Source organism: Arthrobacter globiformis, from assembly GCF_030815865.1.
GTDB classification, from domain to species: Bacteria; Actinomycetota; Actinomycetes; order Actinomycetales; family Micrococcaceae; genus Arthrobacter; species Arthrobacter globiformis_B.
The window spans coordinates 3,816,705-3,931,547 of sequence record NZ_JAUSXI010000001.1; the positions used below are offsets into that span (position 1 = coordinate 3,816,705).

Genomic DNA, 114,843 nt, shown 5'->3' on the forward strand with positions numbered 1-114,843 from the left:
GCGGCCGGCCATGTTGGTGGCCACCGTGACCGCGCCCTTGCGTCCCGCCTGGGCCACGATCGCAGCTTCACGGGCGTGGTTCTTGGCGTTGAGAACCTCGTGCCGGATGCCCTCCTTCGCCAGCAGGCGCGAGAGGTACTCGCTCTTTTCGACGCTGGTGGTGCCCACCAGGACCGGCTGGCCATTCTCGTGGCGTTCGGCGATGTCCCGGACGACGGCCTCGAACTTGACGACTTCGTTCTTGTATACCAGGTCGGACTGGTCGATCCGCTGCATGTCGCGGTTCGTGGGGATGGCCACCACCCCGAGCTTGTACGTGCCCATGAATTCGGCGGCTTCGGTTTCGGCCGTGCCGGTCATGCCGGAGAGCTTGTCGTACATGCGGAAGTAGTTCTGCAGCGTCACCGTTGCGAGGGTCTGGTTCTCCGCCTTGATTTCGACGCCCTCTTTGGCCTCGATCGCCTGGTGCATGCCCTCGTTGTAGCGGCGGCCGGCCAGAATACGGCCGGTGTGCTCGTCAACGATGAGGACCTCGCCGTCGAGGATGACGTAGTCCTTGTCCCGCCTGAACAACTCCTTGGCTTTGATGGCATTGTTGAGGAAGCCGATCAGGGGCGTGTTGGCGGATTCGTAGAGGTTCTGGATGCCGAGGTAGTCCTCAACCTTCTCGATGCCACTTTCGAGCACGCCGACGGTGCGCTTCTTCTCGTCGACTTCGTAGTCCTTCTCCGGCTGCAGGCGCAGGACAACCTTGGCGAACTCGCTGTACCAGCGGTTGGTGTCACCCTGGGCCGGGCCGGAAATGATCAGCGGCGTACGGGCCTCGTCGATGAGGATCGAGTCGACTTCATCGACGATCGCAAAGTTGTGGCCGCGCTGCACCAGTTCGGACTTGTCCCAGGCCATGTTGTCGCGGAGGTAGTCGAACCCGAATTCGTTGTTGGTGCCGTAGGTGATGTCGGCAGCGTACTGCTCGCGGCGGACGGACGGGTCCTGGTTTGCCAGGATGCAGCCGCTGGTGAGCCCCAGGAAGCGGTAGACACGGCCCATAAGTTCGGACTGGTATTCCGCCAGGTAGTCGTTCACGGTGACAACGTGCACGCCATTTCCGGTAAGGGCGTTGAGGTAGGCCGGAGCAGTGGCCACCAGCGTCTTGCCTTCACCGGTCTTCATTTCTGCAATGTTGCCCAGGTGCAGGGCAGCGCCACCCATGAGCTGGACATCGAAATGCCGCATGCCGAGCGTCCGGGAGGACGCCTCACGGACGGCGGCGAAGGCTTCCGGCAGGAGGTCATCGAGCTTCTCGCCATCCTGGTGGCGCGCCCGGAGCCGGTCTGTCTCTTCACGCAGTTCCGCATCGGTGAAGGTTTGGAACGAGTCTTCAAGGGCGTTAATGGAATCAGCATAGTTCCGCAGCTGCCTCAGGAGCTTTTTGTCACCTGTGCGGAGAATTTTTTCGATTAGTGATGCCACGTGAAGTTGCTCCCAGTCTCATGCTGCCGAATTCTGGCGTGATTTAGTCTACGGGAGAGTCACACGGCACGTTGCCCTGTTCCCTCACAGCGGATAGCCGTTAATGGCGGCCGCTACCGCGGGGGCAAGGTCCCCCGCGGGCGAGACGGCTACGCCGTCCAGTCCCAGCCAACCAGCCATCAGGTGCAGTTCGGCAGCGAGTTCGACGGCGGTGTCCGCCGGAGCGTCCGGCTCGCCGAAGCACGCCTTGGCAAGCAATAGCCCCGCTGCCCGGTCTGCCTTGAGGTCCACCCTGGCCACGATGCGGTCGCGGAGCAGGAATGGGAGCACATAATAGCCGAAGCGGCGTTTGGCCACCGGGGTGTAAATCTCGATCCGGTAGTGAAAATCGAAGAGCTCTTCAAGCCTGCGCCGTTCAAACACCAGCGAATCGAACGGGCTGAGCAGCGCCCTGCCGGCTGCCTGGCGCGGCAGCCGGGCCTGGGCGTGGCGGTACACCTTCCGATCCCAGCCTGCCACTGTCACCGGTTCCAGGCGTCCGGCATCAACAAGCCGCTGAACAGAGGCCGCGGCTGCCTTCACCGGGGTCCTGAAGTAGTCCGCGAAACACCGCACGGTCCCAATACCGTGCGCCTGCGCCGCCGCATCAATGAGCCTGTCCATTGCGGACGAGGGGTCAGGTACCGCTTCGAGGTCATGCCCGGGCAAAACCTGCCGGGTCAGGGCATACTTTCGTTCGAACTGGTCCGACCTTGACGCCGACGAGACGACCCCCTCTTCAAACAAGTGCTCCAAAACGCGCTTGACGGCGTTCCAGTTCCAGCCCCAGTTGACGTGCTTACGGTCCTCAACGTGCCCGAGCCTGGCGGTGAGTTCGGCGGCCGTCATGGGCCTGCCGTCGGCGAGCGCGGCCAGGACCCTGCCGGTCACACCGGAACGCAGCCCTGGATCCATCCCTGAAGCCCCGACCCACCTGCGGTTCTGCCACACCACCAGGTCCAGGAAGTGTTCCGGCCGGATGTAGCTGGCTTCGTGCGCCCAGTACTCCATCATCCGCCGCGGGTGCCTGCCTGCCATTTGCTGGAGGATGGAGCGGTCGTAGTCGCCGAGCCTGGAAAAGAACGGGAGGAAGTGGCTCCGGGCCAGAACGTTGACGGAATCAATCTGTACGAGTTGAATCCGGGCAAAGGTCCGGCCCACCGCCCGTGAGGTCACGGGGCCGGCGGGCCGTCCTTTGTCCAGTCCCTGGGCTGCCAGTGCGATCCGCCGGGCCTGAGAGAGGCTCAGCGATGCACCCATGTCAGCCCTTTCGTTGCCTGGGCACCATCTTAGGCAGTTGCGGCCGCATCATCCGAGCGGTACGCAAGGATTTTCTCCTCATGCGTGTTCTCGCCGGGCTCGCAGTAATGGTCCAGGGTGATAACCCCGTATGTCCACCCGCGGCGCCGGTACACAACCGATGGTGCGTTCGTGGCCTTGTCCACGAAAAGGTAAAAATCGTGACCGATGAGTTCCATATTGTCCACGGCGTCGTCAAGGGTGAGGGACGCGGCCGGGAACACTTTGCGGCGAATCAGAACCGGCGAGTCGCCGGCGGGGATATCGTTGTCGACGTCGTACGGCGATTTCTCAGCCGGTTCCGGAGCAGCCTGGGTGTTGTTGCTCGCTTCGACGTAGATCGGCTGGTTGGAGCTCGCCGGCTCCAGCGTTGCAGTTGCCTCGCGTACGGCCTTGGGCGTATGCCGCCCGTGGTGGACCTTCTTGCGGTCCTTGGCCCTGCGCAGCCGCTCTAGCAGCTTGTTGTAGGCGAGGTCGAACGCGGCGAACTTATCTGCGGCGCTTGCTTCGGCACGGATCACGGGGCCGCGGCCCAGGACTGTCACTTCAACCGTGAGCTGGTCACCGGTCTGCCGCGCATTTGTTTCCTTTGAAACCTTCGCGTCGACCCTCTGGACCTTGTCCCCAAGCGATTCGATCTTTGAGATCTTCTCGCCGGCATATTCGCGGAATCGGTCCGAGACCGTCAGATTTCGTCCGCTGATCATGAACTCCATGGTGCCCTCCAAATGACTTCGGTGACACGACGGCGGCACTTCCGGGGGACGATCTGATTGACAGTCGAGCCCCTTTCCGAGCCGCTATCGAAAGGTACAACTGATCTTGGTACCCATATCCGACGTTAGTTCATAGCAACAAGTTATTCATCCTTTCGCAGTTTATTTTTTTCTATGTCTCAGCTATGGCCCAGGTAGTCCCCAGGATACCGAGACTGCGCCGGGCCAATCGCCGCAGCGGGTGCGCGGGCGGCGGCAAGGACCACGGCGCCCCGCACAATTCCGCCGGCTTCGTGGATGGCCCGGGCAGCCTCCGCCAGGGTGGCGCCGGTAGTCAGGACGTCGTCAACAATGATGCACTCCTTCCCCCGCAGAGAGCGTCCGCGGGCGCCCCGCGCGGTGCGCATGGAGCCCCGGACCCTTCGGGACCTGTCTCCCCTGCCGAGTCCCTTCTGCCCTCCGGACAGGCCGTTTTCGGTCAAGCCAATTCCAGTTCCGCGGTTCCTGACCTTGCGCAGGGCGTCCTTATATTCCGGGCGAGGTCCGTGGAAGCGTCGCCTGACGCCGGCCAACAGCAGATGGACGGGACTGAACCCGCGTTTCCGGTACGCGCTGCCGCTGCTTGGGACCGGAATGAGGACCATAGCGTCCGTTCCCGCGTAGGCTGCCGCGAGTGCGCTGGCCAGTACCTTCGACAGCACGGTCCGCAGCTGGCCCTGGCCGTGGCGCTTGAAGGCCAGGATCGACTGTGAGAGCTCCTCGCGGTAGATGCCCGCCGCCACGACAGGAAGGATGACAGAGCCGTCGGTGTCCATGAGCGCGGGCGCCCCGGTCTCTGCCCGGAAAGGATGGCGGGTGAGCATCCGGAGCCTGCGCTCGCAGCCGGCACACAGCGCCAGATCTTCCTTGCCGCAGCAGACGCATTCCACGGGCAGCGCGAGGGCCACGATGTCGGCCGCAGCGCCGGCCAGCAGGTCCCAGGCCTGCAGGAGGCGCTGCCGGGGCTCCCCCCGGTGCCGTGCATGCCACAGCGGCTGGGCCAGGTGGTCCGGATCGGCCGAAATCTTCCGGCCGTCTCGTGTCCTATGGCTCCCCACGGTTCAAGGGTGCGGCAACGGCGCCAGCCCGCCAAGGGCAAGGGGCCTTCATGTGGAAAACGCCCTACGCAGGAAAGCCTGAGGAACGGTCAGCCGGGGAAGGACGGGTCCGTGGGTCCCCTCAGCTGCGCCGACCACCCGTTGCCGAGCCGCTGGAAGATGCCGTCACTGGACTGGGCGTAGATTTCCTCGGGACCGTTGCCCGCGCTGAGAGCAACCAGCCCCGGCCAGGGGGCTAGCTTCTGCGGCTGGGAGGACGCGAGCGAGAGAAGTTCAGGGGTCACGTTGGACGTCGCCACACCCTTCATCACCACGACGGTGGTGTCATTCACCCATGCGCCCTGGTCCGGATTTCCGCTGGACTGCAGGGTGATAGGCGCCGTCAGTTCCTTCGGTGTGCCGTCGGCACTGCGGATGATCCCCGTCATCTGCACGCGTGTCTCCCCGTTCTGTTCGGAGATGACCAGTGCCCGGACCCCTTCCCTGGACACCCGGAAATCCTTCACGTTGCGGCCGGCCAGCCAGGAGGGGGTCAGCGTGACGGTCGGCACCGGTGCGCCCTGGGCCACGCCGGTGGGACGGAAGGCCGTGATTTCGGTGACGCCCTGGGCTCCGGGACCGGCGGTCCAGAGCCAGTCGTGCAGGCTGAACGAGGGGTGCGTCAGCGTGCTGCGCGTGGTCAGGGCGCGCGCGGGCTGGCCCGGCACCATCGAATAGAGGGTGCTGCGGCTGCCGTTCAAAAACGCCACCGTCTGCGAGACGGGCGACTCGGCGGGCGAACGCGGTTTCAGCACCGCCACCGGCTGCATGTCGGGCAGCGGTGACACCCTGTTGTTCTCGTACCGCACCAACTCGTTGTTGCTGATGGCGATCTGGCGCGCGGGGGCGTTTCTGTTCTGGACCGGCGGAAGGACTGAACCGTTATCCTCCACGCGCACCAGGTCCTGGTTCGCCCTCAGCTCCACGTTGATGACGTCCGGCTGGCTGCGGAACGTCAGGGCCAGCTGCGTCTGCATCCTCAGTCTGTCCTCGGTGGAGGCCTCGGTCAGCTCCTTGGCCGACAGGTCAACCTGGGCTGCGCCTGAAACGACGGGCACCGACTCCCTGGCAAGTTTCATTCCGGAGGGGAACGCACTGACCACGGCGCCCTTCAGATACGGGGCGGGTCCGCCGAGCAGGGCGCTCGTCATGGCCTTCACCGTTTTCTTCTTGATGAACCAGCGCACATCCGGAACGGCATAGGTGAAGCTCGGGTCATAGAAATAGATGGGATAGGCGCCGTAGATGACCTTGAAGGTCTCCTCGGGAATGGCGGTGCCGTCCGGGATCTTGGAGATGCGCCATTCGCCGTCAACCTGCACCAGCGTCACGGGGATGTTTTCCTTGGTTCCGTCCGGCATCTGGGTGGCCACGCCGTCGGAATCCACTGAGTAAGCGACGTCCAGTTCATAGTTATAGACGCCCTCGACGCCGGTCTTCACCACGCGCTCGGAGCGGAACACCAGTGTCCGCTGGTCCGGCTTCCAGGCAACGGAGGAAGCCTGGGTCAGGTACTGCCGCGCCACGGCGTAGTCGTCCTCATACCCGCTGCCCGCCAGGTAGAAGTCCTCAACGACCGCTTCGGGACTGGACCCCGTGCGCGGCGCGACAGGAAAGAATACGGGAGCGTTGGGATTTTCCTGCGCTTTCGTCCGTACTCTTCCCAACAGGCCCGGACCTCGGAATCTGGGCGCACGATGCCAGGAACAGCAGAATGATGGCCATCAGCCCTGCGGCAAGCCCGCGGGCCGCCGGGCGCACCCGGCTCACGAACGCTCCCCCGTGCGCGCCGTCTCCGGTGTGCCCGCCGCGGCGGCCGCAGCGGGCTCGGCATTCTTGGCCGGCGAAGCCCCAGCGGCGGGGTCCCCTGCCACAGCATCGGCGTTACCTGCGGCAGCGGAGTCCTTCGGGGCAGAGTCCGTGGGCGCAGGGGTGGCGCCGGGACCCAGCACGAGGACACTGTGGTCGCCGGGCCTGCCGAGCCCCACGTCTGCAGGTTCAAGGGGCAGCGGCGACTTTGTGATGGTGCCGCCCTGTTTAAGCGGGAGCGTGAGCCTGAAGTTGGAGCCGACCCCCGTGTTCCCCCAAGCCTGCAGCCAGCCGTTGTGCAGTTTGGTGTCCTCGGTGGCAATGGACAGGCCCAGCCCGCTGCCGCCGGTGGTGCGAGCCCGGGCGGGGTCGGCGCGCCAGAAGCGGTCGAAGACGCGGGCCGCCTCGGCGGGACTCATGCCGATTCCGTGGTCCCTGACAGTGACGGCGACGGCGTCCGCGTTGGAGGCGACGGAGATGTTGACGGCCCGGCCTTCGCCGTGTTCGAGGGCGTTCAGGATCAGGTTCCGCAGGATGCGGTCAATGCGCCGGGAGTCCATTTCCACCACGACGCTGCCTTCCGGCGCATTCAGCTTCATCTTCGAGCCGTACTCTTCGGCGACGGGGGCCGCGCCCTCCATCACGTGCGAGATGAGCTGGACGATGTCCGTCGCCTCGGCATCGAGCATGGCAACGCCGGCGTCGAACCTGGAAATTTCCAGCAGGTCCGCCAGCAGCGACTGGAACCTCTCCACCTGGTTGTAGAGCAGTTCGGCCGACCTCTTGTTGATGGGGTCGAAGTCGTGGCGGGCGTCGTACAGCACCTCGGCGGCCATCCGGACGGTGGTTAGCGGGGTCCGGAGCTCGTGGGACACGTCGGAAACGAACCGCTGCTGCATCTGGGACAGCGTGGCCAGCTGCGTGATCTGCTCCTGCAGGCTCGCGGCCATGTGGTTGAACGAGGCCCCGAGGCGTGCCACCTCGTCCTCCCCCTTGACCACCATGCGTTCCTGCAGCTGGCCTGCTGCCAGCTTTTCCGAGACCACGGCGGCGTGGCTGACGGGACTCACCACGTTGCGCGTGACGTACCAGGCGATGCCGCCGATCATGAGGATCAGCGCAGCGCCGCCGGCCCAGAGGACATTCTGGATTTCGTTCAGGGTCTGCTGTGCCGTGTTGAGGTCGTAGATCAGATAGAGCTCGTAAACGGTGCCGTTGAACGTCACCTTGTTGCCGACGGCGATGCCCGGCCGGTCTTCGGTCCCCACCGGGAACTCCGTCGACGCCCAGAACTGCTCCTTGCCGGAGTCCTGGACTGCTGCCCGGAGGTCCGGGGGGATGACGCTGATGGTCAATTGGTCGGATGCGCGCGACTCCACCCACCGATTGCGTGGCTTGGTCTGCTCCGGCATCGCCTCAAACACGTAGCGGCGCTGGATCACCGATCCCTTGCCCTCAACAGCGTTGAGGGTGTCGTAGACGAGAGTGATCACGCTGGACTGGTCGGTGACCTGGGCGCCGTCGAACGTGTCCTGCACCTGCTTGACGTTGTAGCGGGTCTCGGACTCCGCCTGCGTCAGCCGTTCGTGGAACAGGTTGTTGGCAATCTGGTTGGACAGATAAGCGCCGACGATCGCGAACGAACTGATGGACAGCAGCAGCGTGGTCAGGACGGTGCGGAACTGCAGCGACCTGCGCCACCGCCGCTGCACGGAATGCAGCAAATATCGGATGCCGGGAAAGATGCGGTCAACGCCGGTGCGCACCAGGCGGCCCACCCGCAGCACGACGATGAGTGCGCGGCGCCGCCAGATCCGGGCCTGCAAAGGCATTCCCGCGAGCCCGGCGCCAAAGGCGTCGGTGTGTTCAGGGCCCGGACGCGAACCGGGTTTGCGAGCGCCGTCCCGGGCGTTCTCTTCCGCGGGAGAGTCGCCGCGGGGGCCGGATCCGGATCCCACGGGCGCCTCGGGGGGATTCTGGCCCTGGGGTTCAGGACCCTGCTTTGTAGCCGACACCACGAACCGTCATTACAACTTCCGGAGCTTCCGGATCACGTTCAATCTTGGACCGCAGTCGCTGGACATGGACATTGACCAGCCGGGTGTCAGCCGCGTGCCGGTAGCCCCAGACCTGCTCAAGAAGCAGCTCACGGGTGAATACCTGCCAGGGCTTGCGTGCCAGGGCAACGAGGAGATCGAACTCGAGCGGGGTCAGTGAGATCCGCTCGTCGCCACGGCTCACCAGGTGGCCGGCGACGTCGATGGTGATGTCCGCGATGCGCAGCGTTTCGGGCGCCTTCTGGTCACCGGGGCGCAGGCGCGCCCGCACGCGGGCAACAAGTTCCGCCGGTTTAAAGGGCTTGGGCACGTAATCGTCGGCACCCGACTCCAATCCCCTGACCACATCGGAGGTGTCCGACTTGGCCGTTAGCATGACGATCGGCACGTCCGACTCGGAACGGATCTGCCGGCATACCTCGATGCCGTCCGTTCCCGGCAGCATCAGGTCGAGGAGCACGAGATCCGGCTTTGACGAGCGAAAGACGTCCAGAGCCTGTCCGCCGTCCGCGCAGAAGACGGGCTCAAAGCCGTCGTTGCGCAGGACAATGCCGATCATTTCTGCGAGCGCCTCGTCATCATCAACCACCAGAATGCGTGCCTTCATAGTTATATATTCCCTTATTGCTGTTGCTTTGTCCTATTGATGGAGTTTTCGGCGGGGCGCGTGCGGGGGCGCCGGACCCGGCAGCTGGCGGTCCGCCGCAGCCCGAACCGGGCCGGAAGCTAGGATGCCCGACGGCGGAACTATAGTCTGGAGGTGACCGGCCGTTGGCCTGTGCGCACCTTGGGGAGGAACAGGTTGTCAGAGCAGGATCCGCAGCACCCGCCGTCCGGACAAAGGCCGCCTGAACACCGCTCGCCGGCAGCCTCCCCATCCGGGCAGCTCCCACCGGACCGTTTGCCGTCTGACCAACTGCCGCAGCAGCCCGGCGCTCAGAACCCCGCCGCTCAGAACCCTGCAGCTCATAGCGCAGGCCAGCCTCACACGCCGTGGGCTCCGCCGCAGCAGCAGCAGCCTTGGGGTACACCCCCTCAATGGGGCAGCCAGCAGCCCGGACCCTACCAGCCCCATCCCTACCAACCCAGTCCCCACCAGCCCTATGGGCCGCCGCACCAGTGGGGCGCAAACCCGTATCCCACAGCGCCGAACCCCACAGGACTGAACCCCGCCGTTCCCTTTCCGGTGTACGCGGCCCCGCCGAAGCCCGGCGTGGTTCCGCTGCGGCCGCTGATGTTCGGCGAAATCATGGACGGGGCCTTCAAAACGATCCGGCGGAATCCCAAAGCAATGCTCGGAGCAGGCCTGGTTGCCCAGGCGTTGGGCGCAGTGATTGCCGGCGTCGTCCCGCTGGTCACGCCGGCATCCGGTGCTTCCGCGGAGGCCTGGCTGGCGAACCTCAGCACTTCTGAGATGACCTCCCTCTTTGCGGGCGTGGCGGGCGGCTTCATTCTTTTCGGCCTGGTGACCGTGTTTATCTCCGTGGTGATGCAGGGGGCCATGGTGGTACCCGTGGCCAGGTCCATCCTCAACCGGCATACGGGCTTCCGGCAGATGTGGCTGCTGGCACGCGGCCGGGCCTGGGCGCTGGTGCGCCTGGCCGGGATCGGGGTGGCAGCCGTGCTGCTGGGCGGAGCCCTCATCGCCCTGGCCACCGTGCTGCTGGCCAATTCGATGGGTACCGGGTCGCTGGTCATCGTGCTTCCGCTGTTTCTGGCCTTTATTGCAGCCATGATCTGGGTGTCCGTCAAGCTGACCGTCGCACCTGCGGTTATCGTCGTCGAGGACGTGGGAGCGCTGGATGGCATCCGGCGTTCCTGGGCTGTCACCCGGAGGAGCTGGTGGCGGGTCTTCGGCATCGTCCTCGTGGTGTCGCTCCTCGTGGGCATCATTGGCCAGATCGTCCTCATTCCGCTAACCCTGCTCACCGGGCTGCTCGCCGCCGTGGCCGGCCCCCAGGACCCGACCAGCCAGGCGGCCACCCTGCAGGTGGTGGGCGGTGTCGCCACGGCCATCGTGTCCGCCGCCGTCGGGGCCGTGGCGTTCGCCTTCCAGACGTCGGTCATGGCTTTGCTCTACATGGATTTGCGGATGCGCAACGACGGACTGGATATCGCGCTGCTCCGGCTGCTGGAAACGGGCCATGACGACGGCGGCATCCCGGGCCGGGGCGTTCCCGTCTACAGCTCGGTCCGGAACAGCGCAGGTCCCTACCCGTTTGGGCCTCCTCAAACTGGCCCTTACCAACCTGGGCCTTACGGGACTTCAGCAGGCTGGCCGCCGCCCCCGGGGCCGCCGACGATGCCGGGATGAGCACCGTCAGCTTCGTCCCGATCCTGCAGCACGCCACGGCACTGCTGAAGCGAACCCTGGAACCGCCAGTGCAGCCCAACCGGGATGAAGCGCGCCGCTGGGCCGTGGAGGAGCTCTCCAAACGCGAGTACAGGGAAGCGGCACCCGGCTGGCTGGAAACCCTCTGGCAGCAGTTCCTCGACTGGCTGCAGTCCGTGACCGATGGCCATTCCCCTGCCGAAGGACCTCCGGTGGCGCCCTTCATCGGCCTTGGCATCGCCATCCTGATAGCTGTGGCCATCATCCTGGCGCGGCCACGGCTCAATGCCCGCCGCCGCGCTCGGAAGGAGATCTTCGACGTCGAAGCAGCCGACTACCGGGAGCGCGCAAAAGCCGCAGCCGCCCGTGGCGACTGGGCGGCCGCCGTCGTCGAACAGTTCCGCGCGCTGGTGAGTTCGGCCGAGGACCGGGCCGTCTTGGACCCTCAACCTGGCCGGACAGCCGACGAGGCTGCCGGACAGCTCAGCCGCGCGTTCCCTGCGGCCAGCGACAACCTCGAGGCCGCAGCCCGCATGTTCGACGCCGTCCGCTACGGCAGCGGGAGCGCCCTGGCAGCCGACCATGCCGCGGTGGCTGAGCTGGACTCGACCCTGGAAGGGCTCACGCCTTCCTACGCAGACGCCGCACCCGGCGGACTGGCGGTGCCCAGGTGACGCATCTCCCCGGCATGCAACCGGCCGGCAAGGAACCGGTTCGCACGGAGCCGGCTGGCACGGAGGCCCCGCCCAGCGGCGGTATACCCGGCGGCGGCGTCGTTGTCGCTGCCCGGCGCAGGAGAACTGGCTGGCTCCGCAGGCGCCGGGCGGTAGTGCTCTTCGGCGTGGCCATGGCCGTTGCCCTTGCGGTGGTCTTCGCGCTCCAGTCGACGCAACAGGGTGACAACCAGGAGCTGTCCATCCGCAACCCCGGTCCGCAGGGTGCCAAGGCAGCAGCCCAAATCCTGGCTGCGCAAGGCGTCGCTGTTGAACAGACAGCGTCATTCGAGGAGACTCTGGCAGCGGCGCGTGCGGGCCGCAGCAGTGGGTCTGGCTCAACAGTCCTGGTCTACGACCAGCGCGCGTTCCTTGCTCCCGGCCGGCTCCGCGGGCTGCTTGCAGAGACGGACCGGCTGGTGGTGGTGTCGCCGCGCCTGGCCACACTGACCGGCCTGGGCAGCACCATCAGGCAGGCCGGGGTGGTCCCCGGCTCGGAGCAGACCCTCCAGCCGGGATGTGCCGTTGCCGATGCCCAGACCGCCGGTGACATCAGCGCTGACGGAGGCTTCCTGTACACCGGCGGCACCGTCTGCTACGGCGCCGGCGGGAGCGGGCGGGGCCTTTACGCCTCGGCAGAGAACGGAAAGCTCGTGGTCATCGGCAGCACGGCCGTGATCAGCAACCAGTTCCTGTCCGCCAACGGCAACGCCGCCCTCACGCTGCGGACCCTGGGCAGCCAGGGAGACCTCGTCTGGTACCTGCCGGGTCCCGGGGACCTCGGGGGCAGCACCGCACCGAAGACGCTCGCCGAACTTGCACCGGCGTGGTCGGCGTTTGTGGCCCCGTGGCTCATTGTGGTGGCCCTGTTTGCCGTGCTGTGGCGCGGACGTCGCCTGGGCCCGCTGGTCTTCGAACCCCTGCCGGTGGTGGTGAAATCCGCGGAAACCGCCGAGGGCAGGGCCCGCCTGTACCACGAGGCCCACGACGTTGCCCGGGCGGCGGACACACTCCGTGCCGGCACCATCGTCCGGCTTGCCTCGGCACTCCGGGTGGGTACCGCAGCCGGGTTTTCTGACGTGACCGGCTCTGAAGTGGCGGCCGCCGCAGGCCGGCATTTGGACCGGAACGCCGCCGAAATACAGCAGCTCCTGCAACAGCGTCCCGCGACCGAGGCCCAGCTTGTGCGCTGGGCCCAGGACCTTGTCCGACTAGAGAAAGAGGTACAGGCCAGATGAGCCAGCAGCCAAACGGCCACCCGCACGGGACCTACGGCGACGGGACCTACGGCGTAGCGCCGGTGGGCACCATGGCCGCTCCGCACGCCCCGGATCATGCCCCGGATCCTGTCCGGCAGGCGCTGCTTGACGTCCGGCATGAGGTGGCCAAGGCAGTGGTGGGCCAGGATTCCACGGTCACCGGCATGCTGATCGCCCTGCTGTCGCACGGACATGTGCTGCTCGAGGGCGTGCCGGGCGTGGCAAAGACACTCCTGGTCCGGGCCCTGTCCGCTGCCCTGAGTCTGGACACCAAACGCGTGCAGTTCACACCGGACCTCATGCCCGGCGACGTCACGGGGTCCTTGGTGTACGACGCCGCCAATTCGGACTTCAGTTTCCGCGAAGGCCCGGTTTTCACCAACATGCTCCTGGCCGACGAAATCAACAGGACGCCGCCCAAGACCCAGGCCTCACTGCTGGAAGCCATGGAGGAACGCCAGGTGTCCGTGGACGGCGTATCGCGCCGGCTGCCGGTGCCCTTCATCGTGGCGGCCACGCAAAACCCCGTCGAATACGAGGGCACCTACCCCCTGCCCGAGGCTCAACTGGACCGCTTCCTCCTCAAGCTGACCATGCCCCTGCCTGACCGTGCCGCCGAGATCGAAGTCGTCCGCAGGCACGCCGCCGGCTTCGATCCCCGTGACCTCGCCGCGGCCGGCATCCGCCCGGTGGCGGGGGCCGACGAACTGGAACGGGCACGGCGGGCAGTAGCCGCCGTCGAAGTGGCGCCGGAGGTGCTGGGCTACATCGTTGACGTGGTCCGGGCCACCCGTGCGGCCCCGTCCTTCCAGCTTGGCGTCTCGCCGCGCGGCGCCACAGCACTGCTGAACACGTCGCGGGCCTGGGCCTGGCTTTCAGGCCGGAACTTTGTCACTCCGGATGACGTCAAGGCGCTGGCACAGCCGTGCCTGCGGCACCGTGTGGCGCTCCGGCCCGAAGCCCTGATGGACGGTGTCCAGGTGGACGACGTGCTGGGCAGCATCCTGGCCTCCGTGCCGGTCCCCCGCTGATCCCGTGGCCATTTCCGGGCGGTTCGTACTCCTGGCGGCGGCCGGGCTGGCACCGGTCCTCCTCTTTCCCGGCTGGCTGACCGTGCTTGCCGTGCTCCTGGTCCTCGGTGCCCTGATCCTGCTGGACGTGTTGCTGGCTGCGGCACTGCAGCAGGTATCGGTGGAAAGGTCAGCGCCCGCCAACGTCACGCTTGGGGGCGCGGCGGACTCTGTGCTGACGGTGCATAACCGTGGCACGCGAAGGCTCAGGGCCTTGGTGCGTGACGCCTGGCAGCCTTCCGCCGGGGCGGAAAACCCGGTCCAGGCGGCAGAAGTTCCGGCCGGTGAAAGACGCCGCCTAAGCGTCAGGCTCAGGCCCGTACGGCGGGGCGACCTCAAGGCGCGCCACATCACAGTCCGCTCCTTCGGGCCGCTCCGGCTGGCCGCCCGCCAAAAAACCGTGCACGCTCCCGGATCACTTCGGGTGCTGCCGCCTTTCAATTCCCGGCGGCACCTGCCGTCCAAACTGCGCCGGCTGCGGGAACTCGATGGCAAGGCGGCAGTGCAGATCCGCGGCGCCGGAACCGAATTCGACTCCCTGCGCGACTATGTCCGGGGCGATGACGTCCGCTCCATCGACTGGCGCGCGACCGCGAGACGCTCCGCCGTCGTCGTCCGCACCTGGCGGCCGGAGCGCGACCGCCGCGTGGTGATCATGCTGGACACATCGAGGACCGCCGCTGCGCGCGTGAACGACGAGCCCCGGCTGGATACCGGCATCGAGGCCGCACTGCTGCTGGGTGTCCTTGCCGAACGCGGCGGTGACCGCGTCGATTTCTTCGCCTTCGACCGGAGGATGCGCGCCCGGGCCGGCACGGCGGCGGGCGGCAACCTGCTGGGGCAGCTGGTCCAGGCGGCGGCGCCGCTGCAGGCAGAACTCATCGAGCTGGACTGGGCACAGGTGCCTGCCCAGGTCCGGGCAGTTTCGGCGCACCGTTCGCTCGTGGTCCTGCTCACCTCACTGGATGGCGGCGCGCCGGAGGAAGGCCTCATTCCGATGGCGGCGCGCCTCGCCCAGCAGCACGTAGTGGTGGTGGCGTCGGTCCGGGACCCCCTGCTTGGCGAGATGCTCCAGGACAGGACGACGGCGGCCCAGGTGTTCCGCGCGGCGGCCGCGGAACGAGCCCTGCTCGAGCGGGAAGCCGTGAGTGCCCAGCTCCGCCAACTCGGCGTCGAAGTGGTGGACGCCGAACCTCACCAGCTGCCGCCGGCGCTGGCCGATGCCTATATCCGGCTCAAGGCGGCAGGGCGGCTGTGAGTGTCAGCCGGAATGCAGAATCATCAGACCAGATGTCAGGAGCCGCCGTGAACGCCCCGATCTACCGCCAGGCGCTGGGCGCCGCTTTCTTCCGGCTGCAGCCGGAACTGCAGGAGTACTTTTCGCTTGCCCCGGGTTCCGGCAGCTTTGGCGTCGGCGAGGGCGTTTTCGACGTGGCGGGCTGCAGGCAGCAGTGGTTGCGGCCGATGCTTCGGCTGACCGCCGGTGAGCAGGCATTCTTTCCGGAGTACGGCGAGGGCGTGCCGTTCCGGATCGAGAACCATGCGCATCTCGATCCTTTCGGCCGCTCCAGCCTGACCGCCCGGCGCGAGATATTCTTCCCCGGCAGGAGAAGGATCTTCCAAGACACCACGAGTGTGGAAGCGGGCGGCGCCGATGGCCAGGCACGCCTCGTTGACTATGTGGGCCGGTACCACCGGCTGGTCACGGACCTCAACCTCGGCGTGACGGCCGAGGGCCGGTTGCGGGGAGTCTCCGAAGTATCGCGGGTGTTCCTCGGCCCGCTCCGGTTGCCGCTGCCAGCCGCCCTTGACGCGAAAGCGTACGCGGAGCAGTGGTGGGATCCGGCCGCGGGGGAAACCGGGCGGCACAGGATCCAGGTCAAGGTGATCCAGCCGCAGCTCGGCCTCGTCCTGGTTTATGCGGGGCACTTCGACTACCGGCTGGAACCGTATCCGCCCGGATGTTCTTCGGCTGGCTTCATTCCGGCGCATGCCAGGCCGGACCGCTGGGAGAGACGAAGCTAAGGCAGCTCCAGCATGCTCGGCCGGGCGCTGATCAACCGAGCGCCAGCTGGTTCAGGCCGTCGGCAACCTGGGTCAGGCGGGTGATGACTTCCGTCGCGGCGGCGGGTGACTGCCTTTCAAGGCCGCCCGACGGCGTGACCCGCACCGTGCCGAGCGCCGCGATCGGCAGTCCCAGCTGCTGCCACGGACGCCGGACAGATTCAACAACGTCGGATGCCTTCGGCACGCCGCCCGGCCCGTCAACCTGCAGGGCCCCTGCCCAGAGCCGCTTGCCGGCTTCGACTGCCTCCGCGAGCTGCTCCCACTGCCGGGTGGTCAGGGCCCGCAGCGGAACCGCGATGGCGTCCGCGCCGGCAGACAGGATCCTTTCGAACGGGGCCTCGATCTCCGGCACCGCAATGGCGATCTCGGCGGCGCCGGCCCCGCGAAGGGCGTCAACCACCACGCGCCAGAGCTCCGTGACCTCGTGTCCGGGGACGGAGCGCAGGGTCCGGTAGCCGCTGGAGGTGGGAATGGTGCCGGCGAGGACGGAGGCTATGTCCGGTTCGTCCAGCTGCACCACGAGCCTGGCCCCTGGAACGGCGGCGGACACTTTGGCCAAGTGCGCACCAACCCCGGCGGCGAGGGAAGCAGCGATATCGCGGCGGGCGCCATAGTCGATCAGGGCACGCTCGCCGTTGTGCAGGTGCAGGCCGGCGGCCAGGCTCAGGGGGCCCCGCAGCTGGACCTTGAATTCATCGGCGGCGCTGTCCTCTTCGCCGGCGATATCGGCCAGCACGTTGATGTCCGTGGACAGGGCAGACCTTGCCCGGACCAGGTCACGCCCGGGCCGGTCAACGATCCGCCAGCCGTGCGGCTGGACGTCCACTGCCAGGTCCACCAGGAGTGAGGCGGTGCGGCCTATGGCGTCGGCACCGACGCCGCGGTCGGGAAGTTCAGCCAGAAAAGGAAGGTGCGGGCTGCCGAGCTCACCGCGGATGATGCGGGTGGCCTCCACCGGGTCCTGGCCCGGCCATGGTCCAAGGGCGGTGGCAGTTACCTGGGCCGGCAGCTGAAGGTCTAGGTCCGGCACGGCTTAGGCAGTAATCGGCGCGGAGGGGCTGGCCGACCCGTTGGCCGTTCCGCCGCCGGCGTTGTGGTCCTCTGCGATCGCCTCGTGGTGCCGGATCACCTCGCCGATGATGAAGTTCAGGAACTTTTCCGCAAACGCCGGGTCCAGCTGCGCGTCCTCGGCGAGGCGGCGGAGCCGAGCGATCTGGGCAGTTTCACGGCTGGGGTCCCCCGCAGGGAGGCGGTGGGCAGCCTTGAGGAATCCCACCTTCTGCGTAGCCTTGAACCGCTCCGCTAGAAGGTAGACGAGGGTTGCATCGATGTTGTCGATACTTGACCGGATTGATAGCAGCTCCGCCATCACCGCAGGATCCACATGCCCGGCCAGAGAGCTGGCGGCAGGATTGTATGAGTCGGTGTCAGGCAGATCATGGTTCAGCTCGGTCATGGTTCCAGTCTATGGGCACCGCAGGACTCTCTGCCCGTGTTAAGGATGCTGGCAGAGAATGAAGTGTTCGCGCATATTGATGAGGGAGGATGCACATGAGGATCGCAGTTCTTGGTACCGGTGTGGCGGGCAGAACCCTGGCGGGAAAACTCGTGGAGTCGGGGCACGACGTCGTTCTCGGGTCTCGGACCGCCACCAACGAGGCCGCCGTGGGGTGGGCAGCGGCGGCGGGGCCGCGAGCCAAAGCCGCGACGTTCTTCGACGCCGCGGCGGAGGCCGAGGTGGTCATCAACGCGACTCCCGGCGCGGTTTCGCTGGACGTGCTGGCTGCGGCCAGCACGAAGAACCTCGCCGGCAAGGTGCTGATCGATGTGGCCAACCCGCTGGACCATTCGGCTGGCTTCCCGCCGTCGCTCTCCATCTCGAACACCGACAGCCTCGCGGAAACCATCCAAAGGGCGTTTCCCACGGCCCGCGTGGTGAAGGCCCTGAACACCATGCGCGCCGACGTCATGGTGGCGCCGGACCGGCTGGCAGGTGGGGATCACGACGTGTTCATGGCCGGGGACGACGCAGAGGCCAAGGAAGTGGTGGCCGGACTCCTGCTGGACTTTGGGTGGCGGACCGAACACATCAGGGACCTGGGCCCGCTCGAGGCGGCACGGGGCATGGAGATGTGGCTGCCGCTGTGGCTGCGGATTTTCCTCAAGCAGGGGGACAGCGTATTCAACATCAAGGTGGTTTCTGACTAGAACAGCGAAAACTGGCGTCCCCGCCCTCTGCGGAGGGCGGGGACGCCAGTTTGCCGTGCCATTTGTGCTCAGATGCCCAACAGGGCGCGGTGGTCCTCCCGGCGCCTCGCCTGCTCGGCCGGATCCGGGACAGGCAGCGACGCGATCAGGCGCTTCGTGTAGTCATGCTGCGGAGAGCTCATGACGTGATGACCGATTCCCTGCTCAACGAGTTTGCCCTTGTACAGCACCCCGACCCAGTGCGACAGCATATCCACCACCGCAAGGTCGTGGCTGATGAACAGCGCCGCGAACCCGAACTCCCGCTGGATCTCACGGAAGAGCTCCAGGACTTTCGCCTGCACCGAAACGTCCAGCGCCGACGTCGGCTCATCGGCGATGAGCAGTTTCGGGTTCAGGATTAGCGCCCGCGCCAGGGAGGCGCGCTGGCGCTGCCCGCCGGACAGCTCATGCGGAAAACGGTCAGCGTACGACGCCGGCAACTGGACTGACTCCAGCAGCTCACCCACGCGCTTGCGCGCCTGCGCCGGTGAAGGGTTTGTGTGGATGACCAGCGGTTCGGCGACGCAGTCGCCGATGGTCAGCTGCGGGTTGAAGGACGCTGCCGGGTCCTGGAAGACGAACCCGATCTCCTTGCGAAGCGGCTTGAAGGTCCGTTCCTTGAAGTTCAGCATCTCGTAGCCCAGGACGTTCAGGCTTCCGCCGGTGGTCCGGTTGAGGCCGGCGATGGCCCGGCCGATGGTGGTCTTCCCGGAGCCGGACTCGCCAACGAGTCCGAACACCTCGCCCTCGGACACCGTGAAGCTCACCCCGTCCACTGCCTTGAAGGCGGGGCTGCCAAGCCGTCCGGGATATTCGATGGTGAGGCCCTTGGCCTCCACCAGCACCTGCCCGCCCTGGTGCGCCCGCTCCGTCATACCTTCGGAGGCCGAGTGCCGGCCAAGGTGCGGGACGGCGGCCAGCAGCTTCCGCGTGTAGTCCTGCCGCGGATCGGCGAAGAGGGATCTCGCGCTGGCTTCCTCGACGACGTCGCCCTGGTACATCACCACGACGCGGTCGGCGAGGTCGGCCACGACGCCCATGTTGTGCGTGATCAGCACAATGGACGTCCCGTACTTGTCCCTTAGGTCCCGCAGGAGCTCCAGGATCTCCGCCTGCACAGTGACGTCCAGGGCGGTGGTGGGTTCGTCGGCCACGATCAGCCCCGGGTTCAGGGCGAGCGCTGCGGCGATGACCACGCGCTGCTTCTGGCCGCCGGAGAACTGGTGCGGGTAGTAGTTGACGCGGGTTTCCGGGTCCGGGATCCCCACCTTGCGCAGGGCTTCGACGGCCTTGGCCTTCGCCTCTTTCGCCGTAACCCGCTTGCCGCTGTCCCGGCTTGCGTGGGCAAGGATCCCTTCGGCGATCTGCCAGCCGACCGTAAACACGGGGTTCAGTGCCGTGGACGGCTCCTGGAAGACCATGGCCACGTCACGTCCCCGGATCTGGCGCAGCTTCCCCGGGCTGACACTGATGACGTTGCTGCCGTTGATCAGCACCGCCCCGGAGCTGATGGCAGTTTCCGGCAGCAGGCCCAGGATGGTCTTGGCCGTCACGGTCTTGCCAGAACCGGATTCACCGACGATGGCGAGCACTTCCCCCGCCTTCACCTCAAGGCTCACGTCCTTGACGGCGTAGACGTCCCCGGCGTCGGTGGCGAACGTGACCTTGAGATGGTCAATATCCAGCACCGGTCCGGTGCCGGCGGCGTGCCGGTCAGAAACAGATCCGATATTGATGGTCATGAGCTTCTCACATCTGCTGAAATGGCTGCCCGGGCCGCCGCGGTCGGGTCGGGTCCGCCCTTGTTCCCGGCGCGCTTGCGCCCGCGGAGGCGGGGATCGTTGAGGTCGTTGATGCTCTCCCCCACCAGCGTGAGGCCAAGCACCGTCCAGACGATGGCGAGACCCGGGAACACGCCGGTCCACCAGATGCCTGACGTGGTGTCCGCCAGCGCCTTGTTGAGGTCGAAGCCCCATTCGGCGGCGGACGAGGGCTCGATGCCAAATCCCAGAAAGCCCAGGCCCGCGAGGGTCAGGATCGCCTCTGAGGCATTCAGGGTGAAAATGAGCGGAAGGGTGCGGGTGGCATTCCGGTAGATGTGCCTGCCCATGATGCGGATGCTGGAGGCACCCACCACCTTCGCTGATTCGACAAAGGGTTCGGCCTTGAGCCTGATGGTCTCCGCCCTGATGACCCGGAAGTACTGCGGAATGAACACCACGGTGATGGAGATCGCCGCGGCGAGCACGCCGCCAAAGAGGCTGGACTCGCCGCCGCTGATGACGATGGCCATGACGATGGCCACCAGTAGTGACGGGAACGCGTAGATGGCGTCTGCCACCACCACGAGGATGCGGTCGAGCCAGCCGCCGAGATACCCGCTCACCAGGCCGAGGATGACGCCGGCGAAGATGGACAGCACCACGGCCACAAGGATCACGAGGATGGCGGTTTGGGAGCCCCAGATGACCCGGGACAGGACATCGTAGCCGCCCACGGTGGTGCCCAGCAGATGCTTTCCGCCGGGAGCCTGCTGCGTGGGAAAGCTGCCGTCGGCGTCGGAAAGTTGCGCAAATCCATAGGGGGCGAGGAGCGGCGCGAAAATGGCGGTCAGGAGGAACGTGCCCGTCAGGACGAGGCCGACGACGAGCATGCCCCGCTGGAGTCCGACGCTTTTGTTGAAATGGGAAATGACGGGCAGCCGTTTGAGCAGCGGTGCTTTGCGGTGCACGCTGGCTTCCACTGGAGGGTTGGTGCTCATTGTCAGTACCTCACACGGGGATCGATCAGCGCGGCCACGATGTCCACGATGAAGTTGGTGATGGCGACGATGACGGCCAGGAGGACTACGATGCCCTGGACGGCCACAAAGTCGCGGGCCGTCAGGTAGTTGGCCAGCTGGAAGCCCAGCCCTTTCCACTCAAAGGTTTTTTCCGTAAGCACTGCGCCGCCGAGCATCACCGCGATCTGGAGGCCCATGACGGTGATGATGGGGATTAGGGCAGGCTTGTAGGCGTGCTTGGTGACCAGCCGAAATTCACTGACGCCCCGGGAGCGGCCCGCTTCGATGTAGTCGCGGCCCAGTGTGCCGATGAGATTGGTTCGCACCAGACGGAGGAAGATGCCTGCTGTCAGCAGGCCCAGGGCAACAGCGGGCAGGACGGCATGCGCCATCACGTCGCCGAGGGCGGCCATATTGCCGCTTCTGAGCGCGTCCAGCCAATAGATTCCGGTTGGTGCCTGGAGCCCGGTGAGGGCAAGTTCGCTGGAGGTTTTCGCCCGACCTGCCACGGGCAGCCAGCCCAGCCACACGGCGAAGGTCAGCTTCAGCAGCAAACCGGCAAAAAATACGGGTGTGGCATAGCAGAGAATGGCAAAAACGCGCAGTACCGCGTCGGGAAGATGGTCACGCCGGTGCGCGGCGATCATCCCGAATGGAATGCCCACCAAAAGCGCGACGATCAGTGCATTAATGGTGAGTTCGAGCGTGGCCGAACCATAGGTTGCCAGCATCTCAGTTACCTGGCGGTTGTCAGACAGGGTGGTGCCGAAATTGCCGGTCACCAGCTGGGCCAGGTATTCGAAGTACTGGACGGGGAGCGGCCGGTCGTATCCGGCATCGTGAATCCGCTGCTGCAGCTGCTCCGGAGGCAGGCGGCCGCCCATGGCAGCCGTGATGGGGTCGCCGGTGATCCTCATGAGGAAGAACACCATGGTGACCAGGATGAAGATAGTGGGAAAGATCAGGAGGAACCGGATCAGAATGTACTGGCCCAGTCCCCCGCCGGACTTCTTTTTCTTTGTCGGCAAAAGGCCGTCTGCGTCGCTTGGCGGCGCCTCAATGAGAGTTGTCATTACTGCCTGATTCTGTGTTTCCGGGCCCGTCACGGATCCGGAATCCGCTGTTCACCGGCCAGCAAGGAGACGGAACGCCCGGAAGGCGTCCCGCCTCCTTGGCTGGTCAGGACCTGATGGGGTGGAGCCCTACTTCGAGATCACTCCGAGGCGGGTTTTGAATGACGGGTCCAGCGTCTGTTCTACGCCCTTGACATCCGCGCCGGCCACCATCAGCTGGGCGCCCTGCAGCAGCGGCAACGTGGAAAGGTCCTTGGCGACGGCCGTCTGCGCGTCGCCGACAGACTTTTCGCGCTCGGTCTTGTCAGCTGTGACCAGTTGCTTCTTGATGATGTCAGTGACCGCCGGGTTCTCGTAGTGGTTCTTGAGGAAGTTGCCCGGGATAAAGAACGGCGTGAGGTAGTTGTCCGCGTCGGAGTAGTCAGGGAACCAGCCAAGCTGGTAGACCGGGTAGGCGTCCGCGGTGCGTGCCTTGGAGTAGGTCACCCACTCCGTGGACTGCAGGTCCACCTTGAACAGGCCCGACTTTTCCAGCTGTTCCTTGATCATGGCGTATTCATCGCCGGAGGACTTGCCGTAGTGGTCGGGGTTGTACTGCAGTTTGATGTTGACCGTGCCGGTGATGCCGGCGTCGGCGAACGCCTTCTTGGCCTTGTCAAGGTCGGGCTTGCCGTTGCCGTCGCCGTACATCTCCTTGAGGGGCTGCGCTGCACCCGGCAGTCCATCCGGAACGACGGAGAACGCAGGAAGGTAGGTGCCTTTGTAGACCTGGGTTGCGATGGCGTCTCGGTCGACAATGTCGGCCATGGCCTGGCGGACGGCGAGCGCCTTCTTGGCGTCGGCGTTGGCGGTCTTGGCGCCGAAGGGCATGGTGTCGAAATTGAAGACGATGTAGCGCAGTTCGCCGCCGGGTCCCTTGTGCACCTTGACCTTCGAGTCCTTTTCAAGGTCCGCGGCGTCGGTGGCTGTCAGGCTGCGGCCGGCAACGTCGATGTTGCCCTGCTGCACGTCCAGCTTCAGATTGTTGGAGTCGGCGTAGTACTTGATGTTGGCGCCGTCGTTGGCTGGTTTGCCGAGCAAGCCGTTGTAGTCCGGGTTGGCCTTGAGGCTGACAAGCTCGTTCTTCTTGTAGCTCTCGATAGTGTACTGGCCCCCAAAGGGCTTGCCCTTGACGATCTCGTCGTCGCTCATGATCTTGTTCGCCGGAAAGACTTCTTCATCGACGATGGGACCGGTGTTGGTACCGAGGACGCTAGGGAAGACCTGGTCGTTCGCCGCCTTAAGCGTAAAGACGACCGTGGAATCATCCTTGGCTGCCACCGATTTCAGATTCGCGAGCAGTGACGCCGGCCCATTGGGGTCAGCGATTTTGACGACGCGGTCGATGGAGAATTTGACGTCCGAGGACGTTAACGCGTGGCCGTTGGCGAACTTGAGGCCCGGCTTAAGCTTCACGGTGTATTCCGTGGGGCTCGTGAAGGAGGCGGATTCCGCGATGTCCGGGCTGGCCTCGGCTGATCCGGGCTTGGAGTTCATGAGGAACGGATAGATCTGGTTCATGACCATGAACGAGCCGGCGTCGTAGGATCCGGCAGGGTCAAGGGTGACAACTTTGTCCGTGGTCCCGTAGGTGATGGTCCCTCCGCCGGCGCCGCCGGTGGATGTTCCCCCGCCTCCGGACGGGCCGGTGCAGGCCGTGAGTGCGAAAGCGGAAACGCCTGCCAGCGCGATAGCGCTCCGCAAGGCCCTCTGATTCTTTGCCATCTGTGAACTTTCTGTTCGGTGAGTACGCGCGGGGTGCCCGATCTGACTCGTGTGCGGGCAGCCCGCTGATGCCTCTGATTCAACCAGAAGGTTGCCCGGTGAAACATTGCATCGTGTGAGTTGAGACACAAAATTTATCAGATGGGGTTGCGCCCGGTTGACCAGACCGGCCAGAAACGGGAAACGCCGAACAAAAAACGGCCGGCGGATCATCCGCCGGCCGTTCCTACTCCGAGAACCGGAGCACGGTTAGAGCTGCGCCCGCTGCAGGGACCGCGCAGCGTCGATGGTCGCCTGGCCGAGGACCCTGCTGCCCTGGTAGAGCACCACGGTCTGGCCCGGCGAAACACCGCGCAGCGGATCGGTTAGGGTCACCACAAGGCTGTCCCGCTCGATCCCGGCGTCGTCGGCAATACGCTCCATCCGCGCAATGGCAGGAACGGGGTCGCCGTGTGCGCGCACCTGCGCATGGCAGTCAAAGTCGGCGCCGGAGTCAACCTCATCGATGGGCAGGCCGGCCCAGGACACCTTGATGCCGCGGATCTCGTCGATGGCCAGCAGGGCCTCGGGGCCCACCACCACCCTGTTTTCCTTCGGCCGGATCTCCAGCACGAACCGCGGCTTGCCGTCCGCCGCCGGCCGGCCAAGCTTCAGCCCCCGCCGCTGCCCGACGGTGAACGTGTTCGCTCCGCCGTGTTCGCCCACCTTGGCGCCGGTCTCATCCACGATGTCGCCCGTAGTCATGTCGATCTTTTCCGCGAGCCATCCGGCGGTGTCGCCGTCCGGGATGAAGCAGATGTCGTGGCTGTCCGGCTTGTTGGCCACTGACAGTCCGCGCCGTTCGGCCTCCGCGCGCACTTCCGCCTTCGACGGGGTGTCCGCGAGCGGGAACATGGAGTGCTTCAGCTGCTCATGGGTGAGCACGCCCAGGACGTAGCTCTGGTCCTTCGCCCAGTCGGCGGCCCGGTGCAGCTCGCGGTTTCCGTCGGTGTCCTCGATGACCTTGGCATAGTGGCCCGTGCACACGGCATCGAACCCGAGGGCGATCGCCTTTTCGAGCAGGGCGGCAAACTTAATGCGCTCGTTGCAGCGCATGCAGGGGTTGGGGGTGCGGCCGGCGGCGTACTCGTCGATGAAGTCCTGGACCACATCCTCCTTGAACCGCTCCGAGAAGTCCCACACGTAGTAGGGAATCCCCAGGACGTCGCAGGCCCGCCAGGCATCGCGCGAATCTTCAATGGTGCAGCAGCCCCTGCTGCCGGTGCGCAGGGTGCCCGGCATCCTCGATAGCGCGAGGTGAACGCCAACGACGTCGTGCCCCGCCTCGACGGCGCGGGCGGCGGCAACGGCGGAGTCAACTCCGCCGCTCATGGCTGCTAGAACTCGCATTATGGCTTTCTGTTGGATTTGGACCCAGGACGCACGGGTTGCCGAACTATTCTACTTGCTACCGGAATCAAGGCCTAAATTTCCTTGACGGTCCCGGCCGGGCCTTCTAAAGTCAAGAGTATCATTTTTAGAATGCGGGTCTTTGGCCTGCCGGCTGAATCGAGTAGGGCTATGACCCCTGAAAGCATTGTCATCGCCGGCGCAGGGCTGGCCGGAGCGACGGCGGCCCGCACCCTGCGCGCCGAAGGATACGCCGGGAACATCACCATCGTGGGGACCGAGCCGCACCCTCCCTATCTCAGGCCGCCGCTGTCCAAGGAGTACCTGCTCGGCAAAGCCGGGGAGGATGCCGTCGAGGTCGCGCCGGAGAGCTGGTACGCCGACAACAACGTCAGCCTCCGGCTGGCCACACCGGTGGCATCGGTTGATCCGGCAGCCCACGCTGTCCGCTTCGCAGACGGAACAATCCAGGGATACGGGGCGCTGCTGCTGGCGCCCGGCGCGGCGCCCCGGACACTGCCGTTGAGCGGCAAGGAACTGGACGGCGTCACCACCTTCCGCACGCTCGACGACAGCCGCCGCCTGCGGGACCAGTTGTCGCCTGGCGGACGGAACGTTGTGCTCGTCGGTTCCGGCTGGATCGGGATGGAACTGGCCGCGGCGGCACGCACCTACGGCAACCAGGTCACACTGCTCGGGCTTGAGGACATCCCGCTTGCCGCGGCGATCGGCCCAGAGGTTGGCAGCTTTTTCCGCACCCTGCACGAGGACAACGGAGTCCACTTCCGGCTCCCCGCCTCCGCCAGGGAGATCACCGGACAGAACGGAATGGTGACCGCCGTGGTGACCGACGCCGGCGAGCGCCTGCCCGCGGACATCGTGGTCATCGCAGTAGGAGTGGTTCCGGAAACGGCACTCGCCACCGCGGCCGGGCTGGAGGTCCGCAACGGTATCCTCACGGACGCTTCGCTCCGCACCAGCGCTCCGAATATTTTTGCTGCCGGCGACGCCGCCAATGCACTGCATCCATTTACCGGCGAGCACCACCGCAGCGAACACTGGTCCAACGCGCTCAACGGCGGCAAGGTGGCGGCCAGGGCCATGCTTGGTCAGGACGTTGTGCTGGACACGGTTCCCTACTTCTACACCGACCAGTTCGACGTCAGCATGGAGTACTCGGGCTTCCCGTCGCTCGCAGCAAAGGCGGCTCCGGTCATCCGCGGCTCGCTGGACAGCAAGGAGTTCGTGGCCTTCTGGCAGCAGGACGGGCGTGTTGTGGCCGGCATGAGCGTTAATTGGCCGCGGTCCGTCAAGCCAAGTGCCCAGAAGACCATCAAGGCGCTCATCACCGGCCGGACCGAGGTGCCTGCCGAGCGGCTGGCGGACGAGACGGTTCCGCTCGACCAGCTGATGCCCGGGATCAGGTGATGGCAGTGACCAGCTGATACCGGATCAGCTGATGCCGGACCCCTGCCGGGCAACGGTGGCAGCCGTCTGAATGGAGGATTCGTGCCCGGCCATTCCGGCCTGCCGCGCCCGGGCATAAGCACCTGGCAGGGCCGCGAGGAGTGCATCGACGTCCGCTTCCGTCGAAGGATGCCCCAAGGTGAAGCGCTGTGCACCGCGCGCGGTCTCCTCGTCCAGGCCCATGGCAAGGAGGACATGCGACGGACGCGGAACACCTGCCGTGCACGCGGAGCCGGTGGACGATTCGACGCCGGCGAGGTCCAGGAGGAACAGCAGGGAGTCGCCCTCGCAGCCGGGGAACGTGAAATGGGCGTTGCCGGGCAGTCGCCCCTCGCCCTCCGGGCCGCGCAGCACCGCCGCCGGAACCGCGTCACGGACCCCCGTGATGAGCCGGTCGCGCAGCCCGCAAATCCGCGCCGCCTCGGCCTCAAGGTTCCTCGCGGCCCAGTCAGCAGCGGCGGCGAAGGCCGCTATGGACGCCGTGTCGAGCGTCCCCGAGCGGACGTCACGCTCCTGGCCGCCGCCGTGCTGTACCGGCGTGAGCTTCACCGACCGGCCAAGGATGAGCGCACCGACGCCGACCGGCCCGCCGATCTTGTGTCCCGAGATGGACATGGCATCCAGCCCGGAGGCCCGGAAATCCAAGGAAACGGAGCCGAACGCCTGGACCGCGTCGGAATGCACCGGGACGCCGGCGGCGTGCGCAAGCTCTACCACCCGGTGGACGGGCTGGATACTGCCGACCTCGTTGTTGGCCCACATGATCGTCACCAGCGCAATTGACTCGGGCTCACGCACCAGTTCGGTCTGCAGCGCTTCGAGGTCCAGCACGCCGTCCTGGTTGACGGGCAGCCACGAAACTTCCGCCCCTTCGTGGCGTTCCAGCCACTCCACAGTGTCCAGCACGGCATGGTGCTCGACGGCGGAACACAGGATCCGGCGCCGGCGCGGGTCTTCCGCCAGCCGGGACCAATACAGGCCCTTGACGGCCAGGTTGTCCGCTTCGGTGCCGCCCGAGGTGAAGATGACCTCCGAGGGATGGGCCCCTGTCGCGGCGGCGAGGGTTTCCCGCGCATCCTCCACGGAGCGTCTCGCCCGGCGGCCGGAGCCGTGGAGGGACGACGGATTTCCGGTCCGGGACAGCTCGCGCGTCAGTGCAGCCAGGGCTTCGGCGGCGATGGGTGTGGTGGCGGCATGGTCCAGGTAAACAGGCACGCTTAAATTCTAGACGCCGCGGGGTTTCCGACACCGCCGGGCATCAGTCAGGGCCTGATCCTGGCGCAGCAGCGCCCGGCTGTCCTGTCCTCCACCACCTTCTCCTCCGGCACCCCGCAGGCAGCGGCGGCACCACTCAAGAACGCCCCGTTCATGGCACACACCACGTCCGCGTGCCCGTCAGCGAGCCGGTGGAAAGGACAGTTCATCAGGATGATGCCGCCCTCGGCGTCCTGTTCGGGCATGTAGCCAATGCTCCCGAGCACTTCATCCAGGGACGATCCGTTCCCACCCAGGGCACGGCCCCGGGAATAGGACGCGTCAGCCAGTGCCTCGCGTACCCCTCCCCCGCCGGCCATGGAGGATTCAATCGCGGTGGCCATCAGCTCTCCGGCTAGGTCATAGCTCCGGTCCGGTACCGACGCTCCCACTTCTTCCAGGGCCGGGCGGTACAGCTTCGCCGGACGGCCCGACCCCGGGCCGGCCTTTTCGCCGAGCTTGCGGAACTCGACGGCGAGCAACCCGTCGCGGACCAGCCTGTCCAGGTGGAAGGACACTGTAGACCGGGGCATGCCCAGCGCAGCCGCAGCGTCGTCCCGCCCCACTGCCGACGGCTGCCCGGCGACGTACTCAAAAAGGCGCCGCCTGCTGGCGTCACCCAGCGAGGCCAGGGCTGCCAGACGGCCGGTCCACGAAAGAGCGGTCTTTGATTCGCGGCTCTCAACCGGTCGGCTCATGAGTCCAGCCTAACTCTAAAATCAAGATCCGTTGCTAAAGAAGGACCATTGGTTCTAAAATCAAGTTATCTACTTTTAGAAGGGAGTTAGTCATGAAAACCACGGCACTAAAGGAGTCGGCAAGCCCGCAGACGCTCGCAGCGGATCCAGCCCGCCAGGCGTTCCTGGTCCTGCGCACCGTCTTCACTGTTGCGCCCATCCTGTTCGGCCTGGACAAGTTCACCAACCTCCTGACCGACTGGACCGGCTACCTCGCACCGATGGTTCCGGCAACGGTTCATCTGCCGGCGCAGACGCTGATGTATGCCGTCGGCGTCGTGGAAATAATTGCGGGAATTTTGGTAGCCGTCCGGCCGCGGATCGGTTCGCTCGTGGTAGCTGCCTGGCTCCTGGGGATCATCGTGAACCTGGTCATCCTCGGGGCCTACTACGACGTCGCACTGCGCGACTTCGGACTGTTTGTGGGGGCACTGGCCCTTAACCGGCTGGCCACCGCCCCAGCGCCTCATCAGCCGGGCGGAACCACCGTCAGCCACTGAGCAATGTCTGCCCGGGCGGCGGCGAGCGCCGCCGCCGTCGGGCACGACGCCGACATATACACGGACGAGCCGGACGTACCGAAAACGCGGGCCAGCACCGACGTGGCCCTGTCGGCTTTCTGACCTGTTGGTTTGGCGGCACGTTCCAGAACCAGTACATCCACGGCTGGCCCGGGCTTGCCCCGCTCACCGCCCCACCGCAGCGATGCCGGCTTCAAATAAGCGGGCAGGACAGTAGGGTCCAGATAGGCAAACAGCGCCGCCGTTGATTCCCTGTCATCAGCCGCCACCAGGGGCCACTGGTTCTGGCGCACCTCGGCCGCCACCTTGCAGCCGTCGGATTTTTGATAGCGGCTTGCGCCACCCGCGTTACTAACCACCTGTTTCCATTGCGGCGCTTCGGCCAGGTCCTCCGACAGCCCGACGGGAACCCCATGCGCCAGAGTGGCCCCTGCCGAGAACGGCATGTCGCGGGCGGCCACGGCACCGGCGTCGTGTCCGGGGGTAATAGTCGGTGTGCCCGGTCCGCTGCTGAGAGGCGGATTACTCCGGGCAGCCGGATCCGGGACACCAACACTGCAACCGCCGAGCGCGGCAGCGGCCGCAACGGCTGCCATCACCACGTGCGTACGGCGGGCATCACCGCGACCTGTCCGAACTCCCATTCCGAAAAGTCTAGCTTTATTGACCACGGACGTTAGTGACGCTCGGCGTGGGTTGGTGACATGGGGAAGACCTCCGGGTGGAGTGGGGCTTGTCTAGAGTCCAATTCCACGCACGGAGGCCTTCATGTCCCGCCCTAACGCTCTTCTGACGCCTCGTTGGCCGGCTGCAGCTCGCGCAGTGCGTCATTGACCAGTGCTGGAGTTTGCGCCGGGCCGCGAAGCGGCGGACACCGGGTTCTGGGCAGGGTCGCAGGCTGGAACAAGACCGGCACCACGCCAACCGCAGGCCCGGCTACCACTGCTACCGGTCCCGGGCCTTCGCTCAGGCCCTGAGCCGGACATCAAGCACAAACGCACCCGCCCCTACCGCCCACAGACCAAAGGCAAGGTCGAACGGTTCAACCACGCGATGCTGGAGGAATGGGCCTACATCCGCCCCTACCGCTCGGAGGCCGAGCGTGTCGCAGCTTTCCCCGAATGGCTCCACGCCTACAATCACCATCGAGCCCACACTGCCCTCAGAGTCAGACACCGGCCAGCCGCGTCACCAACCTCTCAGGTCAATACAACTAGCGGCAGTGTTGCCGCGGCTGACCTGCACAAGTCACGCAGCCTTGGGAAACACCCCGGCACCTGCCAGTCCTGAACGAGGCGCCGTCTCCACCTTGGCGCAGATCCAGCGGCCGAGTTCGGTGGCCGCCACAGGATCGATGGAGGTGCTGAACCCTGCGCGTTCCAGCATCCACACCAGGTCCTCTGTGGAGATGTTGCCGGCCGCACCGGGTGCAAAGGGGCAACCGCCCAGGCCTCCTACCGCGCTGTCGAAAACGCCGACGCCGGCCGCCATGGCCGCGTAAGTGTTAGCCAGCGCGGTGTGGCGTGTTTCGTGCAGATGCGCCCGCAACTGCACGTCCGTTTCTGAGCGCAGCTCGCCGAACACATCACCGACCTGCCAGGGGACGGCACAGCCGATGGTGTCCGCCAGGGCTATCTCTGCCAGCGCTCCGCGCTGCAGCGCTGAGCGGACCACAGCAAGAGTCTGCTCCTTGGGCACGTCGCCCTGGTACGGACAGCCGAAGGCGACGGCAGCAGTCACGGTGAGGGGAATCGAGGCCCCGGCGGCGATCGAGGATACTTCCTCAAGTGAATCGAGGGCTGCGGCCACGGTGGTCTTCTGGTTCGCGGCGGCGAAGGCGTCTGTCACCGGCAGCACGTAGTTCATTTCGTCCACCCCCGCATCGACGGCACGGACGGCGCCCTTAGTGTTCAGCACCAGCCCGATGAAACTGGCCCCGGCCTCCCTGGGCACGCCTGCCATGACCGCATCTGCGTCTGCCATCTGCGGGACCTTCCGGGGGTTAACAAAGCTGACCGCCTCAATCCTCCTCGCGCCCAGGGAGATGAGCTCATTGATGAGCCGCAGCTTGTCCTCGGTGCTGACCGGCACCTTTTCGTTCTGGAGCCCGTCCCGCGGACTGACGTCCACAATGGAAACCGGCCTCGGAGCCTGTACGTGATTCATCAGATTGCACCTTCATCCTTGGCGTCCTGCAGTTCCCTGGCAGAGAGCTTGAGCAGCCCCCCGTAAATTTCCCGGTTGTGGGAGCCCGGTGCCAAGGGCCCGCTCCACCCGATCTCCCCTGTGCTGCGGGTCAGCCTGGGAATGATTCCGGGTTGCACCACGGTGCCCAGCTGCTCGTCCGGCACATCGACCAGCATTCCCCTGGCGCGCAACTGGGGGTCCTGGAAAATGTCCTCGATGCTGCTGACCGGGCTGTTCGGCACGGAGTAGCCGTCCAACAGCGAGGTCAGCTCCTCATGGCTGAAACCGGCAGCCCACTGGGCAATCAGTGACTCCAGCTCATCCTGATGAGCGCCCCGGGCCGCGTGGTTGCTGTACCGTACGTCTGACGCCAGCTCCGGCCTGCCCATGGCGGCAGCCAGCCGCACGAAAACCGAGTCCTGGTTGGCTGCGATGACCACCCACTTGCCGTCCTTGGAACGGAAGATGTTCGACGGCGCGATCCCTTTGAGGCCGGAACCGCTGGGACCCGGGACCACCCCGGTTGCCGCATAATCAGGCACGGCACTCTCGAGGAGCGAGAAGCAGGCTTCCACGAGGGACACATCCACCACCTGCCCGGTTCCCCCGCGGGCGTCCCGCCAGTACAGGGCCAACAGGATTCCCTGCAGCGCATAGAGCGACGCCAGGCTGTCCCCCAGCGAAATGCCGGTCCGCGGAGGCGCCTGATCGGGATAGCCGTTCAGGTACCGCAGTCCTCCGCGAGCCTCGGCAACGGACGCGTAGCCGGGTTTTTGTGCATCGGGTCCGGTCTGGCCGTAGCCGGACACCCGGGCAATAATGAGCCCGGGATTGACCTTCCAGAGTTCCTCGGGTGCAAGTCCCAACTTCTCGAGGGTCCCGGGGCGGAAATTCTCGAGGATGACGTCCGCCTCCTTGCAGAGCTCCAGGAACAGCCCGTGGCCGCGGGGGGACTTGAGGTCCAGCGTGACGCATTTCTTGCCGCGCGACTGTACCGACCACCAGAGCGTGTGCCCCTGGACCCTGGCCCGGCCCCACTCCCGCATTGGGTCCGGCTGCTCCGGCGACTCAATCTTGATGACCTCCGCACCGAAGTCGGCAAGCTGACGGCCGGCGAAGGGGCCCGCGATCAGGGATCCAAGTTCAAGGACGCGCACGCCTGCCAACGGATCGGCGGTGTGGGGAGGGCCGGGTCGGGGGTCAGGGCCCGGCTCGTCGCCTCGCGTGGTGGTCTCGGAAACCTTCGCCATCTTTGGAACTCCTGTTCTGCCAGCGTCGGCAATCCGGGACAGAGGCCACGGATTCGGTTAGCGGGGAGCCTATTGAGCCGGTCCTCTTTGGCGCCAGACTCTTTCACATTGTGGACCTAAATCCACGATGCGGATAGTCCTTCCTGCGGAATTGTTCCTCCGATGACCCGGGTTGATTCCTCGGCCGCGGCGAGGACGGGTTCCACCCAGGAGGCGCACACGTCGTAGGGCATCCTCATCGCGGGACCCATGACGGTCAGGGCGCCGAAGAGTTCCCCTTGCGGCCCAAAGATCGGTGCCGAGATTCCGCTCGCACCCGAAACGCGTTCACCGGTGGTGATGGCGAACCCCTCCACCCTGGTTTTGGCGACGGCCGCTTCAAGGCTGGAGGCATCCGTGATTGTCTGTTCCGTCAGCGAGTGCAGCCCCGAGCGGTAAACCTGTTCGGCCACATCCGGGTTCCACGCCAGGAGGACACGGCCGGCGGCACCGACGTGCAGCGGCATGATCTCCCCCACCTGCACCACTCGCCTCAGCATTCGGCGGGTTTCCGCAAGGGCAATGCAGACCCGCTTTCCTTGGGACTCACGGAAAATGCAAGCCGTCTCTCCGAGTTCATCACGCAGCCCCCGCAGCACCGGCGTGAGCAATTCGAGGAAGTCGAGCCCCTGCGTTGCCGGGGCGGCCCAGTGGGCCATGCGGACTCCGACGCGGAACCGATCCCCATGCCGGTCCAGGATGCCCTCCTGAACCATATTGGCAACCAGGCGCTGGACCGTGGAGTGGGGTACGCCCGTAGCCGAGCGGATTTCGGCCAGCGAAAGCTCAGGCTGGGTGAGCGAAAAGGCATCCAGGATGGACGTGATCTTCCGAAGAACCAGCAACGGCGTAGCCGCGGTTTCGTTGGAACTCATGGACAAAGTGTATGAGCCTCCGGCCCGTTGAGTGTGACACGGGTTACTGCTACCATCATGTCCACATCATGATGGAGAACCCACGATGTGGCACAACGTCCAAGGCCTCGGAGAAGAGGCCAAGGACATCGGGGGGCGACAACACGCACTCGCCCCACCGAGAGAATTAGCAGCGACAAGAAGCGGCCAGCGCCGGCCGGGAAGAGTGCAATGATGCCAGCTGCAAAGGCAGACACCTCGACGTACGCGGTGGAGCTCACCGGGTGCACTAAGCAATTCCCCATGCCCGGGGGTGAGACTTACTTCGCCGTCCGCGATATCGACCTCAAGGTCGAGCCCGGCCGCTTCGTCTCGATTGTCGGCCCCACCGGCTCCGGCAAATCCACCATCCTCAACATGGCGGCCGGACTTCTGAATCCCAGCGCGGGCACCGTGCAGAGCTTCGGCGAACCGGTGAGCGGCGTGAACCGGCGTGCCTCTTATATGTTTCAGCAGGACCCCCTTCTGCCGTGGAAGACGGTGATTGATAACGTGAGCCTAGGCTTGACGATGGCCGGGGTCTCGAAGGCGGAAGCCTATTCGGAGGCACGGCGCTGGCTCGAGAAGGTTGGACTCAAGAATTTCGCGGACCGCTATCCGCACCAGCTCAGTGGAGGCATGCGCAAGCGCACAGCCATCGCGCAGGCCTGGATCGTCAACCCGGACGTCCTGCTTATGGACGAACCATTTTCAGCACTCGACGTGCAGACTCGCCAGATCATGGAGAACGAACTCCTTCAGCTCTGGCAGGAATCCGGTAAGGCAGTCGTCTTCATCACTCATGACCTGGATGAAGCCATCGCCCTTTCCGACGAGGTGGTAATCCTCGGGGCGGGGCCGGGCAGCACCGTGGTGGGAAGCTACGAGATTGACATTCCGCGCCCGCGCGATCTGCTCGACATCCGCGATGACCCGAAGTTCGTGTCCCTCCACCGCGAGATTTGGGGCAGGCTGAAGATCGAAGTTTCAAAGACGTACGAAACGGCAATGGCGGAAGAAGGCGAAGTCGCATGACGCTCGTGCGACCCAAGAAAAACGGGCTCTCCGCGGCACTGGACGGCGGCACGCGCCAGCGTACCCGCAGGACGGAGATGTCCCCGCTGGCGATGCGAAGCACGCAGCTCCTCCTCACCATCGCGGTTCTTGGCGCCTGGGAGCTTTCCGCGCGCGCCGGGATTGTTGACGAATTCTTCTTCCCGCTTCCGTCCGACATCTTCCAGACTGTCTGGGTGTGGGTGTCGTCGGGGTTCGTGTTCCCGCACCTATGGGTCACGATGCAGGAGGCCATTCTGGCTTTTCTCGTCGGTGCCGCCGCCGGCCTTCTCCTGGGCTTCCTCCTTGCTAGGGTCCGCTTTCTTGAGAGGCTCCTTGATCCGTTCCTGCAGATGTTCAACGCCCTTCCCCGCGTGGTCCTGGCACCGATCTTCCTGCTTTGGTTTGGACTGGGCATCTGGTCCAAGGTCGCATTCGGCTTCACTCTGGTGTTCTTCATCGTCTTCTTCAACACCTTGGAGGGCGTCAAGAGCGTTGACCGCGTGCTGGTGGACAATGCCCGGATGCTGGGCGCATCGGAGAAGCAGCTCCTGCGCCACGTGTTCATCCCCAGCGCACTGACCTGGATCTTCTCCAGCCTGCACATCAGTGTGGGTTTCGCCATCACAGGCGCCGTGGTGGGCGAGTACCTCGGCGCTTCAGCCGGCGTGGGCTACGCCATTGCTCAGGCTCAGGGCGTCTTCGACACCAAGGGCGTTTTCGCGGGCATGTTCATTCTGATGATCGTGGTCCTCATCATCGACCTCCTCGTCAACCGGCTGGAGCGGCACCTCCTCCGGTGGCGCCCAACCCAGTCGTCCTAAACAGCCAACTACCAGCACCACGAGCACTGCTGCAGCCTGAGGCCTTCGGCCCTTGACCAACGAACACCACAGCCCAAGAAGGGACCCCCGATGACTCACAACGTAAACCGGCAAGGGCACCGCCGCCTTGTCCGGCCGCTCACCATCATCGCATCCGTAGCCCTGGCCCTTTCAGCCTGCGGCGCTCCGTCCGCTGCGCCACCCGGCCAGACCGGAACCGGCGCAGCGGGTGGTGACGGCGGAGGCTCGAAGGTGATTATCGGCATCGGCGGTCAAACACTCCTGACTTACCTTCCCACCACCCTTGCCCAGGAGCTTGGCTACTACCAGGAGGAGGGCGTGAACGTCGAGCTGCAGGACCTCCAGGGCGGATCGAAAGCCCTGACGGCCATGATCGGTGGCAGCACGCATGTGACCAGCGGATACTACGAGCACACTATCCAGATGCAGGCGAAGAACCAGAAGGTCAAGGCCTTCGTCGATATGGGTGAGTCCTCCGGTCTTGCCTTGCTGGTGGCGCCGAAGAATGAGGGCAAGATCAAGTCGATCGCGGATCTCAAGGGCAAGAACGTCGGCGTGACCTCACCTGGGTCCTCCACGGACATGTTCGTCAAGTTCCTGCTGGCCAAGAACGGCATGCGGCAGACAGATGCCGCGGTGTCCGCGATCGGCGCCGGCTCCTCGGCCGTTGCCGCCATGGAGCAGGGCCAGGTGGATGCCGCAGTGATGCTCGAACCGGACATCTCCGTGCTGACCAAGCGGATCGGCCACGAACCCGTGCTTCTGGAGGACGTCCGCACTGCCGAGGGGCTGAAAGAGGTGTTCGAGACCGCCGCCTGGCCGTCGTCGAGCCTCTATGCCAAGACCGAATGGCTGGACCAGAACAAAGAGACAGCCGGCAAGCTCGCCAGGGCCATCAAGCGCACCCTGGAATTCATCGCCGGGCATTCCGGTGAGGAGATTGCAGCGAAGATGCCGGAGAAGTTCTCGGGCGGAGACAAGGCCCTGTACGCCAAGGTGATCGAGGACCTGAAGCTGACGCTGAGCAAAAACGGCGCCTTCGCCGAGGAAGGCGTCCAGGCGGTGCTGAAGACCCAGCAGGTGGCAAACCCTGAAGTCGGGGACAAGGCCATCAAGCTCGAGGAAACTTACACGAATGAATTCGTGAAGTAGAACCGTGGCGGGCGGGCCCGGCATCCACAGCGGATGCCGGGCCCGCACCACTTAACCGCGTCCCACTTATCAGCGCCTACTTATCACCAAACGCACGCCTTAACACTGAACGAGGCTTGCCAGCTGCAAACAACAGCAGGTGGGCGTCACGCCTCCGGCCCGTCCCGCCGTCGGAAGTCCCCGGGCCACTCGGCCTTGCGGATCCGCGCCAACTCCTCAACTGGTCCGAGGTGCCCCCATTCGTCCCGCCCGAGCCGCGCGAGGGGCCCGAGGAGGTCGATCCGGGGGTGGCTGCCTTCCAGAACCCCGGTGGAGACGGCGGCATGGGTGACCTCGCCGAACACCAGGACGCAGTCGCCGATCTCCTGAGTGGAATGCAACCGGCATTCTAGGGCTACCGGAGACTCTGCAACCCGCGGCACAGTGACCGTCAATCCCGGTTCGCGGGTAACTCCGGCAGCGTCGAACTCGCTGACGTCGGGCGGGAAGCTGGTGCCGGTTGCATTGACCTCGGCCATGAATTCAGCCGGCGCGAGGTTCACGACGAACTCCCCGCGTTCGGTGATGTTCCGCAGGGAATCCTTCCTCCCCACGGAAGTGAACTGGATGATCGGCGGCGTCACCGAAGCAACAGTGAAGAAGGAATGGGGAGCTAGATTGTCCACGCCCTCCGCGGACGTGCTGGACACCCAAGCGATGGGGCGAGGCACCACAACGGCCGTGAGTAGCCGGTAGAACTCCGCCGAGGACAATTCAGCGGGACTGAAATCCTTGCGCATGGCCCCAGCCTAGCCGTATTGACCACGGACGTTTCCGCCGGCGGGAACCGGCAACCCTGCTGCGGTCGTTGTTCCAGAAGACCGTCAAGACCGGCTTATATGCTTGGCACACCGGACAGCGCATGCACGCCGGCAACAACGACTTAAGGACCATGCTTGACCAAGCGCAACAGCTCCCACTACGAAGTGCTCCGCGTGGCGGTGACCGCGACGGAGAGGGAGATCAAGGTGGCGTACCGCAAGGCTGCCCGCGCTTCGCATCCCGATCACGGCGGCGACGCCGCGACGTTCCGGCAGGTGACCCTTGCATATGAAACGCTCATTGATCCCCAGCGACGGGCAGCCTATGACCGCTCCTACGCGACCGGCCCGCGCAGGAGCCGCGCAGACGGCGACGAAGCGCACTTCGACGCCCCGGCCGCCGGCAGCCACGCCTCGGCGACAATCCACAAGCCGGGAACGCCCCGGAACACCTCCGGCGATGCCCCTGTCTACGTGCCGCCCTTCGACACGCCGGGCGTCGTTCCGCTCCTCCCGCCGGAGCTGGCCAGCCAGCAGGTCCACGGCATGCCCAGGAAGCGGGGCATCTTCGGCGCCGAAGCCAGGATCCAGCGCGAGCTGCGCACGGTACAGCTGATCAGCAGGCAAGTCCTTCCGGCGATCCCGGCGGCGCGCCTGCTCAATGGGCTGCAGTCGCCGGCGGACAACAGCCACATCGACCACGCGCTGCTCTCGGGCTACCGGCTTGCGCTGATCAGCTCCATGCTGCTGCCCAAGGGCGCCTACGCCTGGGACGGAAACACGCTCAAGCACGGCGGCAGGTCGGTCGCCCCGCCACAACTGGCCCACGTGGTCCGGCAGATGCAGGACATTTTTCCCGAGCTCAACGTGACCGGGTGGACCGTGGTCCTCAGCCCGGACGGCAACCTCCACGAACCCGTCATCGACCGCCACCGCCGTTCCCGCGGCGGCTCCGACGCCGTCCAGGTGGTCAATGCCGCCGGCCTGGCCCGCGGGCTCAAGGATTTCCTGGCCTCCGGTCCTGCGCCGAACACCGTCAATGTCCAGGTGCTCGCCAGGCTGCTCAGGGGCATGCACTAAGCCATGCACTGAGGTCCTGCCCGAAGAGTGCCGGATTTTCCGACGCTAGGATTGAACCGTGTTCCGCATCCTCTTCCACACGCCCGAAATTCCCGGCAATACGGGCAACGCCATCCGTCTCGCCGCCATCACCGGCGCCGAACTCCACCTCGTGGAGCCGTTGGGCTTTGACTTCTCCGATGCCAAGCTCCGCCGCGCCGGCCTGGACTACCACGACCTTGCGGTGGTCACCGTCCACCCCAATATCGAGGCCGCCTGGGAGGCGCTGCAGCCGGAGCGCGTCTTCGCCTTCACCTCCGACGGCGAGGTGTCCTACACGGACATTGCCTACCGGCCCGGTGATGTCCTGCTGTTCGGCCCGGAGTCGGTGGGCCTGCCGGACGACCTGAAACGCGATCCCCACGTCACGTCCCGGGTCCGCCTGCCCATGCTGCCGTCGCTCCGGTCACTGAACCTGGCAAATGCGGCATCCATCGCCGTCTACGAGGCCTGGCGCCAGCAGGGCTTCACCGGCGCGCAGCTCTGAGCGCAGCCCATGCGCACGGGCACCCATCCGAAGCCCGTTCCGCGCCGAATCCCTCCTGAGCACGTCCAAAGGGCGCGCACATCCACAGGGCGTAAGGAGCGGCAGGTGAAAACACTCCAACCGGGCAACGCGGCCTTCCGTTTTGCCCGGCATGATGCTGCCATAGCCCAAACCCGTGTGCAGCACCCGCCGGCAGGCAACCTATGCTTGAGAGTGATGGAAACTCCCAACGCGCCGAACTTTGACGCTCCCGCGCCGCCCGGCACCGCCGTCGACCTTAACCAGCAGCTGGCACGGCTGCTGGCGCGGATTGCCGACGGCGACCAGGCGTCCTTCGCCGAGTTCTACCGGCTGACGTCGCGGCGGGTATTCGGCATGGCGCGCCGGGTGCTGATCGACCCGGAGCTCAGCGAGGACACCACGCAGGAGGTCTTCCTGCAGGTCTGGCAAAACGCCGCCAAGTTTGATCCGGCGAGCGGAAGTCCCCTGGCCTGGCTCATGACCATCTCGCACCGCAGGGCCGTGGACAAGGTCCGGTCCTCGCAGTCCGCGAGTGACCGTGAGGCCAGGTACGGCGCCAACAGCCAGGACATAGACCATGACTCGGTATCCGACGAGGTGGACACCCGGTTGGAGGCCGAAGCCGTGATGCGCTGCCTGGAGACGCTGACCGAGACGCAGCAGGAATCCGTGCGGCTCGCCTATTACGGTGGCCTCACCTACCGCGAAGTGGCTGAAAAGCTGAACGCGGCCATTCCGACCATAAAGTCCCGCATCCGCGACGGACTGATCCGACTCAAGACCTGCCTGGGGGTGAGCTGACAATGACCGATACGAATGATTCCCGCGGGCGCCAGCTGCCCAGGGCATTTGCTGCCGATATTTCCACCGACCTTGCGGCCGGCCGGGCAGTCGAGCTCGCCGAGATCTACGCTTTGGACGCCATCAGCGACGCAGAGCGGGAGGCCATCGATTCCTACGTCAGCGGCGCTCCCGAGGCTGAACGCGCGTCCTTCAACGACCGCGTCCGCCAGGCCAGGGAGACTCTGGCATTGTCCTTTACGGCCGAGGAGGAGCCGCCTGCGGACCTGTTCGCCCGGATCGTCGCGCAGCTTCCCGCTGCTGCACCGGCGGCGGGGCCGGCCAGGGTACATGCCGGTAGCGCAGAAACCGTCGCAGCTGCGCCGGCTGCCCTACCCACGGCGGAGCCGGCCGCTGCTGCTGACGAGCTCTCCGCTGCGCGCCAGCGCCGTGAAGTACGACGCCGGACGTCCGGGCTCCGTAACTGGCTGATCGGTGTTGCGGCTGCTGCTGTGATTGCGCTCGGCGGTGTTGGGGTCGGGGCCTACCTGGCCAACCAGAACGATCCCTTCAACCAGGTCATCGAGGCACAGGACGCGCGGCAGGCGACTGTCGACGTCAATGGCGGAGGGACGGCGACGGTTTCGATCTCGCAGTCGCATGATGCGCTGGTGGTGCGGATGAAGGATGTGCCGCCGCCGCCCGCGGGCAAGGTCTACCAGATGTGGCTGATTCCCAAGGATGGCTCCACCCCTGTTTCACAGGGCCTGATGGACGCGGAGGCACTGTCGAAGCCGGCCCTGGTCAAGGGCATCGGCTCCGCGGCCGCGCTCGGCATCACGGTCGAGCCCGTTGGCGGGTCCGCTACGCCTACGCTCCCCACTGTGGCTGCCGCCCCGCTGAACACCTGAGCCTGGCTGAGACACCTGGCTCAAAGCTACTTGTTGCAGGCTTGACGTTGACGTTGCGTCAACTTCTACGCTGGAGACATGTTGCAGGAAGAACACCCGACCTGGTCCATCGCCGAGCTGGCGAAGCTGAGCCGGGTCTCGTCCAGGACCCTCCGGCATTACGACCAGGTGGGGTTGCTGCCGCCTGCCTACACCGGGCACAACGGCTACCGCTACTACACGCAGCCTGAACTGCTGCGTCTTCAGCGGATCCTGCTTCTCCGCGAACTTGGCCTCGGCCTGGAAACCATAGGCCAGGTTCTGGACGGCCAGGCAGACCAGCTAGATGCACTGAGCGTGCACCGGAAATGGCTGCTGGCCGAGCGCGACCGCCTGGACCGGATGGCCAGGACTGTCGGCGCCACCATATCGGCACTGCAGCGAGGAGACGCCATGTCAGGCGAGGAAATTTTCAAGGACTTTGACACCAACCCCTATGAGGAGGAAGCCCGCCAGCGGTGGGGCGACCGGGCCGTTGAGGACAGCAAGGCCCGGCACGCAACGCTCAGCGCGGCCGACAAGCAGGCCTTCATGGCGGAGGCCGGGGCGATTAACGAGGAGCTGGCCCGGTGCCTGGACGCCGGCCTGCCGGCGGACGACGCCCGGGTGCAGGCCGCCGTCGAACGCCACTACCGCTGGGTCTGCACCAGCTGGACGCCGGACGCGGACAGCTACGTTGGCCTGGGCCGGATGTACGTCGAGGATCCGCGGTTCACCGCCTTCTACGTCAAGAGCCGCGCAGGCCTCGCCTCCTACCTGCTGGAGGGGATCAAGGTCTACGCGGCGTCGCAGCTTAGGTAGCTAGAAGCCGGCGATGGTCCCCGGGCCATTGACCATGACCACGTGGAACGCCTCGGCGCTCCGGCCGGCGGGCAGGCCGGAGCGCTCGGCGTTCGCCTGCATGCCGCGCCGCACGGTGGCTTCCATGGCCTCGGCATCGGGATGCTGGCTGACGTGCACGTGGATCGCCTCGAGCTTGCTGTCCACATGTTCCGTGACGTCCACAAAGTGGTTCTCGCGCTCCTCCGGACCGGCGTAGAGCCACAGCCACGGAAGCCTGAAGGCCTCAAGGCCGGCCTCGGCGAGGTCAGGGTACGCGAACGGGTTTTCCACTGCCGGGTAGATGGCACGGGTCACCGCCTCCCCCACCGCCAGATGGTCCGGATGGCTCTTCTGGATGCGCTTCCAGTTGCGCTCCGGATGCATGGAAAGCACGACGTCGGGCCGGAGTTCGCGGATCAGCTTCACCACTGCGCGCATCACCTCGTGGTTCGGTTCAAGGTATCCGTCCCGCTGGTGCAGGTAGTGGATGTCCGTGACGCCGACGAGGGCCGCGGCGCGTTCCTGCTCGGCCGCCCTGAGGGCGATGATTTCGGCGCGCTGCACAGGGTCGAAACCGCCGGCGTCGCCGTCGGTCATGATGCAGTAGCTGACCCGGACGCCGGCGGCAGTCCACGCGGCGATGGTGCCGGCGGCGCCGAAATCGATGTCGTCCGGATGGGCTGAGAAACAGAGCACCCGCTCAATCCGGTGCTGTTCCGGATTGAACGGGCTCTGCGCTGGTGCAGCGTTTGGGGTCAAGGATTCAGCCCTTGCGCTTCTTGATCTCTTCAGTCGCCTGCGGCAGCACCTGGAAGAGATCGCCGATGATGCCGAAGTCCGCGATTTCGAACACGGGCGATTCCGCGTCCTTGTTCACGGCGACGATCACCTTGGCGGTCTGCATGCCCGCCTTCTGCTGGATGGCGCCGGAGATGCCAGCGGAAATGTAGAGCTGCGGCGAGACGGTCTTGCCGGTCTGGCCAACCTGGGCGTCGTGGTTGATCCAGCCTGCGTCTGTTGCCGCGCGGGAGGCGCCCACGGCCGCACCCAGTGCGTCAGCCAGTTCCTCCACGGGGCCGAAGTCGCCGTCGAGGCCGCGTCCGCCGGCCACCACGATGCGCGCGTCGGTGAGGTCCGGGCGGCCGCTGGCGACCTTCTGTTCCCGGGAGGTGATGCGGGCTGCCGCGGCGGTTGCATCGGCGGGGACATCAACAGTGAGGGTTTCCGGTGCGCCGGGAGCCGTCGCGGGTTCGGGGTCCACCATGTTGGCCTTCACGGACAGCACGGTGACCGCGGTGGTGGCCTTCGCCGTCGTGGTGTACGAACCGGCGAGCACCGACTTGTGGGCGGTGCCGTCGGCGTCGACCGCGACGACGTCGGTGATCACGCCGGCGCTCAGCCGGATGCCGAGCCGGGCCGCGATTTCCTTGCCCTCAGGCGAGTTTTCGAGCAGGACGGTGGTGGCACCGGACTTGTCCGCCACGGCAGCCAGGAAGGCGGCTTTCGGTGCGACCAGGTAATCGTCGAGGTCCGCCGCGGACGGACGGAAGACGGTGACTGCGCCGTAGGCACCCAAGGTGCCGGCGACGTCGTCGGACAGTTCGCCGTTGACCGCCACGGCAGGTTCCCCGAGGGAGCGGGCGATGGTGAGGAGTTCCAGGCTGCTCTTCTTGAGAGCCTGCCCGGGGTTGTCAATGAATACCAGTACGTTTGCCATGTGTGGAGTCCTCTTAGAGCAGCTTCTGGGCGGCCAGGAAGTCAACCAGCTTGATGCCGGCGTCGCCTTCGTCCGTGATGATAGTGCCGGCAGTGCGCGGCGGGCGTTCCTCGGCCGCCGTCACGCGGGTCCAGGATCCGGCGTGGCCCACCTGGGAGGAATCCACTCCGATGTCAGCCAGGGACAGGGTGGTGATGCTCTTGCGCTTGGCCGCGATGATGCCCTTGAAGTTCGGGTAGCGCGGTTCGTTGATCTGGTCGGTCACGGAAACCACTGCGGGCAGCGACGCCTCAACCGTCTCCGAGTGGGTGTCCGCATCGCGGCGTGCCGAGACGCGTCCGCCGTCGACCTCCAGGGAGGAGGCGAACGTAACCTGCGGAAGCCCCAGACGCTCGGCGAGCTGCGCGGGCACCAGGGATGTCTCGCCGTCGGTGGAGGCCATGCCGGTCAGGACGAGGTCTACGGGGGTGTCGGCGCCGAGGTGGCGGACGGCGGCTGCGAGCGCCAGGGAGGTGGCGGCCGCATCAGAGCCGGCGAGGGCCCCATCGGTGAGGTGCACGCCTTCGGTGGCACCGATCTGCAGGGACTTCTTGATGGCGTTCACGGCGCCGGCCGGTCCCATGCTCAAAGCGATCACCTTGTTGCCGGCCTTGGCACCGCCGCGCGCTTCGGCCAGCTGCAGCGCGGCCTCCAGGGCGTACTCATCCAGTTCAGACAGGATGCTTTCGTCGCGGTCCGTGGTGTGGCCCTCGCCGCTGAGGTGCCGGTCGAACTGGGCGTCCGGCACATGCTTGACCAGGACGACGATCTTCAATGTCTCTTCCACTGTATTTACAGCAGCCTTCCGTGCTTGTGGATAGCCAGCCGGGTGAGGTCGTGGCCGTGGAACGCCCGGGATACGGGTAGCTCCTAGCTAACCATATTGGGCCCGTCATATGACGTCCCGTTAACGCCTGTGTCAAAGGCCTGAGCCGCAGGCAGGGACAACGACAACGGGCCGCACCCCAGGTGTGGCCCGCCGTCGTGCTGGGCGCAGTTATGCTCTGCGGCTGCCTATTGCTCTGCCGCTGCGCCGAGCGTGACGTCCAGTTGCTGCTCACGGTTGTTGCGCAGGACCGTGATCTTCACTGACGAGTTGGATGGCTGCTCGCGGACGGCTGCCGTCAGCTGGTTCGGGTCACTGATCGCCAGGTCGTTGAAGCGCGTCACCACGTCGCCCACCTTGATCCCTGCCTTGGCCGCCGCCGAGCCCTGCTCCACCGAGGCCACATCGGCACCCGTCGAGAACCCGGCGTCCGATGCCGACTTCGGCTGGACGCTCACGCCCAGCTGGCCGTGTGTGGCCTTGCCGTTGTCGATGATTTCCTGCGCCACGCGCCTTGCATTGTTGATCGGGATGCTGAAGCCCACGCCGATGTTGCCTGTTCCGCTTGCAGCGGAGCTGCCGCCGGCGGAGGCGATCGCGACGTTGACGCCGATCACTTCACCCTTGCTGTTCACCAGGGCACCACCGGAGTTGCCCGGGTTGATGGCCGCATCCGTCTGGATGACATTGATGGCGATCGATCCCTTGCTGGCCGAGCTCTGGCCCTGCCCCTGGCCCGGAGGAGCGAACTCGAAGCCCTGGTCGCCGCCCTGGGAGTTGTCCGTCCCCTGCTTCGGAGCTGCCGAGGACGCGACACTGATGGTCCGGTTCAGCGTGGAGACGATGCCGTCCGTCACCGTGCCGGTGAGGCCCAGCGGCGAACCGATGGCCACGGCCGTGTCCCCGACGTTCAGCTTGCTGGAATCACCCAGGGCTGCCGGCGTGAGCCCGGATGGGTTGTCCACCTTGATGACCGCGAGGTCGGAGAGCGGGTCGGTGCCAACGACCTTGGCGGTGAGGACGCGGCCGTCGTTCGTGCGGATTTGAATGTCGGCGTTCGCGGTGGAGCCGTCCAGCGTCACCACGTGGGTGTTGGTGAGGATGTGGCCCTGGTCGTCGAGGATAACGCCGGAGCCGGTGCCGCCTTCGCTGCCGCTGGTGGCTTTGATGGTCACGACGCTCGGTGACGCCTTGACGGCCGCGGCCGTGATCTCGTTGACCGAGTCCTGGTTGTTGACGATCACGGTGCCGGGCTGGCTGCCGGAGCTGATGGCCGGCGCGGTGCCGCCGGCATCGAACAGGTTGCCGGAGCCAACGGTTGCAACTCCGCCACCCACGAGGCCTGCGGCGAGGATGCTGGCCACGAGGGTGCCGACGCCGAACGTCGCCTTGCGCTTGGGCTGGCTGGAACGGTGGTCCTGGAACGCGGAATGCGAGTTGTGCTGGGAGTACTGGGTACCGATCGGCTGGGTAGCCGGTGCCGACTGCTGCCCGTAGAAGGGGGCGCGCTCGGGATAAACAGGATGCGGGCCGCCGGTCCGCTGCTGGTTTGGGTCGTGCGCGGGCCGGTACAGCGGCATGGTGGGGTTCCTATCGGAGTCCAGGCGCACCGTGGGGTTCTCGGAAGCGTTGGCGGTGCGGTGCTCGCCGTCCTGCTGCGCGGGAGGCTGGAGACCCTCGGCGGGCTCAGGCCGAGGGGTCGGATCAACAGGCCGCCCTGAAGGATCTCGGTTCTCAGGTGCTGCGCCCGGTACTGGGTGCTCAGTCATTGGACTTCCTTTCATCCTCGTCTGTATTAACTATGGACGATCCGACTGAAACTAAAACGGACGTTTGCTGGGAGGTTCCTGAATGGCCTCCGAGATGGTGTTCCTGACCGTTGTTCTGGACAGCCACCAAGGTCTCCAGCGCTTTTCGCTGGTGGCATATTCCCCGCCGTGGACGCTCCCGCTGGTGCACCATAGAATCAAGAAGAATTGCCACAGCGACCTGCGGCTTTACACCCGGCGTGGGGGCGCTGCTGCATTCTATGACGGCTGTTCGTCCCGAACCAGCCGCGGCGTGCTGAAGGGTTGCCATGCGGTCAATGTTGAAACGTGTTCTCGCCGTGATCGGCCTGACGGGAATGCTGGCGGTTCCGGCCGCGGCAGCCTGGGCGGACGATCCGGTAACCATCCCCTCCGGCCAAAACATTGTCGACGACGCCAACGTCCTCGGCAGCCGCAAGGGCGAAGTTGAGGACTCCATCCAGAAGCTCCTCAAGGACCACAAGTACAACCTGTACGTGGTCACCGTGAAGTCATTCGAAAACCCCACTGATGGCAAATCATGGGGACAGGCCGTGGCCACCAAAAAGGGCATGGGCAGGGCGGACGTTCTGCTGGCAATCTCCACCGATGGGCACTATTACTTCGCCCCCAACACGGCGAGCTCCATAGCGTCGAAGACGGGGAACATCACGCAGAACGCCATCGCAGCCAACCTCGGCGGTGGCAAGAGGGACTTCGCCCAGGCCGCCATTGACACTGCGGCCGCCATCGGCGACGCAGCAGGCGGCGGAAGCGGAACAGTACCCTCGGGCGCCGGTGCAGGCGCGGCCGTCCTCGTGGGCGCCGGTGTCGTGGCCGCCGGCGGCGCGGGCACATATCTATACCTGCGCAACAGGCGCAAGAAGGCAGGACAAGCGTCCAGCGCAAGCTACGGCCCGCAGGGCGCCGAACTCGATCCCCTGGCCGGCATGAGCATCGAAGACCTGCGCAGGAAGAGCGGCTCCCTGCTCATCGAAGCCGACGACGCGATCAAATCGAGCGAGCAGGAACTGGGCTTCGCGGAGGCGCAATACGGGGAAGCGGCCGTGGGTAACTTCACCAAAGCGCTCCAGGAAGCTAAGGCGCACATGTCCGAGTCGTTCAAGCTGCAGCAGCAGCTGGACGACCACATCCCCGACACCGAAGAACAGCAGCGCAGTTGGCTCGGCGAAATCATAAGGAGGTCGGAAGCGGCTCTGGCGTCGCTGCAGGAGCAGAAGGCCGACTTCGACTCGCTGCGCGAACTCGAGAAGAACGCACCCCAGGCCCTCGCGGCAGTGGACGCCGGCGCCGCGGAGGCAGACGCGAAGATCGCCCGGGCGGAGCAGACCCTGGCGGAACTGCGCGGCAAGTATGCGGACAGCGCCCTCGCCCAGATCTCGGACAACATTCTGCAGGCCAAAGAGCGGCTGACCTTCGTGCAGAATGCCAGCGCCACCGCGCGTGAGAAGCTCGCATCCGGAGAGAGCAGCCTAGCCGCCGTGGCCGTCCGGGCATCGGAGGAGAGCCTGCACCAGACGAACGTGCTGCTGGATGCAATCTCCAAGGTGGCCGGCAACCTGAACTCGGCCCGTCAGGGGCTGGACTCCGCTGTTGTGGACACCTCCCAGGACCTTGCCCAGGCGAGGGCAATGATCCAGTCCGGCGCCCATCCGGAGCTCGAGGGGCCGGTGGCCGGGGTCGAAGCGGCCCTCGCCCGCGTGAAGAGCGAAATCCAGAGCGGCAAGATTGACCCCATCGCCACTCTGGAGCGGGTCGAATCGGCCCACCAGACCCTAGACCAGGCCTTGGGCGGGATCCGGGACCAACAGGAGCAGGCGCGTAGGGCACAGGCCTCGCTGCAGCAGACCATCATGTCCGCCCAGGCCCAGATCAGCGCGACGTCGGATTACATCACCGCCCGTCGCGGCGGCGTGGGCACCGAGGCTCGGACCCGCCTGGCAGAGGCCCAGCGCAACCTCGATTACGCGCTGTCCATTTCACGCAACGATCCCGTGACCGCGCTGACCTACGCGCAGCAAGCGCATGCGCTGGCTGCCCAGGCAGCCCAGCTGGCCCAGTCCGACGTCGACAGCTTTGGGTACGCCAACCAGGGGTACGGCCAGGGATACGGGCGCGGCGGCATGTTCGGCGGCGGCGGCGGAGGCGGCGGCCTGGGCGGCGCCATCCTTGGCGGCATCCTCATCAACTCCATCCTCAACGGCGGCAGCGGCGGCGGCTGGGGCGGCGGTCACAGCGATGGCGGCGGCTGGGGCGGCGACGGCGGGGGTGACTTCGGCGGAGGAGACTTCGGCGGTGGCGACTTCGGCGGCGGCGACTCGGGCAGTTTCTAGCCGGCAAGACTCAGCGCCGGCCGGTGCATCGGGCCGGCGGGTAGAAGCAATACATCACCAGTTCACTGAAATCAGTGGCACATACGGAGCAGGACGAAAGGTAACACCATGGTTAAGCAGTCCATTTTCGGCCGCATGGCGCAGCTCGCTAAAGCGAACATCAATTCCTTGCTGGACCAGGCCGAGGACCCGCAGAAGATGCTCGACCAGATGGTGCGGGACTACACCAACAACATCGCCGAGGCCGAGTCCGCAGTGGCGCAGACCATCGGCAACCTCCGGATGCTGCAGGACGACTACAACGAGGACGTGAAGAACGCCCAGGACTGGGGCAACAAGGCTCTTGCGGCTTCACGCAAGGCCGATGAGTACCGCGGCAACGGCAACGTCTCGGATGCCCAAAAGTTCGACAACTTGGCAAAAGTTGCCCTGCAGCGCCAGATGGCTTCCGAAAGCGAGGCCAAGGCCGCTGAACCGAGCATCGCATCACAGACCGACGTGGTGGACCGCCTTAAGACCGGGCTCGACCAGATGAAGGGCAAGCTGAACCAGCTCACGAGCAAGCGCAATGAACTGGTCGCCCGCTCCAAGACTGCGGCTGCCCAATCCCAGGTCCACGATGCCCTGAAGAGCATCGACATCATGGACCCGACAAGCGAGGTTGGCCGATTCGAAGAGAAGATCCGGCGCGAGGAAGCCAAAGTCCGCGGCCAGCAGGAGCTCGCGGAGTCGAGCCTTGACGCCCAGTTCAACCAGCTTGAGGACCTCGGCGAGCAGACGGAAATCGAGGCCCGCCTGGCGGCCCTGAAGTCCGGGAACGCGAAGCCGGCCATTGGGGCGGGAGGCACCGCGGCGTCCGCGTCCGCGAACACGGTGGACGAGGCAGACTTCGACAAGCTGTAAGGCTGTGGCCCGCACGGGCGCCACGGCAGGGGCCGGGATCCACATGGATCCTGGCCCCTGCCGTTTCCAGGACGTGTAGCGTGAATCCATGGCTTCCACCATTGTCTGGCTCCGTGACGACCTGCGCCTCGACGACAACCCCGCTCTCGGCGCCGCGGCCGCACTCCCTGAGCCGATGACGGTCGTGTACATCCTCGACGAGGTCTCCCCCGGCATCCGCCCGCTGGGCGCCGCGGCGAGGTGGTGGCTCCACCACTCCCTGTCCGCCCTCGCCGCCGGCCTCGAAGTGCGCGGGGCACGGCTTCTGCTGCGCCGGGGCGACGCCGCTCAGGTCATCAAGGAACTGGTCCTTGAAACCGGCGCCGGAAGATTGTTCTGGAACCGGCGATACGGCCAGCCGGAGCGGACCCTCGACGCCGGCATCAACGACTGGGCTGCCGTGCAGGGCATCGAGGCCACCAGCTTCCAGGCAAACCTGCTGTTCGAGCCGTGGACGGTGCGCACCGGCTCAGGCGGGCCGTACAAGGTTTTCACACCGTTCTGGCGTTCCTGCCTTGCCGGAACCGAACCGCGGCTGCCGGCCGATGCACCGGAGGAGTTGCCGCAGCCCGCGGCAGGAAGGTCCGGCCGCCCGCTGGCCGGTGACAGCCTCGATAGCTGGCGGCTCCTCCCCCGCAAGCCGGACTGGAGTGGAGGCCTCGCCGGGACCTGGACCCCGGGCGAGAACGGCGCCCACGACCGGCTGGAGGATTTTCTCGACGGCCCCGTGGAGGACTACGGCAGGGGCCGCGACTTGCCGGGCGTCGAGGGCACCAGCCGCCTCTCACCGCACCTGCGCTTCGGCGAGATCAGTCCCTTCCGCGTCTGGCACTCCCTGCGGGAACGCTTCCCCCGCCACGCACCTGGCGACGTCGGGATCTTCCGGAGCGAATTGGGCTGGCGTGAATTCTGCTGGCAGCTGCTCTACGAGAATCCGGACCTGGCCACGAAAAACTACCGCCGGGAGTTCGACCACTTTGCCTGGCAAACGCCGTCGGACTCCGAACTGGAGGCCTGGCAGCAGGGGCGCACCGGCTACCCCCTGGTGGATGCCGGTATGCGGCAGCTGTGGCAGACGGGCTGGATGCACAACAGGGTCCGCATGGCTGCGGCGTCGTTCCTGGTGAAGAATATGCTTGCGGACTGGCGCGTGGGAGAGGCCTGGTTCTGGGATACCCTGGTCGACGCCGACGCGGCGAACAACCCGGCCAACTGGCAATGGGTTGCGGGCTCAGGCGCGGACGCGTCCCCTTACTTCCGCATCTTCAACCCGGTGACGCAGAGCAAGAAGTTCGACGCCGGAGGCAGGTACCTGCGCGGCTACATACCGGAACTGGCCGGCCTGGATGACCGGATGGTGCACGAGCCGTGGAAGAACACGGCGGGAGCTCCCGGTTATCCCGAACCGCTGGTGGGCCTGGAGGAATCCCGGGAACGGGCGCTGGACACCTACCAGCGGCTCAAGGATAGCCAGACGCGAGGCCGGCGCAGTCTAGCGGCTGGTGACCTTGCCCATGAGGGACGCGATGGGGCGCAGGAACAGGGGCCGGGCCAGGAACCACGCCGCAACCATCACGGCGACTGAAGCCACGAAGAACCAGAAGCCGACCCAGCTCACGTCGTCGCTGCCGCCGTACATGTGGTTGAGGTTCCGGAGCGCGCCCGTGGCGAGGACCAGAAACACGTGCACCACAATGAAGGCCACGAAGTAGATCATCACCGGGAAGTGCACTGCGCGGGCGGCCTCGATCGGGAAGGCCTTGTTCAGTCCGGAGGCCTTTTTGGGCCACGCGGCGGACATGCGCACGCCCGTGATGAAGGCCAGCGGAGCAGCGATAAACACCGTGGCGAAGTAGGTCAGCAGCTGCAGGGCGTTGTAGTTGACCCAGCCGTTCTCCGTGGGCCAGTTCAGCGAAGCGTACTGCAGGGCGGCCGAGGCGGCGTTCGGGAAAACATCCCAGGATGCGGGAACAATCCGCGTCCACTGGCCGGTCGCGAACAGCAGGATCACAAAGACGATCCCGTTCAGGATCCACAGCACATCGAGTGTGAGGTGGAACCAGAGTTCCAGGCTGATCTTCGTAGGGGCCGTCCTGGTCCTGATGAGCCCCTTGTTGTTACGGGTCCAGTAACCGCCGGGGCGTGTGGTGGTGCGGACCTGCCAGCCCGAACGGATGATGAGCAGCAGGAAGAAGGCGTTCAGGAAATGCTGCCAGGCCAGCCAGGCCGGGAAGCCGACGGGGGCGCCGGCGGGAAGTTCCGAATGCCCCGGGTAGTCCGCCACGAACGAGCGAACGGCAGGCAGTCCGGTCATCCACTTTGCGAGGAGCACCACCAGCACGAGGGCCACGAGCGCCGCAGGCACCGCCCAGTACAGCCTGGCGCGCTTGCCCCTGGCGGTGCCGGACTTGTTCTTCGTTGTGGACATCGAACTACACGTTCCTCTCGAGAATGACTGACCAGTGTGGGCGCCGTGCGCCGGCCAGGAATTCCGGGCCCTGCGAAAGAGAATACTAGGAACCCGGAGCACATGAACAAATGCTCCGGTAATGCAGGAAGCCCCGACCACACTGTGGTCGGGGCTTCCTTTTTGTTGCGGGGACAGGATTTGAACCTGTGACCTCTGGGTTATGAGCCCAGCGAGCTACCGAACTGCTCCACCCCGCGTCGCTTGATTAACACTACCCTACTTTTGCGGGCGCTTTGACCACTGCTGTTTCGCAGCGGCCTGTGCGGGACGCGAGCCGTCCTCCCTCGGGCAGCAATAGCCCCCGCCACGAGAATGCGGACAAGTGAAGTCGGGACAGCAGAATCGAGACAACAAAAGACCCGGACCACCATACGGTGATCCGGGTCTTTTCTTCAGTTGCGGGGACAGGATTTGAACCTGTGACCTCTGGGTTATGAGCCCAGCGAGCTACCGAACTGCTCCACCCCGCGTCGCAAGAACTACTCTACCGGCCGGTGAACAGGAGGCCAAATCCAAACGACGTGATCTGCGTCTCGGGAAGCCTGAGCCCTCTCATACGCGCAAGGCCGGCCCGTCCCCGTAGCGGGGATGGGCCGGCCTTTCACTCAATCAGCAGCCGCTTCAGCGGCTGTCAGTCAGCTGCTGGGTGTCGGCGTCGGCGTCGCGGACGGCGAGGTTGGGCTGCTGGCCGTCCCGGTACTGCCAATCCTGGCCTCGGCGTCGAGTGCTTTCTTCAGTGCCGCTGACAGCTTCTTCTGCTGCTCGCCGTACGCCGCAAAGTCGCCCTTGGCCAGCGCCTCCTGGCCGGCCTTGATGGCCGCGTTTGCTTCATCCAGCGCTGCCTTCAGCGCCACCTTGGCGTCCGCCGCCGGGGCCGGAGTGGCGCCTCCGCCGCTGGGCGGTGCGGGCGTCTGCCCGTTGTTGTCGGAGTCACCGGCCGTCGCTCCCGACCGGCCACCAAACAGCTGGTTGAGAGCCTCGTCCAAGGTGGGCGCGAAACCGATCTTGTCGCCAAAGGCCACGAGCACCCTCTGCAGTGTCGGATAGGACGTTTCACCCGTGGACTTGAGGTACACCGGCTGGATGTAGAGCATGCCCCGGCCGGCAGGAAGCGTCAGCAGGTTGCCGTTGAGCACATCCGACGCGCCCTGCCGCAGCAGGTTCAGCGCCTGGGAGACGGTGGGATCCGAGTTGAATTTGTTCTGTGCCTGCCCGGGGCCGGGTACTTGGGCTTCCGGCGGAACCTGCAGCAGCCGGAGCTGCCCGTAGCTGTCCGCCTTGACGCCCTTCTTCGAGCCCGCGTCGGAATCCGCCGCGAGGAAGCCGTAGAGGACGTTGCGGGCGTTGTTGTTCACCACCTGCGGAATGTAGGACGACGTCAGCTGGAACGCCGGGGCCTTCTGGTCCGGCATCTGCAGTGACATGTAGAACGGCGGCTGCTTGACCTCCTCGGACACGGTGGGATCGTTCGGAACACTCCACGCGTCGTCGTTCTTGTAGAAACTCACGGGGTCCGTCACGTGGTAGCGGCCCAGCAGCTCACGCTGCACCTTGAACAAGTCCTCCGGGTAGCGGACGTGGCTCATGACAGCGGCGGACATCTCCGAATAAGGCTTCAGGGTGGAAGGGAACACCTTCTGCCAGGCCTTCAGGAGCGGGTCCTGGTCGTCCCAGGCGTAGAGCGTGACCGAACCGTCGTAGGCGTCCACCGTGGCCTTGACCGAGTTGCGGATGTAGTTGACGGAGCTGTTGGGCAGCGCCACGTTGCGGCCGGCGGTGGTCTGCGAGTCCGTGGTGGCATCGGAGAGCTGCTCCTGCTGCGAGTACGGGTAGTACTGGCTGGTGGTGTAGCCGTCCACGATCCACTTGACCCGGCCGTCAACGACGGCGGGGTAGGCATTGCCGTCCACCGTCAGGTAGGGCGCCACCTTCTGCACGCGTTCACGCGGGTTGCGTTCGTACATGATCTGGGAGGCGTCGTTCACGCCGTCGGACAGCAGCAGGTCCGAGGACTGGAACTTGATTGAGTACAGGACCTTGTTGAAGAAGCTTCCGACGTTCGGACCGCCGTTGCCGGTGAAGGTGTACTGGGTCTCGCCGCCTTCCTTGGACGCCGGGCGGTCCTGCTCGCGGTGCGGTGCGCCTTCCGGGGCACCCACGATCGAGTACTCCGGGGAGTCCTCGCCGAAGTAGATCCGGGGTTCGTAGGTTGTGTCGTTGCCGAGGACGCCAGTGGACGGGATACCGGACTGCAGGAACTCCGGCTTTCCGTCGACCGTGAACTTGTTGCCCTTCGCGGCCACGACGCCGTAGCCGTGGGTGTAGACGATGTGGCGGTTCAGCCAGGACTGCTGGTCAGCGCTGAGGCCGTCCGGGTTCAGCTCGCGCACGGCTATGACGGTGTCCTGCATCTTGCCGTCCACCATGTACCGGTCGACGTTGAGCGCTTTGGGGAACTGGTAGTACGGACGGAACTGCTCGAGCTGCGAGAAGGCGTCCGAGATCAGGTTCGGGTCCAGGAGCCGGATGTTGGCCGTGGTTTGCGCGTCCGGGGCAAGGGCGCCGGCGGTGGTGGTGGTGGTGGCGTTGTACCGCTCCACCTTCACCTGGTCCAGGCCGTAGGCTGCCCGGGTCATGCCGATGTTGCGCTCGATGTATTTCCGTTCCAGGGTCTGCTCTGACGGGCGGACCTGGAACTGCTGGATGACCCACGGGTAGACGCCGCCGGCCAGGATGGAGGTGATGACCAGCATCGCCGTACCGATGACCGGAAGCCGCCACTTGCCGATGACCGCAGCGACAATGAAGAGGATAGCGACGAGGGCCGCCGCCACGGCCAGGATCGCCTTCGTGGGGATCACGGCGTTGACGTCGGTGTACAGCGCGCCGGCCCACCGGCCGCCGCTGTTCTGCAGCGCGGAATAGCGGTCCAGCCAGAAGTTGATGCCCAGCAGGATCAGGAAGGAAGCGCCGGTGACTGCGAGGTGGATCTGCGCTGCGCGGCTGGTGAAGATGCCGCGCTCCATGATCCTGATGCTGCCGTAGAGATAGTGCGTCAGGATGCCCGCGATGCCGGCCACGATCGCCACGCTGATCAGGAACCCGGTGACGAAGCCCAGGAAGGGCAGCGTCATCAGGTAGAAACCGATGTCCAGTCCGAACTCCGGATCATTCTGACCGAAGGACTCCTGGTTGAAGAACAGCATGACCTTTTGCCACTGGCTGGAGGCGGCGCTGCCGGCGAAGAGCCCAAACAGCACAGGCAGCCCGATCATGACCACACGCCGCACGGGTTCCAGCTGCGCCTGGTAGCGGTTGAGGTTATCCCGGATTTCTGAGTCCGGCGCGTAGACGGGCCGGGCGTGGTAGGCGATGCGGATCGCGTAAAACACGGCCGCGAACATGATGAGGAAGCCGATGGCAAAAATGCTGATCCGCGCCAAGTTCTCCGTCAAGAACACTTCGAAGTAGCCAAGCTGCTGGTACCACAGGACGTCCGTCCACACATTGGCGAAGAAGATGAACCCGACAACAACCAGCGCAACGACGATGAGCGTGGGGGCGTCAACGCACCTCGCCTTGTCTGGAGTTTTCCGGGCGGGGTGGGGCTGGCAGGACGGGACAAACTCGTACCTCATAGCTTTTGTCAGTTGCTGGTATTAATTTTAAGTTTTCAGTGGAAGGCCTGCATAGCGCCGGCACCGGCTCTCAATTAGTGCCACGAGCGGACCGGAGCCTTAGTTCCTCGATTTAGTCTAGTTGTTGGTGCAGCCCGGAAGGCCCGATGTGTCGGCGCCGTTGGCGGCCAGCTCGACGGCCGATTTTGCCTCGTCCAGGTTTTCCACCTTGACCACCTGCAGCCCGTCCGGAATATGCCCCGCAACCTCTGCGCAATTCGCCGCCGGGGCCAGGAACATGGTGGCGCCATCGGCCCGGGCACCGTGCATCTTCACCGCGATGCCGCCGATCGGGCCCACCACGCCGTCGGGGCTGATGGTGCCGGTCCCCGCGATGTGTTTTCCACCGGTGAGGTCCCCGGGCGTCAGGGTGTCCATGATTCCCAGGGCGAACATCATCCCGGCGCTCGGGCCGCCCACTTTATCCAGGGATATCTTCACGTTGAACGGGAAGGTGAAGCGGTACTGCAGCAGCACGCCCAGGATGTACCGTCCGGACGGGTTCTTCGCCGGCGTCACGGTTTCCGTGAACTGCTTGCCGTCCCGGCTTACGACGACGACGGCCGGCTTTCCCTTTCCGGCGGCCAGTTCGTCCTGGATCACCTCCAGTGACGTGACGGGTTTGGCGTTGATGGAGGTGAAGATGTCACCCGCCTGCAGCTTGCCCTGCGCCGCCGACCCCTCGGACAGGTCCGCCACTTCGAGCTTCTGCCCATAAGGGATGTCGAGCCCCTTCAGGGCTGCCGCCACGGCGTTCTCCTGCGACGTGGCCATGGCCACGGCACTCTCCTGCTGGGATTTTTCCTTAGTCACACCCGTCGGGAAGATCAGTTCCTCGGGATACACCGCCTTAGAGCCGTCCAGCCAGGCCGAGAACGCCTCAAAGACGCTGACGGGACCGTTGGGGCCCCCGTCGACGTAGACAGTGGTGAGATCGAGGTTCCCCTTGGCCGGGAACGTCTCGCGGCCGGAAACGCTGATCACTGGCGTCGCATTCTCCGTGCTTAGCGTGTTGAACGTCGGCCCGGGCGATTCCACCACATACGGGACCGGCAGGACGGCGGCCGTCACGCCCAGCCCGAGCGCCAGGAGCCCGGACAACGTCATCGCGGAGATGCGGGGATCCCTGTCCCGGGCACGGCGGGACCGGCGGGCATCCCCGGTTCCGTAGGGATTCCCGCCACCGGCGGCGGGCGCCGGGGACTCCTCTGCGGGCTGGCCGCCCTTGGTAATCGTCACTGAAGGACCTCTCCGCACCGCGTCGTTCAGCGCTGCACCGCGGCCGCAGCCCGGCGGACGGCCGGGGCACAGCCTACATACGTTCCGGCTTCTAACACTACGCGTCCGGGCCTGCCGTTAGCTCTTTGCCTACAGCGAACGTCCCCGCTTTCAGCAGACAGCCGCTCCCGCAGAGGGGTAGCGTGAAGTTGATTAACAGTCACACCGACGATCGGCGGGATCATGACCTCCAATCCACTCAATCCGTCCAACGGCGACGAAAATCCAAAGGATCCGCTCGCAGAGATGCTGCAGAACCTCATGGGCGGCAAGGGCATGGGTGACATTGACCCCGCCGAACTGGCCAAGGCCGCCGGGCTGCCGAACGATCCCAACCTGCTGGCCCAGATGTTCTCCCAGGTGCAGGCCATGATGAGCGCGCCCTCGGAGGGCCCGGTCAACTGGAAGCTCGCCCATGACAACGCCCGCCGCGTGGCCGCCGGGAGCTCCGACCCCTCAGTCACGTCCGCCCAGTCACGCGAAGTAGATGAGGCGCTGCGGCTGGCCGAACTGTGGCTCGACCAGGTCACCGACCTGCCCGCTACAGGCCTCATCGGCAAGGCGTGGTCCCGCGCCGAATGGGTAGAGGAGACACTCGGCACCTGGAAGCGTCTGACGGAGCCCGTGGCCAACAGTGTGGCCAACGCCCTCTCCACTGCCATGACGGAGCAGATGCCAGAGGAGATGAAGTCCATGATGGGCGGCGCCTCGTCCATGCTGCAGAACGTGGGCGGTGCCATCTTCGGCATGCAGCTGGGCCAGGCCATTGGAGCCCTGTCCACCGATGTGGTCAGCTCCACGGACATTGGAGTTCCGTTGGCCGATCTGGAGATGGCGCTGCTTCCCGGCAATGTTGCCAAGTTCGGCGAGGGGCTCAGCCTTCCCGAAAACGACATCAGGCTCTTCCTCGCCGTCCGCGAGGCCGCCCATGCCCGCCTGTTCGTCCAGGTTCCGTGGCTGCGCGGGCACCTGCTGGGTGCCATTGAAGCCTACGCCCGCGGCATTCACATCGACACGTCGCGGATCGAGGAGCTGGCGCGGGACCTTGATCCCAGCAACCCGGAGGGGATCCAGGAGGCCCTTTCGCAGGGCGTCTTCATGCCGCAGCGCACGCCGGCACAGGACCAGGCCCTGCAGAAGCTGGAGACGGCCCTTGCCCTCGTCGAGGGGTGGGTGGACGAGCTCACCGCTGCCGCCACGGATAAGGTCCTCCCCTCGGCTGCAGCGCTCCGCGAAACGGTCCGCCGCCGCCGGGCCACCGGCGGTCCGGCGGAGCATGCGTTCGCTTCCCTCGTCGGACTGGAGCTGCGGCCCCGCCGCCTCCGTGAAGCCGCCACCCTGTGGGCGTCCCTCAAGGCCGAGCGCGGCATCGACGGCCGCGACGCCATCTGGAAGCATCCGGACCTGCTCCCTACCGCCGAGGATCTTGACGATCCCAAGGGATTCAGCGAACGCCGCAAGCTCGCCGAGGCCGGTGACAGCGAAGTGGACGATGCCCTTCAGAAGCTGCTGAACGGCGGTTTCGACAGCCCGGCCGAAAGCGGTGGGGACGGGGACGGGCACGACGCCGAAACGACCGAAGGCGGGGACGGCGACACCGAAAAGACCGACGGCGACGAAGACGGCTCCGCTCCGAAGAGCTAGGCGTACCCCGCTGGTTGAGCCTGAGCCTACGACCGCCGGGTCCCTGGCCGAGCTTGCGAGGTTAGGGACCGGTTGAGGAGCGCAACCCCGGCTTCGACAAGCTCAACCAGCGGACTACGAAGGACCGCTCAGTCGGCGTCCTCTGGTGTGGCTGCTTCGCCTGCCGGTAGGCCGCGCGACGTGGCAAAGGACACGCCCTCCAGGAAGGCTTTGGCACGCTCCGTTTCGGGGTAGGCCTCCAGCAGCTTCCAGAACGCCGCGTTATGCCCTGCCACCAGCAAGTGCGCGAGTTCATGCAGCAGCACGTAGTCGATGACCCACTGCGGCATGGGCCGGAGCTTATCTGAAAGCCGGATGGACCCGTCCGAGGGGGTGGCTGAACCCCAGCGGGAGTTCTGGTTGCTGACCCACCGGACCGATGTCGGGGCCGACCTGCCGCCAAAGTACCTGGCAGAAAGCTGCGCAGCGTGCGCGGCCAGCGCCGCGTCCGAGGAAGGCCGCCGCCCCGCACCGCTGGAACGCTTCTCCCCCTGGGACCGAAGCTTCTCCAGCATCCGGTGAACCCAGTCCGCCTCCTGCGCCCGGCTGAAGTGGGCGGGGATGGCGACGACGGCGGTGCCGTTCTCCCAGAAGGCCGCGACTGTGCGGCGCCGCCGGGCGGAGCGGCGGACCTCCACGGGCGCGCCGTCGTGGGTGATCAATGGCGTGCCGGTCTCAAGTTTTCCGGGCATTACAGCGTGCTGCTTTCCGTCAGGACCGCGAGGACTGCCTCGCCGTACCGCTCCAGTTTGGACGGGCCGACGCCCGCGAGCTGGGCCAGTTCCTCCAGTGAGGACGGCCGGGCTTCGGCGATGGCGGTGAGGGTTGCGTCGGTGAAAACCACGAAGGCCGGGACGTCGGCGGAGTGCGCGACCTCCTTGCGCCATTCACGGAGGGCGTTGAACGTCTGCTCTTCATAGCTGGGCGGGCACTGGCTGCAGCGGCCGACCTTCCGCTCGGCTCCGCTGGCCAGCATGCTGCCGCAGACCCGGCAGGACGCGGGCGTGGCCGCCTTGCGGCGCGGCGCGGGCCCCCTCCCCCGTGCGGCCGAGCTGGCCACGGAGTCCGGGCGCAGCCCGTCGAGGAAGCGGGACGGCTTCCGGTTGGCACGCCCGCCGGGGGTCCGAGCGGTGGACCACGAGAGGGACAGGTGCTCGCGGGCCCGCGTGATGCCGACATAGAGCAGCCGGCGTTCCTCGTCCACCGAGGCGGGATCGTCCGCGAAGGAGATGGGCATGAGCCCTTCGCTCAGCCCTACGAGGAATACCGCGTCCCATTCAAGTCCTTTTGCCGCGTGCAGGGACGCCAGCGTAACCCCCTGGACGGTCGGGGCGTGCTGGGCCACGGAGCGCTCCTGAAGCTCGTTGACGAAGTCAGCCAGGCCGAACTGCGGCCCGCGGTTCTGCGCCAGCTCGTCCGCCAGAGCCACGAGGGCGGCCAGTGATTCCCAGCGTTCCCGCAAGGCACCGCCGCTGTGCGGGGCCGTGTCCGTGTACCCCAGCGACGCGACGATGTCGCGTACCAGCTGGCCCAGCGGCTGGGGATCGGACTCGGATACGGCACGGGTGGCCGCACGGAGCTGGAGGATCGCGTCGCGGACCTCCTTCCGGGCAAAGAACCGCTCGCCGCCGCGCAGCTGGTAGCCGATTCCGGCCGACGCCAAGGCCTGCTCGTAGGCCTCCGACTGGCCGTTGGTACGGAACAGGACAGCGACCTCACTCGCCGGCACGCCGTCGTCGAGGAGCGTGCGGATCTTGCCGGCGACCGTTGCAGCCTCGGCTTCGTCATCCGTGCATTCCGTGAATTGGGGCAGGGGTCCCGGGTTCCGCTGGGCCACGAGCTTCAGCGGCGCGGCCCAGGCAGCATCGGCTGCCGGTCCGCCGCTCCGGCGCGAGGCGAGGAGATCGTTGGCCAGCTTGACCACCTGCGGAGTGGAGCGGTAGTCGCGCACAAGCTTGACCACGTTCGCGTCCGGGTACTGGGCCTTGAACCCGAGGAGGTGCTTCGGGGATGCTCCGGTGAACGAGTAAATGGTCTGGCTGGCGTCACCAACGACGCACAGTTCGTTGCGGCCGCCGAGCCAGAGTTCCAGGAGGCGCTGCTGCAACGGGGAAACGTCCTGGTATTCGTCCACCACGAAGTGCCGGTACTGTTCCCGGACCGTCGCCGCCACCTTGGGGTCTTCCTGCAGGATGCCTACGGTAATCAGGAGGACGTCCTCGAAGTCGATGACGTTGCGGTCGGTTTTCACGTCCTCGTAGGCCTGGAAGACGCGGGCCACGGCTGTGAGATCAAACCCACCCGGAGCGCCCCTGTCCTGTGCGTTTTCCAGATAGTTGGCGGGCGTGAGCATGGATACTTTGGCCCATTCGATTTCCGACGCCAGGTCACGGATGGAGGCGCGGTCGGTGCTCAGCCGGAGCCGGCGGGCGGCCTCGGCGATCATTTGTGCCTTGTGGTCCAGCAGGTTGGGCAGCGCCCCGCCCACCGCCTGCGGCCAGAAAAACTGCAGCTGCCGCAGCGCGGCCGCATGGAACGTCCTGGCCTGGACGTTTCCGACCCCAAGGTCGCGGAGCCGGCTGCGCATTTCCGCTGCCGCCCGTGCCGTAAACGTGACCGCCAGCAGCCGCTGCGGACTGTAGACCCCCGAGTGCACTCCGTAGGCGATCCTGTGGGTGATGGCGCGGGTCTTGCCGGTGCCGGCTCCGGCGAGCACGCAGAGGGGGCCGGTCAGGGTGGTGGCCACTTCCCGCTGCTCCGCATCGAGGCCGCCAAGGATCCGGTCCTCCAGGGAGGCGTTGCCATCAGGATTTTCTATCGTCACTTCTTGCTGCTTGCTTCATGTGGATGGATGGGCTGCTCCGCCATGGTGGCGTCGACGGTAGGCATGTTGCCGGCCGGGCGTGCTGGTCAGTCGTCGGCCGGACGGTCCTGAATCACGCCGCCGTACCAGTGCTCGATGAGGGACCTGGCGATGGAGAGCCTGGTGGAGATGGTAATTTCGCCGCTGAGCACTGCCTCCTGGAGTTCCTCCCGGCTGAACCAGCGCGCCCTGGTGACCTCGACGCCGTCGGGCTTTGCTTCCGTGTCGTCGGTGACGGCTGTAAAGCCGAGCATAAGGGACGCCGGGAACGGCCACGACTGGGAGCCGAGGTACTGGCACGCCCTGACCTGCACGCCCACCTCTTCCTGGATTTCCCGGACGACGGCCTGTTCGAGGGATTCACCGGGCTCGACGAACCCGGCCAGCGTGGAGTAGTTCTTCGCATCCAGCGGACCGCCACCGCCCAGCAGAACGCGGCCGTCCGGGCCAACCACCGTGACAATGATGGCCGGATCCGTGCGCGGATAGTGTTCGGAATTGTCAGCGGGGCACCGCCGGACCCATCCGCTGGCCTCCACTTTGGTGACGGCGCCGCACCGGGGGCAGTGGGTGTGGGTGGCGTGCCAGTTGGCAATGGCACTGGCCTCAACAAACAGGGCGGTGTGCGTCGCGTCAAGTTGCGCGGCGACGTCCCGGAAGCCTTCCCAAGCGGCACCGGCGGGCAGGCCCGCCGAACCGGGGTCAACCGGTTCCGGCAGGATGAACAGCAGGAGGCCGGTTCCCGTGGGAAGGTCCTCGGAGCCGAGGGCCGCGCCGAGATAGATGATGTGCGCCGGGCCGGCCGCCGACCCCTCAAGTCGGTCCAGCAGCGGTGTGGCCTCTGCCAGAACGAGCGCGTCCCCGTGCACCAGCGCATGCCGGCCGGACAGGAGCATGGCTTTGGCGGTTCCGGCGGCCAGCAAGTCCGGAACGAGGCCTGGCCTCATCCGTTCAACGGACCCCCTGTTGACCATTGCGGGCCGAACCGGCAGCACGGTGTCGAAGAGATGGTTGGCCGCCAGTTCACCTGCCCGCAGCTGATTTTCCGGGATGGCGCCCGCCGCTTGACCGACCGGCACAGCGGCCTCCGCATGACTCATGTATCCACCGTACTGACTCGCAGTGACAATTTACATTTCGGGATGCACCGGCGGGCCTGGACGGTCCGCCCTTCCCCGGCCCCGCGGTACCCATATTTGTGCGGATCTCGAGACTCGCCGCGACACATCGTTGTCTTGGACGCCGCTCAATCTACCGTGGAACCGTGAGAAGAGAACCAATCGAACTGGCAGCTGTGGCCACCGCGGCAGTCCCCGGACTGAGCCCGACTGCTGTGAGCTCTGCCCCGGATGACCCGGCGGACTTTGATTCGGCTCTCCTTCTTGATGCAGAAGGCAAGCGCTGGCGCGTTCGCTCACCCCGCCACGCGGAAGCCAGCACCAGGCTGGAGACCGAGTTCCTGGTGCTGCGCGCCTTCGCGCCCGCCATCCGGGCCGAACTGCCGTTTCTCATGCCGACCGTAGCCGGCACCGTCCGGCAGCAGGACCTGACCACCTTCGTGTACTCGCACCTCCAAGGCACCACGCGCACCGTTGAAGAGCTAACGGCAGGCCCGCAGGAGCTGGCGAAGGAGATCGGCAGCGCGCTGGCGGCCATTCATGACCTGCCCCGCGCGCTGGTGAGCAACGCCGACCTTCCCAGTTACACCCCGAACGAGTTCCGCCAGCGCAGGCTCAACGAACTCGACATGGCCGCGACCACAGGCAAGATTCCGGCCCTCCTGCTCCGCCGTTGGGAGCACGCCATGGAAGACGTCTCGCTCTGGCGCTTCAATCCCTGCGTGGTGCACGGTGACCTGCACGAGGACAACCTGCTGGTCGAGGACCACCGCGTCACGGCCGTCACCGGCTGGACCGACCTGCGCATCGGCGATCCCGCCGACGACCTCGCCTGGCTCGTGGCATCCAATGAGCACGAATTCGTCGACGCCGTGGTCAAGCACTACACCGCGAAGCGCCGCGATGCGCCGGACAACCACCTGCTGCGCCGGGCCGCGCTCTCGGCTGAATTTGCGCTCGCCCAGTACCTCGTCAAGGGCATCGCGGCGGCCGACGCCGACATGATCGCCGAGGCGGAAGGCATGCTTTCCACGCTGGCCGAGGACATCGCCGAATATGGCGGCCAGCCCATCAGCGTGGAACCCCTGCCTCCGGCCAAGCCCGACTCCCCGCCAACCGGCCAGGCACCGGCCGCTCCCGGTCTCGTGGATGCCCCTGCAGCCACCGACATCTCGGAGGCCATGCCCGCCGTCCACGTCACCCCCATCCCCGTTGACGTGAAACCGCTCCCGGTCGAGGTGACGCCCATCCCGGTTGACGAGGAGAACGCCGAGGGCACCACCGACCAGCCATCAGGCCAGGACGCGTCGCAGGGCCCACCGGACGATGACGCAGCGAAGGATTCTGGCGCCTCTGACCAGGCCGAATCCACCGGTCCGGAAGACGGGACCCAGGAAGATGCCGCGGCCCGGAAGCCCTCGGGCGCCGACACCTCCACCGTTGCCCTCACGGTGGTCGACGCGAAGACGACCTAGCCGCCAGGGCGACGTGGCCGGGCCCCTGCGCTTCCTAGCCGGCCAGGGCTGCGGCCACGATCCCTTCCAGTTCGGTGCCTGACGCCAGGTCGTGCGGACGCACCACATGGTTGTCCGCCACGTAAAAGAAGGCAGCCCGGACCTCTTCCAGCGGCACGCCCTTGAGCCTGGCCCAGGCCAGCCGGTACACAGCCAGCTGGACGCTCTTGGTCTTCAGCTGCCCTGCCGACGGCCGGCGGCCGGTCTTCCAGTCCACCAGGTCCCAGCCGCCGTCGGCGTCACGGAACACTGCGTCAATGCGGCCGCGGACAACGACGTCGCCGATCCGGGTCTCCACGGGGACCTCCACGTAAGCGGGCGATCTGTGTGCCCACCGGGAGTCCTTGAAGGTAGCCACCATGTCGTCCAGGCCGTAGGCCTGGTCAATGTGGTTATCCGAGCCAGGCGCTTCGCCGAGATCCAGCATGCCCGCCGTTCCAAAGTACTCCTCCACCCAGGCATGGAAGGCTGTGCCCTTGCGCGCGGACATGCCCGGCTCGCGCGGGACAGGCCTCCTGAGCCGCTGGACCACGGCCTCGGCGTCCTCCCCCAAATCCACCAGGGTGGACGCTGAGATATGCCCGGGCAGATGAACGTCGCGGCTCCGGGCCCGCCTCAAGCGGCGTTCCAGTAGGAGTGCGGCTTCGCGTTCCCAGCCTGCCGCCTGGGGCCGGAGCCCCTGGCCCGCAGGAAGCCCCGGCGTACCGGCTTGGACCGCGGCGATCTCGGTGAGCAGCCGCTCGGCGGCACGGTCCATCGCTTCCCGCCGTCCCGGCACAAGCCGCAACCGCTTCCCGCTGCGGGGGTCCACGGGTCCTTCCAGCGGATCATACGGCCAGGCCGCCACCTCCAGCTCCCGGGTCAGGGGACTCTCCTGCGGCAGGGATTCCTCATCGACAGAGCCGGGGTGGATTTCCGCAGTTTCCTGTTCTGCCAGCGGCGCCAGCTCGGCGAGGAACGGCGACATCTCCGCCATCCCGCCGCGCCCGCCCACCCAGGCTCCGCTGGATACCCAGAGCACGTGCTTGGCCCGGGTGTAGGCAACGTAGGCCAGCCTCCGTTCCTCAGCCTCGCCGTGGGCCTGGACGTCGGCCTTGAACATCTTCTCGGCGTCCAGCCACCCCTTCTGGTCCGGCTGGTCCAGATCCCACTGCGGAAGATCGGCACGGTCGCCCCGCAATGGCCAGGGCAGGGCGGCGGAACCGCTGCTCCACCTCGAGTCACGGTTGCTGGGGAACGCACCCGTGTTGAGGCCGGGCACGAACACGACGTCCCATTCGAGACCCTTCGAGGCGTGCACCGTCAGCAGCTGAACAGCCTCGTGATTGACGTCCGCGGGCGGCACATCCAGGCCGCCCTCCTCCGATGCCGCCGCCTCCAGCCACGAAAGGAACGCCAGGACGTCCACCCTGTGGGATGTCTGCAGGAACCCGGCGGCCGCGTCCTGGAACGCGTCCAGGTTCCGCCGCGCCTGGTGAATGTTGAGCCCGGGCCTCGCAGCGACCTCGATGTCCAGCAGCATGGCCCGTTCGACCTCGCCCAGCAGAGTGGTCAGGTCCTCCCCCATCAGGGAACGAAGCTGCCGAAGCTCCGTGCCCAGGCGCTGCAGCCGCTCCAGTGCAGGAGGGGTCAGGCTGCGGCCGTGCGTGGACGTCCACCCTTCCTTGGGCAGCCAGTCCAGGGCTTCGACGAGGCTTGCGGCGTCGGTGATGTCGCCCTCGATGACGACGTCGGCGGCCTCCGCATCCTCGTCACCGGACGGATCGTTTCCGCCCATGCCGCGGCGGCGGGCCAGAAACGCGGACCAGTCCCGGAACGCCATGAGGTCGGCCGGACCGATCCGCCACCGGGCACCGGCCAGGAGCCGCATCAGTGAATCCGACCGGCCGGGGTCGGCCAGTACCCGCAGCGTGGACACCAGGTCCACAATTTCGGGAGTGTCCAGCAGGCCCCCGAGGCCCACAATTTCGTAGGGGATCCCAGTGGCCTCGAACTCCTTGCGGAGGCACTCCATCTGCGCGCGCCTGCGGCACAGGACGGCCATGGCAGGCTGGATGCGCGGTTCCGAGGAGGAACCGTCGAAATCCGTGGCCCGGAACCTCAGGAGATCCTTGGCGATCACCGCTGCTTCATCTTCATCGGTGGCAAAACGGCCGATCACCACCCGGCCCTGCACCGCGGCGGGGCTGGGCCGCAGCGCAGGCACCTCCACGGCCGCGCTGCAAGACCTTTGCCCGGCGGGCCCGGCCTGGGCCGCGGCGGCGCTGAGCGGAGCCGAGATCAGGTTGGCCGCGGCCAGGATATTGCGGCCGTTCCGCCAGGCAGTGGTCAGGTACGAAACGGGGGCTGGACGCCGGGACGCCGTCCCTGACTGGCCGTCCTCGCAGACCGGAAACTCGTTGACGAAGTGGAACAGCTGTCCGGCGGACGCCCCGCGGAAGCCGTAGATGGACTGGTTCGGATCACCCACAGCCGTGACGGCGTGGCCGTCCCCGAAGAGCCTGGAGAACAGCACCAGCTGGGCGTGCGACGTGTCCTGGAATTCGTCCAGGAGCACCACCTTGTAGCGCTGGCGCTCCATCTCGGCGGCCAGGGGCACCTCTCGGGCCACGCGTGCCGCGAGCGCCACGAGGTCGCCGAAGTCCAGGGCTCCGCGTGCTCTTTTGGCTTCGGCGTACCGCCCCACGAGCTCCGCCACGCTTGCCCTCGTCCGCAGCATGGCTCCCAGCTCGCCGGCAGCCTGGCTGGGGTTCTTCTTTGCCCCTGCCACATACGGCAGGGCCTCGAACTCGGCGAGCCGCTGCATCAGCCAGCCCTGGACACCGTCCGGGGCCTGGAGGTGCTCCGCGCACTCCCCCGCGAGCTGGATAACGGCCTTGACGAGGGTGGACTTGGCCACCCTGAAGTGCGAGTACTCGCCGTCGAACGCTTCAACCACCTCACTGGCCAGCTGCCAGGCCTGCGCGCCGCCCAGCAGCACGACATCCCGCTCGATCCCGAGCCGCAGGCCGTAATCGGAGACGATGCCGCTGGCAAACGAGTGGTAGGTGGAAACCTTCGGCTCCAGGGCGTCGGCGCTGAGCAGCGCCCCTGCCACAGCGCCGCCGGAGTCGCCGGTGGCCGACCGCTGCAGCGCACTGAGCTTGGCGCGGATGCGGCTGGCCAGCTCGCCGGCAGCCTTCCGCGTGAAGGTCACACCGAGGACTTCCTCCGGCTTGACCCAGCCGTTCGCGACCAGCCAGACGACACGGTCGGCCATGGTGGCGGTCTTGCCCGAGCCCGCGCCCGCGATGACTAGCCGGGGCGCAAGCGGCGAGGAGATGATGGCCGACTGTTCCGGCGTCGGGAGGTTTTTCTCACCCAGTAGAGCAGACAACTCTTCGGGACTGAACCTGGGCTCGGGAAGCTCCGCCGTCCGGCTCATTCGGTAACCTGCTTTCCCCGCGCACACAGCGGACATACCTCCGGCAGCCGGCAGCCGTGGCCGCCGAAACCGGCCTTGGCGGGATCGTGCCTTGCCTCAAATTCGTGGCCGGACATCACCGCGGCTGCGTCGTTCACCATTTCCATCGCCCAGTTGTCCGCCGGGTCCAGCGGATCCTGGTGCTGGATACCCGGACTCCTGGTGGTTGTGCCCAGCTGGGCAAGCACGGCTCCGCCGGGCTGCGGATCGGCCTCGGATGCCGCGGTGGCACCAAAGCCGCCGGCCAGAACGGCCGCTTGGTAGGCGCCCAGCTGCGGGTGCCTGCCCAGTTCGGCCTTGCCCGGCTGCCGTTTGCCCGTTTTAAGGTCGACGATTACCAGCCGCCCCGAGGCATCGATCTCCAGCCGGTCCACCTGTCCGCGCAGGACGGCTGACCGGGGACCCTCATCGGTGGGAACATCCCCGCGGGGAACGGCAGCTGGCTCAGGCAGAATCACCTCAAAGTCCTGTTCGACCCCGGCAAGGCGCCGGCCCTCGCTGCGCATGACCAGGATGTACTGCGCGAGTTTCCGGACCATGGTTTCCGCCCTGCGGAAGTCGAGTTTGCCTTCCCAGTTGTCTTTCATGCCCAAGGCCGGCCAACGCCGGACGAGTTCGGCAAGGTATTCAGCTCCGCTGGCATCCGGGAGGTCCTGGGCGATGGCGTGCACGAGGGTGCCGAGGCTGCGGGCAAAGTCCGTGGCCGCTTCGCCTCCGGCGGCCTGGATGAACCAGTCCAGCGGCGACTTCTGCACCGACTCCACCTTTGACGGCGAAACGTAGACGGTGCCGCCCGGAGGCACAACACGGTCCACGGACGTCAGCGGGGCCAGCCCCCACCAGGTGTCCGGATGGGCTCCGGGAACTGGCGGCTCCGCCGTGGCAAGTCGGGCCAGGACACGCACGGCCTCATCCGCCTCTGCGGCCAGCCTGCCGTCCAGCTGGGCGTACTGGCGGAGTTCCGCCACGAGCGCACGCAGCGTCAGGGGCCGTTCCACCGCGGTGTAGCCGCGCCCCTCCTGGTCCGGCAGCAGCGGCGCGACGTAATCCAGGAAGGAGGACGGCTGCTCATCTTCCGAAGACACGGCGGTGCACAGAAGCACGTCCTTGGCCCGGGACACCGCCGTGGAAAAGCTGCGGAGTTCGTCGTAGCGGATCTCCCGCAGCCGGCTCAGCGGGCCGAGCTGGAGCGCATACTCCACGCCATGTTCTACGGCGTCCGCGAACAGTGTGCTGCCCAGGAGCTCGCCGCGGAGGCGTGTATTGGGCCAGACGCCCTCCTGCAGGCCGGCGACGATGACGAACGGCCATTCCCGGCCGGCGGCGCTGGCAGGCGTCATGAGCTCGACGGCGTCGTCAACCTGGGCACGCGCCGCCAAAGTGTCCATGGGCAGTTCCTGGTTAAGCAGGTATTCGAGGAACTGTTCGGGGCCGGATCCGGGCATCTGGTCCACGTAGCGCTCGGCCGTGTGGAACAGCGCCATCATGGCGTCCAGGTCCCGGTCCGCCCGGGCTCCAACAAGCCCGCCTGCGAGGGCCGCGGCCGTCCATGCCGACGCGAGGCCGGTGGAATGCCAGAGGGCCCACAGCACTGTCTCTGCGTTGGCTCCGGGTGCGGCAACGGCCTTCCGGCCGGCCTGGATCATCCGTGCGACCCTGCGGGCCGAGCGGCCCTCGATGCCGAGTGAGCCGAGCGCCCCGGGCTCAAGGAGCGCCTCCACCAGCAGGGAATCGCTGGAGCGGCCTCCGCCGCCCAACAGTTCCTCCCGCCGGAGCGACTGGCGGAGCCGGCGCAGTTCGAGGGATGTCGCCCCGCCGATCCGGGAGGTCAGCAACGACACGGCGGATTCCGGCGTGAGGACTGCCGCGTCCAGGGCCACCGCGTAGGCGTCGAGCAGCGGACGGACAGCCACTTCATCGCGCACGGCGGATTCAGCCACCGGAATCCGGACCGGAATCCCCTGACCCGAGAGATAGCGCTGCAGCTGGCTGAGCTGGCCGCCGTTCCGGACAATGACGGCAATGTCCTCCAGCGACCGCCCGTCCCTGAGATGCGCCTCGAGAATCCTTTGAGCCACGTACCGCAGCTCATGCACCGCCGAGGGCAGAAGATGCGCTTCCACGGTGCCGCCTGCCGGCTGCGTGGCGTCACCCGGTTCCCCAGCAATATCAGCAGGGTCGAAGCCAACCGGGTCCAGACGGCGGGCGAGCTGGCCGCCGGCCCGGAGGGAAATCCGGTCCGCCACCCCGAGCCAGGCCCGGGCCACCGCCGGCTGGTGGCGGTGGGCACGGGACAGCGGCTTCTCAACGGCCGTCCGTTCCTCGCCGCCCAGCAGGCCCGGAAGCTCAGCCACGAGGTCCGGCCGCGCTCCCCGAAACCCCTGCACCACCGTGTCCGGTGCGGATGTCACGTAGACATCCTTGCCGGCGGCCACATCTGCCAGGAGTTCGAAGACGGCGGGATTGGCCTCCTGGATGTCGTCCACAAGAATCAGCTGGAGACGGTCGCGTTCGGCCGCCAGGAAGTCCGGGAAATCCTGAAAGAGCTGGCGGGCTGCGGTGATGATGCCCGCGGGATCGAACGCCTCCGGCATGCGAAGGTCGAGGACATCGCGGTACTCGGCGTAGAGGGCCGCAGCAGCAATCCAGTCCGGCCGTCCACAGGCGTGGCCCAGGCCGGCGAGGTCCTCGGCGGCGCGGCCCGTCTCTGTAATCCGGTCGAAGAGCTGGCGGACCTCGTGCCGGAACCCGCGGGTAGGCAGGGCGGCCGTGAGGTCACCGGGCCAGGGCAGCCCGAGGCCCGGCAGGGCGTGGCCCTCCAGCAGTTCCTTGATGATGAGGTCCTGCTCGGGCCCTGACAGGAGCCGCGGTGCCTTCGACAGCGGCAGGAGCCCTTCCGCCTTTGCACGGCGGATAAGGTCAAAGGCATACGCCGCCCAGGTGCGGGCCGGGGTGGTGCTCAGGCTCCGGTTCAGCCTGGCAGTAAACCGGTCCCGCAGGGTGTCGGCTGCAAGCCGTCCGGGGGCGAGAATGAGGATCCGCTCGGGGTCCACCCCTTCCGCTTCCACCCGGCGGATTGCCGCTTCGATGAGGACGGTGGATTTGCCGGTACCCGGCGCTCCGGGGACCAGTACGGGGCCAGCTCCCCGGGGCACATCGACCGCGGCCCGCTGGTCCGCTGTGAGGACCGGAACTCGCGAGTGCACCTGGCGAGGGGGCAGCAGACGAAGACCCGCAGGGCGAAACGGGGCCGCGGAGAAAGAGTCCGCGTGGTCCCGCTCCGCAGTGAGTGCGGATGCCTGCTCGGCTGAAGTCTGATCGGCGGAGGTCTGATCGGCGGAGGTCTGATCGAGTGTTGCGGTCACACGGACATTCCATCACCCGGGACTGACAATTTTCGCAGCGACGCTTCCAGCCGCCCGGCAACCACGTCCAGGGCGTCAAAATCGGCGTCCGACGGCGACCACCGCGCAGCGGTCAGATCCACGCGCCACCGTCCTTCGCCTGTCCTCGCAAACTCGCTATAGTCCCCGCGCAGGGGCGTGCCCTCCTGCAGGTAGTGGTCGAGGGCCTCGGACTCATGGCCGTCCGGGGCCAGTCCGCTTGCGCGCAGCACGCGCCACCATGGCACGCCGCTGCCGTAATGGCTCAGCACGGACCCCACCTGCCGCGGCCCTCCGGTGCCAAGAAGCTCAGCGACGTCGCCATAAGCCACCGCCGAACCGGCCGGAATGAGGTCAACCACCGCCAAAACCGCCTCCACGTACTCCGCCCGCATGCCTTCAGACTATCGGCCGGCGCGCATCAGCAGCGGTCAGGACGGGCGCCGTGTGCGTCTTCCCACAGCGTGTCTTCCCACACCCTGCCGGACACGCGCGGGGCAAGCACCTTGACTGTCGGTGCCTCCGGGTAATTTGGTGCCATGAGCACTTGGAACACTCTCCCCCGGGCCGCATTCGACCTCGAAACCACGGGACGCAACTCCCGTGCCGCCCGGATCGTGACGGCTTCCGTCACCGTGGTGGACAGTTCCGGGAACGTGATTCGGGAGCATGAGTGGCTGGCTGATCCGGGGGTTGAGATTCCGGCGGAGGCCAGCGAGGTCCACGGGATCACCACCGAACACGCGCGCAGCCACGGCCGGCCTGCGGCCGAGGTCACCAAGGAAGTCGCAGCCGTGCTCCAGGGGCTTTTCGACGACGGCGTCCCAGTGATCGCGTTCAACGCCAGCTACGACTTCACCGTCCTGGCCGCCGAGTCGGCCCGCTACGGCGTGCCGCAGCTGAGCCGGTTCCCCGTCCTGGACCCCTACATCATGAATAAGCAGGTGGACCGGTACCGGAAGGGCAAGCGGACGCTGACCGCCCTGTGCGAGGAGTACGGCGTGGACCTGGAAAACGCCCACACATCTGCCGCGGACGCCTTGGCAACGCTGCGCATGCTCGATGCCATGGCCGGCAAGTTCCCCAAGCTGAACATGCCTGCCAGCCAGCTGCACCAGCTTCAGGTGGACTGGGCCGTGAACCAGGCCGCCGACTTCCAGCAGTACCTCCGCAAAACCAAACCCGCCGCCGTCATCGAGGGTGACTGGCCTGTCCTGCCGCCGGAAGACGCGAGCCGTGGCGGCTTCTAAAATTAAGCTCAGATAAGCCAAAGGCATGGCAGGAACAGAACGGAACCCGCTGGGACGAAGATCACAGCTTCCGCGAAACCGCGGGCGGGGAACCCGCCGTCATCCTGATTCAGGAAGTCCCCCGGAGGCCGCAAATAACGCGGCGGGGAGACCACAACGCCAGTCAGTAGTGCGGTAGAGGCGCCTGCCGCCGAACAATGTTCGGAACTGGCTGGCCTTTCCCTGCGCTGACATAATTTAGTTCAGAACCGTGCTTGTGCTATGCCCTGCCCAAGTCCTACCTCCTGAGGATAAATGATCACAGTCACCGACCTGCGCAAGGTCTACCGTCAGGGGAAAAAGGAAGTGGTGGCCCTTGACGGGGTTTCGCTTTCTGTCCCCAAAGGCTCCATCCACGGCATCATCGGCCACTCCGGCGCGGGCAAGTCCACCCTGGTGCGCTGCCTGACGCTGCTGGACCGCCCCACGTCGGGGTCGGTCAACATTGACGGTACCGAACTGAGCTCTGTCAGGGACTCGGAAATCCGCGCCGCCCGCCGCCGCATCGGTATGGTCTTCCAGCACGCGAACCTCATGGATTCGCGCACGGCCGCCGGAAACGTGGCCCATCCCATGGAACTGGTCAAGGCGCCGAAGGACAAGATCCGGGCCAAGGTCACCGAGCTGCTGAAGATTGTGGGCCTCGAAGGCTTCGAGAATGCATACCCCTCCCAGCTTTCCGGCGGACAGCGCCAGCGCGTTGGCATCGCCCGCGCCTTGGCATCGGACCCGGACGTCCTGCTGTGCGACGAGCCCACGTCCGCGCTGGATCCCGCCACCACCGATGAAATCCTCGACCTGATCCAGGACCTGACCCGCCGCCTGCAGCTCACGGTGCTCATCATCACCCATGAGATGCACGTGGTGAAGCGCGTCTGCGGGTCCGTGTCCCTGCTGTCCAAGGGGCGGGTCATCGAGTCCGGTCCGCTCGCCGAGGTCGCCTCGGACCTGGACAGCAAGTTGGCGCGGGCGCTTCTGCCCCTGCCCGCGTCGGAACCCATAAAGGGTGCGCTCCAGGCCGGGCCGGTACTGGAGATCCTCTTCTCCGGCGACGGCGCCAAGGAGCCCGTGCTCACGGGAGTGGCACGGCATTTCGACATTGACCTGAACGTTCTTGCCGGCAGCGTCGAAACCCTCGGCGGCCAGCAGTTCGGCCACCTGCGGGTCCAGCTGGGTGACGACGCCGACTTCGACGCCGTCCTGGGCTACCTCCGCGGCCGCGGCATCAGCGCCAAGCTGGCCGGTTCCACCGCCGACGCGGCGGAACTCGCTGAATTCGCCCCGGCGGACACCGACTTCGCCGCCGAGACGGGAGACTCCAAGTGAACGAGATCTTCAGCAACCCTGTCCTGGCCAAGGCACTGCCGGAAGCCATCGTCGAGACCCTCCAGATGGTTGGCATCTCTGCGTTCTTCACCGTGCTGGTGGGACTGCCGCTCGGCGTCTTCCTGCACGTCACCGTCCCCGGCGGGCTGCGGCCCATGCCGGTGGTTAACCGGATCGTCAGCGACATCGTCGTGAACATCACCCGATCCATCCCCTTTGCGATCCTGATGGTGGCACTGATCCCGCTCGCCCGGCTCCTCGTGGGGACCAGCCTCGGACCGGTGGCTGCCTCCGTTTCGCTGTCCATCGGAACCATTCCGTTCTTCGCCCGCCTGGTGGAGGCCTGTCTCCGCGACGTCCACCACGGCAAGATCGACGCTGCCCAGGTGATGGGCTCCACCCGGATGCAGGTCATCAGCAAGGTGATGCTGCCCGAATCCCTGCCCGCGCTGGTTGCAGCCGCGACCACCACTGTTGTGACCCTGGTGGGCTACAGTGCCATGGCCGGTCTCGTCGGCGGCGGCGGACTGGGCAAACTCGCCTACAACTACGGCTTCCAGCGCTTCGACGTCACGGTCATGATCGTCACCATCGTGCTGATCATTGTCCTCGTCCAGCTCATCCAGCTCACGGGCGAATGGATCTCCCGCGGCCTGGACCACCGCTAACAGTCTTCACCGCAGGGAGTAGCCGCTCACTGCACCTGAATCGGATCTCCCCGGCGCCGCCGTCGGGATCCAGGTTATTTTGAAAGGAACGCATCCCATGCGTAAATCACTCACCCTCCTCGCCACCGGCATCGCCGCGGCCCTGGCACTGACCGGGTGCGGCGGTTCCTCCGCACCCAGCGCCGAGTCCAGCCAGGCACTTGACCCGGCCAAGCCGGTCACCCTCACCGTCGGCGCCAGCCCCGTTCCGCAGGCCAAGATCCTTGAATTCCTCAACCAGGACCTCGCCCCGAAGGCCGGCCTCAAGCTGGACATCAAGGAGATCGAGGACTACCAGACGCCCAACACCGCGCTGAGCGACGGCTCGCTGGACGCCAACTACTACCAGCACCTGCCGTGGTTCGAGGACCAGGTCAAGACCAAGGGCTACGACTTTGGCCACGGCGCCGGCGTACACATCGAGCCGTACGCCGCCTTCTCCGAGAAGGTCAAGAACATCAGCGAGATCAAGGACGGCGCCAAGATCGCCATCACCAACGATCCCTCCAACCAGGTCCGGGCGCTCCGGGTGCTGGAAAAGGCCGGCCTGGTCAAGGACATCAAGGATGACACCTCCGTCATCAGCCTGACTGATGCCCAGAACCCGAAGAAGCTGAAGTTCTCCGAGAACCAGCCTGAACTACTGATCAACGACCTGAAGGATCCCTCCGTGGACCTGGCCCTGATCAACGGCAACTTCATCCTCAAGGCCGGGCTCAGCACCACCGACGCCCTGGCCGTGGAATCCACCGAGAACAACCCCTACGCCAACTTCCTGGCCTGGCGCTCGGAGTCCAAGGACGACCCGCGCATCAAGAAGCTGGACGAACTCCTGCACTCCGCCGAGGTCAAGGCCTTCATCCAGAAGGAATGGCCCAACGGTGACGTGACCGTAGCCTTCTAGGCCAGCAGGACACCGAGAACCAAAGAACTCCGGCACCCGCCGCGGCGGGTGCCGGAGTTCTTTAATCAAGAGAAAGTCCGACGGCGGTTTAGGCCTTCGCGGCGGCGGCCGCCTCCGCGGCGGCGGGCAATGCCTCGAAGATCCGGTTCATGGCGGCGTCGTCGTGCGCCGCGGACAGGAACCAGGCCTCGAAGACGGACGGCGGCAGGTAGACGCCCGAATCCAGCATGGAGTGGAAGAAGGGCGCGTAGCGGAACGACTCCTGCTTCAGCGCGTCGCTGTAGTTGTGGACCCCCTGCTCCGACGTGCCGAAGGCCACTGAGAACAGGTTGCCGGCGCGCTGGATGGAGTGGTCCACGCCGGCCGCATCCAGCGCGGTGGAGAGAGCGCCGGACAGTTCCAGTGACCGCGCGTCCACGAACGCGTACACGTCCCGGGTGGCGTGCGTCAGGGTGGCGACGCCGGCGGCCATGGCCACCGGGTTCCCGGACAGCGTGCCGGCCTGGTAAACGGGACCGAGCGGCGCGAGGTAGTCCATGACGTCGGCACGTCCGCCGAGGGCCGCCGTCGGCATGCCCCCGCCGATGACCTTGCCGAACGTCAGCAGGTCGGGGGTCCACTTCTCCGTGGCGTCGGCGGCGCCGCCGGTGAGGCCCCAGTAGCCGGAGTATCCGGTGCGGAAGCCGGTCAGGACCTCGTCGACGATCAGCAGGGCGCCGTGGGCGGCGGTGATCCGTGAGAGGCCGGCATTGAAGCCCTCGCCCGGGGTGACCACGCCCATGTTGGCCGGCGCGGCCTCGGTGATGACGGCGGCGATGTTAGGGCCGTGCTCGGCGAAGGCGGCCTCGACGGCGCCGAGGTCGTTGTAGGGCAGCACCAGGGTCTCGGCGGCGGTGGCGGCCGTGACGCCGGCGGAACCGGGCAGGGCAAGGGTGGCCACGCCGGAGCCTGCGGACGCGAGCAGCCCGTCGAGGTGGCCGTGGTAGCAGCCGGCAAACTTGATGACCAGGTTGCGGCCGGTGAAGCCCCTGGCCAGCCGGATAGCCGTCATGGTGGCTTCCGTGCCGGTGGACACCATGCGCAGCCGTTCAACGGCGGAAACGCGTTCCTTGACGATGGCCGCCAGGTTGGCCTCGTCGGGGGTCGAGGCACCGAAGGAGAGTCCGCGGTCCACCGCGGCGTGCACGGCATCGAGGACGGCAGGGTGGGCGTGTCCCAGCAGGGCCGGGCCCCAGGAGCATACCAGGTCCACGTAGTCGTTGCCGTCGGCATCGGTCAGGTAAGGGCCCTTGGCCGCCACCATGAAGCGGGGCGTGCCACCGACGGAACCGAAGGCGCGGACCGGGGAGTTCACGCCGCCGGGCATCAACTGGCGGGCGCGGTCGAAGAGTTCCTCGTTGCGAGGGGTACTGGAAGTCATGGTTCCCATTCTTTCAGTCTGCGGGAGTGTCGCCGGACAAGGTTTCACCGGACAGGAGCTCGGCGACCCGCGGTGCCACCACGGTGCCGAAGAGTTCGATGCAGCGCATCATGGATTCGTGCGGCAGCGTGCCGTTGCCGTATTTCAGGTCGAAGCGGTCGACGCCGAGGTTCCGCTTGAGCAGCGCGATCTTCCGCGCCACCGTCTCCGGTGAACCGACGTACAGGGCGCCCTCGGGTCCGCACATGGCGTCGAATTCCCGCCGGTTTCCCGGGCCCCAGCCCCGCTCGGCGCCGATCCTGTTGCGCTGGGCAAGCCAGTGCGGAAAGAGCTCCTCGCGGGCCGCCTCGTCGGTCTCGGCGATGTGGCCGGGCGAGTGGGTGGCGATCTGCTGCATGGGCTGGCCGTACTTGGCAATCGCCTCGCGGTACAGGTCAACCAGCGGAGCAAAGGCGCGGGGCTGGCCGCCGATGATGGCAAAGATGATCGGGTAGCCGTACTCCGCGCACCGCAGGACGGACTCCGGGGTGCCGCCCACGCCGATCCAGGCCGGCAGCAGGTGGTGCTCCAGCGGCGGATAGACGCTCAGCCCGGCGAGGGCCGGCCGGGTGCGCCCTTCCCAGTGGACCGGCTTCTGCGCCCGCACCCTGTCGAAGAGCTCGAGCTTCTCCTCGAACAGCACCTCGTAGTCCGCCAGGTCCAGGCCGAACAGCGGAAAGGACTCGACGAACGAGCCGCGGCCGAGCATGACCTCGGCGCGGCCGCTGGACAGGGCGTCCACGGTGGAGAAGCGCTGGAACACGCGGATCGGATCGTCCGAACTCAGGACGGTCACGGCCGAACCGAGCCTGATGTTCGTGGTCCTCGCCGCGGCGGCCGCCAGGAACACCTCGGGGGCGGACACGGCAAAGTCGCGGCGGTGGTGCTCCCCCACACCGAAGGCATGCAGGCCGACGGCGTCAGCCAGCACCGCCTGGTCCAGGAGCTCCCGCAGCACCTGGGCATGCGACTTCGGCTCGCCGGCACCGTCCACTCCGACGTCGCCGAACGTGTTCAGGCCCAGCAGGATCTGCCCGTGACCCACCGGAGCCGTGGGCCACGCGGCCGATGCTGTGGCCTGGCCCGGGACCGCCTCCGGCATCAGGATTCCTTGAGCCAGCCGGCGATTTCGCTGGCCCAGTACGTGAGGACCATGTTGGCCCCGGCGCGGCGGATGCCGAGGACAGACTCCGTGATGGCAGCACGCCGGTCGATCCAGCCGTTGGCGGCGGCGGCCTCGATCATGGCGTACTCACCCGAGATTTGGTAGGCGGCGACCGGCACAGGGCTCATCTCGGCGACATCGGCAAGGATGTCAAGGTAGCTCATGGCCGGCTTGACCATCACCATGTCCGCACCTTCGGCAAGATCCAGTTCCACCTCTTGGATGGCCTCGCGGCGGTTGGCGGCGTCCATCTGGTAGGTCCTGCGGTCGCCCTTCAGCTGCGAGTCCACCGCTTCCCGGAACGGGCCGTAGAACGCCGACGCGTACTTCGCGGCGTAGGCCACCACAGCGGTGTTCACGTGGCCGGCGTCTTCCAGGGCCTGGCGGATCACGCCGATCTGTCCGTCCATCATTCCGGACGGGCCCAGCGCGTGGGCGCCGGCGTCGGCCTGGGCCACTGCCATCTTCGCGTAGATCTCCAACGTGGCGTCGTTGTCCACGTAGCCGTCGCTGTCGAGGACGCCGCAGTGGCCGTGGTCGGTGAATTCGTCCAGGCAGACGTCGCTCATCACCACCAGGCTGTCCCCCACCTCGGCCCGGACGTCGCGGATGGCCTTGTTGAGGACCCCGTCCGGGTCCAGGGACGCCGTCCCCTCCGCGTCCCTGGACCCGGGAATGCCGAACAGCATGATGCCGCCGACGCCCAGCTCCACGGCTTCGGCTGCCGCTCGCTTGAGGGTGTCGGTGGTGTGCTGCACAACGCCCGGCATGGAGGCGATCGGGTTGGGCTCCGACAGCCCCTCGCGGATGAACGCGGGAAGGATCAGGTCTGCCGGGGCAAGCCGGTGCTCAGCCGTGAGCCTGCGCATGGCGGGGGTGGTGCGGAGCCGCCGGGGGCGGTGGTGCGGAAAGCTCATGTCCTGTCCTTCACTGTGGGCCTGCTGTTGATGAGTGGTTGTTAGGGGCAACTGCCCGGATGACGGCCGCCACGAGCCCTTCCGGCGTGGGCTGCCGGGCCGTGGCAGCCACGACGAGTCCTAGGGATTCCGCCTCAGCCGCTGTCGCCGGGCCGATGGCCACGAGGCGGCAGGAGCCGAGCGGCGCCAGGGTGGCGCCGATGCGCCGCACCGCGCTGGGTGAGGCGGCGACGACGGCGGCCAAGGCGCCGTCGTCGACCTCGGCTTTCGCTTCCGCGGGCGTCAGCAGCGGCAGCGGGCCTGTGCCCGCACTGCCGCTTTGGCCAAGGCGCCGCGCCGGTTCTGCCGGGAAGTCCACCGTGGAATAGGCCACCACAGTGCGCACCCGGGCGCCCTTCGCCGCAAGCCCCCGGGCCAGCGCAGGGGCCGCGATATCGGACTGCGGCAGCAGCACGGCGGCAGGACCGCCGGGCCATCCGTTGACGATCCCGGAGGCTGAATGTTCTTGCTCCGGCTCGAAGTGCACGGCAATCCCCGCAGCCTCAAGCGCCGACCGGCTCGCGGGGCCCACCGCGGCAACTCGGGTTCCGGCCGGAAGCCAGTCGCCCAGTCTCACGGAGCGCTCTGCCGCCTTTTCCTGCAATGCCAGGACGGTGGTGGCACTGCTGACCACGAGCCACTCAAAGCTGCCCGCGCCCAGCGCCTCAAAGGCGTCGTCAAGCGCTACCTGGTCCGGGGCGCGTTCGGCGGCCGTCAGCGGCAGCAGGAGGGGAACGGCGCCGGCCAGCCGCAGTGCCTCCGTGAGGGGCCCGGACCGCTCGGGGCTCCGCGTCACCAGGATGCGGCGCCCGTCCAGCGGGCGCCGGCCCGCCGGGATTTCCCCGCTCGTCGTTCCCATTCGGTGGCCGGCTGCGGTCAGGAAGCCGTCAGGTCCGCGATGTCCGCAGCCCCCGCTGCCAGCAGGACCTCGGCGAGTTCGATGCCGAGCAGGGTGGCGCCCACCTCGGTGAGTCCGTCCGTCGCCCGCTTGTCCCGCACCGAGGCGGCGCCGTCCACGGCGCAGACCACGGCTTCAAGGTGGAGCATGCTGCCCTTCCGGTAGGCGTACGCGCCCACGGGGGCGGCGCACCCTGCCTCGAGCCGGGCAAGCAGAGCACGTTCGGCCGTGACCGCAAGCCTGGTGTCGGCGTCGTCAAGGGCGGCCAGTGCCTGGGCGAGCACGCCCTGCGACCCCTCGGTGGAGCCGGCCCGGCGCGGCGCCTCGGCTGTGCGGCATTCGATGGCCAGTGATCCCTGGCCTGCTGCCGGGAGCATGATGTCCGTCTCCAGGTACTCGGTGACGGTGTCCAGGCGGCCTATCCGTTCCAGTCCGGCGGCGGCCAGGACTACGGCGTCGAGGTCGCACGACTTCCCGGCAACCACCGCGTCGGTGGCGTTGCCGGGCAGCCCGGGCACCCGGCCCAGCCGCGTGTCCACGTTGCCGCGGATGTCCACGATGTCCAGGTCGGGGCGTACGGCGCGGAGCTGCGCTGCCCGGCGGGGAGAGCCGGTGCCGACGCGGGCGCCCTTGGGCAGGTCGGCCAGCTTGAGCCCATCCCGGGCGCAGAGGACGTCGCGGACGTCCACGCGGGGCGGGGTGGCGGCCAGCGTCAGGCCCAGGGCGGAACCCGTGGGCAGGTCCTTCAGGGAGTGGACAGCCACGTCGCACTCGTTCCGCAGCAGCGCGTCGCGCAGTGCGGCCACGAAGACGCCGGTGCCGCCCATCTGGGACAGCGAGCCAGTGAGGACGTCGCCGTCGGTCCGAACATGGACGAGTTCGACGTCGAAACCTCCGACGGCGGCCAGCCGGTCGGCCGTCTGCTGGGTCTGGGTCAGGGCGAGCTTGCTCGCCCTGGTGCCGATCCGTACTGTCACTTCGCGTCCTGCCCGGCGGCCGGGTAGGGGTCGTGCCCCTGGCCGACGGTGGTGTCGGCGCCGGCAATGGTGGGCTTTTCGCCGCGGAAGTTTTCGCAGCAGCCGGGGCGGCAGACGTCGTACCAGGGGCCGAGGCCGGTGAGGGCCTGGCGGTCCGCGATGTTGTTGGCTACCGTGCGTTCGCAGATCAGTTCCACGAGCCCCTCGACAAAGCGGCGGTGCGTCCCCGGCGTGGGCACGCGTGTGGCGGCAAGTCCAAGCTCCTTGCAGGTCTGCAGCGCTTCAGTGTCGAGGTCCCAGACCACCTCCATGTGGTCGCTGACAAAGCCCAGGGGCACAATCACGATGCCCGCGACGCCCTGCTTGGCTAAGTCCTCGATGGCATCGTTGATGTCCGGTTTCCAGCCACGGGATATGTGGGGCGCCGGACCGCGACTGGTAGACGAGGGACCACGGGGCGGACAGGCCGGAATCGGCTTCCACGCGGCGCATGATCTCCGCGCCGTTGGCGAGGTGCTGGGCCACGTAGGCGGAATCCTCCGCGAATTCACGAGGCTCGTCCTCGGAACGGCCGGCGGCCACTGCATCCCGGGTGGGGATGGAGTGGGTGGCGAAGAGAACGTGGATGGGTGCGTCAGGCTTACCGGCGGCGGCAAGCTGCGCGCGCACCTCGGCAACTCCCTCGGCGGTACCTGCAATGAAGGGTTCCACGAAGCCGGGGTGGTCGAAGTACTGGCGGACCTTGTCCACTTCCAGCCTGCCGTCGAGCCCGGTTTCGGTCAGGGCCATGCCGATGTCCTCGCGGTACTGGCGGCAGCTGGAGTAGCAGGAGTACGCGCTCGTGGTGAGCATGAGCAGCCGGCGGTGGCCGGCGTCGTACGCGTCCTGGAGGGTCTGCGGGATGTAGGGATCCCAGTTGCGGTTGCCCCACAGCACGGGGAGGTCGATGCCGCGCGCGGCCAGCTCAGCCTCGAGGGCGGCCTTCAGCTCGCGGTTCTGCTGGTTGATCGGGCTGATGCCGCCGTTGGCGCGGTAGTGGTGGGATACCTCTTCGAGACGCTCATCGGGGATTCCCCGGCCGCGGGTGACGTTGCGAAGGAACGGGATGACGTCGTCCTGGCCTTCGGGACCACCGAAGGAGGCGAGGAGGACGCCGTCGTATTCCTTGGGGGCAAGCCTGCCGGTTTTGGCGACTGCGTTCACGGCGTCTTCCTGCGGGTCCAACGGACTCATGCGAGGACCTCGGCGATCTCGCCCGCGGTGATCCGCCGCCCCGTGTAGAACGGGATCTCCTCGCGGACGTGGTTGCGCGCTTCGGTGGAACGCAGGTGGCGCATCAGGTCCACGAGGTCCACAAGCTCGGGCGCCTCCAGGCCAAGGATCCATTCCCAGTCGCCGAGGGCAAACGAGGAAACGGTGTTGGAAATGACTTGCGGGAAGTCGCGGCCCAGCAGGCCGTGGTCGCGCAGCATCGTGCCGCGTTCGTTCTCCGGCAGCAGGTACCACTCGTAGGACCGGACGAACGGGTACACGCACAGCCATTCCGCCGGCTCCACGCCCCGGGAAAACGCCGGCGTGTGGTTCTTGGCAAACTCCGCTTCGCGGTGCACACCCATTGCGGACCAGACGATTTCGGTTCCTGCGAACAGCTTGCTGCGGCGGATGTCTCGGATGGCCTGCTGCAGCGCCTCGGGCTTGGGGCCGTGGAGCCAGACCATGACGTCGGCGTCGGCGCGCATGGCGGAAACGTCGTAGCTTCCGCGGTGGGTAACCCCTCCCCCGGCCAGGCGCGCCACCAGGGAGTCGAAATCCTCGGCGGCATCGGCGCTGCGGAGGGCCTCGGCGGAGCGCTTGAAAACGGTCCAGAGGGTGAAGAACTGCTCAGCTGATTCTTCGGTTTTGGTGACAGATTCGGCAGGAGTGTGGCTCATGGTTACTATCCTGCCCCTTCCATGCGGCCTAAGTCGAAAAAGTCAACTTCTACATCGCGTAGAAGTGGCTAACTTCACAGCGACCGACGGATCCGAACTGCCGCCACACCCGCCGCCCCGGCGAGCGCGAGGAGCCCTGCACCCCACCACACCTGCGGCTCAATAGTTCCGTTCCGTGTGAGGCCCATGACAGCAGTTTCGGCAGGTCCGCTCATGTAGGGCGAGCTGATCGTCGCCATGTTGTTGGGTCCCGCGAGCTGCGCCGAGCCCCAGACTCCGCCGGCAACGCCCGCGGCCGAGCGTCCCCGCAGGCCGGCGCCGCCTGAAAGACCCGTGATCTCCTCGAACGGGCTGGCTTTCGCGGATGGGGTTTCGGTGGTCGCTGCAGTACCTTCGGCCGCCGGTGCCGGGGATCCGGGGGCGGATCCGGCAGGCGCTGATCCAGCCGGGGAAGAGCCGCCGGTTCCGGCCGGGGATCCTGACCAGCTGCCCGACGGCGACGGGGTTCGCGACTGAGACGGCACTGAGGCTCCCGACTGCGACGGGGTTCCCGACTGCCATGGCGCTGGGGTTCCCGATGAGGACTGCGTGCCCGAGGGCTGTGTTTCGGACGGTTCAGGTGCTTCCGGAGAGCCTGATGGCCGGGCTGGCCGGGAGGGCGTCGCTGTTCCGGAAGAGGTCGGGGCTTCCGAAGAGGTCGGCGCGGGCGACGGCGCCGGCTCGGTGTGACCCGGATCGGACGGCGCCGGAGCGGCGTGACCCGGATCGGAGGGCGCCGGAGTGGCCTGCGTGGGCGTGGCCGAGGCAGTAATCGACGGGTCCGGCGTCGGGCTGGCTGTGAGGGTCACAGATGGAACCGGCGTCGGGACCAGCGGCGCTAGCGTCGGCGGCAGCGATTCAGAGGGCGACGGCTCGTCCGTTGGCGAGGGCCCGGCGGGGCCGGCTGCTCCGGCGTCCGACTTCCCGCCGTTCGACTTGCCTTCGCTCTTGCGGTGATTCGACAGGGCGGCAGCCGCCCAGGCATCGAGGCCGGCGGCGTCGACAGGCGCGCCGAGCCCCGTCCCGGCAGCACCGCCGGTCTGCTCCGAATCGCCCAGCAGGTTGGATGCGGGCAGCTCGGACGCAGCAGCGTTGGATGCAGGAACCCCTGCGGACAAGACCAGTACCGCTCCGAACGCTGCCGCTGCCGTGCCGCGCCGAAGACCCCCATGGAAACCAGTCAGCGAACGAAAACCATCGGACTTCTGATTGACCATAGTCATCGACCCTAGACACAATTTCGCGCTAGGGAAAACTTGCGGGCAGGCCAGCCAGAAGGTATCGCGGGCGGCGGGTAAGCTGCCTCCCGGCAGCCGTCCGGGAGGGCGGGGGCGCCTACGCCAGGAAGGCCGCGACCTGCTTTTTCGTGTCGGCCACCACAGCCGCCAGCCCGTTACCGGCCAGCCAGCCGCCGACCATCAGCAGTCCGTCCGTGCCGGCGCAGATCTGCCGGACTTCAGCAACCCGTTGCCGGTGCCCCACAGCGGCAAACGGCAGCGCTCCGGCCCAGCTGACAACGTCCCAGTCCACCAGCACCTCCCGTGTGACGGGCACCGTCAGCAGCGCTGACGCATCCTGCAAAGCCATGTCAAGCAACGCCTCATCCGATGCCGATTCCGGCCCCGGTGCGGCGGCAGCCGCAGCGGCTGACGCTCCCTCGCTGCGTCCGTAGGAGAGCCGCAGCACGTGCCTGCCGCGTCCGGCCGCCTCCGCCACCCAGTCCCATTTGCCGGTGGCATGGGTGAGGGCCTTCGCCCGGATTCCCTCCGTTTGCGGCGCCACCAGGATTCCCGTACCACGCGGACGACGGTCCAGCGCGGGGAGGTCAACAACGAGTGTCACAAGCTTGACCACAGGCCCGGGCCCGGGCCGATGCCCTGCCAGCGCCGGGACCGCTTCCCCGAGGAGCCGCACTGCGGACGGTCCGTCCAGGGCAACCACCAGGACGTCAGCCTTGTAGCTGTCCTCCCCCGCCGCTACCTCCCAGCCATGCGGGGTCCGTGCAACGGCGGTGGCCGACTTGCCCGGCAGCAGCTGCACACCGCGTGCCCGGAGGTCCGCCACGAGCTCTGTGACGAGGGTGTGCATGCCGCCCTTCAGGCCGGCGACGGCCGAGCCTGCCTTGGCAGGTTTGCCCTGCGTTGGGGAGCTCGGCGCTGGCGTGGTTTGCGATCCTGCCCCCTTGCGCTGGGCAGCCACGGCCGCAGCCAGCGAGCCGTGCCGGGTGATGCCCGCCCGGAGGCCCGGGGCCACCATATCGACGTCGAGCAGGCCCGGATCAGCCGAATGCACGCCGCCCACCACGGGTTCGACCAGCCGCTCGAGGACGCGTCGTCCCATCCGGGCCAGCACCAGTGCGGAAACGCTGGAAACCTCGGCGGTTGTCCCCACGGAGGCGGGCAGCAGCTTATCCAGCGAGGCGCGCAGGGAGCCGCCCAGGCCCAGCGAGCGGCGGACCTCCGGGTCCCATGGATTGGCCGGGATGCCCAGAACACCGGTCTTGGGAAGTTCACGGGGGCCGCCCGGCAGCTGCACCCAGGCGCCGCCGGGCCGCGGGGCAACAATATGCCCGCCCAGCCCCAGTTCAACGGCCAGGTCAGCCACGGCGGTGGAACGGGTGGCGAAGGACTCGGCCCCGCTGTCCAGGGTCAGCCCGGCCACGTCATGACGGCCGACGCAGCCGCCCCAGGCGTCGGCAGCTTCCAGCACCGTGGTGTTGATGCCAGCCCGGGCCAGTTCCCGGGCGGCCAGGAGCCCGGAAATGCCGCCGCCCACCACCAGCGCCGTGCGCCCGGCAGCCGGAGGACTGCCCGCAGCCACGGCCTCTACTCCGGAGAGATGGAGTGGATGAGTTCGACGACGCGAGTCAGGACGTCCGGGTCCGTTTCCGGCGGCACGCCATGGCCGAGGTTCAGCACGTGGCCGGGGGCCGCAGCACCCGATGCGATGACCTCGCGGACGTGCGCCTCAAGGACCTCCCACGGAGCGGACAGGAGTGCCGGATCGATGTTGCCCTGCAGCGGGACGGTGCCGCCCAGCCTGCGGTTGGCCTCGTCCAGCGGCAGCCGGTAGTCCACGCCGACGACGTCAACACCGACGTCGCGCATGGCCACCAGAAGCTCCGAGGTGCCGGTGCCGAAGTGAATCAGCGGGGCGCCCAGGTCGCGGACGTGGTCCAGGGCGCGGGACGAGGCTGCGGCGACGAAGCGGGTGTAGTCCGCCAGGCCGAGGGAGCCCGCCCACGAGTCAAACAGCTGGCCCGCGGAGGCGCCCGCCTCCAGCTGGGCGCGCAGGAACAGGCCGGAGGCATCCGCGGCCCAGTTTGCCAGCGCCGACCACGTCTCGGGGTCGGCGTGCATCATGGTGCGCGGGCCAAGGTGGTCCCGGGAGGGCCGGCCCTCCACCATGTAGGCGGCGAGTGTGAAAGGCGCGCCGGCGAAGCCGATGAGCGGGGTCTTGCCGAGCTGATCCACCGTCAGCCGGACGGCTTCCCGGATTGGTTCCAGCGACTCCTCAGTGAGGCGGGGCAATGCGGCGACGTCGGCGGCGGTCCGCACGGGCTTGTCCAGGACCGGCCCGACGCCTGGCACGATGTCAACGCCGACGCCGGCCAGCTTCAGGGGGATGACAATGTCGGAAAAGAAGATGCCCGCATCCACGTCGTGCCGGCGCACCGGCTGCAGGGTGATTTCCGAGGCCAGTTCGGGGCGCAGGCAGGAGTCCAGCATGGCGACGCCCTCACGGACCTTCAGGTATTCCGGCAGGGAACGCCCCGCCTGGCGCATGAACCACACCGGGCGGCGGCTTGGCTTGCCGCCGCGGTATGCCGTAATAAGCGGAGAGTCAGCAGTGCGTCCGTCGCGAAGCGGATGGCCTGCGTCGAGTCCGGTACCGGCGGGTGTTACAGCGCTAGAAGTCATGCCTTTGATTGTGCCCAAAATCGCCCCTAAAAGATAACGACAGCCTGTCATCCGCGGCAGTCCCACTATGGGGTGGCAGGAATCACAGGCCCTAGAAACCGGGTATCCGGATAAAGGGTTGTTCTACGCGCCTGCGAAAAAGCTATGATTGTCGTGCTGTGGTTCTTTTCTCATTGGTGGCTACACACGCCGACATCGACCTCGAAACCGTTGCTCAGCTAAGCAACGGTTCCTCTGGCATTGCCACGTCCGCCCTCGCCGGTTCGCCGGCGGTCAAGGGCGCAATCGTCCTTGCCACCTGCAACCGCTACGAAATCTACGGCGAGGCGCCGCACGCCGACGACGTCGAGGCCGCACGCGCCGCCCTGGTCGGCCAGATCAGCGATTCGAGCGGGCTCAGCGAGCAGCTGGTGTCCCGGTCATTCAGCACCCGCACCGGCCCCGAGGTCACCGAGCACCTCTTTGCCGTGAGCTCCGGACTCGACTCCGCCGTCGTAGGCGAACGTGAAATTGCCGGGCAGGTGCGGCGGGCCCTGATCACGGCCCAGCATGAGGGCACCGCCAGCGCCGGGCTGGTCCGCCTGTTCCAAGCCGCCTCCAAGACCGCCAAGGATGTCGGCGCGCAGACAGCCCTGGGCTCCCGCGGGCTGTCCATCGTCTCGGTGGCACTCGACCTCGCCACCGACCTTTCCGAAGAGACCGACTGGTCGAAGAAGAAGGTCGTGGTGTTCGGCACCGGTGCCTACGCCGGCGCCACCATGGCCCTGCTCCGCGACCGCGGCTGCCGTGACATCTCGGTGTTCTCGTCGTCAGGGCGCGCAGCCACCTTCGTGGCAACGCGCGGCGGGACCGCCCTCGACGGCGACACCCTGCACGCGGCCGTCGCCGCCGCCGACGTCATGATCGGCTGCAGCGGCTCGGACACGAGGGTGGAAGCCGCCGAGCTCGCCCAGGTCCGCGCCGGATCCGCCCAGCCGCTGATCGCCATCGATCTGGCACTCACACACGATTTTGATCCCGCGGTTGGAGAGCTCGACGGCGTGGAGCTGCTGACGCTGGAGTCCGTGCGGCTCGCAGCGCCCCAGGAGCAGGCGGAGTCACTCGCGCAGGCCAGCGGCATGGTTTCCGGCGCCGCCCGGGCGTTTGAACAGGAACGTGAAGCACGCTCGGTGGATTCGGCCATTGTGGCCCTCCGCCGCCACACCATGAACGTGCTCGACGCGGAAATGGAAAAGGTGCGCGCCCGCCACGGCTGCACCGCCGCCGCCGAAGAAGTGGAGTTTGCGCTGCGCCGCATGGTCAAGCAGTTGCTCCACGTCCCCACCGTGCGCGCCCGGGAGCTGGCGTCCAACGGCCAGCAGGACGACTACGTCGCTGCGCTGGAAACCCTGTATGGCATCACCGTGGAGCAGCCGGCTGCCGCGTCCAAGGCCGAGTGCCCTGTGGACCACAGCGGCGTCGCTGCGGGCAGCCTGTCGAATACCGGTCCCCTGCAGGGCTCCGATGATCTGCAGGACATCGACGCCCGCAGGAACTCCGCCTAACCTGCATATGTTCTGACAAACAGAACCCCACAAGCTTTCCATAGGTTCTCCGCGCAGCATTGAAGTTGCCCGTGAAAGCCATATTGGGGAGCCATCATGAATTTTTCTTCGCCGGCCTCTGCCGTGCCGCCCCTGAGCCGCCGGCAATTCGGACTTATCGTGGGCGGTGGAACGCTTCTGCTGGTAGGCGGTGGGACCTACGGCATCGTGTCCCGCAGCAAACCCGGCGGCGGAGCCGGACTCTCCACAACCTTCGGCACACTTTCCCTCGTCGACGCCGGACGCCTGGCCAGGCTTGATGCACAGGGGCAGCCTGCCGCCACGCCGCTCGCCTCGGCCGTATCGCAGGTCACGGACGGAACGCGCAGGGCCGCTGCAGCAGGCCAGCCCGGAATCCAGCGCGTTTCCAGCCGCCAGGGTGCCGCGGTGGACGATCACCACGGCGACCCCCTCCTGGACTTCGACTGGCCGCAGCCCGGAAACTTCACGTGGGGCGACGTCGTCGTGCTCGAAGTGGCACTCACCAATGTCCGGCCCGAGCCGGTCCTGTTCAGCCCGGGACAACTGCGCCTCAAGCTGCTGCCCTCCGGCATCACCGTAGCCCCGCAGGACGCCGACCGCGGCCCCGGCACAATTGCCGCCGGTGCCACCGAAAAGGTCTGGATCAGTTACTTGGCCCCGCACGATTCGGTCGCCATGGAAATCGAGTACACAGGGTTGGAGGACGATGCCCCGCTGGCCCTTGCGCTCCCGCTGCTGACGGTCGCCAAGGTAGCCTCATAAGCCGGCTGGACCTGCACATCAACGACGGATACCTTCCGATGGTGGACGGGACGCTCGTCTACCACCGGGGGTACGGCGACCGGCAGACTGCGGTCAAGGACCCCAAGCCCAGCCTTTTCGTGAGCCCCCGGGTGTTCCGGCGCAACGGTTCCGTCGTGGCAAGCCGGACCTATCCACTTGGCGCCGCGGTCCCGCCCAAGGGACGGCCGGCCCCGGCGGCCAGGGATCCGGCCAATCCGGGCCAGTTCCTCGTCCACCGCGCCCGCTGGGCCAGCTTCTTCCCCGACAGGACGCTCATCGCTGTGACCGGGAGCACCATCAGCATTCGGGTGACCAATCATCTGGCCCAGGACCACGCACTCCAGTTCCTGCATGCAGGCGCAGCAAACGCCCACGTCGGCACCGGCGCCATCAAACCGGGCCAGACCAAAACCATGACCTTCAAGGCGCCCGCGGAAGGCACCTACCTGTACTGCGACCCCGGGGCCGACCCGGCCGATCCGACAGCAGACCCGGTCCAGCGGACACTGGGCCTCTTCGGCGCCCTGCTGGTGGTCAATCCGGACTCGCCCTGGCGCGACGGCGCCCACGGGCCCGAATTTGAGCGCCAGTGGCTCTGGATCCTGCACAACGTCGACCCCGTCTGGGCCGGCATCGCCTCCCGGCAGGGCACAGTGGACCCGGACAAGACGCCGGTACAGCCCCGCTACTTTACCCTCAACGGACGCAGCGGCTTCCAGTCCTTGGCAGTTTCCACGGATGAGGCGCTCAACCGGACGCGGGAGGAGGACACGCTGATGTCCGGCTCAGCCCGGGACGTTGATGTCCGCAATTTCAGCCTGAGTGCTGCAGCCGGAACGGTCCGCACCGGCCAGTTCATGCGATTCATCGACGCCGGCGTGGTCCACCACCAGCTCCATTTCCACGGTAATCATCTCTGGACGGTGCGCCGCAACGGCGAGACGTTCCCCCGCGCACGGGGCAGGGTGGACGCCGACGGCCACGTAGTCCTCCAGCAGTGGGAGGACGTTGTCGAAATGCACCCGCTGGACCGGAAGGACCGCCGGTACATAAGGACTATCCCGTGACCAAGGGAGCACGGCGGGCGTTCGTCGACGGCCCGGAGTACGACGTTGACACCGAGACCATGCTGGTCCCGTATTCCTTGGACCCGCGCTGGCATGAACTCAACCACGCCGCCGGGCTCTCGGGCGACGACGCCGGCCTGGACAAGTTCGAGCCAAGCACTTCTACCTGCTCGGCGGCGAACTGGCTCCTGTGCCCACGGCAGAGGGCCCGATCCAACTGACGCGCATCAGGGCCCGCATGTCCGACGTGGGCACGGTCAAGCCCACGCTGCTGCGGCTGCTGAACGCCAACTATTTCCCGGTGAATGCCTATTTCACGGACGCCGCAGGGAAAAATGTCGCCATGGCGGAGCTGATCGCTCATGACGGCCGGCCGTTCCGGGACACTTCAAACCCCAATGCGCGGCATGGCCGATCTCGGCCACCGGCCCTATACGCCAGCCTCATCAACTTCGGCGCGGCGGAACGGTACGACATGCTCCTGCGCGCGCCGGCGGCCGGTGACTACAAGCTCACCGTCGACCTGCTGGACTGGATCACCGGCAAGGTCCTCCATACCCGGCAGATCCCGGTCATCGCGAGGTGACGTTGGCGGAAACCGCGGTGAGGAAGGCTGAGTCAGTAGACGGGCTTCTGCGGCTCCACGTCGCGCACCCAGGCGAGGATGCCGCCGTCGAGATGGCTGACGCGCTGGTAGCCAGCTTTCCGGGCGGCGGCCAGCACGGCAGCGGACCGCGTCCCGGCCTTGCAGTGGAACACGATGTCCTTGTCCTGCGGCAGCTCGCCCCACGCCTCGCCGGAGAGGATCCGCCCCTGCGGGATCAGCACGGAGCCGTCGATCCGGACAATGTCGTACTCCCCCGACTCACGCACGTCCACGAGGTCGAAGTCCTTCAGCCCGGCCTGCCGCGAGGCCAGCATCGTGGCCAGCTGCGTTGCCGTCACGGTATGCTCCGTGTCGGTTGTCTCCACCGGGGCGACGCCGCAGAAGGCCTCGTAGTCGGTGAGCTCCGTGATCCGCGGGGCATCCGGGTCCTTGGACACCCTGATCTCGCGCCAGCTGCCGCCCAGGGCGTCGTACAGCGCCACGCGGCCCAGCAGGGAACGCCCGACGCCGGTAATCAGTTTGACGGCCTCCGTCACCATCAGCGATCCGACGGCCGCGCACAGCATTCCGAACACGCCGCCCTCCCCGCACGACGGCACGGAACCGGCCGGCGGCGCCTCCGGATAGAGGTCCCGGTAGGTGGGGCCGTGCTGCTCCCAGAACACGCTGACCTGCCCGTCGAAGCGGAAGATGGACCCCCACACGTACGGCTTGCCGAGGATCGCGGCGGCGTCGTTCACCAGGTAGCGAGTGGCGAAGTTGTCGGCCCCGTCCAGGATGAGGTCGTAACCGGCGAAAAGCTCCAGGGCGTTGGAGGCATCCAGCCTGACGTCGTGCAGGCGGACCTCCACCAGCGGGTTCAGCTCGGCAATCGCGTCCCGGGCGGATTCGATCTTGGGCCGGCCCACGTCCCGCACACCGTGGATGATCTGCCGTTGCAGGTTGCTCAGGTCCACGGCGTCGTCGTCGATGATCCCGATGGTTCCCACCGCCGGCTGCGGCAAGGTAGAGCAGCGCCGGCGAGCCCAGGCCGCCCGCGCCGATGACCAGTACTCGCGCGTTCTTCAGCCGGCGTTGGCCGAGTGCGCCGATTTCGGGAATGATGAGGTGCCGGGAATACCGCTCCACCTCTTCGGTGGAGAGCCCGGCCGCGGGATCGACGAGGGGGCCCGGGAACGTGCGGACTGTATTTGCCGTGGACGGAGAAGCCATACTTCAATGTATGCCTGAAGATACCGCGCGGTCATATTACCCCCGGGTAAAGTGAAGTTAACTGCAAAGGAAAGAAGGCCAACAGTGGTTCATCATGCACCGGTTGATCGAACTCAGGCCGCGCAATCCAATGCCGGTCCGGTCCGCGCCTCCGGCCAGCGTTCTGCCAGGCTGCCGCGAGACGAGCGCCGGGCCCAGCTGCTGGCCGCAGCCCAGGAAGTTTTTGTCGCCAACGGATACCACGGCGCCGCGATGGACGAGATCGCGGAAACGGCCCACGTCAGCAAGCCTGTGCTCTACCAGCACTTCCCGTCGAAGCGTGAGCTGTACCTAGCCCTGCTCGACAGCCATCTCGAGGCACTGACCGAGCTCATGCTCGGAGCAATGAGCTCCACCACGGACAACAAGGAGCGCGTGCAGGCCGTCATGCGTGCCTATTTCCGTTTCATTGACAGCGACGACCAGGCACACCGGCTGGTGTTTGAATCCGACCTGATCAACGACGCCGATGTCAGCTCGCGCCTGGAGACGTTCAACAAGACCTTCGCCGACGCCATAGCGCGGATCATCGCCGAGGACACCAAGCTCCCCCTGCTGGAGGCCCAGCTGCTGGGACGTGGGCTTGCGGGCATGGCCCAGGTCAGCGCGCGCTACTGGCTCGAAACGGACGGGAACCTCGACCTCGATGTGGCCAGCGACCTGATTTACCGTTTAGCTTGGCGCGGAATCTCTCGCTTCCCTAAAGAGACCTAGACTACAACTGAAACTACCTTTGAAATTTCAACCTTGACTGGCTGGGAGGCCTTGCTGTGGAAGTAAAGATCGGCATTCAGAACGTCGGCCGTGAAATTGTGCTGGAATCGGCTCAGGATGCTGACGCTGTGGCGAAAGTGGTGGCCGAGGCCATCGCCAAGGGCAGCGAGCTGCGCCTGAACGACGAGAAGGGCCGCCAAATCATCATCCCGGCAAACGTCCTCGGCTACGTCGAAATCGGCGCAGAGGAAGTGCGCCGGGTCGGCTTCGGCGCACTGTAGGCCGAGCAGTGCTGTCCCTCGTGATCGTAGTCCTGGTAACTGCTGCTGCCGGGTTCATCGTCTGGGCCAACGACCGGCGCCACGCCAAGTACGGCATCCTCGTGCCGGCAGGCACCGCTGCTGCGGTGGGCATGCTCGCCTGGATCATCTGTATCTGGGCGGGGCTGGGCTACCAGCCGGGCCTGACGTGGCTGCCGTGGGTCCTTCCCATGGCGGCCGGGACGGCTGCTGCCCTGGCAGTGGCGGTCTACTTGGGCCGGGCGCGCGCCAGGCAGGACACCCAGCGGCTGACGGCAGCGCTGAAAATTTAGCCTCTGCAGGATCTGGCTGGCTCCACGCCCCCTGGACTTCAGTGACCACCACCCAAGCGGGTGCGTGGTCACTGTCCTTTAAGATGCTTCTGCATTCGTCAAGCCGTGACTCATACCTGGCGCGAGCTCTCTGCGCAGTTCCTTGTCTTGCCGAACAATCCCTAGTGGGGATGGCCATCATGCAGCGGCTCATTGGAGAACAGAGCCATGGGCGGATCAAAGTACGAGCGCAGGGACTCCGTCCCACAGCACTCCTCCCTGCGTGAGCGCATGAGGGCGGAACTCGAAGCCTTTGGCCCCTATGCAGTCCGCACAGACACACAGGGAATCGAGCCCGGCAGCATATCCCCACCCGTAAGGCGAGGTACAACCGGAGAGACGGTCATTGCAAGCTTCGCCATCGCGTCAGGACCGGGCGCCGGAGCCGACGCACCCGAGTGCCTGGCGACTTTCAAGCCCGACCGACCAAGCCCCTATCACGCCGCATTTCTCATCACAGCCCTTGCCAACGAGCTGACCGAGTTTGCCAGAAGCCGGTTGCTTTCAGGTCGGGGAAGCTTTCCGCTTTTGGTTTTCGCGTGTCATGAAACGTCCAGCATGTGTCCCAAGTCGGCCTGCTGGGTGGCCGGTGGCACAACATTGGCTCAATACATCAGCGGATGTACTGTGAGTCTATGCAGACTCTGACACACGCTCCGGTGCTGGCCCGGTTCGGTTACGCGGTCTCTGACCCGACGCGTGCCCGGGTCCTGCTGGCACTGGCCGATGCGCCAGCCTACCCTTCTGACCTTGCTGATGCCCTGGCGGTGTCGCGTCAGAGCATGTCCAACCATTTGACCTGTTTGCGGGGCTGCGGCCTGGTGGTGGCTGTCCCGGACGGCAGGCGGACGCGGTACGAGCTCGCCGACGCCCGGCTGGGTCACGCCATCCGGGATCTGATCGGAGTGGTGCTTGCCGTGGATCCGGCGTGCTGCGCCCCTGACGGGACGTGCCTGGCATGAGCGCGGTGCAGCTGTCACTGGCGCCAGCGCGGCGGGCGGTCCTGAACCACCGTATCCGCGTCTTCGCGGCGGCGACGATCACCTACAACGTGATTGAAGCCGCGGCGGCGCTGTGGGCGGGCGGCGTCGCGGACTCCTCCGCGCTTATTGGTTTCGGGCTGGACTCGGTAATCGAGGTCACCTCCGCCCTTGCTTTGTCATGGCAGTTCTCCTCCAAGGACCCTGAGCGGCGAGAACACCTCACCCTGCGGATCATCGCCCTGTCCTTCTTCGCGCTGGCGGCCTTCGTCTCCGTTGACGCCGTCCGGTCCCTGACCGGCGGCGGGGAGGCCAAGCACTCGACCCCCGGGATCGTGATCGCCGCGCTGAGCCTGGCCATCATGCCTGTTCTGTCCTGGCTGCAGCGCCGGGCGGGCCGTGAGCTGGGCTCAAAGACAGCTGTCGCTGATTCCAAACAGACGCTCCTCTGCACCTACCTCTCCGCCGTCCTGTTGATCGGCCTCGTCCTGAACAGCACGCTGGGCTGGTGGTGGGCGGACGCCGGCGCCGCCCTTGTGATCGCGGCGATCGCCGTCCGTGAGGGTGTCAACGCGTGGCGCGGGGACGTGTGCTGCACTGTCCCGCAGGCGGTGCCCGGTGAAGACCGCGAAGCATCGTCTGAGCCTGCCGCGGACGGCTGCTGCGACAGCTGCAAGGCATCAGAACCAGCGCCTGCAGCACAGGTACTGGGCCTGCCGCTGACCCGCCGGGAAAACTAAGGACCGTGTCCAGGACTCCTCGAAGGTCATCTGGTCTCCGACAAAGTGGTCTTGCTGACGGATCGCTACTCCGGCGGGGTGGCAACGTCCGGACCGCGGCCTTCCTCGGTGTGCAGGCAGAGCCGGTTCCCCTGGGCATCAGTGACCACCACCCAGTTGGGTGCGTGGTCACTGTTCATTAGCGCCCCGGTTGCCGCGGTCTTCTCCAGTACGGGTGCCGACTCGGCCTTGGAGCGGTGGATGTCGAGATGGAGGCGGTTGTCGTTCGGCGTCAGCGTCTCCTGGAACCAGAGGCCGGGACCGCGCCCGTAGGGGTCAACCAGGTCCCCGGACCGGCCCCTTCGGTAGCCGAGAGCTACGCGCCAGACCTCGGAAATTTCCGCCGCGTCAGCCGTGTCGATGCCGATGTCCACCGACCGGTACAGGCCGGGCTGGGCCTCGGCACCTGCCGCTGAGGCGGCGTCGCTGACGGAGGCGGCAGCGCGGACGTCCCGCGTGGACACCTCGCCGCCGACGTCGTGGGAGCTGAACCGGATGAACACCCGGTTATAGCGCCAGTCCAGGTCCGGATGGTGGTCCATGTCCTCTGCCACGCGCCCGACGGCGGCTATCAGCTCGAGCGCGACCGCCGCCGTCGGCGTCTTATAGACAGTGACAAGCCCGCCGAGGCGGTAGCGCCAGTCGGGCAGCCCGGCGAGCGCTTCGTCGATCTGGGGTCGGGTGAGAATGTCGTCCGTGGCGGCCACAACTGGCTCCTTAGCAGTACCGGCTGAGCCGCCCCACGCCGGAGCGGCAGGGATTGGCCGGACTTAGAGGAACTCCGCCCGGCCCTCCATGGCCGACGACGCCAACGCATGCTCACGGCGCGGGATCCGCCCGGCCGCACGCGCCAGCCTACCGGCGATCACGGCGTGTTTGAAGGCCTCGGCCATCAGCGCGGGGTTCTGGGCCCGGGTCACGGCCGTGGCCAGCAGCACGGCGTCGCAACCCAGTTCCATTGCCAGGGCCGCGTCCGAGGCCGTGCCGATCCCTGCGTCCAGGACCACGGGAACGGAGGCCCGTGACACGATCAGCTCGATGTTGTGCGGATTGAGGATGCCCAGGCCCGTGCCGATCGGCGCTCCCAGCGGCATGACGGCCGATGCACCCAGGGTCTCCAGCCGAAGCGCCAAAACGGGATCGTCATTGGTGTAGGCGAAGACCTTGAAGCCCCGGTTGACCAGCTGCTCGGTGGCGTCCACCAGCTCCACGGCATCAGGCAGGAGCGTGTGCTCATCGGCTATGACTTCGAGCTTGACCCAATCGGTCTCCAACGCTTCACGGGCCAGCTCCGCCGTCATGACAGCGTCCCGGGCCGTGAAGCAGCCGGCGGTGTTGGGAAGCACGCGGATTTTGTGGTCCACCAGCAGCTGGAACAGCGAGCCGGTTTCGGCAGGCGAGTAGCGCCGCATCGCAACTGTGGTCAGCTGGGTGCCGGACGCGAGCAGCGCTGCGCCGAGACCGTCCAGGCTTGGAGCGCCTCCGGTGCCCATGATGAGCCGCGAAGTCAGCTCCACCCCGTCAATGACCAGGCTGTCTGTTGTTTCAATCATTGTTTCTGCCATCGTCTTCATCCTCCCTGGACTGCCGTGACAAGTTCGATCTCGTCGCCGTCGGCGAGGGCGGTGGCGTACCACTGGCTGCGCGGCACGACGGCCGAGTTGCGGGCCACCGCCACACCCAGCCGCTGGCCGTCGGCGGCCTGCCCGCTGGCGGCCAGTTGGCGCCCCGTGACCTGGCTGACGAGTGAGGTGACGGAGGCGCCCTCGCTTACTTCCTGTTCAACGCCGTTCAGTGTGATGTTCATGCTGGTTCCTTGTTCTGGTCAGATGTGACGCGGGTCAACGTGACAGTGCCCGCTGCTTGCGGTGTCCCTTGGGGTGATTAGCCGGGGACGGGGCTGAGAACAGCGGCAGATCCCAGTGGGCCCGGAAGCCCTGGTGAAAACCGGCCCGGCCGGAAGGCGGCCCAGCGCGGATCGGTGTTGCCGTCCATGAGCTGGCGGCAGATCGCCGCGGCGGCCGGGGTCAGCAGGACGCCGTGGCGGAAGAAGCCGGTGGCGATGATGAGGCCCGCCACGTCCGTGCCCGCACCTTGCCCGCCGGCCGGCACCCGGCCCAGCAGCGGGGCGTTGTCCGGCGTGCCGGGCCGTGCCCGGGCGGTGGCTTCGAGCAGCTCGAGTTCGGCGACTGCCGGCAGCAGTGCCTGGGCGTCGCGCAGCAGTTGGTAGACACCCCCGGCGCTGGTGCCCGGCACACCGTCCTCACGCTGGGTGGCGCCGATCACCACCGTGCCGTCCCCGCGGGGCACCACGTACACCGGCACTCCCCGCACCATGCCCCGCACCGTTGCGGTGAGCAGGGGCTGCAGGTGTGCGGGGACTCTGAGCCTGAGGATGTCTCCGTAAACCGGGCGCAGCGGCAGCTGCAGGCCTTCCGGGAGGTTCTGCAGGTGCGCCGCGGCCAGGCCGTTGGCCACCACCGTCTCGGCCGCCCTGACGGTTCCCCCGCCGGCCAGCCGGACCCCGCAGACCCGCGCGCCGTCCCAGAGCAGGCCGGCGGCGTGCTCCCGCACCGCGTATCCCTCCGCTGCCGCGATCTCCTGGCCATGGCAGGCCAGCTCGGCAGCAACCGCCCGGACGAGCTTCCGCGGATCCACCTGGTGGTCCGCCGGGATGTCCAGGGCGCAGGAGATCGCGGGGCTGAGCAGCGGCTCCCGGGAACGTGCCTCCCGGATGGTCAGCGGTTCAACGTTCAGGCCGTAGGCCCGCTGCACGTCCCGCAGGTCCATCAGGGCCCGGCGGTCGGCCGGATCGGCACCCACCGCCAGGGTCGGCGTCGTCAGGTAACCGGCGTCCTCGCCGGCTGTGAGCGTGGCCGCAAACTCCGGCCATCTGGCGGAGGATTCCAGCATCAGTTCCAGGAGCCCTTCCTCCTGGTAATGCAGTTCGCTGACCGGGGCGAGCATGCCGGCCGCAGCCCAGCTTGCACCGCTGCCCGGGGCTTCATCGATGAGCACCACCGACCGGCCGGAGCGCCGTGCCTCCCAGGCGATGCCGTGGCCAACCACGCCGCCGCCAATGACGGCTACATCTGCCTCAAGTGCGCCGGGCTCCAAGGCTCCCGCGGAGCATTCGTCGCCGCTGGTTTCAGGGTTCATGGAATTCCTTCCCTACGCCGGTACTAACCGGATCAGGTCAAGCGGTCGGCTCTGACGCCCTCTCAGCCCTGCGTCTTTATGACAGCAGCAACGGGCTCCCGCGGTACCTGCCCAGTTTAGAGGAACTAAGGTGGTTGCCATGACCGTGCACTCTGCCCACACCGCCGCCCGCCTGTACCTCTGCACCGACGCCCGCAAGGACCGCGGGGACTTTGCGGACTTCGTGGACGCGGCGTTCGCCGGCGGCGTGGACATCATCCAGCTGCGGGACAAGAGCATCGAGGCGGCCGAGGAACTCGAGCTGCTGGAAGTAGTGCATGCCGCCGCCCGCAGACACGGCCGGCTGTGGGCCGTGAATGACCGCGCCGACATCGCGTCCATCGCCGGTGCACCGGTGTTCCACGTCGGCCAGAAGGACCTGCCGCTCCGCGCCGCCCGGAAGCTGCTGCACGATTCAACGGTGATCGGGCTGTCCACCCACAGCACGGACCAGGTGGATGCAGCCATCGGCGCTGCCCACGGGCGCAGTGGCCTGGACTATTTCTGCGTGGGCCCGCTGTGGGCCACCCCCACCAAGCCCGGGCGCGCCGCCGTCGGGCTCGACCTGGTGCGCTACGCGGCGGAGGCCGTTCGCGCCGCAAACGAGGAACGGGTTGGCGGCCTGCTGCTGCCCTGGTTCGCGATCGGCGGGATCGACCGCACGAACTTGGAGCAGGTCCTGGCGGCCGGAGCCAGCCGCATCGTCGTCGTGCGGGCGATCACCGAGGCGTCAGACCCGGCAGCAGCCGCGGCGGAACTGCTCGATGCCCTCGACGCAACGTACCCGGCCGCCGTCTCGTAACCGAGACGGCCCGATCCGCGGGCGGCGAGTCCTGGAGCTACCCGCTCAGGCCCAGCTGGACCATCCGCCGGGAATGGTTCTCCGCGACTTCGGCGGTGATGCCCCGCACCAGCTCGCGTGCGGTGGCGTCCGTGGCACCGGGCTCCGACTCGACGAACAGCTCGCTCAGGAAGGCGTGGTCGTGGCCCACGCGCTGGGCCTGCGTGATCGCTTCGCCGAGGAGGCGGCGGCCCCACAGCGCCAGCCTGGACGCGAGCCGGGGGTCGTCCGCCAGCGCCCCACTGAGCCGTTCCCGAAGCACGGCCGTGGCCTCTTCCGACGACTGGATCTGCTGGATGAGGTCACGGGTTCCGGCATCCACAAACCGGGCCACGGCCCGGCAGAAATCGGCGGAGACCGTGTCCACCACGTAGGCCTTCATCAGGGATTCGTACCAGTCCGCCGGGCGGGTCCGCTCGTGAAAGTGGTCCACGGCGGACTGGAATGGCAGCATCGCATGTTCGACGTCAACGCCCATCCCCGCCAGCTTGGCGCTCACCAGTTCGTAGTGCTGGAATTCGATGACGGCGATCCTGCCGAGCACGGCGCGGTCGTGCAGCGTGGGTGAGTAGCGGGCGTCGGACGAGAGCCGTTCGAACGCGGACAGTTCGCCGTATGCCATCACGCCGAACAGGTCTGCGACGAAGCGGTCGTAGCGAGCGGTGTCAGCCGAGGAAGTGCCCATAATCCAAGACTAACGGCGCAATTCGGGCTAACCTGATTTTCGTGTCACATCACCGTCTGTCGCCCAGCGTCCACGAGCAGACCAACGCGCTCGAGGAGGCATTGAGCGCGCTGCGGACGGAGCTGGAGCTTCCAGGGGAATTTCCCGAGGATGTGCTCAAGGAAGCTGAAGCCGCCATTGCGGACCGGCAGTTTCCGGCCCTGGACCTGACCGGGGTGGACTTCCTGACCATCGATCCGCCGTCGTCCACCGACCTTGACCAGGCGCTCTTCATCGAACGCCTCGGCGAGGGATACCGGATCCTCTATGCCATTGCAGACGTTCCGTCTTTCGTGCAGCCGGGCGGCGCGATCGACGCCGAAACCCGCCGCCGCGGGCAGACCTTCTACGCCCCCGACGGCCGCATTCCGCTGCATCCGGAGGTGATCAGTGAGAACGCCGGCAGCCTGCTCGCCGGGCAGCTGTGCTCCGCCTTCGTCTGGGAGTTCGAGCTCGACGCCGCCGCCGAGGTGGCGTCCGTGCTGGTGCGCCGGGCGATGGTGCGTAGCCGCGCCAAGCTCAACTACAAGGGGGTCCAGGCAGAACTGGATGCCGGCACGGCCCCTCCCATGCTGCAGCTCCTGTGCGAGGTCGGGTGCAAGCGGGTGGACTTGGAGCGTGCCCGCGGCGGGGCAAGCCTGAACATGCCGGAGCAGGAGATCGTCCAGCTTCCCGACGGCGGCTACCGCATCGTCGCAGTGCCGCAGCTTCCGGTGGAGGACTGGAACGCCCAGATCTCGCTCATGACCGGCATGGCCGCCGCCTCCCTGATGCTCAACGGCAAAGTGGGGATCCTGCGCACCATGCCGGCCCCGGATGAACGCTCGCTCAGCCACTTCAAGCGGCAGACCCACGCTCTGGGCAAACCGTGGGACGGGCAGGAAAGCTACGGCGAGTACCTGCGCACCCTCGACCCCACCGACCACCGGCAATTGGCCATCCTCCACGCGGCCGGAATGCTCTTCCGCGGAGCCGGGTACACGCACTTTGACGGGACCGTCCCGGAGGACGCGGTCCAGTCAGCCATCGGCACGGCGTACGCCCACACCACCGCCCCACTGCGCCGCCTCGTGGACAGGTTTGTCCTGGTCATTTGCGAGGCACTGAGCAACAACCGGCCGGTGCCGGCCTGGGCGCGGGAGGCGCTCCCCTCGCTGCCCGAAATCATGGCGTACTCAGACCAGCTGGCGGGAAGAATGGAACGGCTGGCCCTGGACACTGTGGAGGCCGCGCTGCTGATCAACCACATCGGGCAGGAGTTCGATGCCGTGGTGATCTCCGGGTCAAAGCCGGCCAAGAACGGGAACGGAAACGGAGCAGGCAGCGGAAACGGAAACGGGAACGGCAAGGTAAACGGGAAGGGGACCAACGGATCCGGCCCCTCCGGAGTGGTCCAGATCGCCGAACCGGCGGTAACGGCCAGGTGTGCCGGCGAAATGGAGCCCGGCACCAGGGTCCGGGTCCGGCTCGTCTCCTCGGACATCGCCTCCCGCGAGATCCACCTCGAACTCGTCAGCTGATCCCCAGCCCACAGCTCGATGGTGCCGCAATCCGCAGTTCCTGCGGCCGCAACGGACCCCCGCGGCGGCCCGAGTCAAGGAAAACACGGGTTTGCCAGTAGACTGGCTAGGTAGTAATGGATGCCCGGTCGTTGATTTCCGTAAATTGAATTCAACAAGCCCGCCCCTACGCGATCTTGAGTCACACCCGCCGGTCCCCAGTGCCGGCAATTAGATAGCCCGCGATCGGCTTCCACTGGAATTGCTTGCGCGCCTGAGCGTGCTCCGGAACGGCCCCGCGGCCGGCCCGTTGAGCAGGCGGCGCCAATGCCTAAATGAATAAGGAAACTCCCCTGTGAGTGAATTGCATACCCACCAGCTTCTTTCTGACGACTCCGGCACCGAGACCATCGAGCCGGAAGAAACCATCATCTCGGATGAGAAGCCGCACGAAATAGCCGAAAAGTCGTTTGCCGACCTCGACGTCCGCGCTGACATCGTTGAATCCCTTGCCGACGCCGGCATCACGCACCCCTTCCCTATCCAGGCCATGACGCTGCCCGTGGCGCTGTCCGGCCACGACATCATCGGCCAGGCCAAGACCGGAACGGGCAAGACCCTCGGCTTCGGCATTCCTGCGCTGCAGCGCGTGGTGGGCCGCGATGACGCCGGCTTCGATAAACTGCCCGCTCCCGGTGCGCCCCAGGCCATGGTGATCGTTCCCACGCGTGAGCTCGCCGTGCAGGTTGCCAACGACCTCCAGACGGCATCCCGCAAGCGCAACGCCCGGATCGCCACGATTTACGGCGGACGCGCCTACGAGCCGCAGATCGACGCGCTGCAGAAGGGCGTCGAGGTGGTGGTCGGCACGCCCGGCCGCCTGATCGACCTCTACAAGCAGAAGCACCTCGTCCTGAAGAACGTCAAGATCGTGGTGCTGGACGAAGCTGACGAGATGCTGGACCTCGGCTTCCTGCCCGATGTGGAGACCCTGATCGCCGGCACGCCGCCCGTTCGCCAGACGCTCCTGTTCTCGGCCACGATGCCGGGCCCGGTCATTGCCATGGCCCGCCGGTACATGACGCAGCCCACCCACATCCGCGCCGCGGATCCGGACGACGAGGGCCTGACCAAGCGCGACATCCGTCAGCTCATCTACCGTGCACACAGCATGGATAAGATCGAGGTAGTCGCCCGTATCCTGCAGGCCCGCGGCCGAGGCCGCACCATCATCTTCACCAAGACCAAGCGCACTGCCGCGAAGGTTGCGGAGGAACTCGTGGACCGCGGGTTTGCCGCCGCCGCCATCCACGGTGATCTCGGACAGGGTGCGCGCGAGCAGGCGCTCCGTGCCTTCCGCAACAACAAGGTGGACGTCCTGGTGGCCACGGACGTAGCAGCCCGCGGCATCGACGTCGACGATGTCACGCACGTCATCAACTACCAGTGCGTCGAGGACGAGAAGATTTACCTGCACCGCGTGGGCCGCACCGGCCGCGCCGGCAACAAGGGCACCGCCGTCACGTTCGTGGACTGGGACGACATGCCGCGCTGGGGCCTCATCAACAAGGCGCTGGGGCTGAGCGTTCCCGAGCCCGTCGAAACCTACTCCTCCTCAGCCCACCTGTACGAGGACCTGGACATCCCCGAGGGCACCAAGGGCCGGCTCCCGCGCAGCAAGCGCACCCTCGCCGGCGTCGACGCCGAGGTCCTGGAGGACCTGGGCGAGACCGGCAAGAAGAACAGCCGCTCCGGCGGCCGCGATTCCGGCCGCTCCGGCAGCAGGGAAGACAGCCGCCGCGGCGGTGACGCGGGCAAGCGAACGGGTGAGCGCCGCCGTCGTTCCTCAGACTCGGGCACGGACACGGGGACCGGCCCCGCTTCCACTGCGACTGTTGACGGCGAGCAGCCGGTAAGGCCGCGCCGCAACCGCACCCGCACGCGCCGCCGCAACGGCGAAGTGGTTTCCGGCGGCGAATCCGCCGCGACCGGCTCGCAGCCCGGCACCGAGGCCCCATAGCCTCAATGACTGAAACTGTCTGGGCGCCGGACGGCAGCAACCTGGTGGTGCACGCGGATAACGCGGACTTCCTCCCCACGCTGCCGGACGGCGCCTTCACACTCATTTACGTGGACCCGCCCTTCAACACCGGCCGGGCCCAGCAGCGCCAGGAAACAAGGATGGTGCTCAACGCCGACGGCGACGGCGACCGGGTGGGCTTCAAGGGCCGCTCCTACGACACGATCAAGGGCGCCCTGCACCGCTACGACGACGCTTTCAGCGACTACTGGTCCTTCCTCGAGCCGCGTCTGGTGGAGGCATGGCGGCTCCTGGCCGACGACGGAACCCTGTACCTGCACCTTGACTACCGCGAGGTGCACTACGCCAAGGTGATGCTTGACGCCATCTTTGGCCGTGAATCCTTCCTGAACGAGATCATCTGGGCCTACGACTACGGTGCACGCGCCAAAAACCGCTGGCCCACCAAACACGACAACATCCTCGTCTACGTCAAAAACCCGGCCAAGTACCACTTCAACAGCGCCGAGGTGGACCGGGAGCCCTACATGGCCCCGGGGCTCGTGACTCCGGCCAAGCGTGAGCTGGGCAAGCTGCCCACGGACGTCTGGTGGCACACCATCGTCTCCCCCACGGGCAAGGAAAAGACCGGGTACCCCACGCAGAAACCCGAGGGCCTGGTGCGCCGCGTGGTGGCCGCGTCCAGCCGCCCGGGTGACTGGTGCCTCGACTTCTTCGCCGGTTCCGGCACACTCGGCGCCGTTGCGGCCAAGATGGGGCGCAGGTTCGTCTGCGTGGACCAGAACCAGCCGGCCATCGACGTCATGGCCAAGCGGCTCGGGGTGCACGCCGAGATCGCCTCCTACCCGCCCGTGTAGGTGCCCGCCCAAGTAGGTCGCAGCACAGGGCGTTCCCAGCGCTGGGAGCGCCCTGAAGTGCTACTTAGTTGGGTTAGCGGACGACGGCGGTGCCCGTGGCCAGCTCCTCGATCCGGTCGAGGACGTCCGGGGCGGTCAGGTTCTCGCCCAGCCGGTTCGGCTTGCCCAGGCCGTGATAGTCCGAGGACCCGGTCACCACCAGCCCGTGCTGGGCGGCCAGCTTCCGCAGGAATTCCCGGCCCTCCTCCGGGTTGTCCCGGTGGTTGACCTCCAGGCCGGCCAGGCCGGCGTCGATCATTTCGTGGTACGTGCTTTCGCCCACCACCCGCCCCCGTGCGGAGGCGACGGGGTGGGCAAAGACGGGAACGCCGCCGGCGGCGCAGACCAGTTCGACGGCGAGGGCCGGCGCCGGCGCGTAGTGCTGCACGAAATAGCGCGAATGGGAAGTAAGGATCGAGGTGAAGGCCTCGGAACGGTCCGCTACCACTCCCGCCGCCACCAGGGCGTCGGCGATGTGCGGCCGTCCCAGCGTGGCCCCTGGCGCCACATGGTGGATCACGTCGTCCCAGCTCAGCGGGTAATCCTCGGCGAGCAGCGTGACCATGCGTTCGGCGCGGGTCAGGCGGGCCTCCCTGGCCTTCGTGATTTCCTCCAGCAGCCCCGGGTGCGTGGGGTCGTGCAGGTAGCTCAGGAGGTGGACGCTGATCCCGCGCTCCGTCCGGCAGGAAATCTCCATGCCGGGCACCAGTGCCACGCCGTTGTCAATCGCCGCCCGGGACGCTTCCCCCCAACCATCCGTGGAGTCATGATCCGTCAGCGCAATGACATTCAGCCCTGCCGCCGCCGCGGCCGCCATGACCTCCGCCGGTGTCTCCGTGCCGTCGGAAATATTCGAGTGGGCGTGCAGATCTATCCTCACCAGCCCAGCCTAGTAGATGGCGCGCCCCTGTGGCCTGGATCGGCGTGATTCTCCCTCCCGCGCCGGTGTTGGCCTAAGCCGCTCGGCTGGTGAGACTATTGGACGGTGAACGATGCAGACAACACCCACAACGGTGAAAACACAGCTTCCCAGCCCTTGGAAGAGCGCGTCAACAACCGCTCCCAGCGGCCCAGTTCCGCGGCTTTCAAGGCCTTCATGGCCAGCAACTGGGCGGCCGCGCCGCAGGTGACCCCTGAACGGGACGCCGTCGCCAGCCACGCCGCGAGGAGGCGCCGGGCCATCTCCGACCAGTTCAAGGGTGAACGTCTGGTGCTTCCGGCCGGGCCCCTGAAGGTCCGGTCCAACGACTGCGACTACCGTTTCCGGCCGCACTCCGGCTTCGCCCACCTCACCGGCCTCGGGCTGGACCATGAGCCCGACGCCGTGCTCATCTTCGAACCTGTCGAGCAGGGCAAGGGCGACGACGGCGGCAGCCACCGCGCCACGCTCTACTTCCGGCCGCTGGCCGGGCGGGACACCGAACAGTTCTACGCCGACGCGCGGTCGGGTGAGTTCTGGATCGGGGCGCGGCCCACGCTGGCCGAATTTGAGGCCCGGCTGGGAATCCCCACCGCCCACATCGACGAACTCGAGATGGCCGTCACCAAGAACGTCGGCGCCCCTGAAATCGGCGGCATCTCCATCCGGCTGGTGCGCAAGGTGGACGAAAACATCGACGCGCTCGTGGACACCGCCCGCTACAACACCGCCAAGGACCCGGACAACCTGGACCTGGGCGTGCTGGACGCCCTCGACGAGAAGCTGTCCGAAGCACTCTCCGAGCTGCGCCTGACCAAGGACGAGTGGGAAATCGGGCAGATGCAGATCGCCGTGGCCGCGACTGTGGAAGGCTTCACGGAAGTGGTCAAGGCCCTGCCCCGCGCCCTGACGCATTTCCGCGGCGAACGCGTGGTGGAAGGAGCCTTCTTCGCCCGCGCCCGCGAGGAAGGCAACGAACTCGGCTACGACACCATCGCCGCCTCCGGCAACAACGCCACCGTGCTCCACTGGACCCGCAACACCGGCAAGGTCAACGCCGGGGAGCTCCTCCTGCTGGACGCCGGCGTGGAGGCCGATTCGCTCTACACGGCGGACATCACCCGCACGCTGCCGGCCAACGGCAAGTTCTCCGACGTGCAGCGCAAGGTCTACGAAGCGGTCCTGGACGCGGCCGACGCCGGCTTCGCGGCCGCCCGGATCGGCGTGAAGTTCCGCGACATCCACACCGCCGCCACCACTGTCCTCGCGGAGCGCCTTGCGGAATGGGGCCTGCTCCCGGTCTCCGTCGAGGAGGCCCTTAGCGAGGACGGCCAGCAGCACCGGCGCTGGATGCCGCACGGCACCAGCCACCACCTCGGCCTCGACGTCCACGACTGCGCCCAGGCCAAGCGGGAACTCTACCTGGACGGCGTGCTGCGGGAGGGTATGGTCTTCACCATCGAACCGGGCCTGTACTTCAAGCAGGAAGACCTCGCCATTCCCGAAGAGTACCGCGGCATTGGCGTGCGCATCGAGGACGACATCCTGATGACGGCCGAGGGCCCCGTGAACCTCAGCGCGGCGCTCCCCCGCACCGCGGACGACGTCGAGTCCTGGATGGCAGGCATCTACCAGGAGATCGACGCCAAGGGTTAACCGGCGCCGGCTCTTGCGGCCGGCCAGCCTCTACGAGCAAAAAGGGATGGGCACCGGATTTCTCCGACGCCCATCCCTTTTCGGTCTCACCTGTCGGGCTCGCCCGGCGCTAACGCTGGGGCTCGTCCTTGCTGTGCGCCGGCTGGTTGGCGTCGTTCACGCGCACGCCGTACTGCGGGCGGCCATCAGGCAGATCGGGGTAGCGAACAGCCGCCGGGCGCTGGCCAGCGCGCTGCGCGTCCGGGGTATCGGCAGCTTCCGGGGCCCGGCCGGGCTGGCCGGGCTGGCCCTCGACGGCCCCATACTGGGGTGCATCCGGAACCGGTGCGCCCGGACCCGATTCGCCCTGCGCCTGGGGAGTCTGGGAGCCCTGGGCGTCATTCCCCTGGGCATCCTGGGCCCGCTGGCCGTAGGGGTCGTTCCAGCCCGCCGGCCGCTGCGGCGCCTGGCCGTGGGACGGGCCCTGCGGCGGTCCCTGGTGCCGGCCCGGCTGCTGGTAGGGCTGGTTCTGGTGGTCGTGCTGGTTCTGGTGGTCGTGCTGGTTCTGGTGGTCGTGCTGGTTCTGGTAGTCGTGCTGGTTCTGGTAGTCGTGCTGGGTGGACGACGCCGGGCGCGCACCCTGGGTGGTGTCGGACGGCGTCATCGGGAGCTGCTGGAGCAGCCGGCGCGCCTCCTGGGCCGCCTCGAAGGCCACGACGACGTCGTAATTGGTGGCAACCACCTGGCTGGTGGACGTGAAGTCACGCTTGCCGCGCTGCATGGCATAGGTGACGATCCCGAACAGCATGAAGAACGCCGCACCCATCAGCACCGAGCTGATGATGGAAAACGTCCCGCCGGCAGGCGTGAAGAAGGACAGCATGACGCCGACGAAGAGGCCAAACCACATGCCGCTCAAGGCACCGGAGAGCGCAACGCGCGGGTAGCTGAGGCGGCCCGTCACCCGCTCCACCATCTTGAGGTCGTTCCCCACGATGGACACCAGGTGCACCGGGAACTGCTGGTCGGCGAGGTAGTCCACGGCCTTTTGGGCGTCCAGGTAAGAGGTATACGAGCCGACCGTGTCCCCCGTGGGGACAGTCTTCGACTCGTCCGAGCCGTTGGACGCAGCCTTCGGAGCACCAAATATGTTAGCCATAACCCCATTCTTGCCCATAAGGATGGGTGAAAGCTGAAAATTCAGCTAAAAGAGAGCAGACTCGGTAGCCTGTAGAGGTGAGCACGAATCCTACCCGCGTCTTTGTCGCGCGCCTCTTGGGACTGGACGTCTTCGACCCGTTGGGCGACCGTCTGGGGCGGCTGCGTGACGTCGTCGTGCTCTCCCGCGGAACCCGGGGCGCCCCGCACGTGGTGGGCATCGTCGTCGAAGTTCCCGGCAAGAAGCGCGTCTTCGTCCCCATGACCCGCATCACCTCCATCGACCAGACGCAGGTCATCTGCACCGGGCTGGTCAACCTCCGGCGCTTCGAACAGCGCGGCGCCGAAACCCTGGTGGTGGCCGAAATGTTCGACCGCCGGGTCACCCTGACGGATGGCAGCGGCGATGCCACCATCGAGGACATCGCCATGGACCAGCACCGCTCGGGCGACTGGTTCGTGAGCAAGCTGTTCGTCCGGCGCGGACATTCCCTGGCGCCCCTGAGCAGGCTGCGCCGCAACGAGACCATGATCATCGACTGGGCCGACGCGCACCAGGGAGCCAAAACAGAACCGCAGGCCGCCACGCAGTTCGTGGCCAACCACGAGGACCTCAAGCCCGCGGACTTCGCCGAGGCGCTGCAGGAGATGAGCGACAAGCGGCGCTTCGAGGTAGCAAGCGAACTGCAGGACGAGCGGCTCGCGGACGTTCTGCAGGAGCTGCCAGAGGACGACCAGGTGGAAATCCTCTCCGCCCTCGACGTCCAGCGTGCCGCTGACGTCCTGGAGGAGATGGACCCCGATGATGCCGCCGACCTCCTCGGCGAGCTCCCGTCCGCCCAGGCGGAGGAACTCCTTCAGCTGATGGAGCCCGAAGGCGCAGAGGACGTCCGGCGCCTCCTCGAATACGACGAGGACACCGCCGGCGGCCTCATGACCCCTGTCCCCGTCATCCTGCCGCCCGAAGCCACGGTGGCGGAGGCCCTCGCCCACGTCCGGCGCGAGGAACTCTCCCCTGCCCTCGCCTCGTCCATCTTCATCGCCCGTCCTCCGCTGGAAACCCCCACCGGCCGGTTCCTCGGCGTGGTGCACATCCAGCAGCTGCTGCGCTTCCCGCCCTTCGAGTCGCTGGGCAACCTCGTGGACAAGAACCTGGAGCCGCTCTCGGACCTGGCCCACATCAGCGAAGTCGCGCGCACCCTCGCCACGTACAACCTGAACTCCCTGCCGGTGGTCAACCAGGCAGGCCGGCTGGTTGGCGCAGTGACAGTGGACGACGTCCTGGACCATCTGCTGCCCGATGACTGGCGGGCAAACGACGGCGAGGCCCCGGTTAGGAAGCTTGGTGGCCGCATTGGCTGAAAACACGGCAAAGGCAACGCGACCGAGCGGAAAGCCGGCAGCCCAGGGAAGCCTGGACACGCCGCTGAGCGGCCGCCAGCGCATGCTCCCCAAGTTCTCGCCGAACCCTGATGCGTTCGGCCACGCGACGGAGGGCTTCGCCCGCTTCATGGGCACGCCGCAGTTCCTGCTCTACATGACCGTGTTCTGTGTATTCTGGCTGGCCTGGAATACCTTCGCGCCCACGGCTTGGCAGTTCGACAAGGTTGAGCTCGGGTTTACGCTCCTGACGCTGATGCTGTCCCTGCAGGCCTCCTACGCGGCGCCGCTGCTGCTCCTCGCGCAGAACCGGCAGGACGACCGCGACCGCGTGTCGCTGCAGCAGGACCGCCAGCGGGCGGAGCGGAACCTGTCGGACACCGAATACCTCACGCGGGAACTGGCCTCGCTGCGGATCGCGCTGCGTGAAGTGGCCACCCGCGACTACGTCCGGGCGGAACTGCGCAGCCTCCTGGAGGACCTGCTCGAGGCCCAGGAGGAGCTCCGCACGCACGAACCTTCCGGCCCCGGAAGCCATGAATCGCCGCGCGAACTGGTCCGGGAAAAGCTGAAGGAGAAGCGGGAGAAGCAACGCAATCCCCGCACGCAGCAGATCCCCAAGGTCAAGTCCGAAAAAACGCGGCAGGGCCGGGCAGCCCACCGACCCACCTCTCCCGAAAGCTGAGCACCACGGCATGAGCACCACCCTCCTTCAGGCAGTCAACGCTGCCCTGGCAACCGTCATCGATCCGGAACTCCGGCGCCCCATCACCGAACTGGGCATGGTTGATTCCGTGGAGATCTCCGACAACGGGACCGTCCGCCTTGCGGTGCTGCTCACCATTGCCGGCTGCCCCCTGCGCGACACCATCACCAGGGACTCCGAGGCAGCACTGCTGGACGTGCCAGGTGTGGCCGCCGTCGAGGTCGATCTCAAGGTCATGACCCAGGCGCAGCGCGACGCACTGAAGGAGCAGCTCCGCGGCCCCGGCGGTGAGCGCGGCATCCCGTTCAACCAGCCGGGATCCCTCACCAAGGTTTTCGCGGTGGCCAGCGGCAAGGGCGGAGTGGGCAAGTCCTCGGTGACGGTCAACCTCGCCTGTTCCCTCGCTGCACAGGGGCTGCGCGTGGGTATCGTGGACGCGGACGTGTACGGCTTCTCGGTGCCGGCCCTCATGGGGATCACCCAGGCCCCCACCCGCGTGGACGACATGATCCTCCCGCCGGTGGCCTACGGCGTGAAGGTCATTTCCATCGGCATGTTCGTCACCGGCAACCAGCCCGTGGCCTGGCGCGGACCCATGCTGCACCGGGCCCTCGAGCAATTCCTCACCGATGTCTACTTCGGCGACCTTGATGCGCTGTTCCTGGACCTCCCGCCGGGCACCGGTGACATCGCCATCTCGGTGGCGCAGCTGCTGCCCAAGGCCGAAATCCTGGTGGTCACCACTCCCCAGGCCGCCGCAGCCGACGTGGCAGAACGTGCCGGTGCCATCGCCACCCAAACCGGGCAGACGGTGGCCGGGGTCATCGAGAACATGTCGTTCCTGGAAATGCCCGACGGCGGCCGGATGGACCTGTTTGGCACCGGCGGCGGGGAGGTGCTCGCCGAGAGGCTCAGCGCGTCGACGGGCACGGACGTGCCGCTGCTGGGCCAGATTCCGCTGGATATACTCCTGCGGGAAGGCGGCGACTCGGGCAAGCCCATCGTCCTGGGCGGCCCGGACACGCCTGCAGCAGTGGCGCTGTCCGGCATAGCAGGGAAGCTCGCGGCCAGGCCGCGGGGACTGGCCGGGATGAAGCTGGACGTCCAGCCCCGCTGATTGATTAGGCCCGCTTATTGAGCCTGTCGAAACCCCGCTGGTTGAGCCTGTCCAAACCCCGCTACGTTGCCTCGGAATCGAAGGGGGCCCGCTCGCCCACGCCAAGGCTTTCGATGATGCGCGCCGGCCGCTCCTCGCTGGACGAAGCGGCGGCTGATGCCGCAGCGGCTACTGCCGCCGGACCGCCGGCGCTGACCGGCTTGGTGTCGTCTTCGAGGAGCGCTTCCTTGATGATGCGCCGCGGGTCGTACTGGCGCGGGTCATACTTCTTCCAGTCGACGTCATCGATGTCGATGCCGACTTCTTCCTTGATCTGCTCCCGCGCACCGGAGGCCATCCGACGCACTTCGCGGACCAGGTTTGCCAGTTTCTGGGTGTATTCGGGCAGCCGCTGGGGGCCGATCACCAGAATGCCGATGAGCAGCAGAAGGATAAACTCCGGGCCGTTGATTCCAAACACTTTAGGAAGATTACCCTTTCCGGGGAGGCAGTGACGATTTCGACCCGGCCCGTGCCCCCTGAGAGCATGCAGCAGGGACGGGGAAGCGTCTTAAAGCCCCAACTGGCGGACTATCTTAAGGAGGCCGCGTTCCACCCGGTCGAGGACAGTCTCCTCCGCTGCGGTGCTGCCGCCGGCCGTACCGGTCCCGGCGTCCAGACCCGGACCGGCAACGCTTCCTGGCGCTGCGAGCATCGCCAAAGCGTCGTCGGCCGAGGTGGCGGGCAGGTCCGACACGTAGGTGAAGGTGCTCCGTGGTGTCTGGTAGATCGCGCTCCACGGCGGCCCCGCCTTGACCCAGACCCGGCCGTCCGCCGTCGCTCCCGGCAGGTTAGCGGCAACGTAGCCGTCGCTTCCCGCCGGGTGGCCTGTCAGCGGGTTGACCGGAGACGGCGCAGCCGGCGACCCCTGGTGCTGTTCCAGAATCCTCGCCGTATGCTGCCCGTCGGTGAGGCGCAGCTCCACTGTGGGCCGGCCCGCCAGCACCGTCGTGCTGGCAGATACCAGGCGGAGACCCATGGCACGCAGTTCAGGGCATGTCCAGCCGGAGGACCGCAGCGCTGCGAGGCGGCTGTCTGTTCCCGGGGAATGCCCGGACTGGCCATAGAGCGAGGCCGTGCCCGCGGCGTACTGCCTGGGTTCACCGGCAACCGTGTAGGCTCCGGCGGCGACGGCCCCTGCCGCCACCACAGCCACCCCGCCGGCCAGCCCCGCCAGCCTCATCCGGCTGGGCCGGGCCATGGGGGCCGGCGCCATGGCCAATTGCTGGGTGCGGAGCAGGAGCCGCGCTGTCAGTTCATCACTGGCGGCCGGGACTGCGGCCGTACGGAGCCGCTCAATGTACTGGCGCTGCCGGTGCAGCGCGCTGGCGCATTCGGCGCACGCACGGATGTGGTCCGTTGTCTGCGGGTGCCGACCGCCGGCAAGCGGCGGAAACCGTCTGTTCTGTCTGAGCCCCTCCAGCAAGCGATGTAACCGACGCATGTTGCCGATCAGAGAACGCCGGCGATGCGGGGCATCTTCAGCCGCGGCTTGCGCGCCTGCTGCGGCCGCGGATCCCGGTGGGCAAGCTTTTCGCGGAGCATGGTCCGGCCGCGGTGGATGCGTGAACGCACCGTGCCCAGCTTCACGCCCAGGGCCACGGCGACTTCGTCGTACGACAGTCCCTCAAGGTCACACAGGACGACGGCGGCACGGAAGTCCGGCGGGAGTTCCTCGAGGGCGGCCTGGACGTCGAGATCCAGGTTGTTGAGTTCGAAGCTTTGCTCGGGGCCGGGTTCACGGCCGGGCAGCCGTGATTCGGCATCCTCGGCCAGCGCGTCAAACCGGATCCGGCTCTTGCGCCGCGCCTGGTCCAGGAAGAGGTTTGTGGTGATCCGGTGCAGCCAACCGTCCAGGGTCCCCGGCTTGAAGTTCTCCAGGGAGCGGAAGACGCGGACGAACACCTCCTGGGTGAGGTCCTCGGCGTCGTACTTGTTACCGGTAAGCCGATAGGCGAGCCTGTACACCTTGGCAGAGTGGTTGGTGACCACTTCTTCCCACGTGGGCATGGCCCACTCGGCAGCTTGCTCTTCAGTTGCAGGGACAGGTGCCGCAACGGATGCTGACATCGTCCACTCCCCTCGTGGATGTAATAACGCCTGACGTGCTTTACATCATTGATTCGGCGCCGATCACCACTTGGATGAGCGGATTATTATCATGTCAAAGTTGGCTGGGAATTTCCTGACTGCGGGGCCCCTCTTTGCTAAAGGCGCAACTTTTGGCCCGCGTTTGGTGCCAGCATTCGTAAATTTTCTTCACCCTCCGCCGGGCAGCAGAACAGTATCCGCCATCACAGGCGTGCCCGCTGTCACTTGCCCGTCGGGCGCCGTCCAACCAAGTACGCTGTAATAACATGCCCCCTGCCGCCCAGAAAGCGAAATCCATGAGCGCCGATAAGTCCACGAGCTGGTCCTATGCAGAAGATCTGCCTGCGGAGGATGAGGTCCTGCTGCGCGCCCGGGAGCGTTCGTTCGAGCTTGGCGTGACACCCATCGGCCGTGGCGTTGGTGCCGTGCTGACTGTGCTGGCAGCGGCATCCAAGGCGCAGACCGCCGTCGAGATCGGTACCGGCGCCGGCGTCTCGGGCGTCTGCCTGCTCCGCGGCCTCGGTCCGCAGGCCGTGCTCACCACCATTGACGTGGACGTCGAGCACCTGAAGGCCGCCCGGGAAGCGTTCCAGGAGTCAGGCAGCCCGGCCAACCGCACGCGCACCATTTCCGGCCGCGCCGGTGATGTCCTGCCGAGGCTCACCGACGCCGCCTATGACCTCGTCTTCATCGACGGCGACAAGCCCAACTTTCCCCGCTACGTGGAGCAGGCCGTACGCCTGCTCAAGACCGGCGGGCTGCTGATCGTCAATGACGCCTTGGACAAGGACCGGGTGTCCAACCCTGCGGCCCGCGACGCAACCACCGTTGTGCTGCGCCAGGTGGGCAGGGCCGTGCGCGACGACGACCGGCTGGCTTCCGCCATGCTCCCCACCGGTGACGGGCTGCTGGTAGCGGTCAAGAAATAGGCTGGCCGGTAAGAGTAGTCCGGCCGGCCCAGGCAGGCCAGGAAGACGAAAAAGGCAGGGCCCGCAGCCTTTCGGCTGCGGGCCCTGCCTTTACTCTTATTCGGTGACGCCGACGAGGCAGTCCTTGAGGTTGGCCGCCTCTGCGGCGTTAAGTTCAACCACGAGCCGGCCCCCGCCTTCGAGCGGCACACGCATGATAAGGCTGCGGCCCTCCTTGGTTACTTCCATAGGGCCGTCGCCGGTGCGTGGTTTCATAGCCGCCATGAGGAATATCCCCTCCAGTAGTCCCAGGACCGAGCAGCCCGGCCGGGCTGAGTCCGCGTGGTCAAAACAATGCCGCTCTGGCGGCCCTTCGGCAGCCGCCATGGCTGAACAGTGCGAATGCTTTTTGTCCTTGCTTATTAGCTATTATCCTGTAATTACCCGTCTGTAGCTAATCGATGGACAATCCGTTCACGTGCGGATTCCTGCGCCCTTCTGCGGGCTGATCTGGGCAAACCTATTTGGGAACCTCCGGCCCGTCACGGCGGATAGTCCCCTCCGCCCGGCAGCTGCGCCCACGCCCAGAGCCACACCACCCACACGATCTGCAGCAGGACAAACATCGTGATCACCGCACCACGGTAGGCCCGCGACCGGGAAACGAGTGCGGCAGCCAGGGCAAGCGGAAACAGTGGCAGCAACATGCGGAAGGTGCTGGTCTGTGGATGCAGGAACACCACGAGGTACCCCATGTAGCACACACACCACAGCCGGAGTTCTGTTCCCAGCCGGCGGACAGGCGGCGAGGCCATAAAGAGCCCGAACACCGCCACGACGACGAACGGTGCCACGAGTCCCAGCACCGGCCCGAACAGCAGGACGCCGGTGTCGAACCAAGGTTTGAAGGGCACCAGGTCGTGTCCGCGCCAGACGGTCTCGGTCTTCGTGTACGCAGCGATGTCGCCGGTGGCAGCCCACGCGATGGCGGGCCAGGCGAGGGCGCCTGCACCGCTGACGGCGG

General features: G+C 66.7%; 99 protein-coding genes, 2 tRNA genes, 4 pseudogenes and 1 riboswitch (2 of these 106 running past the window's edge). Of the genes and pseudogenes, 46 read left to right on the forward strand and 59 right to left on the reverse strand.

Annotation, left to right across the window (positions count from 1 at the left end):
* The 7 genes and pseudogenes from secA to mtrA form a co-directional block, all read right to left on the reverse strand.
* On the reverse strand, positions 1-1,473 hold the 5' portion of the coding sequence (gene secA / locus QFZ33_RS17715; RefSeq protein ID WP_307029570.1) for a preprotein translocase subunit SecA. 1,260 nt of this gene lie to the left of the window's left edge; only the first 1,473 of its 2,733 coding nucleotides appear in the window; it begins with the start codon at positions 1,471-1,473; the stop codon falls past the left edge of the window.
* Positions 1,474-1,557: 84 nt separating this feature from the next.
* The gene (locus QFZ33_RS17720) at positions 1,558-2,772 is read right to left on the reverse strand and encodes a winged helix-turn-helix domain-containing protein (protein ID WP_307029572.1); all 1,215 of its coding nucleotides are present in this window, start codon (positions 2,770-2,772) and stop codon (positions 1,558-1,560) included.
* A gap of 29 nt (positions 2,773-2,801) precedes the next feature.
* A complete protein-coding gene (gene hpf / locus QFZ33_RS17725; RefSeq protein WP_102971985.1) occupies positions 2,802-3,527 on the reverse strand; it encodes a ribosome hibernation-promoting factor, HPF/YfiA family in 726 nt (241 codons plus the stop codon).
* 179 nt (positions 3,528-3,706) lie between these two features.
* Positions 3,707-4,624: a ComF family protein gene (locus QFZ33_RS17730; RefSeq protein WP_307029574.1), complete on the reverse strand. Its 918-nt coding sequence runs from the start codon at positions 4,622-4,624 to the stop codon at positions 3,707-3,709.
* A gap of 89 nt (positions 4,625-4,713) precedes the next feature.
* Positions 4,714-6,388: pseudogene (locus tag QFZ33_RS17735) on the reverse strand (LpqB family beta-propeller domain-containing protein).
* A 41-nt stretch (positions 6,389-6,429) separates the two neighbouring features.
* Complete coding sequence (mtrB, locus tag QFZ33_RS17740) at positions 6,430-8,304, reverse strand: MtrAB system histidine kinase MtrB (RefSeq protein ID WP_307031890.1); 1,875 nt, start codon at positions 8,302-8,304, stop codon at positions 6,430-6,432.
* Between the two features lie 157 nt (positions 8,305-8,461).
* Positions 8,462-9,136 (reverse strand): MtrAB system response regulator MtrA, encoded by a 675-nt coding sequence (mtrA, locus tag QFZ33_RS17745; protein ID WP_003804986.1) that lies wholly within the window; start codon positions 9,134-9,136, stop codon positions 8,462-8,464.
* Between the two features lie 579 nt (positions 9,137-9,715).
* On the opposite strand from mtrA, the gene QFZ33_RS17750 reads away from it, so the two are divergent.
* The 6 genes from QFZ33_RS17750 (at position 9,716) to QFZ33_RS17775 (ending at position 15,928) form a co-directional block, all read left to right on the forward strand.
* A complete protein-coding gene (locus QFZ33_RS17750; protein ID WP_307029576.1) occupies positions 9,716-10,843 on the forward strand; it encodes a DUF7847 domain-containing protein in 1,128 nt (375 codons plus the stop codon).
* Complete coding sequence (locus QFZ33_RS17755; protein WP_307029577.1) at positions 10,840-11,535, forward strand: DUF4129 domain-containing protein; 696 nt, start codon at positions 10,840-10,842, stop codon at positions 11,533-11,535. The genes QFZ33_RS17750 and QFZ33_RS17755 overlap by 4 nt, the downstream gene beginning before the upstream one ends.
* A complete protein-coding gene (locus tag QFZ33_RS17760; RefSeq protein WP_307029579.1) occupies positions 11,532-12,812 on the forward strand; it encodes a DUF4350 domain-containing protein in 1,281 nt (426 codons plus the stop codon). The genes QFZ33_RS17755 and QFZ33_RS17760 overlap by 4 nt, the downstream gene beginning before the upstream one ends.
* Positions 12,813-12,883: 71 nt before the next feature.
* A complete protein-coding gene (locus QFZ33_RS17765; RefSeq protein WP_307031892.1) occupies positions 12,884-13,864 on the forward strand; it encodes an AAA family ATPase in 981 nt (326 codons plus the stop codon).
* Positions 13,865-13,868: 4 nt separating this feature from the next.
* Positions 13,869-15,161, forward strand: a complete 1,293-nt coding sequence (locus QFZ33_RS17770) for a DUF58 domain-containing protein (protein ID WP_307029581.1) — start codon at positions 13,869-13,871, stop codon at positions 15,159-15,161.
* A 47-nt stretch (positions 15,162-15,208) separates the two neighbouring features.
* A complete protein-coding gene (locus QFZ33_RS17775; RefSeq protein ID WP_307029583.1) occupies positions 15,209-15,928 on the forward strand; it encodes a DUF4166 domain-containing protein in 720 nt (239 codons plus the stop codon).
* Positions 15,929-15,959: 31 nt separating this feature from the next.
* On the opposite strand, the gene QFZ33_RS17780 is transcribed toward QFZ33_RS17775, so the two are convergent.
* Both QFZ33_RS17780 and QFZ33_RS17785 read right to left on the reverse strand, forming a co-directional pair.
* Positions 15,960-17,000, reverse strand: coding sequence for a hypothetical protein (locus QFZ33_RS17780; RefSeq protein WP_307029584.1), 1,041 nt, complete (start codon positions 16,998-17,000; stop codon positions 15,960-15,962).
* 3 nt (positions 17,001-17,003) lie between these two features.
* Positions 17,004-17,426: a chorismate mutase gene (locus QFZ33_RS17785; RefSeq protein WP_307029587.1), complete on the reverse strand. Its 423-nt coding sequence runs from the start codon at positions 17,424-17,426 to the stop codon at positions 17,004-17,006.
* Between the two features lie 95 nt (positions 17,427-17,521).
* Between QFZ33_RS17785 and QFZ33_RS17790 the strand changes: the two genes are divergently transcribed.
* Complete coding sequence (locus QFZ33_RS17790) at positions 17,522-18,178, forward strand: NADPH-dependent F420 reductase (RefSeq protein ID WP_307029588.1); 657 nt, start codon at positions 17,522-17,524, stop codon at positions 18,176-18,178.
* Positions 18,179-18,246: 68 nt separating this feature from the next.
* On the opposite strand, the gene QFZ33_RS17795 is transcribed toward QFZ33_RS17790, so the two are convergent.
* The 5 genes from QFZ33_RS17795 to mnmA form a co-directional block, all read right to left on the reverse strand.
* Positions 18,247-19,962: an ABC transporter ATP-binding protein gene (locus tag QFZ33_RS17795; protein WP_307029590.1), complete on the reverse strand. Its 1,716-nt coding sequence runs from the start codon at positions 19,960-19,962 to the stop codon at positions 18,247-18,249.
* Positions 19,959-20,981, reverse strand: a complete 1,023-nt coding sequence (locus QFZ33_RS17800; protein ID WP_307029592.1) for an ABC transporter permease — start codon at positions 20,979-20,981, stop codon at positions 19,959-19,961. Before QFZ33_RS17800 ends, QFZ33_RS17795 begins: the two co-directional genes overlap by 4 nt.
* Before the next feature lie 2 nt (positions 20,982-20,983).
* Positions 20,984-22,075 carry an ABC transporter permease gene (locus QFZ33_RS17805; protein ID WP_307029594.1) on the reverse strand — a complete coding sequence of 364 codons (1,092 nt, stop codon included), beginning with the start codon at positions 22,073-22,075 and terminating at the stop codon, positions 20,984-20,986.
* A gap of 129 nt (positions 22,076-22,204) precedes the next feature.
* Positions 22,205-23,839, reverse strand: coding sequence for an ABC transporter substrate-binding protein (locus tag QFZ33_RS17810; RefSeq protein WP_307029596.1), 1,635 nt, complete (start codon positions 23,837-23,839; stop codon positions 22,205-22,207).
* A 249-nt stretch (positions 23,840-24,088) separates the two neighbouring features.
* Positions 24,089-25,228, reverse strand: a complete 1,140-nt coding sequence (mnmA, locus tag QFZ33_RS17815; protein WP_307029597.1) for a tRNA 2-thiouridine(34) synthase MnmA — start codon at positions 25,226-25,228, stop codon at positions 24,089-24,091.
* A 171-nt stretch (positions 25,229-25,399) separates the two neighbouring features.
* Here mnmA and QFZ33_RS17820 point away from each other — a divergent pair, with 171 nt between their 5' ends.
* On the forward strand, positions 25,400-26,656 hold the full coding sequence (locus QFZ33_RS17820) for an NAD(P)/FAD-dependent oxidoreductase (protein ID WP_307029599.1): 1,257 nt from the start codon (positions 25,400-25,402) through the stop codon (positions 26,654-26,656).
* A 24-nt stretch (positions 26,657-26,680) separates the two neighbouring features.
* On the opposite strand, the gene QFZ33_RS17825 is transcribed toward QFZ33_RS17820, so the two are convergent.
* Both QFZ33_RS17825 and QFZ33_RS17830 read right to left on the reverse strand, forming a co-directional pair.
* Complete coding sequence (locus QFZ33_RS17825) at positions 26,681-27,910, reverse strand: cysteine desulfurase family protein (protein ID WP_307029601.1); 1,230 nt, start codon at positions 27,908-27,910, stop codon at positions 26,681-26,683.
* A gap of 47 nt (positions 27,911-27,957) precedes the next feature.
* On the reverse strand, positions 27,958-28,647 hold the full coding sequence (locus tag QFZ33_RS17830) for a helix-turn-helix transcriptional regulator (protein WP_307029603.1): 690 nt from the start codon (positions 28,645-28,647) through the stop codon (positions 27,958-27,960).
* A 92-nt stretch (positions 28,648-28,739) separates the two neighbouring features.
* Between QFZ33_RS17830 and QFZ33_RS17835 the strand changes: the two genes are divergently transcribed.
* A complete protein-coding gene (locus tag QFZ33_RS17835) occupies positions 28,740-29,186 on the forward strand; it encodes a hypothetical protein (RefSeq protein WP_307029605.1) in 447 nt (148 codons plus the stop codon).
* On the opposite strand, the gene QFZ33_RS17840 is transcribed toward QFZ33_RS17835, so the two are convergent.
* Positions 29,156-29,851, reverse strand: coding sequence for a hypothetical protein (locus QFZ33_RS17840; RefSeq protein ID WP_307029607.1), 696 nt, complete (start codon positions 29,849-29,851; stop codon positions 29,156-29,158). The genes QFZ33_RS17835 and QFZ33_RS17840 overlap by 31 nt on opposite strands.
* Positions 29,852-30,150: 299 nt before the next feature.
* Between QFZ33_RS17840 and QFZ33_RS17845 the strand changes: the two are divergent.
* Positions 30,151-30,424 (forward strand): annotated as a pseudogene (locus QFZ33_RS17845) (integrase core domain-containing protein); the annotation flags it as partial.
* Between the two features lie 31 nt (positions 30,425-30,455).
* Here the strand turns inward: QFZ33_RS17845 and QFZ33_RS17850 are convergent.
* From QFZ33_RS17850 to QFZ33_RS17860, 3 genes are all read right to left on the reverse strand, one after another.
* The gene (locus QFZ33_RS17850) at positions 30,456-31,373 is read right to left on the reverse strand and encodes a hydroxymethylglutaryl-CoA lyase (protein WP_307029609.1); all 918 of its coding nucleotides are present in this window, start codon (positions 31,371-31,373) and stop codon (positions 30,456-30,458) included.
* The gene (locus QFZ33_RS17855) at positions 31,373-32,644 is read right to left on the reverse strand and encodes a CaiB/BaiF CoA transferase family protein (RefSeq protein ID WP_307029611.1); all 1,272 of its coding nucleotides are present in this window, start codon (positions 32,642-32,644) and stop codon (positions 31,373-31,375) included. The genes QFZ33_RS17850 and QFZ33_RS17855 overlap by 1 nt, the downstream gene beginning before the upstream one ends.
* A 116-nt stretch (positions 32,645-32,760) precedes the next feature.
* Positions 32,761-33,558, reverse strand: a complete 798-nt coding sequence (locus QFZ33_RS17860) for an IclR family transcriptional regulator (RefSeq protein WP_307029612.1) — start codon at positions 33,556-33,558, stop codon at positions 32,761-32,763.
* Positions 33,559-33,771: 213 nt separating this feature from the next.
* On the opposite strand from QFZ33_RS17860, the gene QFZ33_RS17865 reads away from it, so the two are divergent.
* From QFZ33_RS17865 to QFZ33_RS17875, 3 genes are all read left to right on the forward strand, one after another.
* Positions 33,772-34,611 carry an ABC transporter ATP-binding protein gene (locus QFZ33_RS17865; RefSeq protein ID WP_307029614.1) on the forward strand — a complete coding sequence of 280 codons (840 nt, stop codon included), beginning with the start codon at positions 33,772-33,774 and terminating at the stop codon, positions 34,609-34,611.
* Positions 34,608-35,453 carry an ABC transporter permease gene (locus QFZ33_RS17870; protein ID WP_307029620.1) on the forward strand — a complete coding sequence of 282 codons (846 nt, stop codon included), beginning with the start codon at positions 34,608-34,610 and terminating at the stop codon, positions 35,451-35,453. The genes QFZ33_RS17865 and QFZ33_RS17870 overlap by 4 nt, the downstream gene beginning before the upstream one ends.
* Positions 35,454-35,543: 90 nt before the next feature.
* Positions 35,544-36,626, forward strand: coding sequence for an ABC transporter substrate-binding protein (locus QFZ33_RS17875; RefSeq protein ID WP_307029622.1), 1,083 nt, complete (start codon positions 35,544-35,546; stop codon positions 36,624-36,626).
* 146 nt (positions 36,627-36,772) lie between these two features.
* Here QFZ33_RS17875 and QFZ33_RS17880 read toward each other — a convergent pair whose 3' ends face one another.
* Positions 36,773-37,405 (reverse strand): flavin reductase family protein, encoded by a 633-nt coding sequence (locus tag QFZ33_RS17880; RefSeq protein ID WP_307029624.1) that lies wholly within the window; start codon positions 37,403-37,405, stop codon positions 36,773-36,775.
* A 156-nt stretch (positions 37,406-37,561) separates the two neighbouring features.
* Here QFZ33_RS17880 and QFZ33_RS17885 point away from each other — a divergent pair, with 156 nt between their 5' ends.
* The 5 genes from QFZ33_RS17885 to QFZ33_RS17905 all read left to right on the forward strand — a co-directional run bounded on the left by QFZ33_RS17885 (position 37,562) and on the right by QFZ33_RS17905 (position 41,584).
* Complete coding sequence (locus tag QFZ33_RS17885; protein ID WP_307029626.1) at positions 37,562-38,506, forward strand: J domain-containing protein; 945 nt, start codon at positions 37,562-37,564, stop codon at positions 38,504-38,506.
* Positions 38,507-38,564: 58 nt separating this feature from the next.
* The gene (locus tag QFZ33_RS17890; RefSeq protein WP_102971967.1) at positions 38,565-39,032 is read left to right on the forward strand and encodes a tRNA (cytidine(34)-2'-O)-methyltransferase; all 468 of its coding nucleotides are present in this window, start codon (positions 38,565-38,567) and stop codon (positions 39,030-39,032) included.
* Positions 39,033-39,248: 216 nt separating this feature from the next.
* Positions 39,249-39,854 (forward strand): sigma-70 family RNA polymerase sigma factor, encoded by a 606-nt coding sequence (locus QFZ33_RS17895; RefSeq protein WP_307029630.1) that lies wholly within the window; start codon positions 39,249-39,251, stop codon positions 39,852-39,854.
* Positions 39,855-39,856: 2 nt separating this feature from the next.
* Positions 39,857-40,744, forward strand: a complete 888-nt coding sequence (locus QFZ33_RS17900; protein ID WP_307029632.1) for an anti-sigma factor — start codon at positions 39,857-39,859, stop codon at positions 40,742-40,744.
* A gap of 78 nt (positions 40,745-40,822) precedes the next feature.
* Positions 40,823-41,584, forward strand: a complete 762-nt coding sequence (locus QFZ33_RS17905; protein WP_307029634.1) for a MerR family transcriptional regulator — start codon at positions 40,823-40,825, stop codon at positions 41,582-41,584.
* Here the strand turns inward: QFZ33_RS17905 and QFZ33_RS17910 are convergent, their stop codons facing one another.
* The 4 genes from QFZ33_RS17910 to QFZ33_RS17925 all read right to left on the reverse strand — a co-directional run bounded on the left by QFZ33_RS17910 (position 41,585) and on the right by QFZ33_RS17925 (position 45,956).
* Complete coding sequence (locus QFZ33_RS17910) at positions 41,585-42,364, reverse strand: PIG-L deacetylase family protein (protein WP_307029636.1); 780 nt, start codon at positions 42,362-42,364, stop codon at positions 41,585-41,587.
* Between the two features lie 4 nt (positions 42,365-42,368).
* The gene (locus tag QFZ33_RS17915) at positions 42,369-43,322 is read right to left on the reverse strand and encodes an electron transfer flavoprotein subunit alpha/FixB family protein (protein WP_307029638.1); all 954 of its coding nucleotides are present in this window, start codon (positions 43,320-43,322) and stop codon (positions 42,369-42,371) included.
* Between the two features lie 13 nt (positions 43,323-43,335).
* Positions 43,336-44,136: an electron transfer flavoprotein subunit beta/FixA family protein gene (locus QFZ33_RS17920; RefSeq protein WP_214853940.1), complete on the reverse strand. Its 801-nt coding sequence runs from the start codon at positions 44,134-44,136 to the stop codon at positions 43,336-43,338.
* 239 nt (positions 44,137-44,375) lie between these two features.
* Entirely contained in the window at positions 44,376-45,956 is a 1,581-nt protein-coding gene (locus QFZ33_RS17925; RefSeq protein WP_307029640.1) for a S1C family serine protease, read from the reverse strand.
* A gap of 308 nt (positions 45,957-46,264) precedes the next feature.
* On the opposite strand from QFZ33_RS17925, the gene QFZ33_RS17930 reads away from it, so the two are divergent.
* From QFZ33_RS17930 to QFZ33_RS17940, 3 genes are all read left to right on the forward strand, one after another.
* Positions 46,265-48,328: a TPM domain-containing protein gene (locus QFZ33_RS17930; protein ID WP_307029642.1), complete on the forward strand. Its 2,064-nt coding sequence runs from the start codon at positions 46,265-46,267 to the stop codon at positions 48,326-48,328.
* Positions 48,329-48,436: 108 nt separating this feature from the next.
* Entirely contained in the window at positions 48,437-49,231 is a 795-nt protein-coding gene (locus QFZ33_RS17935; protein ID WP_307029644.1) for a PspA/IM30 family protein, read from the forward strand.
* Between the two features lie 88 nt (positions 49,232-49,319).
* The gene (locus QFZ33_RS17940) at positions 49,320-50,855 is read left to right on the forward strand and encodes a cryptochrome/photolyase family protein (protein ID WP_307029646.1); all 1,536 of its coding nucleotides are present in this window, start codon (positions 49,320-49,322) and stop codon (positions 50,853-50,855) included.
* Here the strand turns inward: QFZ33_RS17940 and QFZ33_RS17945 are convergent.
* The 5 genes from QFZ33_RS17945 to QFZ33_RS17965 form a co-directional block, all read right to left on the reverse strand.
* Positions 50,763-51,698 carry a cytochrome b/b6 domain-containing protein gene (locus QFZ33_RS17945; protein WP_307029648.1) on the reverse strand — a complete coding sequence of 312 codons (936 nt, stop codon included), beginning with the start codon at positions 51,696-51,698 and terminating at the stop codon, positions 50,763-50,765. The genes QFZ33_RS17940 and QFZ33_RS17945 overlap by 93 nt on opposite strands.
* 165 nt (positions 51,699-51,863) lie before the next feature.
* A tRNA-Met gene (locus tag QFZ33_RS17950) sits at positions 51,864-51,937 on the reverse strand.
* 199 nt (positions 51,938-52,136) lie between these two features.
* Positions 52,137-52,210 (reverse strand) — tRNA-Met (locus QFZ33_RS17955).
* 165 nt (positions 52,211-52,375) lie between these two features.
* Entirely contained in the window at positions 52,376-55,378 is a 3,003-nt protein-coding gene (locus QFZ33_RS17960) for a UPF0182 family membrane protein (RefSeq protein WP_307029650.1), read from the reverse strand.
* 117 nt (positions 55,379-55,495) lie between these two features.
* A complete protein-coding gene (locus tag QFZ33_RS17965) occupies positions 55,496-56,656 on the reverse strand; it encodes a YlbL family protein (RefSeq protein ID WP_307029651.1) in 1,161 nt (386 codons plus the stop codon).
* 222 nt (positions 56,657-56,878) lie between these two features.
* Between QFZ33_RS17965 and QFZ33_RS17970 the strand changes: the two genes are divergently transcribed.
* On the forward strand, positions 56,879-58,339 hold the full coding sequence (locus QFZ33_RS17970; protein ID WP_307029653.1) for a zinc-dependent metalloprotease: 1,461 nt from the start codon (positions 56,879-56,881) through the stop codon (positions 58,337-58,339).
* Between the two features lie 128 nt (positions 58,340-58,467).
* Here QFZ33_RS17970 and QFZ33_RS17975 read toward each other — a convergent pair whose 3' ends face one another.
* The 3 genes from QFZ33_RS17975 to nudC form a co-directional block, all read right to left on the reverse strand.
* Positions 58,468-59,070 (reverse strand): M48 metallopeptidase family protein, encoded by a 603-nt coding sequence (locus tag QFZ33_RS17975; protein WP_307029655.1) that lies wholly within the window; start codon positions 59,068-59,070, stop codon positions 58,468-58,470.
* The gene (locus tag QFZ33_RS17980) at positions 59,070-61,202 is read right to left on the reverse strand and encodes an ATP-dependent helicase (protein WP_307029658.1); all 2,133 of its coding nucleotides are present in this window, start codon (positions 61,200-61,202) and stop codon (positions 59,070-59,072) included. The genes QFZ33_RS17975 and QFZ33_RS17980 overlap by 1 nt, the downstream gene beginning before the upstream one ends.
* 86 nt (positions 61,203-61,288) lie before the next feature.
* Positions 61,289-62,341 carry an NAD(+) diphosphatase gene (nudC, locus tag QFZ33_RS17985; RefSeq protein ID WP_307029660.1) on the reverse strand — a complete coding sequence of 351 codons (1,053 nt, stop codon included), beginning with the start codon at positions 62,339-62,341 and terminating at the stop codon, positions 61,289-61,291.
* A gap of 164 nt (positions 62,342-62,505) precedes the next feature.
* Between nudC and QFZ33_RS17990 the strand changes: the two genes are divergently transcribed.
* Positions 62,506-63,834 (forward strand): macrolide 2'-phosphotransferase, encoded by a 1,329-nt coding sequence (locus QFZ33_RS17990; RefSeq protein WP_307029662.1) that lies wholly within the window; start codon positions 62,506-62,508, stop codon positions 63,832-63,834.
* Positions 63,835-63,868: 34 nt separating this feature from the next.
* Here the strand turns inward: QFZ33_RS17990 and QFZ33_RS17995 are convergent, their stop codons facing one another.
* From QFZ33_RS17995 to QFZ33_RS18005, 3 genes are all read right to left on the reverse strand, one after another.
* Positions 63,869-67,297: an ATP-dependent helicase gene (locus tag QFZ33_RS17995; RefSeq protein ID WP_307029664.1), complete on the reverse strand. Its 3,429-nt coding sequence runs from the start codon at positions 67,295-67,297 to the stop codon at positions 63,869-63,871.
* On the reverse strand, positions 67,294-70,560 hold the full coding sequence (locus tag QFZ33_RS18000) for an ATP-dependent helicase (RefSeq protein ID WP_373427360.1): 3,267 nt from the start codon (positions 70,558-70,560) through the stop codon (positions 67,294-67,296). Before QFZ33_RS18000 ends, QFZ33_RS17995 begins: the two co-directional genes overlap by 4 nt.
* 137 nt (positions 70,561-70,697) lie before the next feature.
* Complete coding sequence (locus QFZ33_RS18005; protein ID WP_307029666.1) at positions 70,698-71,114, reverse strand: MGMT family protein; 417 nt, start codon at positions 71,112-71,114, stop codon at positions 70,698-70,700.
* Between the two features lie 144 nt (positions 71,115-71,258).
* Between QFZ33_RS18005 and QFZ33_RS18010 the strand changes: the two genes are divergently transcribed.
* From QFZ33_RS18010 to QFZ33_RS18025, 4 genes are all read left to right on the forward strand, one after another.
* Positions 71,259-71,969, forward strand: a complete 711-nt coding sequence (locus tag QFZ33_RS18010) for a 3'-5' exonuclease (RefSeq protein ID WP_307029668.1) — start codon at positions 71,259-71,261, stop codon at positions 71,967-71,969.
* A 294-nt stretch (positions 71,970-72,263) separates the two neighbouring features.
* The gene (locus QFZ33_RS18015; RefSeq protein WP_307029670.1) at positions 72,264-73,334 is read left to right on the forward strand and encodes a methionine ABC transporter ATP-binding protein; all 1,071 of its coding nucleotides are present in this window, start codon (positions 72,264-72,266) and stop codon (positions 73,332-73,334) included.
* Positions 73,331-74,002: a methionine ABC transporter permease gene (locus QFZ33_RS18020; RefSeq protein WP_307029672.1), complete on the forward strand. Its 672-nt coding sequence runs from the start codon at positions 73,331-73,333 to the stop codon at positions 74,000-74,002. The genes QFZ33_RS18015 and QFZ33_RS18020 overlap by 4 nt, the downstream gene beginning before the upstream one ends.
* Positions 74,003-74,099: 97 nt before the next feature.
* Entirely contained in the window at positions 74,100-74,945 is an 846-nt protein-coding gene (locus QFZ33_RS18025; RefSeq protein WP_307029673.1) for a MetQ/NlpA family ABC transporter substrate-binding protein, read from the forward strand.
* Between the two features lie 88 nt (positions 74,946-75,033).
* Here the strand turns inward: QFZ33_RS18025 and hemL are convergent, their stop codons facing one another.
* The 10 genes and pseudogenes from hemL to hemE form a co-directional block, all read right to left on the reverse strand.
* Positions 75,034-76,365, reverse strand: coding sequence for a glutamate-1-semialdehyde 2,1-aminomutase (hemL, locus tag QFZ33_RS18030; protein WP_307029675.1), 1,332 nt, complete (start codon positions 76,363-76,365; stop codon positions 75,034-75,036).
* A 13-nt stretch (positions 76,366-76,378) separates the two neighbouring features.
* Positions 76,379-77,506, reverse strand: coding sequence for an LLM class flavin-dependent oxidoreductase (locus tag QFZ33_RS18035; RefSeq protein WP_307029678.1), 1,128 nt, complete (start codon positions 77,504-77,506; stop codon positions 76,379-76,381).
* On the reverse strand, positions 77,506-78,486 hold the full coding sequence (gene hemB, locus QFZ33_RS18040; protein ID WP_307029680.1) for a porphobilinogen synthase: 981 nt from the start codon (positions 78,484-78,486) through the stop codon (positions 77,506-77,508). The genes QFZ33_RS18035 and hemB overlap by 1 nt, the downstream gene beginning before the upstream one ends.
* A 10-nt stretch (positions 78,487-78,496) precedes the next feature.
* Positions 78,497-79,384 carry a uroporphyrinogen-III synthase gene (locus QFZ33_RS18045; RefSeq protein WP_307029682.1) on the reverse strand — a complete coding sequence of 296 codons (888 nt, stop codon included), beginning with the start codon at positions 79,382-79,384 and terminating at the stop codon, positions 78,497-78,499.
* A gap of 17 nt (positions 79,385-79,401) precedes the next feature.
* Positions 79,402-80,400 (reverse strand): hydroxymethylbilane synthase, encoded by a 999-nt coding sequence (gene hemC, locus QFZ33_RS18050; protein WP_307029684.1) that lies wholly within the window; start codon positions 80,398-80,400, stop codon positions 79,402-79,404.
* Positions 80,397-81,633: pseudogene (locus tag QFZ33_RS18055) on the reverse strand (ferrochelatase). The gene hemC and the pseudogene QFZ33_RS18055 overlap by 4 nt, the downstream one beginning before the upstream one ends.
* On the reverse strand, positions 81,630-82,331 hold the full coding sequence (gene hemQ / locus QFZ33_RS18060) for a hydrogen peroxide-dependent heme synthase (RefSeq protein WP_307029686.1): 702 nt from the start codon (positions 82,329-82,331) through the stop codon (positions 81,630-81,632). The pseudogene QFZ33_RS18055 and the gene hemQ overlap by 4 nt, the downstream one beginning before the upstream one ends.
* A 74-nt stretch (positions 82,332-82,405) precedes the next feature.
* Entirely contained in the window at positions 82,406-83,587 is a 1,182-nt protein-coding gene (locus QFZ33_RS18065) for a hypothetical protein (protein ID WP_307029687.1), read from the reverse strand.
* A 118-nt stretch (positions 83,588-83,705) separates the two neighbouring features.
* Positions 83,706-85,190: a protoporphyrinogen oxidase gene (gene hemG / locus QFZ33_RS18070; protein WP_307029689.1), complete on the reverse strand. Its 1,485-nt coding sequence runs from the start codon at positions 85,188-85,190 to the stop codon at positions 83,706-83,708.
* 5 nt (positions 85,191-85,195) lie between these two features.
* Positions 85,196-86,290, reverse strand: a complete 1,095-nt coding sequence (gene hemE / locus QFZ33_RS18075) for a uroporphyrinogen decarboxylase (protein WP_307029691.1) — start codon at positions 86,288-86,290, stop codon at positions 85,196-85,198.
* 158 nt (positions 86,291-86,448) lie between these two features.
* On the opposite strand from hemE, the gene QFZ33_RS18080 reads away from it, so the two are divergent.
* The 5 genes from QFZ33_RS18080 (at position 86,449) to QFZ33_RS18100 (ending at position 90,291) form a co-directional block, all read left to right on the forward strand.
* Positions 86,449-87,834: a glutamyl-tRNA reductase gene (locus QFZ33_RS18080; protein WP_307029693.1), complete on the forward strand. Its 1,386-nt coding sequence runs from the start codon at positions 86,449-86,451 to the stop codon at positions 87,832-87,834.
* Between the two features lie 96 nt (positions 87,835-87,930).
* The gene (locus tag QFZ33_RS18085; protein ID WP_307029695.1) at positions 87,931-88,617 is read left to right on the forward strand and encodes a hypothetical protein; all 687 of its coding nucleotides are present in this window, start codon (positions 87,931-87,933) and stop codon (positions 88,615-88,617) included.
* A gap of 38 nt (positions 88,618-88,655) precedes the next feature.
* The gene (locus QFZ33_RS18090) at positions 88,656-89,705 is read left to right on the forward strand and encodes a multicopper oxidase domain-containing protein (RefSeq protein ID WP_307029697.1); all 1,050 of its coding nucleotides are present in this window, start codon (positions 88,656-88,658) and stop codon (positions 89,703-89,705) included.
* On the forward strand, positions 89,702-89,926 hold the full coding sequence (locus QFZ33_RS18095) for a hypothetical protein (protein ID WP_307029699.1): 225 nt from the start codon (positions 89,702-89,704) through the stop codon (positions 89,924-89,926). The genes QFZ33_RS18090 and QFZ33_RS18095 overlap by 4 nt, the downstream gene beginning before the upstream one ends.
* On the forward strand, positions 89,896-90,291 hold the full coding sequence (locus QFZ33_RS18100; protein WP_307029700.1) for a hypothetical protein: 396 nt from the start codon (positions 89,896-89,898) through the stop codon (positions 90,289-90,291). Before QFZ33_RS18095 ends, QFZ33_RS18100 begins: the two co-directional genes overlap by 31 nt.
* 32 nt (positions 90,292-90,323) lie before the next feature.
* On the opposite strand, the pseudogene moeB reads toward QFZ33_RS18100, so the two are convergent.
* A pseudogene (gene moeB, locus QFZ33_RS18105) lies at positions 90,324-91,524 on the reverse strand (molybdopterin-synthase adenylyltransferase MoeB).
* A gap of 84 nt (positions 91,525-91,608) precedes the next feature.
* Between moeB and QFZ33_RS18110 the strand changes: the two are divergent.
* The 5 genes from QFZ33_RS18110 to QFZ33_RS18130 all read left to right on the forward strand — a co-directional run bounded on the left by QFZ33_RS18110 (position 91,609) and on the right by QFZ33_RS18130 (position 94,628).
* A complete protein-coding gene (locus tag QFZ33_RS18110; RefSeq protein WP_214853718.1) occupies positions 91,609-92,277 on the forward strand; it encodes a TetR/AcrR family transcriptional regulator in 669 nt (222 codons plus the stop codon).
* Between the two features lie 56 nt (positions 92,278-92,333).
* On the forward strand, positions 92,334-92,558 hold the full coding sequence (locus QFZ33_RS18115) for a DUF3107 domain-containing protein (RefSeq protein ID WP_003805104.1): 225 nt from the start codon (positions 92,334-92,336) through the stop codon (positions 92,556-92,558).
* Positions 92,559-92,566: 8 nt separating this feature from the next.
* On the forward strand, positions 92,567-92,869 hold the full coding sequence (locus tag QFZ33_RS18120; RefSeq protein ID WP_307029703.1) for a hypothetical protein: 303 nt from the start codon (positions 92,567-92,569) through the stop codon (positions 92,867-92,869).
* A 674-nt stretch (positions 92,870-93,543) separates the two neighbouring features.
* Entirely contained in the window at positions 93,544-93,870 is a 327-nt protein-coding gene (locus tag QFZ33_RS18125) for an ArsR/SmtB family transcription factor (RefSeq protein WP_307029705.1), read from the forward strand.
* Positions 93,867-94,628, forward strand: a complete 762-nt coding sequence (locus tag QFZ33_RS18130) for a cation transporter (protein ID WP_307029706.1) — start codon at positions 93,867-93,869, stop codon at positions 94,626-94,628. The genes QFZ33_RS18125 and QFZ33_RS18130 overlap by 4 nt, the downstream gene beginning before the upstream one ends.
* A 65-nt stretch (positions 94,629-94,693) precedes the next feature.
* On the opposite strand, the gene QFZ33_RS18135 is transcribed toward QFZ33_RS18130, so the two are convergent.
* From QFZ33_RS18135 to thiO, 4 genes are all read right to left on the reverse strand, one after another.
* Positions 94,694-95,374, reverse strand: coding sequence for a 4a-hydroxytetrahydrobiopterin dehydratase (locus QFZ33_RS18135; RefSeq protein ID WP_307029708.1), 681 nt, complete (start codon positions 95,372-95,374; stop codon positions 94,694-94,696).
* Positions 95,375-95,437: 63 nt separating this feature from the next.
* Complete coding sequence (locus tag QFZ33_RS18140; protein ID WP_373427292.1) at positions 95,438-96,220, reverse strand: thiazole synthase; 783 nt, start codon at positions 96,218-96,220, stop codon at positions 95,438-95,440.
* A gap of 17 nt (positions 96,221-96,237) precedes the next feature.
* On the reverse strand, positions 96,238-96,474 hold the full coding sequence (thiS, locus tag QFZ33_RS18145) for a sulfur carrier protein ThiS (RefSeq protein WP_307029711.1): 237 nt from the start codon (positions 96,472-96,474) through the stop codon (positions 96,238-96,240).
* A gap of 77 nt (positions 96,475-96,551) precedes the next feature.
* On the reverse strand, positions 96,552-97,826 hold the full coding sequence (gene thiO / locus QFZ33_RS18150; protein ID WP_307029713.1) for a glycine oxidase ThiO: 1,275 nt from the start codon (positions 97,824-97,826) through the stop codon (positions 96,552-96,554).
* Positions 97,818-97,938, reverse strand: a riboswitch (TPP riboswitch). It overlaps the preceding gene by 9 nt.
* A gap of 27 nt (positions 97,939-97,965) precedes the next feature.
* Between thiO and thiE the strand changes: the two genes are divergently transcribed.
* Complete coding sequence (gene thiE / locus QFZ33_RS18155) at positions 97,966-98,667, forward strand: thiamine phosphate synthase (RefSeq protein WP_307029715.1); 702 nt, start codon at positions 97,966-97,968, stop codon at positions 98,665-98,667.
* Positions 98,668-98,704: 37 nt separating this feature from the next.
* On the opposite strand, the gene QFZ33_RS18160 is transcribed toward thiE, so the two are convergent.
* Positions 98,705-99,391: a ferritin-like fold-containing protein gene (locus tag QFZ33_RS18160; RefSeq protein ID WP_307029717.1), complete on the reverse strand. Its 687-nt coding sequence runs from the start codon at positions 99,389-99,391 to the stop codon at positions 98,705-98,707.
* A 41-nt stretch (positions 99,392-99,432) separates the two neighbouring features.
* Between QFZ33_RS18160 and QFZ33_RS18165 the strand changes: the two genes are divergently transcribed.
* The 3 genes from QFZ33_RS18165 (at position 99,433) to QFZ33_RS18175 (ending at position 103,827) form a co-directional block, all read left to right on the forward strand.
* Entirely contained in the window at positions 99,433-100,950 is a 1,518-nt protein-coding gene (locus QFZ33_RS18165) for an RNB domain-containing ribonuclease (protein WP_307029719.1), read from the forward strand.
* 334 nt (positions 100,951-101,284) lie between these two features.
* A complete protein-coding gene (locus QFZ33_RS18170; protein ID WP_307029721.1) occupies positions 101,285-102,949 on the forward strand; it encodes a DEAD/DEAH box helicase in 1,665 nt (554 codons plus the stop codon).
* Between the two features lie 5 nt (positions 102,950-102,954).
* On the forward strand, positions 102,955-103,827 hold the full coding sequence (locus QFZ33_RS18175) for a DNA-methyltransferase (protein WP_307029724.1): 873 nt from the start codon (positions 102,955-102,957) through the stop codon (positions 103,825-103,827).
* 73 nt (positions 103,828-103,900) lie between these two features.
* Here QFZ33_RS18175 and QFZ33_RS18180 read toward each other — a convergent pair whose 3' ends face one another.
* Positions 103,901-104,746 (reverse strand): PHP domain-containing protein, encoded by an 846-nt coding sequence (locus QFZ33_RS18180; protein WP_307029726.1) that lies wholly within the window; start codon positions 104,744-104,746, stop codon positions 103,901-103,903.
* A gap of 105 nt (positions 104,747-104,851) precedes the next feature.
* Here QFZ33_RS18180 and QFZ33_RS18185 point away from each other — a divergent pair, with 105 nt between their 5' ends.
* Complete coding sequence (locus QFZ33_RS18185) at positions 104,852-106,441, forward strand: aminopeptidase P family protein (protein WP_307029728.1); 1,590 nt, start codon at positions 104,852-104,854, stop codon at positions 106,439-106,441.
* A gap of 109 nt (positions 106,442-106,550) precedes the next feature.
* Here the strand turns inward: QFZ33_RS18185 and QFZ33_RS18190 are convergent, their stop codons facing one another.
* Entirely contained in the window at positions 106,551-107,579 is a 1,029-nt protein-coding gene (locus QFZ33_RS18190) for a general stress protein (protein ID WP_307029730.1), read from the reverse strand.
* A gap of 77 nt (positions 107,580-107,656) precedes the next feature.
* Between QFZ33_RS18190 and QFZ33_RS18195 the strand changes: the two genes are divergently transcribed.
* Genes QFZ33_RS18195 through QFZ33_RS18205 form a run of 3 tightly spaced genes read left to right on the forward strand, consistent with a single transcriptional unit; the run spans position 107,657 to position 110,781 of the window.
* Positions 107,657-108,940 carry a magnesium transporter MgtE N-terminal domain-containing protein gene (locus QFZ33_RS18195; protein WP_003805129.1) on the forward strand — a complete coding sequence of 428 codons (1,284 nt, stop codon included), beginning with the start codon at positions 107,657-107,659 and terminating at the stop codon, positions 108,938-108,940.
* Positions 108,924-109,643, forward strand: coding sequence for a DUF1003 domain-containing protein (locus tag QFZ33_RS18200; protein ID WP_214853756.1), 720 nt, complete (start codon positions 108,924-108,926; stop codon positions 109,641-109,643). The genes QFZ33_RS18195 and QFZ33_RS18200 overlap by 17 nt, the downstream gene beginning before the upstream one ends.
* 10 nt (positions 109,644-109,653) lie before the next feature.
* The gene (locus QFZ33_RS18205) at positions 109,654-110,781 is read left to right on the forward strand and encodes an Mrp/NBP35 family ATP-binding protein (protein WP_307029732.1); all 1,128 of its coding nucleotides are present in this window, start codon (positions 109,654-109,656) and stop codon (positions 110,779-110,781) included.
* Between the two features lie 61 nt (positions 110,782-110,842).
* Here QFZ33_RS18205 and QFZ33_RS18210 read toward each other — a convergent pair whose 3' ends face one another.
* The 3 genes from QFZ33_RS18210 to sigE all read right to left on the reverse strand — a co-directional run bounded on the left by QFZ33_RS18210 (position 110,843) and on the right by sigE (position 112,890).
* The gene (locus tag QFZ33_RS18210) at positions 110,843-111,241 is read right to left on the reverse strand and encodes a twin-arginine translocase TatA/TatE family subunit (protein WP_307029734.1); all 399 of its coding nucleotides are present in this window, start codon (positions 111,239-111,241) and stop codon (positions 110,843-110,845) included.
* A gap of 90 nt (positions 111,242-111,331) precedes the next feature.
* Positions 111,332-112,264 (reverse strand): anti-sigma factor, encoded by a 933-nt coding sequence (locus QFZ33_RS18215; protein ID WP_307029736.1) that lies wholly within the window; start codon positions 112,262-112,264, stop codon positions 111,332-111,334.
* 8 nt (positions 112,265-112,272) lie between these two features.
* The gene (sigE, locus tag QFZ33_RS18220) at positions 112,273-112,890 is read right to left on the reverse strand and encodes an RNA polymerase sigma factor SigE (protein ID WP_307029738.1); all 618 of its coding nucleotides are present in this window, start codon (positions 112,888-112,890) and stop codon (positions 112,273-112,275) included.
* Positions 112,891-113,207: 317 nt separating this feature from the next.
* Here sigE and QFZ33_RS18225 point away from each other — a divergent pair, with 317 nt between their 5' ends.
* Entirely contained in the window at positions 113,208-113,840 is a 633-nt protein-coding gene (locus QFZ33_RS18225; protein WP_102973821.1) for an O-methyltransferase, read from the forward strand.
* Between the two features lie 96 nt (positions 113,841-113,936).
* Here the strand turns inward: QFZ33_RS18225 and QFZ33_RS18230 are convergent, their stop codons facing one another.
* A complete protein-coding gene (locus QFZ33_RS18230) occupies positions 113,937-114,104 on the reverse strand; it encodes a DUF3117 domain-containing protein (RefSeq protein WP_102973820.1) in 168 nt (55 codons plus the stop codon).
* 257 nt (positions 114,105-114,361) lie between these two features.
* Positions 114,362-114,843 carry the 3' end of a hypothetical protein gene (locus tag QFZ33_RS18235; protein ID WP_307029739.1) on the reverse strand. The gene runs 838 nt beyond the window's last position, so only the last 482 of its 1,320 coding nucleotides appear in the window; its start codon lies off the right edge, out of view; its stop codon occupies positions 114,362-114,364.

Bases quoted from the DNA above. Each gene is read 5' to 3' on its own strand.
- QFZ33_RS17830 (WP_307029603.1), bottom strand. From the start codon at position 28,647: ATGAGCCGACCGGTTGAGAGCCGCGAATCAAAGACCGCTCTTTCGTGG.
- QFZ33_RS17940 (WP_307029646.1), top strand. From the start codon at position 49,320: ATGGCTTCCACCATTGTCTGGCTCCGTGACGACCTGCGCCTCGACGAC.
- QFZ33_RS17720 (WP_307029572.1), bottom strand. From the start codon at position 2,772: ATGGGTGCATCGCTGAGCCTCTCTCAGGCCCGGCGGATCGCACTGGCA.
- QFZ33_RS17850 (WP_307029609.1), bottom strand. From the start codon at position 31,373: ATGAATCACGTACAGGCTCCGAGGCCGGTTTCCATTGTGGACGTCAGT.
- QFZ33_RS17925 (WP_307029640.1), bottom strand. From the start codon at position 45,956: ATGACTGAGCACCCAGTACCGGGCGCAGCACCTGAGAACCGAGATCCT.
- mnmA (WP_307029597.1), bottom strand. From the start codon at position 25,228: ATGCGAGTTCTAGCAGCCATGAGCGGCGGAGTTGACTCCGCCGTTGCC.
- hemL (WP_307029675.1), bottom strand. From the start codon at position 76,365: ATGACTTCCAGTACCCCTCGCAACGAGGAACTCTTCGACCGCGCCCGC.
- QFZ33_RS17810 (WP_307029596.1), bottom strand. From the start codon at position 23,839: ATGGCAAAGAATCAGAGGGCCTTGCGGAGCGCTATCGCGCTGGCAGGC.
- QFZ33_RS18215 (WP_307029736.1), bottom strand. From the start codon at position 112,264: ATGCGTCGGTTACATCGCTTGCTGGAGGGGCTCAGACAGAACAGACGG.
- QFZ33_RS17945 (WP_307029648.1), bottom strand. From the start codon at position 51,698: ATGTCCACAACGAAGAACAAGTCCGGCACCGCCAGGGGCAAGCGCGCC.
- thiS (WP_307029711.1), bottom strand. From the start codon at position 96,474: ATGAACATCACACTGAACGGCGTTGAACAGGAAGTAAGCGAGGGCGCC.
- QFZ33_RS17755 (WP_307029577.1), top strand. From the start codon at position 10,840: ATGAGCACCGTCAGCTTCGTCCCGATCCTGCAGCACGCCACGGCACTG.
- QFZ33_RS18085 (WP_307029695.1), top strand. From the start codon at position 87,931: ATGAATTTTTCTTCGCCGGCCTCTGCCGTGCCGCCCCTGAGCCGCCGG.
- QFZ33_RS18025 (WP_307029673.1), top strand. From the start codon at position 74,100: ATGCGTAAATCACTCACCCTCCTCGCCACCGGCATCGCCGCGGCCCTG.
- QFZ33_RS18035 (WP_307029678.1), bottom strand. From the start codon at position 77,506: ATGCCGGAGGCGGTCCCGGGCCAGGCCACAGCATCGGCCGCGTGGCCC.
- QFZ33_RS17855 (WP_307029611.1), bottom strand. From the start codon at position 32,644: ATGGCGAAGGTTTCCGAGACCACCACGCGAGGCGACGAGCCGGGCCCT.
- hpf (WP_102971985.1), bottom strand. From the start codon at position 3,527: ATGGAGTTCATGATCAGCGGACGAAATCTGACGGTCTCGGACCGATTC.
- thiO (WP_307029713.1), bottom strand. From the start codon at position 97,826: ATGAACCCTGAAACCAGCGGCGACGAATGCTCCGCGGGAGCCTTGGAG.
- hemQ (WP_307029686.1), bottom strand. From the start codon at position 82,331: ATGAGCCACACTCCTGCCGAATCTGTCACCAAAACCGAAGAATCAGCT.
- QFZ33_RS18125 (WP_307029705.1), top strand. From the start codon at position 93,544: ATGCAGACTCTGACACACGCTCCGGTGCTGGCCCGGTTCGGTTACGCG.
- QFZ33_RS17870 (WP_307029620.1), top strand. From the start codon at position 34,608: ATGACGCTCGTGCGACCCAAGAAAAACGGGCTCTCCGCGGCACTGGAC.
- QFZ33_RS18010 (WP_307029668.1), top strand. From the start codon at position 71,259: ATGAGCACTTGGAACACTCTCCCCCGGGCCGCATTCGACCTCGAAACC.
- QFZ33_RS18140 (WP_373427292.1), bottom strand. From the start codon at position 96,220: ATGATTGAAACAACAGACAGCCTGGTCATTGACGGGGTGGAGCTGACT.
- hemB (WP_307029680.1), bottom strand. From the start codon at position 78,486: ATGAGCTTTCCGCACCACCGCCCCCGGCGGCTCCGCACCACCCCCGCC.
- QFZ33_RS17785 (WP_307029587.1), bottom strand. From the start codon at position 17,426: ATGACCGAGCTGAACCATGATCTGCCTGACACCGACTCATACAATCCT.
- QFZ33_RS17840 (WP_307029607.1), bottom strand. From the start codon at position 29,851: ATGGGAGTTCGGACAGGTCGCGGTGATGCCCGCCGTACGCACGTGGTG.
- QFZ33_RS18015 (WP_307029670.1), top strand. From the start codon at position 72,264: ATGATCACAGTCACCGACCTGCGCAAGGTCTACCGTCAGGGGAAAAAG.
- QFZ33_RS17765 (WP_307031892.1), top strand. From the start codon at position 12,884: ATGGCCGCTCCGCACGCCCCGGATCATGCCCCGGATCCTGTCCGGCAG.
- QFZ33_RS17915 (WP_307029638.1), bottom strand. From the start codon at position 43,322: ATGGCAAACGTACTGGTATTCATTGACAACCCCGGGCAGGCTCTCAAG.
- QFZ33_RS17800 (WP_307029592.1), bottom strand. From the start codon at position 20,981: ATGAGCACCAACCCTCCAGTGGAAGCCAGCGTGCACCGCAAAGCACCG.
- QFZ33_RS17820 (WP_307029599.1), top strand. From the start codon at position 25,400: ATGACCCCTGAAAGCATTGTCATCGCCGGCGCAGGGCTGGCCGGAGCG.
- mtrB (WP_307031890.1), bottom strand. From the start codon at position 8,304: ATGCCTTTGCAGGCCCGGATCTGGCGGCGCCGCGCACTCATCGTCGTG.
- QFZ33_RS18130 (WP_307029706.1), top strand. From the start codon at position 93,867: ATGAGCGCGGTGCAGCTGTCACTGGCGCCAGCGCGGCGGGCGGTCCTG.
- QFZ33_RS18190 (WP_307029730.1), bottom strand. From the start codon at position 107,579: ATGGCTAACATATTTGGTGCTCCGAAGGCTGCGTCCAACGGCTCGGAC.
- QFZ33_RS17975 (WP_307029655.1), bottom strand. From the start codon at position 59,070: ATGCCCGGAAAACTTGAGACCGGCACGCCATTGATCACCCACGACGGC.
- QFZ33_RS18005 (WP_307029666.1), bottom strand. From the start codon at position 71,114: ATGCGGGCGGAGTACGTGGAGGCGGTTTTGGCGGTGGTTGACCTCATT.
- QFZ33_RS18160 (WP_307029717.1), bottom strand. From the start codon at position 99,391: ATGGGCACTTCCTCGGCTGACACCGCTCGCTACGACCGCTTCGTCGCA.
- hemE (WP_307029691.1), bottom strand. From the start codon at position 86,290: ATGACTTCTAGCGCTGTAACACCCGCCGGTACCGGACTCGACGCAGGC.
- QFZ33_RS18205 (WP_307029732.1), top strand. From the start codon at position 109,654: ATGAGCACCACCCTCCTTCAGGCAGTCAACGCTGCCCTGGCAACCGTC.
- QFZ33_RS17895 (WP_307029630.1), top strand. From the start codon at position 39,249: ATGGAAACTCCCAACGCGCCGAACTTTGACGCTCCCGCGCCGCCCGGC.
- mtrA (WP_003804986.1), bottom strand. From the start codon at position 9,136: ATGAAGGCACGCATTCTGGTGGTTGATGATGACGAGGCGCTCGCAGAA.
- QFZ33_RS17880 (WP_307029624.1), bottom strand. From the start codon at position 37,405: ATGCGCAAGGATTTCAGTCCCGCTGAATTGTCCTCGGCGGAGTTCTAC.
- QFZ33_RS17905 (WP_307029634.1), top strand. From the start codon at position 40,823: ATGTTGCAGGAAGAACACCCGACCTGGTCCATCGCCGAGCTGGCGAAG.
- nudC (WP_307029660.1), bottom strand. From the start codon at position 62,341: ATGAGTCATGCGGAGGCCGCTGTGCCGGTCGGTCAAGCGGCGGGCGCC.
- QFZ33_RS17935 (WP_307029644.1), top strand. From the start codon at position 48,437: ATGGTTAAGCAGTCCATTTTCGGCCGCATGGCGCAGCTCGCTAAAGCG.
- sigE (WP_307029738.1), bottom strand. From the start codon at position 112,890: ATGTCAGCATCCGTTGCGGCACCTGTCCCTGCAACTGAAGAGCAAGCT.
- QFZ33_RS17865 (WP_307029614.1), top strand. From the start codon at position 33,772: ATGCCAGCTGCAAAGGCAGACACCTCGACGTACGCGGTGGAGCTCACC.
- QFZ33_RS17970 (WP_307029653.1), top strand. From the start codon at position 56,879: ATGACCTCCAATCCACTCAATCCGTCCAACGGCGACGAAAATCCAAAG.
- QFZ33_RS17805 (WP_307029594.1), bottom strand. From the start codon at position 22,075: ATGACAACTCTCATTGAGGCGCCGCCAAGCGACGCAGACGGCCTTTTG.
- QFZ33_RS17835 (WP_307029605.1), top strand. From the start codon at position 28,740: ATGAAAACCACGGCACTAAAGGAGTCGGCAAGCCCGCAGACGCTCGCA.
- QFZ33_RS18090 (WP_307029697.1), top strand. From the start codon at position 88,656: ATGGTGGACGGGACGCTCGTCTACCACCGGGGGTACGGCGACCGGCAG.
- QFZ33_RS17900 (WP_307029632.1), top strand. From the start codon at position 39,857: ATGACCGATACGAATGATTCCCGCGGGCGCCAGCTGCCCAGGGCATTT.
- QFZ33_RS17795 (WP_307029590.1), bottom strand. From the start codon at position 19,962: ATGACCATCAATATCGGATCTGTTTCTGACCGGCACGCCGCCGGCACC.
- QFZ33_RS18175 (WP_307029724.1), top strand. From the start codon at position 102,955: ATGACTGAAACTGTCTGGGCGCCGGACGGCAGCAACCTGGTGGTGCAC.
- QFZ33_RS17930 (WP_307029642.1), top strand. From the start codon at position 46,265: ATGCGGTCAATGTTGAAACGTGTTCTCGCCGTGATCGGCCTGACGGGA.
- thiE (WP_307029715.1), top strand. From the start codon at position 97,966: ATGACCGTGCACTCTGCCCACACCGCCGCCCGCCTGTACCTCTGCACC.
- QFZ33_RS17875 (WP_307029622.1), top strand. From the start codon at position 35,544: ATGACTCACAACGTAAACCGGCAAGGGCACCGCCGCCTTGTCCGGCCG.
- QFZ33_RS17790 (WP_307029588.1), top strand. From the start codon at position 17,522: ATGAGGATCGCAGTTCTTGGTACCGGTGTGGCGGGCAGAACCCTGGCG.
- QFZ33_RS17860 (WP_307029612.1), bottom strand. From the start codon at position 33,558: ATGAGTTCCAACGAAACCGCGGCTACGCCGTTGCTGGTTCTTCGGAAG.
- QFZ33_RS18230 (WP_102973820.1), bottom strand. From the start codon at position 114,104: ATGGCGGCTATGAAACCACGCACCGGCGACGGCCCTATGGAAGTAACC.
- QFZ33_RS17960 (WP_307029650.1), bottom strand. From the start codon at position 55,378: ATGAGGTACGAGTTTGTCCCGTCCTGCCAGCCCCACCCCGCCCGGAAA.
- QFZ33_RS18065 (WP_307029687.1), bottom strand. From the start codon at position 83,587: ATGGTCAATCAGAAGTCCGATGGTTTTCGTTCGCTGACTGGTTTCCAT.
- QFZ33_RS18225 (WP_102973821.1), top strand. From the start codon at position 113,208: ATGAGCGCCGATAAGTCCACGAGCTGGTCCTATGCAGAAGATCTGCCT.
- QFZ33_RS17995 (WP_307029664.1), bottom strand. From the start codon at position 67,297: ATGAGCCGGACGGCGGAGCTTCCCGAGCCCAGGTTCAGTCCCGAAGAG.
- QFZ33_RS18045 (WP_307029682.1), bottom strand. From the start codon at position 79,384: ATGGGAACGACGAGCGGGGAAATCCCGGCGGGCCGGCGCCCGCTGGAC.